Origin of the sequence: Streptomyces zhaozhouensis, from assembly GCF_900230195.1 — a bacterium.
Classification (GTDB): Bacteria; Actinomycetota; Actinomycetes; order Streptomycetales; family Streptomycetaceae; genus Streptomyces; species Streptomyces zhaozhouensis.
This window is the reverse complement of record NZ_OCNE01000002.1, coordinates 57672-169347: the sequence shown is the minus strand read 5'-3', so window position 1 is coordinate 169347 and position 111676 is coordinate 57672. Positions and strand designations below refer to the sequence as shown.

Below are 111676 nucleotides of genomic sequence, written 5' to 3'. Positions count from 1 at the left end.
GCGCCGAGGAGACCATGCCCAACTCGCGGGCGACGGCGCGCAGCGAGAGCTTCGCCGCGCCGTCGGCGGCCAGCCGTCGGCGGGCCTCGTCCTTGATCGTGCGGGTCACCTCGTCGCGTGCCCGCTGCCGGGCGGTGCGGATGGCGGTCATGGGGAACAGTCTGCCAGCCCGATGGGAGCGGCGACCATAAACGAGAGCAGTGCTCTTGCGGGAGCGCCCGAACTCTGTCACAGTCGCTCACAACAGAGAGCAGTGCTCTCTCGTTTCCGGCTCGGTGTGCCCGTTCGCCGAGCCCGCGTCCGCACACCCAGGAGAGGTCCACGATGGAACCCCGTCGCCCCACCGCCGTCCGCACCGGAGCACTCGCCAACAGAATCAGCCACCACCTGGTCAGCACCCTGCACTCCTGGGGATGGGGCATCGGGGGCTCGCGCCGGCTGGTGGTGCGCGGCCGGAAGTCGGGGGAGTTGCGCCGGGTGCCGGTCAACCTGCTGGAGCACGACGGCCGTCACTACCTGGTCGGGGCCCGCGGTCACGTCCCGTGGACGCACAACCTGCGCGCGGCCGGCGAGGGCACGCTGGTGCTGGGGCGGCGGATCAGCCCGTTCACCGCCGTCGAGATCGAGGACGCGCACAAGCCGGAGCTGCTGCGCGCCTACCTGGAACGCTGGGAGTACCAGGTGCGGGGCTTCTTCGGCGGCGTGACGGCCCGCTCGACGGAGGAGGAGCTGCGCGCGGTCGCCGCCGACCACCCGGTCTTCGCCCTGCGCCTCAGCGCGGGGACCCGGCCGTGACCGCCGCGGACTCCGCCCGCGGCGTGCGGGCGGCCAGCACCGCCTCGACGAACTCCTCGGGCGGCCGGTAGCGGTGACGCGTCACGTAGTGATGGATCAGGGAGGGCGCGACCAGCCAGGTCCCGTCGGCCGCCACCGCCACGACCTCGGAGTTCCCCAGCAGCACGTCCTCGCCCGCCACCCTCATCCGCACCGGCCGGCGCCGCTCCCCGACGAGATGCGGCAGACCGCACGGGTGGAACCGGCTGGTCCGCTCGCGCTGGCCGTCCCGGCACAGCAGCGTCAGCGCGGCGGCGAACTCCTCGGGGACGCGGCCCCTCGCGAACCGGGGGTAGCGCCGGGTCCACGAGAGCCAGCCGACGTTGAGCGCGGTGACCCCGGAGGGGACGCCGGCGGGGTGCCTGGTGTAGCGGCTGAGGTCGGCGTAGTACGTCATGCGGGCGCTCCTCGGGTCTCTCGCAGCAGACCCTAGTGGCTCCCGCCGGCCCGGGACACCCGCGGCCCGAGGCTCCCGCCGGCCCGGGACACCCGCGGCCCGAGGCGCCCGCGGCCCGGGACACCCGGGGCGCCCGCCCCGCCCCCGCCCGCCCCGCCCCGCCCCCGCCCGCGTCGGCGCGTCACCCCCGCCAGGGCAGCAGGGTGAACGGGGCCTCCGGGTCGGCGACCGGGCTGAGGCAGCGCGCGTCGGCCGGGTCGTAGGCGCGGTGGCCGTGCCGGAAGTCGTGGAAGAGCCCCGTCTCCTCGTCGTACAACTGCCCGGGGAACCCCAGCGGGCAGTGCGCCGTGTCCGAGCCCTGCCCCGTGGGCGCGCCCCAGGGCGTCGCCCGCCGGCGCCAGACGACGTCGCCCTGCTCGTCGACCAGCTCGGTCGGCGTGCCGTCCGGGTCGGTGACCACCCCGAGCAGCCGGCCGCCGCTCTCCGTCTGCGCCAACGGGCGGCGGTGGTCGTCCGGCGCCCAGTGCCAGCTGGTCACCGAGCCGTCCGGGTCGGTGCGGGCCACCGGGACCCCGCCCGCCCAGTCGACCGTCGAACGCTCCCTGACCTCGCCGAACTCGTCCAGCAACTGCCGCGCCACCCGCCGCCCCAGCGGGTCGTGGACGTAGTGCCAGTGACTGCCGTCGGGCATGACCACGTCAGTCAGTCGATCCAGCGCGTCCCACGTGTAGTGGCAGGTGCCGACGGCGCCGGAAGGCAGCTTCCGCGTCGTCGCGACCACCCGCCCCCGCGCGTCGTGCCGCCAGCCGGCGCCCGCCGCGTCGGCGACCAGCAGCGGGCCGTCGAACTCCCGCTCGATGCCCGCCAGTTGTCCCCGGGCGTCGTACTCGAACGCCGTCTCGCCCGCCGCCTCCCGCACCCGGGTGGGGCGGCCGACCGCGTCCCGTTCCCAGCGCGTCTCGCCCGCCACCTCGTCGAAGGAGCCGGTCAGGGCGCCGTCCGCCCGGTACTCCCAGCCGCGGCGGCGGCGCGAGGTGCCCGAGAGCAGCGTCTGCTCCACCAGCCGCCCCGCCGCGTCCCACCGCTGGCGCACCGCGCCCGACCTGCCGAATCCGCGCGCCACCTCCCGCCCGTCGGCGTCCAGCTCCAGCGCCACCCGGTGGCCGTCGGCGGTCAGCTCCACCAGCCGGCCCGCGGCGTCCCGCGTCTGCTCGGTCGTGCCGCCCGAGGGGTGCGTCAGCCGGACCGTGCGCCCCGCCGCGTCCCGTTCGAACGTCACGGCGCGGTCGCCCACCAGCTCGGCCAGCACCGCGCCGAACGGGTCGCGCTCGATCGTCAGCCGGATCTCGCTGTTCTCCGCGGCGACCAGCCGGCCGACCTCGTCGTAACGGAAGACGTCCCGGCCCAGGTCGGTGCGCCGCTCCACCAGCCGGCCCCGGGCGTCGAGGCGGAGCGAGACCCGCTGGCCGGCGCCGTTGGTCCAGCCGACGCACCGGCCCGCCGCGTCGTGGCGCAGCCGGATCGGGCGCTCCCCGACGTCCGCCAACTCCACGGGCCGGCCGGCCGCGTCGTGGGTGTACTCCCAGGCGCGGCCGGCGGCGTCGACGATCCTGGTCCGCCGCCCCTCGGCGTCGTACGCGTAGCGCAGCGTCCGGCCGTCGGGGCGGGTGAGGGCGTGCACGAGGCCGAGCGGGCCGCGCTCCCAGCGGGTCTCGCCGCCGGCCGGGTCGGTGTGGGCGACGAGCCGGCCCAGCGGATCGCGCCGCCACCGGTCCTCCGCCCCCGTCGCGTCGGTCAGCGCCACGACCCGGCCGAGGGCGTCGCGCTCCACCCGCCGCTGGCCGCCCCCGGGGCCGGTGATCCGCACCACGGCGCCGTGCGCGTCCCGCTCCAGGGTCGTGGTCTCGCCGGTCGGGTCCGTGACGGAGACCGGCAGCCCGGCCCGGTCGCACGTGTACCGCCACTCCGCGCCGAGGGCGTCGGTGACGGTGGCCAGCGCGCCGCGCGGGTGGTGGGTCAGCCGCAGATGACGCCCGCCGGGCGCCGTCACCGAGGCGAGTCCGCCGCGCGCGTCCCAGGCCAGCCGGGTGGTCTCGCCGTCCTCCGCGACACACAGCGTGGGCCGGCCGTCCGCGTCGTGCTCGACGGTGCGCCGGGTGCCGTCCGGCCAGACGGTCTCGACCAGGTGGCCGAGCGGGTCGTAGCGGTGGGTCGTGGTGTGCCCGAGCGGGTCGGTGACGGTCAGCAGCCGTCCCTCGGCGTCGCAGGTGTAGCGGGTCACGTTCCCCAGGGGGTCGGTCAGGGAGACCAGTTGGCCCGAGCCGTCGCGTGTGAAGACCCACGCCTCGCCCAGCGCGTCGGTCCGCGTGGTCCTGGCGCCCTCGTAGGCGAACGTGCGGGAACGCAGCCCGTCGGGCCCGGCGACCGCGACGATCCGGCCGCGCGCGTCGTGCGTGTAGCGGAAGGTGTCGCCTGCGCGGTCCCGGCGCTCGACGATCCGGCGGTCCTCGTCGTAGAGGTGGTGCTCGACACCACCGGCGGCGTCCTCCACCTCGGTCAGGTTGCCCGCGCGGTCGTACCGGCAGCGCAGCAGCGTGGGCGCGCCCTCGGCGCTCAGCAGCCGCGCCTCGACCACCCGCCCGGCGGCGTCGGTCTCGAACCCGAGCCGGTGGCCGCCGCTGTGCGTGATCTCCCGGGGGCGGCCCCTGGCGTCCCGGCGGATGGCCAGCGCGTTGCCCCAGCTGTCGACGACGGCGACCAGCGGCAGCTCGGCGCCCGTGCCGTCGGGCAACGACCGGAAGCGCAGCGTGAGCCGGGCCTCGGGCCGGTGGACGGTGATCGTGCCGCCCGGCGTGCCGTCCCAGGTCAGCGGCCAGCGCCCGCCGCGCTCGGGCAGCACGGGACGGCCGGAACCGGCCTCCGGCCGCGGGTAGTGCAGCAGCCGGCCGGTCTCCGTCACCAGCCGCACCGAGCGGTCCCGCAGCAGCAGCCGCTGGTCGAGCGTGGAGGCCCAGGCCACGCCGAACGCGCGGCCAGCCCTGGTCCTGCCCCGGTGATGGCGCGTCAGCACCAGGGGCAGCACCCCTTGCAGCCGGACGTCCTCCGAGGTCAGCCGCAGCCGGCCGCGCAGCGGATCGACGCCGTCGATGCCGGGCAACGGCCGCGCGACCGGCCGCTCCTCGCCGGCCCACAGCGGGGCCAGCCGGGGGCGGCCCGACTCCGGCGCCACCGGGCCGAGCCACGGTCCCCGCCACAGCTCCTCGGGCTCCGCGAGCGAGGGCGTCGCGACTCTCGGCACCCCGGCGAGGGGGGAACCGTCCAGCGGGGAACCCTCACCGGCCGATCCGCCCAGCGGTGACCCGGTCATGGCGCTCTTCCACCTTCCCTCAGCCGCCCGGCGGCGCTGCCGGGCGAACCGTCCTGCTCACCGACCGTAGGGCGCCGGGGGAAGGTCATCAACTGGGGCCCCCGAGCCCGCCGCTCGCCGTTACAGTGGTCGTTTCCCCACTTCACGCGGCCCGGGACGCGGGCCGGCCTCAGAAGTGGCGCGCCCCGTCGTCGTCCGGCGGAAGACCGCCGCCCGCGCGCGGGGCCGCCCCGGGTATCGGGGGGCCGCCGACCGGGCCGGCGGCCGGCGGCCCGGCCGGCACCTCGCCCGGCGCCGCCGCGCGGCCCCCCGGCAGCAACCGCCGCCCCCGGCCGATCGCCGCCCTGGCGCGCTCCGACTCGGCGACGCGCTGCGCCGCCTGCCACGCGGCCCGGCCGCCCTGCGCCGTGTACCGCGCGGTGGCGGCGGCCGTCGCCCCGAGCAGCCCGCCGTCCACGCGGGTCCCCGCGCACCGGTCGGCCAGCGAACGCCGGTCGCCGGCCAACGCCGGTGTCGCGTTGGCCAGGAAGACCACCACCGTCAGCACCAGCACCGCCCCGCTGGCCAGGAAGGCGCCCGACAGCAGCAGGCAGCAGGCCAGCGACAGCAGCCCCACGTCGGCGACCGTGGTGACCGCCGCCCGCACCGCCGCCGCGCGCCGGCTCGGCCGCGCCGCGTCACCCGCGGCGCCGACCACGCCGCCCCCGCCGCCGGCGGGGGAGACCCGCAGCCCCAGCAGTGCCTTGCCCAGGGTGGTGCCGGCGAACGCCAACGACAGGAACTGGTAGAGGAAGGTGGCCAGTACCAGCAGCGCGAAGCCCTGCTGCACGGCGCGTATCGAGCGGCGCCACAGCGACTCGCCCAACGCCTGCCCGGCCTCGGCGAGATCGCCGTCCGAGGTGACGACCTTCCACACCCCGGTGCCGGCCAGCCCCTCCACGTCGCCCAGCATGGCGCTGATCCGGTGGAAGGTCAGGAACCCCAGCAGCACGGCGACCGTGACCACCAGCGCGTAGTCCACCAGCCAGGCGGTGACCCGCCGCCATCCCGGCGCTTTCGTCACGGCCCGCTCCGGCGCCGCACCGGCGTCCACGCGGGCCCCCTCGCCCCACCCGTCCATGCTCTGCCCCCGAATCCCGACCCCGCAGGGCCCCTCCCGACCGCCGGCCTCTCAGGGAATGGCCAGACGGTTACTCTCCGATGTCACATCGTAGCGGCGCCCACCGACAACGCCCGCCACTTCGAGACGACGACGGCGGCGGCGACCGGGCGCGGACGGCCGCGAACGGCCGCAGACGGGCGCCGACAGGACGCGACACGGCTACGAGGGCGTCCCGCTCACTCCCCGGGGAACACCACCGTCAACTCCGCGCCCCCCGACGGCTCCTGACGGGCCTCGGCCTCTCTCACCAGCGCGCCCAACGCCAGGAGCAGCAGCGCCGCCGCCGCCCCGAACGCCACCCGCCACCCGTTGTTCCCGGTCATCCCGCACGCACCCCCGTACGCCGCGTCACCCCTCACCGCGAGGACGCGGTCGGGCGCCGCGCGGTTCCCGCCGCGCCGTTCCCCGGGGCGGAGCCCGAGCGGGACCGGCGGACTCCCGAGCGGCTTCGGGGGCGCCCCGCCAAGCCCCGGCGTAAGCCCCGGCGCAATGCCGGGTGCAAGGCCAGGCGCAAGCCGGGCGCGGGGTCCGGCGGGCCCAACCCCGTGAACGAGCGTGCGATTACCGGCGTTTCCCGGGTCCGTCACCTGCGGCGGAGCCGTTTGATGCGTGATCCGACAAGGATGTCGCCCCACAGATGTTGCGTCATCGATGGCGTGTCATGCATGATGAAGCATCGATTACGCGACATCAATCGGATGGTCGCCCTGAGTCGTGTCGGCGTGCCCGGCGTCCACGGCTGCCGGGCAGCACTCCAGGAGCGGAAAATGAAGACACTGACACGTTTGTCCCTCGACCGGCCCAAGGCCGTCGTCCTCGGCTGGCTGGTCATCCTCGCCGTGGCCATGCCCTTCGCCCTCCAGCTCACCGGGGCCCTCAAGGCCGGTGGGTTCTCCGACCCCAGGGGCGCGTCCGTCGACGCCCAGGAGACCCTTGAGGCGGCGTTCGACGAGGCCCCCAACTCCCTGCTGATCGTCCTCAACGGCGACGACCCGGCGGCCGTCGACGCCGCAGTCGACACGGCCGGCCAGGCCGCCGACCGGGAGGGGGTGTCGGCCGTCGTCGACCGCGACGACCAGCCCGGCTGGGTCTCGGAAGACGGCCGGACCACCTTCCTCCAGGTCGCCTTCACCAGCGACAACACCACCGTCCAGAACCTCGTCCCCGACGTGCGGGACGACGTGGGCGAGGCCGTGGGCCCGGACGTCGAGGTCAACGTGACCGGCGCCCCCGCGCTCGACTACGCGCTCAACATGCACTCCAAGGACGACGTCACGCGCGCCGAACTCATCGCGTTCCCGGTGCTCTTCGTCGTGCTGCTGCTGGTCTTCCGGTCGGTCGCCGCCATGGCGGTGCCGCTCGCGCTGGCCGGCGTGACCCTGATGATCACCCAGGCCATCGGCTTCGCGATGACCAAGGTGACCGACGTCAACAGCCTCTTCACCAACATCGTCACCATGGTCGGCCTGGCCGTCGCCGTCGACTACTCGCTCTTCATCGTCAAGCGGTTCCGCGAGGAGCTGGCCGAGGGGCTCGACGTGCGCCGCGCCCTGGAGCGCACCATGGCCACCGTCGGCCACTCGGTGCTCTTCAGCGGCCTGGCCGTGGTCGTCGCGCTCTCCGCGCTCTTCGTTCCCCGCGCCATGTCCTTCACCAGCATCGCGCTGGGCGGCGTCGCGGTCTCCGTGATCGCGGTGCTGATGGCGATCACCCTGCTGCCGGCCGTGCTGAGCCTGCTCGGCCACCGGATCAACTGGGGCTCGCTGCGCCGCCGTTCGCGCTCCGGCGCCGCCGGCTCCCCGACGGGCGACACCGGCTCCGCCGCCTCGGCCGACGGGAACGCCGACGCCCCGCGCGTCACCCGTTTCCCCGGGCGCCCCGGCGTCGTGCTGGCCGGCCTGGCCGTCGGCTTCACCGTGCTCGCCCTGCCCGCGACCCAGCTCACCCTGCGCGTCCCGGTCGCCAGCGCCGACATCCTGCCCGCCTCAGACGAGGCCAGGGTCGGCATGGAGCGCATCCAGGAGGACATCGGCATCCGCGAGATGTTCCCGATCCAGGTGGTGCTCACCGCCGACGAGGCGAACGCCGCCGAACTGCTGGAGACCGCCGGCGCCGTCGCCGACCGGGCGGCGGGGCTGCCCGGCGCCGACGAGGTGCGCAGCGTCTCCGATCTCCCGCTGGGCGCCGCGGAGTTGACGCAGGCCCTGGACGGCACGCTGACCCTCGACGACGAGGCCGCGGCCGCCGTGGCCCAGCTGGTCAGCACCGAGGACGGCTCGCTGGTCACCCGGGTGATGGTGATCGCCGCCGGTGACCCGGACAGCTCCGTGGCCCACGACCTGGTCGGCGAGCTGCGTTCCGAGGTCGACGACCTGACCGGCACCGGCGTCGAGGCGAAGATCGCGGGCGCCACCGCGACCGGATCCGACTTCGACAGCCTGGTGCTGCGCTCGGCCCCCGTGGTCGTCGGCTTCGTCGCCCTGCTCAGCTTCCTGATCCTGCTGGCCGCCTTCCGCTCGGTGCTGCTGCCGCTGCTGGCCCTCGCGCTGAACGTGGCGGTCGTCGCGGCCAGCCTGGGCGTCCTGGCGCTGGTCTCCGGCAACGGCGAGCAGAGCATCAACAGCGTCACCCCGCTCATGCTCTTCGCCGTGATGTTCGGCCTGAGCATGGACTACATGGTGATCATGTTCTCCCGGATGCGGGAGATGTACCTGGACGGTGTCCCGCACCGCCAGGCCGTCCTCGGCGGCCTGGCCCGCACGGCCGGTCTGGTCAACGGAGCGGCGGCGATCATGGTGGCCGTGTTTGCTTCCTTCACGAGTGCACAGATCAGCATCGTTCGCGAACTGGGCATCAGCCTCGCGGTCGCCGTTCTGCTGGACGCGGTCGTCGTCCGTCGCCTGCTGATGCCGGCAGCGCTTCTGTTGATCGGTGAGCGGATCTGGGGACGTCGGCCGGCGGGAACCGCCCCGACCGACCCCCCGGCCCCGATCGAGGCCGCCGACGGTCCCGACTCCCTCCCCCCGGGCGCGGAGGTCTCCTCCGAGGCGGACTCTCCCCGGTCCGCCGCCCCCGCCCTGCGCTGACGTTTCCCCCGACGTAGCGCAGACCGTCTGTGCCGCCCGGCCTCACCAGGCCGGGCGGCACAGGCATGTCCGGGGGCGGGGTCTGCCCTCGGCGGCGCTCGGCGCCCCGGGGAGGCCGCCGGACCCCTTCCCGGCGCCCGGCCGCCCGGCGGCCCCGTGGCGCCGCGGGAGGGGCGTCCCGCCGGCCCTTCGCGCCTCCCGGGTCCGCACCGTCGAGAAGCGCGCCGGCCGGGCCCCTCGCGCGCGCCTGGGCGGGCGGGGCTCCGCCGGTCCACGGCAGGCCACGCGCGCCGTGGACCGCGCGCCTTCTCCGCCTACGGATGGCCTTGCCGGCCTTGCCGGTTCCTGCGGGGTTGCCGGCGTCGCCGGTCGTGCGGCGTTGCCGGCGTTCGGTCCGGCCGCTCTGCGGTCGTGTGGTCCGGCCGGTCCTGCTGCCCAGCCGGTCTGCCGCTTTGCGGTCCGGCGGTTCTGCCGGCCCTGCCGGTCGTGCGGTCCTGCGACCCTGCTGCTCCTGCTGGTCCTGCGGTCCTGCGGCCCCTGCCGGCCTTGCCGGTCCTGCCGGCTGTGCTGCGCGCCTGCGGCTGGGGCGGCCCCGGCGGTGGCGCGTGGAACGACGCGGTGACGCGCGGAACGGCGCGGAAGCGCGGAACGGCGCGGGCGCGCGCGGAACGACGCAGGGGCGCGCGAAACAGCGCGCAAGCGCGGAGCGGCGCGGAAGCACGGAACAGCGCGGAACAGCACGGAAGCGCGCGCATAGGCGCGGCCGGCGGGTGGTCGGTCGCCGGGGGCGGCGGGTGGTCGGCGTTCGGGCCGGGGCGTTCGGGCCGCGTGGGCGCCGCGCCTCCCGGGAACGGCCGAGGACCCTCGCGAGCTCGCGAGGGTCCTCGGCCGTGCTGGTCAGGCGGTCATGCGGTCATGCGGGTGACGCGAGCGACGCGAGCGTGGGGGGCGGCGTGGGTCGGCGCCGACGGGCGCCGGACGTTCACTTCCCCCCGGTGAAGTCCTCGCGCGGGAACCGCTCCGCGATGGTGGCGGCGCTCGGTGTGCCGTCGATGACGCGGCGAAGGGCCATGATCACGATCTCCCGGTGCTCCTCCGAGAGCCCGCTGCCCACCATCCGGTCCATCGCGGTGTCGACCTCCCGCAGCTGCGGGATCATCTCCTCGCCCCGGGTGCTGAGCCGCAGGTAGATCACGCGGCGGTCGATGCGGCCGGGCTCGCGTTCCACCAGGCCGGCCTTGGTCAGGGTGTCCACCAGCCGGCTCGGGCTGCCGCTCTCGCAGACCACCTGGCGTCCCAGCTCGGCCAGGGTCAGCGGGGCCTTGCGGGAGAGCACCAGCAGGATCTCGGCCTGGGCCGGGGTGAGCCCGAGCGGGCGCAGTTGGGCGCTCATCGCGCGGGCGCCCTCGCGCTGCGCGGCGAGGACCAGGTAGCGCAGCTCGGTGTCGCCCGTGGAGGGCGGACTGTCGTGACCGCCCACGTCAACGGGTGGGTCGGCCAGGGATGTTCGTCGGGTCATGGGGGGCCTCCGGGTCGTTGTGAGGTCGTCGGGAACGGGGGAGCCGCCGAGGCGGCCAACGCTCATCTCCATGATGCCACATCCATGACACCTAAAAAGATGACCCGTCATCGATATGGATACCGCTTCAAGTGTCCATCAAACCCAAAGAAGGTGTTGCAACACCGATGTTCTGTCATGCATGATTAAGCATCGATGTTACGGCATCGATTTGCGACAGGGATCGTGTGCCTTGTGGCGCTCGGCCCGCACCACCGCACCACCGCACAGCACGACCCAGACAGCAGTCCGACAGCAGGAAACGAAGGAGACATCCCCATGAGCGTTCAGACCCTCGACGCCCCGCCCATCGTCCTCGACGAGGCCGCCACCGCCGTCGCCGCCATCGCCCGTGGCGAGCTGGTCGTGGTCGTCGACGACGAGAACCGCGAGAACGAGGGCGACCTGATCGTCGCCGCCGACCACGCGGACGCCGCCGCGATCAACTACATGATCACGCACGGTCGCGGTCTGGTCTGCGTCTCCGTCACCGAGGAGCGCGCCGCCGAGCTGAACCTGCCGCCCATGGTGGACCGCAACGAGGACCACCACGGCACCGCCTTCACCGTCAGCGTCGACGGCGGCCCCGAGCACGGCGTCACCACCGGCATCTCCGCCCCCGACCGCGCCAAGACCATCGAGCTGATCCTCGACGGCAAGAGCGAGGACCTGCGGCGGCCGGGCCACATCTTCCCGCTGGTCGCCCGTCCGGGCGGCGTCCTGGCGCGGCCCGGCCACACCGAGGCCGCCGTGGACCTGGCCCGCTTCGCCGGCCTGCGCCCCGCCGGCGTCATCGTGGAGATCATCCTGGAGGACGGCACCATGGCCCGGCTGCCCCACCTGGCCGAGTTCGCCCGCCGCGAGGGCCTGGTGCTGACCAGCATCGAGAAGCTCCAGGAGTACGCCGCCGCGCAGCTGCGGGCGACCCGGTGAGCCGGATACCCGGCCTGATGGCGCGTGTCACGACCGCCGTTACCCGTCCCGCGGTCGTGACCCGCTATCTCTCCGGAGTCGAAGGCGTCCAGCACATCCCCGTGGACGGGCCGTTCGTGCTCGTCCCCAACCACAGCAGCTTCTCCGACCATCTGATCCTCGACGCGGTGTTGCACGCCCTGCGCGACACCCCGTCCTCCTACCTGACCAAGTCCGAGGCCTTCGACAACACGCTCCGCGCCCAGTGGACCGTGGGCATGGGCGGCATCCCGGTCGACCGCGACCAGCCGGGGCGGGACCTCCTCGCCAAGGTGGACGGGGTCCTGAACGGCGGCGGCGCCCTGGTGATCTACCCCGAGGGAACCCGCGGCACCGGCTGGCCGCTGCTCCCCTTCAAGGACGGCGCGTTCCGCTTCGCCGACCGGGCCAGGGTCCCGGTCATCCCGGTCGCCCTCTGGGGCGCCCAGCACATCCTCCCGAAGGGAGCCAACCTCCCTCGGAGCGCCAAGGCCCGCGTGGTCTTCGGCGCCCCCCTGACCCCCGACCTCTCCCTCCCCCGCAAGCAGCGCATCGCCGACTTCACCGAACGGACCAGGTCCGCCCTGGAGACCCTGGTCCTGACCGCCGCCCAGCCCAGGTCGGAACGCGACGCCGAGGCCACCGCCGCCCTCGCCGCCCGCGCCACCGCCATGATCGAACGCTCGCTCAGCAGGACCGACTCCCAGTCCCCCGACCGCCGACGAGACCAGGCGTCCCTCCTGCTGCGCCTCGGCCGACTCACCGACCCCGACAACCCCGACCTGCGCGTGACCCGGGCCAGGCTGGCCGGCCTCCGCGCACTCGACGCCTCCCCGCCGCGGCGCCTGGCGCTGCTGCGGGGGGTGCGACGGGAGGCCGAGGACGTCCTGCGCGACCACCCCGACCACCTGATGGCCCGCTACCTGCTGGGGCGTTGGCACCTGCTGACGCCCCGGCAGCTGGGGGGCCGGCCGGAGAAGGCGCTGGGACACCTGCGGGAGGCCGCGCGACGAGGCGCGACCGACACCCGCTACCCGATGGCCTACGCCGAGGCCCTGATCACCACGGGGCAGCACCACGAGGCGAGCGGGGTGCTGCGGCGGGTGATCGACGCCCCGGCGCCCGACCGCCGGACGGCGGACCGCAGGCAACGCGCACAGGCCCGTTACAGCGAACTGACCGTGACCCACGCTGCGGTTCCCAGCCCCGGAAGGTGACCCGACATGTCCCAACCTCCGATCCTGTGGTGCGGAAGCACCCTGGTGGTCTTCGACGGGCCGCGCCGCCTGACCTGGCGCAGGGGGCCCAGGGGCGAGTGGTTCCCCGTCTCCCTGTGGCCGACGCCGCAGCAGGCGCTCCAGGTCAACGAGCACCTGGCGCAGGGCGGGGGACTGCTGGTCCTCGTCGAGGAGGCCGAGACCGAGATCCCGCTGCACACCGAGGAGCTGGCGGGCGCCCCCTGGGAGCTGGCGGAGAAGGTGACGGTGGACGACGGCCTCGCCGAACTCCGCGTCCCCGCGCTCGACTGGCTGCCGGAGGAACTTCAGGCGCGGGGGCGGAAGTTCCTCAAGGACACGGCCTGCTTCTTCGAGCGCCAGCCCGACCTGCTCATCCCGCACCTGGTCGTCGAGCCGCTCGGCCCGACCCCGGAGAACCTGCGCTTCGGGCGGCTCCGCCCGCCCCGCCGGTGCACCGACGAGCGCCTGCGCACCGTGGCCGACCACCTCTTCGACCACGGACTGACCATGCCCCGCGCCCCCGAGTCGCTCGGCGACGACGCCTCGTGGGCCCCCGTGTTGGAGACCATCTCATGAACGACGACACCCTGACTGTGGCGCCGCCCGACCGGCGGATCACCGCCCCGCTCGACGGCCGGGTCGTGGCCCTGACGGGCTCCGCCCGGGGCCTGGGCCTCCAGATCACCGAGGCGCTGCTCGCCCAGGGCGCCCAGGTGATCGCCAACTACCGCTCGATGTCCCGCGAGTTGCAGGAACTGGGCCGCGTCAACGGCGAACGGCTGCGGCTGCTGCCCGGCGACGTCACCAGCGAGGAGACGGCCGAGTCCCTGGTCGTCGAGGCCCGCCGCCTCGGCCGGCTGGACGTCCTGATCCACAACGCCGGCATCACCCGCGACCAGCCGCTGGTCCGGATGCCCGTCGAGGACTGGGACGAGGTCCACCGGGTGAACCTGCGCGGCGCGTTCCTCAGCACCAAGCACGCGCTGAAGCTGATGATGCGGGCCCGGTACGGGCGGATCATCTACGTCTCCTCCGTCACCGCGCTCACCGGCAACACCGGGCAGGCCGCCTACACCTCGTCCAAGTCCGGGCTGCACGGCCTGGCGCTGTCCGTCTCCCAGGAGTACGCCTCCTACAACGTCCGCACCGCGACCGTCGCCCCCGGCATCCTCGACACCGGCCTCGGCTCGGTCGTCGCCCCCGCCCAGCGCCGCCGCATGGAGGACCGCTCGCTGCTCGGCCTCGGCCCCGCCGACCAGACCGCCGCGACCGTCGCCTTCCTCGCCAGCCCCGCCGCCGACTACATCAACGCGACCGTGATCCGCACCGACGGAGGAATGAGGTACTGACATGCACCAGCCGAACGAACGCGGCTCGAACGTCCTGATCGACTCCCCGGCCCTGACGGTCTTCCAGATCCTGCTGGAGCCGCGCCGGCTGGCCGAGTGGAACCCGGCGTTCCTCTCGGTGAGCGGCCCACCCGAGGCGCGCGTCGGGACCCACTACCCGATCCGGGCCAGGGGCGGACTCTCCGGCCACTGGGAGTACCACCGGATCGAGGAGTCCCGCGTCGAGGGGTACTGGGAGGTTCCGGGACTGGTCGAGCACAACACCTGGGAGCTGAGCCCCTACGGCGACGGCACCCACGTGCGCCACTCCTTCGCCCACCAGGGCGCGCTGGCCGCGCTGCTGCGCCCGGCGTTCGCGAACGTCGCGGACCTCAGGCTGGGACGGCTCGCCGAGCGGGCCCAGGCACGGAGGCCGGTCGATGTCGCCTGAGTTGGCGGCCGTGGCGGAGCGGCCCGGCACACGCCCCCAGTCCGAGATCCCCGTCCGACTCACCGAGGAGAACGCCTGCTGGAGCGGGCCCGCCTCGCTCTTCCAGGCCCGCGAGCAGCAGCCCGCGGAACCCCACATCGTGCGGGGCGTCGACTGAGACCGCCCCCGCACCCCAGCCGGCGGTGGGACCGGAACGGTCACCGAACCGCTCCCGGGAACGACCCGGTCCCACCGCCACCTTCGAACCCGCCCTCCTGAACGTTCCGCGCCACCCGCACCACCGCACCGTCCCGCGCACGTACTGCCAGAACCCGACGACCTGGGGAGGCCACCATGCCCAGCAGTACCGTTCCGCGCGCGCCCCTGGGCGCGCCCCACGCCCGGGTGCTCGGGGTCGGCGGCTACCGCCCGACCCGCGTGGTGCCCAACGACGAGATCGTCCACCGCATCGACTCCAGCGACCAGTGGATACGCGAACGCTCCGGCATCGCGGAGCGCCGCTGGGCCGGACCCGAGGAGACCGTGGCCGCGATGGGCGCCATCGCCGGCGCCAAGGCGCTGGCCCAGGCCGGCGTCACCGCCGAGCGCCTCGGCGCCGTCGTCGTCGCCACCTCCACCCACTTCGCCCAACTGCCCGCCGTGGCCACCGACATCGCCGAACGGGTGGGCGCCAGGGGCGCCGCCGCGTTCGACCTCGGCGCCGCCTGCGCCGGCTTCACCCACGGCCTGGCCCTCGCCGCCGACATGGTGCGGGGCGGCAGCGCGGAGTACGTGCTGCTCGTCGGCTCCGAGCGGATGTCCGACCTGATCGACCACGACGACCGCGCCACCGCGTTCCTCTTCGGCGACGGTGCCGGCGCCGTCGTGGTCGGCCCCTCGCCGACGCCCGGCATCGGACCCGTCGTCTGGGGTGCCGACGGCTCGCAGCGCTCCGCGATCGAACAGACCGCGTCCTGGCTGGAGTTGCGCGAGGACCCCGGACGTTCCTTCCCGGCGCTGACGATGCGCGGCCAGCAGGTCTTCCGCTGGGCCGTCTACGAGATGGCCAAGGCCGCCCGCGACGCGCTCGACGTCGCCGGGGTCACCGCCGACCAGCTGGACGCGTTCGTGCCCCACCAGGCCAACCTGCGGATCGTCGAGGCGCTGGCCAAGGCCATCGGTCTCCCCGGGGAGGTGCCGATCGCCCGCGACGTCGTGGACTCCGGCAACACCTCGGCCGCCTCCGTCCCGCTCGCCATCGAACGACTGCTCTCCGGAGGCGAGGCCCCCAGCGGCGGCCTCGCCCTCACCATCGGCTTCGGCGCCGGCCTCTCGCACGCCGCCCAGGTCCTCACGCTGCCCTGACCCGTTCAGCCCGCTCCCGCCCGACTCCTCCCGCCCGACTCCTCCCGTCCGACTCCTCTTGTACGGCGCACCGTTCGCACGACCCGACCACGTCCCAAGGAGAGAACGCCATGACCACGATCACCACCCAGCAGGCCCTCGTCATCACCGGCATCTCGGAGATCCTCCAGGAGGTCGCCGGCACGCCCGCCGAGGACGTCACCCCCGAGGCCAACTTCGCCGAGGACCTGGACATCGACTCGCTGACCATGGTCGAGGTCGTGGTGGCCGCCGAGGAACGTTTCTCGATCGCCATCCCCGACGCGGAGGTCAAGGACCTGGTGACCGTCGCCGACGTCGTCGAGTTCGTCCGCCGGGTCACCGGCTGACGGCGACCGAACCCCACCACGAGGAGGTGAACCCCTTGTCCACCACGCGACGTCGGGTCCTGGTCACCGGGCTCGGCACCGTCAACCCGCTCGGCGGCGACGTCCCGACCACCTGGTCGGCGCTGCTCGACGGCACCTCGGGCGCCGCGCCCCTCACCGAGGAGTGGGCCGAGGCCGCCGCGGTGCGCTTCGCCTGCCGCGCCGCCCGCGAGCCCGGCCCCGAGCTGGGCACCGCGCTCAGCCGCAGGACCGACCGCTCCACCCAGTTCGCGCTGCTGGCCGCCCGCGAGGCGTGGCGGGACGCCGGCACCCCCGAGCCGGACGCGCGCCGGCTGGGCGTGGTGCTGGCCTCCGGGCTCGGCGGCGTCACCTCGCTGCTGGAGCAGCACGACACGTTGAACCGTTCGGGCCCGCGCCGGGTCTCCCCGCACACCGTGCCGATGTTCATGCCCAACGGGCCGGCGGCCCAGGTGGCGCTCGAACTGGGCGCGCGCGCCGGCGTGCACGCCTCCGCGTCGGCGTGCGCCTCCGGCGCGGAGGCGATCGGCCACGCGGTGGAGATGATCAGGTCCGGACGGGCCGACGTCGTGGTGGCCGGAGGCGCCGAGGCGCCGATCCACCCGGTGCTCTTCGCCGCCTTCGCCAACATGCGGGCCCTGTCCAAGCGCAACGACGCGCACGAGACGGCGTCCCGCCCCTACGACCGCGACCGCGACGGCTTCGTGATGGGGGAGGGGGCCGGCGTACTGGTCCTGGAGTCGGCGGAGCACGCGGCGGCCCGCGGCGTCGACGGCTACTGCGAACTGGCCGGGGTGGGCATGACCTCCGACGCCCACCACATCGCCCAACCCGAACCCGGGGGCCGCGACGTGGCCCGCGCGGTCCGGGCGGCGCTGCGGGACGCCGGGGCCGCGCCCGCCGACGTCTCCCACGTCAACGCCCACGCCACCTCGACCCCCGCCGGTGACCTCACCGAACTGGGAGCGCTGCGCGCGGAGTTCGGCTCGGCGGCGGAACGCCTCGCCATCTCGGCGACCAAGTCCATGACCGGCCACCTGCTCGGCGCGACCGGCGCCGTGGAGTCGGTCGCCACCGTGCTGGCCCTCCGTGACCGGCTCGCCCCGCCCACCATCAACATCGAGAACCTCGACCCCCGCGTCGACCTGGACATCGTCCGCGCCAAGCCGCGCGAACTGCCGCTGGGCGCCACCGTGGCGCTCAACAACTCCTTCGGCTTCGGCGGCCACAACATCAGCCTGGCCTTCACCGCCGCGTGACCGAGGCCCCCGCAGCCGACCCGCCCACCGACCGAGGACCCGACGACCCGACGACCATCGGAGAGGCCCGACGCCCCCTACCCCGTCCGCCCCGACAACCCCGACAACCCCAGCGACGTCCGCCGCCCCGCCCGCTACCCAGCGGACCGGGGCGGCAGGCGTGTCGGGTGGAGGATGACAGCTTGTTGCCCCCGTGCCCGATCCGTCACCTGCCGTCCACACACGCGGCCTACTCTTGACGCCCCATCAGGTGAAGATGGGGGTGCGCAACGTGGTCAGAGTTCGTGGGACATCGACCTCACGCAGGGAGTCATCGTGACCGGATCGCCCTTGCACCTCTCCGACGTGCGGCATCGCCTCGTCCCGTCACCCCTCTTACCCGGCGGGGGGCGTGCCGGCGGGAGGAGGGGTGCTTCCGGATGCGCGTGATCGAGATCTCCGTGCTCCGCGCCCGCGCCTCCCGGGGCTGCTGGGGGTTGCTCTCGGTCTACGAGGGCGAGGAGTCCCCGGCCGAGCCCTCCTTAGCCGCGCCCGTCTCCGCCCCGGCTTCCGCCGCCGCCCCCGCCGCCTCTGCGTCCGCGTCCGCCGATCCCGCCCCGGTACCGGAAGCCGCCACCGTCTCCGTTCCCCCGGCCGACCCCCTTCCCCCGGCCGACCCCCTTCCCCCGCCGCCGTCCGACCCCGCCGCCGAGGGTCCTGGCTTCGCCACCGGCCGCACGCTGCGCAGGCGTTGCCCGGTCGTTCCCCACCAGGTCTGCCCGGCCGACGTGTTGGGACGCCGCTACCCCGTGGTGCGCGGGCTGCTGCGGCGCGCGGCGTCCGAACGGATGCCGGCCGGCCACTGGTACGTGATGGCCGACGGAGACACCGCGAACGACCCGATGCGCGAGCAGTTGGCCTCGGCCCTCAGCAACCTCTCCGACCACGGCGCGGTGCTGCGCGCGATGGCCGGGCGCGGGCTGCTGAGCACGGTCTACTCCGGGCGCTGCACCCATGTCGAGTCCGACAGCGGCTCGCCGGACAACTCCTACGCCCGCCTCCTGGCCGCCGTCGACCAGTTGGCCAGCCACGGCCTCCAGGCGCCGGCCATCGCCCGCTGCCTGGCGTGCGCCGGCTTCACCCAGGCGCCGGGACGCGCCGACAGCATCAGCCTGCCCAGCGTGCGGCGGATGCTCCGCGAGGACCTGCGCCCGATCCAACGCAGCCGCCCCGGCCCCAAGCCCCGCTCCAGCGACGAGCTGCCGCCGGACGAGTGGTGGCTCTCCGACCTCGCGGCCGAGCTGGAGATGCCGGCGGTCACCCTCTACGCGTGGATCAGACGCGGCTGGATCAGCCACGCCCGCAAGGAACCGACCCCGCCCCACCGTTGGATACTCCGCGTCGACCCCGACGAGCTCCTCGCCCTCCGCGCCCGCCGCGCCGGCCCTGGCGGCGCCTGACGGGACGACCGGCCTCCCCGGGCCCGCGCGGTCCGGGGCTGCCGCGCGGCCGCACCCGGTCGTGGAGCTGGAGAAAGCGACACAGCACCCGGTCGCGCAGAAGGCGGGCGCCGGCTGCGCGTTGGACGACGGTCCGCGCGTGTGCGTCCCAGGTGGGGTGCGGTGTTCGGTGTTGATCGACGAGCGGTCAAAGAGAGGGGAAAGGTATCGACAAAAGCGAAAGAAAGAAGTGGCGGGGCGTCGGGCGGAAACAAGGCAACGCCCCCGCCGATCGAAAAGCGTCACCGTCTCCGGCGCGGTGAAACCTTCCGCCCGGCCGCCCGGCCGCCCGACCGCCCGGCGTCAGAGTCCTCCCAGCGCCTCCCCGGGGTCCGCGTCCAGCTCCAACGCGTCGAGGACCGTCAGCAGTCGGCGTTCCTCGTAGGCGAAGTGGTTCTCCATGATCGCCGCGATCCCCTCCAGGTGCCGGTCCAGCTCGCCCGGGGACGCCGCGGCGTCGACGGCCTTCCGCAGGCCGTCGAGCAGGTACTCGATCATGGAGTGGTCCTGCTCCAGCCGCCGCAGCGTGTCGCCGAGCTCCGGGTGGGCCGCCGCGACGGCGGGGAAGAGGGTGCGGTCCTCGCCCCGGTGGTGCCGCGTCAGCGCGGTGCAGAAGCCCCGGCAGAACAGCAGCAGTTCACGCGTGGCCGGTTCGGCGTCCCCGCCGTCCTCCAGGGCTTCGCGCGTGGCGCGCAGCGCCGCACGGAGGCGGTGGTGGACCTCGCGCATCTCTCGACTCCAGGCGACGAGCCTGGTCTTCTCGCCCTCAGCCATGCGAGGGCGAAGGGAACGACGTGTTCATCGTCGCGCTCCTTCGTTATCCCGCGCCTCCATGCCTGACACGAACTGCCACCGGCACGCGACGCTGGCGTCGAGTGTACGCGGCGGCCCGGATCCCCGGTGCCCGGTGACGCGGGACCCTTAAGTACCTCACTTAAGTCTGTTACTTTGGTCAAGTTGTGGGGCTGTCGGAAGAGGGAGAAGCCCATGCGCCTGGCCGTGCCCGACCTCGTGTCCAACTCCTACTTCCCGGCGATCGCGGCCGTCACGCTGGGGCACTTCCGTGACGAGGGGCTCGACGTGGAGCTGGAGCTGCGGTTCCCGGTCACGGACGCCGCCGCCGCCCTGCGGAACGGTGAGATCGACTTCCTCGCCGGTGCCGCGCACGCTCCGTTCCACGTGGACCCGGCCGGCCGGGAGCTGCGGCTGCTGGCCGCGCTGGCCCAGCGCATGTACTGGTTCCTGGTGGTGCGTGCCGACCTTGACCCGTTCCCCGACCGCACCAGGCTCGACCTGCTGCGGGGCCGCCGGGTCGGCGCCGCGCCGGGGCCCGACCTCGGGCTGCGCGGGCTGCTGGCCGAGGCGGGGGTCGACCCGGGCGAGGCCGGCGTGGAGATCGCCCCGGTGCCCGGCGCGGCCGGTGACGTCTCCTTCGGGGTGACCGCCGCCCGAGCGCTCGCCGACGGGCGGATCGACGCGTTCTGGGCCAACGGCATGGGGGCCGAGGTCGCGGTCCGCGAAGGGGTCGGCAGGGTCGTGGTGGACGCGCGACGCGACGGCGGCCGGCCAGGCGGCTTCACCTTCCCGGCGCTGATGGCCAGCGCCCGGCTGGTCGGGGAACGGCCCGAGGAGGCCGCCGCCGCCACCCGCGCCGTCGTCCGGGCCCAGCAGGTGCTGCGGGAGGATCCGGCGCGCGCCACCGCCGTCGGTCGGGCCCTCTTCCCGGCCATGGAGGCGGAGCTGATCGCCGAGCTCGTGACCCGCGACCTTCCCTACTACCGGGCCGAGATCGACGAGCCCGCCGTCACGGGGCTGATCGACTTCGTCCGCCGGGCCGGACTGACCGCCGAGGGCCTCGACCCGGCGGCGCTCGTGCCGGAGGCCGCCCGCGCGGCCTGGCGGCTGGGCTGACCGGACTTTCGCCCGATGAGAGGAGCACGGATGAGGATCGCGTTGATCCAGATCGCCAGTCCCGCGGCCGAGCCGCCCGCCGAGCGGTGTGACCGGGCCGCCGAGCTGGTCGCCGAGGCGGCGCGGGGTGGCGCCGACCTGGTCGTCCTGCCCGAGCTGTGGAGCGTCGGCTACTTCGCGTTCGACTCCTACGCCGGCGGGGCGGAGCCGGCCGACGGCCCGACCGTGGCGCGCCTGGGCGCGCTCGCCCGTGAGCTCGGGATCCATCTGCACGGCGGCAGCCATGTCGAGCGCCTCCCGGACGGCGGGCTGCGCAACACCGCGGTGCTTCTCGGCCCGGACGGCCGGGTGCTGCACCGGTACAGCAAGATCCACATCTTCGGCTACGGGTCGCGGGAGGCCCAACTGCTGTGCCCCGGCGAAGGAGTCTCGGTCGCGCCCAGTCCTTTCGGCCCGATCACCTCGACCACCTGCTACGACCTGCGCTTCCCCGCGCTGTGGAGCCGGCTGACGGAGCTCGGCGCGCGGCTGGTGACGGTGCCCGCCGCCTGGCCGGCCGCGCGGCTGGCGCACTGGCGGTTGTTCACCACCACCCGTGCCGTCGAGCAGCAGGTGCTGCTGATCGCCTGCAACGCGGTGGGCGAGCAGGACGGGGTCCGGCTCGGCGGACACAGCCGGGTCGTCGACCCCTGGGGCGAGGTGCTGGTCGAGGCGGGCGACGCCGAGGGCGTCAGCTACTGCGACGTGGACCCGGACGTCGTCCCCGCCGTGCGCCGGGAGTTCCCCGTGCTCGACGACCGGGTCCCCGCCTACCCCGAGCTCCGTCCCGGAGCCACCACCCCCCAGGAGTCCGCATGAGCACGAACCCGCTGACGTTCACCGTCGCCGGCACCGGAGAGGTGCTGCGTGTCGAGGACTTCGACCTGGTCGTCGCCGGCTACACCGGCCGGGACGAGAGCGCGGTGCGCGCGCACATCGAGGAGCTGGCCGCCATCGGTGTTCCCGAGCCGGACTCGGTGCCGGCCTTCTATCCGCTGGACGCCCGACTCGCGGTCCAGGACGAGGCGATCACGGTGGCCGGAGGCTACACGTCGGGCGAGGTCGAGCCCGTGCTGATCCGGGCCGGTGGGCGGCTCCTGCTGGGCGTGGGCTCCGACCACACCGACCGCGACATGGAGCGCGAGAGCGTGGCCCGGTCCAAGGCGGCCTGCCCCAAACCGCTTTCCCGTGTCGTCGTCGAACTCCCCGAAGCCGGCCTCGACTGGGACGCGGTCCAGGCCGAGTGCGCGGTGGACGGCAGGGAGTACCAGCGGGGCGCGCTGGCCGCGCTGCGGGTGCCCACAGAACTCCTCGCGCTGCCCGGTGCCCCGGCCGCCGCACGCGACCTGGTGCTCTTCTGCGGCACCCTCCCCCTGCTCGACGGCGCCTTCGTGGCCGGCGCCGCCTGGTCCCTGGCGCTGCGGCTGCCCGACGGCACCGCCCTGCGCCACCGCTACACCGTCGAGGCGCCCGTCGGTGGGTGACCCCGTCCCGAACACCGAAAGGAGCCGTGCCATGGCCAAGCCCGAGCACGAGTTCTTCCCCGTCACCGATGTCGAGTTCACGCGCTGCGCCGGGTCCGTGGACAGCCTGGTCGAACGGGTCCTGGCCAGCGACCCGGAGACCGGGGTCGCCACCCGTGTGCTGCACCTGCCGCCGGGTACCGACACGACGCCCAACGGCGTGCAGGTGCACGACTTCTGGGAGGAGGTCTACATCGTGGAGGGGTCCTTCACCGACGTCCGCCTCGGGCGGACCTTCTCGGCCGGCGAGTTCGCCTGCCGCCCGCCGGGGATGCCGCACGGCCCGTGGACGACCGAGGAGGGGGTCACCACCTTCGAGGTGCGTTACCCGGCCTGAGCGCGGGCCGGCACCGTCACGTGTCGGGGGCGGGAACCGAGTACCGGTTCCCGCCCCCGACACGTGACCGGTGGCTCAGCCCGCCTCGAAGCCGTCGCCCGCCTCGAAGCCGTCGCCCGCCTCGAAGCCGTCGACCCCGTAGCCGGCGAGGGCCCGGTCCACCAGCGCGCCGGCCCGGTCGAAGTCGTACACCTGGCTCATCCGGGTGCGGACCAGGAACGGGGCGCCGGCGTAGAACATCTCGTACTGCTGGTGCCGGCTGGCGAACTCCGAGCCGACCATGTCCCAGACCAGCTTCAGCAGCTTGACCCGTTCCTGACTCGGATGGCCCGGCGACTGGACGTAGCGCTCCAGGTCGGCCCGTGCCTCCGGGTGGCCGTAGTCGGCGGCGGCGGACGGCAGTTGGATGACGCCGCCACCGCACAGGTCCCGGAGGATGGTCAGCAGCTTCGGGTAGAAGTCCGACTGGAGCGTCATCACCGCGAACGCCTCGGCGGCGCCGGGCCAGGCGACGCCGTGCTCGTCGATCCGGCAGTTCTGCTCCTGCGCGGCGACCAGCCCGGAGACCAGGGCGGCGTGCGCGGCGAGTTCGCCGAGGGTGCCGCGCACGGGCGGGAGGGCGGCGGTGCCGTTCATCTCCGCGACCCGCAGGGCCAGCCCGGCGAGCAGGTCGAGCTTCACCGAGAAGCGGATCTGCGCCTGGTTGTTGCCCAGCAGATGGGCGGGCGTGTGGTTCCACTGGTCCCGGGTGATGTCCAGGTTCCGGTACACGAAGACGCGTTCCCAGGGGACGAAGACGTCGTCCAGGACGATCAGCGCGTCGGTCTCGTCGAACCGCGAGGCGAGCGGGTAGTCGTAGACGCTGGTCGCGGCCTCCGCGTAGCTTCGGCGGGAGTAGATCTTGAGTCCCTCGGCCCCGATGGGCAGCGCCACCGAGATCGCCTGGTCCTCGTCGCCTGGGCGCAGCGGGACGATGCAACTGAGAACGAGGTAGTCGGAGATCGCCGCGCCGGTGCCGAGCATCTGCGCGCCCGCGAGCACGACACCGTCCGGGCGCTCCTCCTTGACGCCGGCGTACAGGTGCGGGTCGGCCTGCTGGTGGGCCGGCTTCCCCCGGTCGATCTGCGGGGGGACGATCGCGTAGGAGCAGTACAGGTCGCGGTCGCGGACGTGCTCGTAGAAGCGCACCACGCGGTCGGCGTACTCGTCCCCGGCGGCGGCGAAGACGTCGGACCTGGCGGCCCAGCCGGCCAGGAAGCCGGCGACGTGCTCGGGCCCGCGCCCCATCAGGCCGAGGGTGGTCTCGGCCTGTCGGCGCAGCGCGACGCGGCGGAGACGCAGGTCCTCCTCGCTCCGCGGGATCAGGAACGCCCGGTTGACCGGCTCCCCGGTGGTGGGGGACGGGTAGGTCAGCACCTCGGCGTTGGCCGGGTCGTGGGCCTCGTCGTAGACCCGGGCGAGGGAGGCGACGGCCCCCCGGAACGCGGGGTGGGTGGTGACGTCGTCGACGAACTCGCCGTTGATGAAGACACGACGGCTGTCGCGCAGTCCTGCGATGTACTCCTTGCCCGAGCGGGTCACGCGTACTCCTTGGCTGTGTGGGCTGGCTGGCGGGTCCGGGACGTGGGCGCGCCACCGGTCAGCTCCCGGTACGCGCCTTTGAAATGGATCAGCGGGGCGGGGGCGGCCTGCTCGTCCCGGGCGAGGCCGATGCCCCGGACGCGGCCGATCAGCACCGCGTGGGTGCCGGCGGACACGTCCTGCTCCGTCTCGCAGTCGAGGAAGGCGAGGGCCTGGGTGAGGGCCGGGCTGTGCCACTCGGGGCCCTCGGCCAGCCACTCGGCGGCGAGGGTCTTGTCGGAGCCGGGGCGGGCGCAGTGGTCGGAGACCTCCCGAGCCGTGGTGCCCAGGATGTTCACCCCGAACCGGCCCGTCCGCGCGACCCGTTGGTAGCTGCGGTTGGCGCGGTTGACGCAGAAGAGCACGAGCAGCGGGTCCGTGGAGACCGAGGTGAAGGCCGTCGCGGTCATGCCCTGCGGGGTGCCGTCGGCGTCCCACAGGCTGATCACGTTGACCCCCGCGGCGAACGAACCGAGCGCGGCGCGGAAGCCGGCGGTGTCGGCTGCGGCTGGTTGCAGACTCATGGAAACCTCCCACCAATAGTGGACTTTAATGCGGTACTTAAGTCAAGCATTTGGGCGGATGAGGATCCCTGGGTGCGGAGCGATTCGCCGGTGACGGGAAGCCACTTCGCCGGAAGCGGCACTCAAGTGCGTAAGGGAAGTCCCTGTTTACAGTGTGTTACTTTTGGGTTCGGTTGTCGTGTCGGGCGAAGGAGAGCTGGAGTCGTCGATGAATGACGGGATGCAGGCCTATCTGGAATGGGCCGACATCGGGGAGGGGCGCCGCCGCAGCGAGTTCCAGTCGTACGTCCGCAACGTCGCCGAAGCCCGCTACGTGATGCGTCGGGTGCTGCGGATCGTCGAGGAGCGGGCCAAGGAGCACGGTCTCGAACCGCTCAGCCACCAGGCGTTGCTCCAGACCTACGGCGCCGGCGACGGCATCACCGTCAGCCGGCTCGCCGCCCGGCTCGACATCGCCGCGGCCTTCGCCTCCCGGCTGGTGCGCCAGCTGGAGGGGCAGGGGCTGGTCGGCCGCTCCCCCTCGGAGAGCGACCGCCGGGTCACCATCGTCACCGCGACCGACCAGGGGGCGGAGCGGCTCGCGGCCATCGACGACGACGTGCACCGGTACATCGCCTTCCTCCAGCACGAACTCGCCGACGAGGAGAAGCACATGGCGCTCTCCGTCTTCGCCTTCTACGTCGGGCTGACCCCCGACTCGCCGGTGGCCCGGGCCATCCGGGCCGTCGGCGGCGGCTGAGGCGCCGGCGCCGGCCGGACGCCTCAGGTCCGGGCCGACACCGCGCCGTCCGTGGGAGCCCCCTCGACCGGCGCCCGGCCGCGGGTGGAGCGCAGGGCCAGCGTGGTGAGGGCGGCCAGCAGCGCCGGGACCGCGAAGACCACGAAGTACAGCGGGAACGGCATGTCCAGGTCGAGTAGGAAGCCGCCGACGAGCGGGCCGAGCAGTCCGCCGACCCGGCCGATGCCCAGCGCCCAACCCAGCGCGGTGCCCCGCGCCTCCACCCCGTAGGCGTCCATCACCAGGCTGTGCACCGTGTTCTGTCCGCCGATCACCAGCGCGCCGGCCAGCGCGTTCAGCACATACAGGGCCGCCACCGAGGTGGTGAAGCCGAACAGGGTCAGGGAGACGCCGCCGGCCGCGAACGCCGCGGCCAGCACCAGCCGTCGGTCCATCCGGTCCAGGAACCAGCCGATCACGAAGCCGCCCGCCGTCGCCGCCGCCGCCTGCTCGATCGCGTAGCCGTAGCTGGAGGCCAGCGACAGCCCGCGCCTGACCAGCAGGGTCACCATCCAGAAGCTCATCGCGTAGACGGCGAACTGGACACACAGATAGAGCGCCGAGACCAGGATCGTCGTCCTGCGGTAGCGGGGGGTCCACAGCGCCCGCAGCCCGACGGCGCGGGCCACGGCCTTCCCCTCGGCGTCCGCGAAGAACTCCGCCGGTGTCACCCGTTCCAACGGTCGACGCATGGCGGGGAAGACCGTCCGCGCGGTGGCGGCCGCCTCGGAGAGCCGGCCCCGGGCCGCCAGGTACTGGGGGGTCTCGGGGATCACCACGGCGATCACCACGGCGAGCAGCAGTGCCGAGTAGGAGACCAGGAACAGTGGGCGCCAGCCGTGGTTCGGCACCACCAGACGGGAGGCCACCGCGGCGACCACGAAGCCGAAGGTGAAGCAGCCGCCGCACAGTGCGGTGATGCGGCCCCGCCGAGCCGCCGGGGTGTAGTCGGTGACCATGGTGATCGCCCCCGGCAGGACCCCGCCCATGCCGAGCGCGGCGCAGAACCGCAGCACCGCGAACTGCTCGTAGCCGTCCACGAAGCCGGCGGTGCCGGTGAAGACGGCGAAGACGGTGACCCCCACCACCAGCATCCGCTTGCGGCCCCACCGGTCGCCGGCGGCGCCCAGCAGGACCGCGCCGGCGAAGAGTCCGATGAACGTGTAGGTGGCCAGCAGGCCGGCCCGCGTCGAGGAGATGTCCCACTCGTCCACGAGCTTGGGCAGTGAGTAGGCGAGGACCTGGAGGTCGTAGCCGTCGAAGACCACGGCCACACAGGCGATCGTCATGATCGCCACGGACCTGCGGGACGTCGGGTTCTCGGATAGGCATCGGTCGAACGTCTCAGTTCTCATACGAGCTCCCGGACGAGTGGGAAGGGCGCTCCGCGCCCCAGGCCAGGTCGGGGCGGCGCGCCCCGACGCATTTTCAGGTGACCTGAGTACCTGACTTGAATCAGTTAAATGGTGTCCAGAGGCTAAACACCGCGTCCGGGGGTGTCAACGACATGCGCGAGAAAGTGAGCCTCGACGTGTACGGGCCGTCGATGGTGTCGGTCGGTCCGGCGGCAGGCGGGCGGAGAGGGGACGGGGAGGGAGCGTCGGGGGTCAACAGCGGGGAAACCGTGGGCCGTTCGGCCCCGGGCGGAACCCGCGCCGGGGTCGGGGCCGTCACAGCCGCATGAGGCGATACAGGGGAGTGCCGGGCTCGCGGCGGATCCGGGCCGCCTGGGCGTCGCTGGGGGCCGGGGTCTGTCTGCTGGGAGCCGGCGCGTGCGCCGGGGCGGACGCGGACGGCGCGCGTGACGACGGGGGAGGCCGGGCTTCCCCGTCGGCGGCGGAGCGGGACGGCGGGGTGGAGCAACGGCCCTGCGCGCGGCCCGAGGGCGGCTGGATCGCCGACCCGGCGAGGACCGACGCGTCGGACCTCGCCGCGGTGACGGAGCGGGCCCGGGAGCTCGACGCCTACGCCGGCGTGTGGACCGCGTACATCGACCAGGAGGAGCTGGAGGGCGAGGGGCACCCGTCGACGGACCCCGGCAACGTGATCGTCGCCGCGGCCTACACCGGCGACCCCGCCGGGCACGAGGCGGAGCTGCGTGCGCTGTGGGGCGGTGGCCTGTGCCTGGTCGAGGCCGAACACACCCACGCGGAGCTGGACGAGGTGCGCGACGCGCTGGCGGACGACTTCCCGGGCATCGACAACCCGGTCGTGGACCAGCCGGACAACGTCGTCAGTGCCGTGACCGCCGAGATCACCCCCGAGCTGCGGGCGGCCGTCGAGGAGCGCTTCGGCGAGGGGGTCGTCAGGTTGGAGGAGGGCGAGCACGAGCCCGCGCGGCCGAACTGAGGGCCGCTCAACCCGGGTGACCCGCGCCGCGCCGCGCCCGCTGTCGCGTCGCGGGCCGAACGCGTCCCGGGCGGTGAGAAGGTGGGGCAGGTGGGACTCGAACCCACGGCCGACGGATTATGAGTCCGTTGCTCTAACCGGCTGAGCTACTGCCCCTTCTCGGCGTGCCGCGCACAACTGTGCGCGCCGTCTGCCGCAGCATAGCTGCTCATACGATCTGCCGCCCGGGTCGGGCGGGTCTACACCACCAGGGACACCGTGCACGGGGTGATCGGTTCCCGAGGTTGGCGGAGAGATGCGGCGGAAACGGCGAAGGGCCCCGAAAGGGGCCCTTCGTGTGATGCTCCCCCGACTGGACTCGAACCAGTAACCTGCCGGTTAACAGCCGGCTGCTCTGCCAATTGAGCTACAGGGGACTGCTCCGCTCGGGGCCGCCACCCTCAGGTGGGGAGCGGCACCGCGCTGCGGGCCATACATTAGCGCATGTGCGGGGGTGCTCCGAAATCCGTATCCGGGTCACCCGGTTATGGGAGGCCGGGCGGGTCAGGAGAAGATCAACGGAAGCGAGAAGAGGAGCATCCCATGCGCAAGCTGGTGTTCATCGCGGGAGTGGCCGTCGGGTATGTGCTCGGGACGCGGGCCGGACGTGAGCGGTACGAGCAACTGTCCGCCGCCGCCGAGCGGTTGAGGGCCAATCCCGCCGTCAGGAACAGCGTCGACTCCGCCGCCCAGGCCGGCCGGCAGGCCGCCGCCAGGGCCGCCGGCGTGGTGGCCGACCGGGCCGGCGACCGGCTCCCGGAGGGAGTGGCGGGCCGCCTGCGGGCCGTCGGAAACCACGGCGAAGCGTCGGACGCCGCGCTCGCCGACGAGTGGGGCACGCGCTGAGGCGCCGACGCTGACAACGGCCGGGTTCGCCCGCCGCGCGCGGGGAGCGCGCGGCGGGCATCGCCGTCGGTGACGGGCATTGCCGTCGCTGGCGCCGATGGCTAGCGTGGTGTTCGGCATCTCGTCTCACGGTCGGGATGCCGAACGTTGGTGAGCGGGACCGAGTGGCCCGCCAGTGGGGCCGGCGGGGCCGTGCGGCCCGTGCGGCAGGGGAGGCATCGGGCATGGGGAGACGGGTACCGGCGGTGAGCCGGGCGCTGGACATACTGGAGCTCTTCCTCGAAGGCGACGGGACCCTGTCCGCGCCCGAGATCACCCGCCGCCTCCAGCTGCCGCGCACCACGGTGCACGAGCTGGTGACGACGCTGGCGGCCCGCTCCTATCTGGTGCCGGTCGTCGAGCAGCCGGGCCGCTACCGGCTCGGCGTGCGCACCTACCAGCTCGGCAGCCGCTACGCGGAGCAGCTGGACCTGGCCGCCGAGGGGCAGCAGGTCGCCCGTTCTGTGGCCGAGACCTGCGGGGAGACGGTGCATGTCGCGGTGTTGGACGGCACCGACGTGATCTACATCGCCAAGGTCGACAGCACCCACGCGGTGCGGATGGTCTCCGCCGCCGGGCGCCGGCTGCCGGCGCACTGCACGGCCGTCGGCAAGATGCTGCTGGCGTCGCTGAGCGCCGAGGAGCTGGACGCGCGGTTGCCCGACGGGGGCGAACTCCCCGCGATGACGGCCAACTCGATCACCGACGTGACCGCGTTGCGCGCCGCGCTGACCGAGATCGCCGCGCGCGGGGTCGCCACCGAGAGCCAGGAGTCCAACGCGGACGTCACCTGCGTGGCCGCCCCGGTGCGGGACCGCTCGGGACGGGTGGTGGCGGCGCTCAGCGTCTCCGTGCCGATGATCCGCTGGAGCGAGGCGCGGCAGCGGGAGCTGACCGAGCTGGCCCGCCAGGGCGCGGGCCGGCTCTCGGAGCGTCTCGGCCACCACGGGGTCGGCTGAGCCGCCGTCGGGGAGGCTGGGACCGGGACCGGGGCCGGGGCCACGTACCGGGGCCGGAGTCGGAGTGGAGCGCGGGGAAGGGGAATCGCGGTGGCAGTCGCTTGGGAGATCGCCGTTCGGGCACGGGCCGAGCTGGGGGAGGGGCCGACCTGGGACCCCGGGTCCCGCCGGCTGATCTGGGTGGACATCCTCTCCGCCCGGGTGCACACCCTCGACCCCTCGACCGGCCGCCGCGCCGTGCTGCCCACCGAGCAGCACGTGGGCGCGGCCAAGCCGCGGGCGGGCGGCGGCCTGGTGGTCAACCTCCGCGACGGGGTCGGCGTCTACGACCCGGACGGCACGTTCCGCTGGCTGCACCGCGAGGTGGTGCCGGGCCGGCGGGGGAACGACGCGGCGGTGGCGCCGGACGGCTCGCTGTGGGCCGGCTCGATGCGTTACGACGAACGGCCGGGCGGCGGGTCCCTCGTTCGGGTGCGCCCGGACGGTTCCGCGACCACGGTGCTGCCCGAGGTGACGGTGAGCAACGGTCTGGGGTGGAGCCCGGACGGCGGCACGCTGTACTACATCGACACCCCGACCCGGCGGGTGGACGCGTTCACCGTGGCCGGGGACGGCTCGGTGGGGGAGCGTCGGGTGCTGGTGGACACCGCCCGCCTGGGCGGGTTCCCCGACGGGATGACGGTGGACGCGGAGGGCTGCCTCTGGGTGGCGTTCTGGGACGGCGGCGCGGTGCGGCGGTTCACGCCGGACGGCGCGCTGGACCGGACGGTCGAGCTGCCGGCGAGCCGGACGACGGCCCTCGCGTTCGGCGGCGACGACCTGCGGGACCTCTATGTGAGCACGGCGCGGGTCGGGCTCGGCCCGAGCGCCGAGCCGGTGGCCGGTTCGCTGCTGGTGCTGCGGGGGATCGGGCAGGGGCTGCCGCTGCCGGCGTTCGCCGGCTGAAGTGGCCCGCGGCCGGCGCGGGTTGCGCGGTCCGGGCGCCGGGGCGCGCGGGCGGCGCGGCGCGCGCCGGGAATGGCGCGGGAGCCCCGGGGCGTTGCGCACGGTGTCGCTACGATCCGTGAAACGAATGTGACAGGAGGCGGTCCCTGATGTCCCTGCCCAGCACCAGCCGTGAGTGGCACCTGGTCGCGCGCCCCTCGGGGTGGCCGACCGACGAGGACTTCGCGCTGCGCGAGGCGCCCGTCCGCGAGCCGGGCCCCGGGCAGGTGCTGGTCCGCAACCGCTATCTCTCGGTCGACCCCTACATGCGCGGCCGGATGAACGACGCCAAGTCCTACGTGCCGCCGTTCCGTCTGGACGAGCCGATGACCGGGGACGCGCTCGGCGAGGTGGTGGCCTCGGAGGCGGAGGGCGTCGAGGTGGGGGACCTCGTGGTGCACCAGCTCGGTTGGCGGGAGTACGCCACGCTGCCGGCCGCCTGGGTCTCCACCGTCCCCCGGGGCCTGGACGTTCCCGACACCGCGTTTCTCGGCGTGCTCGGTATGACCGGGCACACCGCCTACGCGGGGCTGAAGGAGGTCGCCAGGGTGCGCGACGGCGACGTGGTCTTCGTCTCGGGCGCGGCGGGCGCCGTGGGCAGCGTCGCCGGGCAGTTGGCGCGGCTGCTGGGCGCGAGCCGGGTCATCGGCAGCGCGGGCGGCCCGGAGAAGGCCCGGCTGCTGACCGAGGAGTACGGCTTCGACACGGCGCTGGACTACAAGGCGGCGCCGATCGGCGAGCAGTTGGCCGAGGCCGCACCCGAGGGGATCGACGTCTACTTCGACAACGTGGGCGGCGACCATCTGGAGGCCGCGCTGGACGCGCTCAACCGGTTCGGCCGGGTGGCCGTCTGCGGGATGATCTCCGGCTACAACGCGACCGAGCCCTCTCCCGCGCCGCACAACCTGGGGCTGGTGGTCGGCAAGCGGCTGCGGATCGAGGGCTTTCTGGTGATGGACCACGCCGCGCTGCGCGACACGTTCCTGCGCGAGGCGGGCGAGTGGGTCAGCTCGGGCCGGCTGCGCCACCGGGAGACGGTGGTGGAGGGGATCGAGCACGCGACGGACGCGTTCCTGCGGATGATGCGCGGGGGCAACGTCGGCAAGATGCTGGTCGCCGTGGGCGACTGAGCCACCGGCCACCCGCGCGTCCGAGGGGTCGGGCACGCCGTCGCACAGGACGGCGTGCCCGACCCCTTCGCCTTCTCGCCGTCCCGGGCCACGTGTCCGTGAACCCCCGGGCCTTGTGTGCGAGATGTGGCACACACGGGCATCGTCGGGCAGGGAGGGCGAGGAAGCGGACAACGGTGAGCGCGCCCGTGAACGGGTACGTACATCGATGGACATCCGTGGTCGGAACGATCGCTCGGGACCGTTGACGGCGGCTCGTTCCCGACCATAGATTTTGTTCGAAGTTGCGATCGAAGTACGAGATGTCGAACGTACGAGATGTCGAACGAGCCGCCCCCTTGAACCGCAGGGACCCGCATGAGTTCTGAGCACACCGCCCGTTTCACCCTCGACCCCGCCTTCGCCGTCTCCCCCGTGGACGAACGGATCTTCGGCTCCTTCGTCGAGCACCTGGGCCGCTGCGTCTACAGCGGCGTCTACGAGCCCGGCCACCCCAGCGCCGACGAGGCCGGGCTGCGCACCGACGTCATGGACCTGGTCAGGGAGATGGGGGTCACCGTCGTCCGGTACCCCGGCGGCAACTTCGTCTCCGGCTTCAAGTGGGAGGACTCCGTCGGCCCGCGCGACGAGCGGCCCCGCCGGCTCGACCTCGCCTGGCGCTCCACGGAGAGCAACCGCTTCGGGCTGAGCGAGTTCATCGACTTCGTCCGCAAGGTCGGCTCCACCCCGATGATGGCCGTCAACCTCGGCACCCGGGGCGTCGCCGAGGCGATCGAGCTCCAGGAGTACGCCAACCACCCCGCCGGCACGGCCCTGTCCGACCTGCGGGTCGCACACGGCGACACCGACCCGTTCGACATCCGGCTCTGGTGCCTGGGCAACGAGATGGACGGCCCCTGGCAGACCGGCCACAAGACGGCCGAGGAGTACGGCCGGATCGCCGCCGAGACCGCGCGTGCCATGCGGCAGATCGACCCGGACGTCGAGTTGGTGGCGTGCGGCAGCTCGAACCAGGGGATGGAGACGTTCGCCCGCTGGGAGGCGACCGTTCTTGAGCACTCCTATGACCTCGTCGACCACGTCTCGCTGCACGCGTACTACTACGAGACCGAAGGCGACCGGGATTCGTTCCTCGCCTCCGCCGTGGACACCGAGTCGTTCATCGAGAACGTCGTCTCCACCGCCGACCACGTCGGCGCCCGACTGAAGTCGAAGAAGAAGATCAACCTCTCCTTCGACGAGTGGAACGTCTGGTACCAGGACGGCAGTTCGCCGCAGCTCAGCGACGAGGGCAGGGGCGAGGACTGGGCCGAGGCGCCCCGGCTGCTGGAGGACAACTACTCGGTGACCGACGCCGTCGTCGTCGGCTCGCTGCTGATCGCCCTGCTGCGCCACGCCGACCGCGTCAAGGTCGCCTGCCAGGCCCAGCTGGTCAACGTCATCGCGCCGATCGCCACCGTGCCCGGCGGACCGGCCTGGCGGCAGACCATCTACTACCCGTTCGCCCAGGCCTCGAAGTACGGCCGGGGCACGGTGCTCGACGTCCGCCCGCAGGGGCCCACGCACGAGACCGCCAGGTACGGCGAGGTCGACCTGCTGCACGCCACGGCCGTGCGGGACGACGAGACCGGCGCCGTCACCGTCTTCGCCGTCAACCGCGACCAGCGCCGCGCGCTGGACCTCGAAGTCGCCCTCGCCGGCCTCGGCCTGGCGCGCGGCGAGGTCGTCGAGCACAGCGTGCTCTCCGACGCGGACGCCGACGCCCGCAACACCGCCGACGACCCCGACCGGGTCACCCCCCACGCCGGCACCGGCACCACCCTGGAGGACGGCACGTTGAAGGCCACCCTGGAACCGCTCTCCTGGAACGTGATCCGCCTGGCCTGACCCGCCCCGGCCCGCCCCGCCCGCCGGGCGGGCCCGCCGAGACGCCCGCCGCCACCCGTTGACCCGGATGTCCGGGGGCGGCGGGCTTCGGCCTGTCAGAAGACGGCGGAACTGTCCGAAAAGAGCCGTTCCCCGGGCGCGTGGTCGCCCCCTCGTGCTCACCCGCCGTTCATGGAACGCCCCGAGGGTGCCGTTGTCCCGCACACGCACCACCACCTCACCTCGGGAGCCACACCCCATGGGCCACGGCCACCAGCACCACCACGGACACGACCACCACCACCCGCACCAGCACGGCGCGACCGAGAGCGGAGACCTGCCCGAGGCGCTCGACCTCACCGTCCCCGACGAGGAGTTGAGCCCAGGACAGCTCTCCCGCCGCGGCGTCCTGCGCTCCGCGGGACTGCTCGGCGCCGGCATGGCCGGGGCCGGCCTGGTCACCGGCGCGACCGGCGCCCTCACCCCGGCCGCCGCCGCCGGGCAGGCGGGGCGGGGCGGCGGCCGGCCGGGCCGGCTGCGCTGGCTCGCCGGCGACCACCACATCCACACCCAGTTCAGCCCCGACGCCATGTACCGGGTGGAGGACCAGGTCCGCAACGGCTCCCGCCACGGCCTGGACTGGATGGTCATCACCGACCACGGCAACGAGAACCACAGCCGCATCGGCGTCGAGAAGGTCAACCCCGAGATCCGCGCCGCCCGCGAGACCTACGACGACACCCTCGTCTTCCAGGGTCTGGAGTGGAACATCCCCTCCGCCGAGCACGGCACCGTCTTCGTCCACCCGGGCTCCGACGAGGTGCGGGTGCTCAAGCAGTTCGAGACCGACTACGACGGCAGCGTCAACGGGGCCAGCGGCAACTCCCCGGCCAACGAGGCGCTGGCCATCGCCGGCCTGGACTTCCTCGCCGAGCAGGTCCGCCGCCGCACCGTCCGCGACGCGCTGATGCTGGCCAACCATCCCGCCCGGCAGGGCGTCGACTCCCCCCACGAGATCCGCGGCTGGCGCGACGCCCAGCCCCGGATCGCCGTCGGCTTCGAGGGCGCCCCCGGCCACCAGGCCGCCGGCATCCCCGCCCCGCACGGCCAGGGCAGCGGCCGCGGCTACTACACCGGCAGCCCGGGGCCCAACTCGTTCCCCGGCTACCCGGCCGAGAGCTACCGCACCTGGGGCGGCTTCGACTGGATGACCGCGACCGTCGGCGGCCTGTGGGACAGCCTGCTCGCCGAGGGCAAGCCGTGGTGGATCACCGCCAACTCCGACTCCCACGTCAACTACGCCGACACCTCCGCCCGCCCCGAAGGCTCCGACTACGACCGCGACGGCTTCCACGGCGACCCGGTCTACGCCGGTGCCGGACTCAACCTCGGCGCGGGCGACTTCTGGCCGGGGCAGTACAGCCGCACCCACGTCGGTGCCCGCGACTTCTCCTACGCCGCCGTGATGGACGGCATCCGCGCCGGCCGGGTCTGGGTCGACCACGGCGGTCTGATCGCCGGCCTCGACGCCCAACTCAACGGCGGCGGGCGCTCGGTGACCCTCGGCGACACCCTGATGGTGCGGCGCGGCACCCGGGTGCGGCTCAAGCTCAGGATCGCCCTGGCCGCCGTCCCCAACTGGGCCAACTTCGTCCCCCGCCTCGCCCGCGTCGACGTCATCCGGGGCGCCGTCACCGGCGCCGTCTCGGACGCCGACTCCTTCCACGCCCCCGACACCCGGGTCGTGAAGTCCTGGGAGGTCGACCAGACCGAGGGCACCGTGACCCTCACCTACGACCTCGGCAAGGTCGCCGACCCTTGCTACGTCCGCGTGCGCGGCACCGACGGCAAGCGCGTCCAGACCGGACTGGGCGGCGCGGACGTCGACCCCCACGGCCCCGCCCTCGACGTCGAGGGCGACGCGGACCCGTGGGAGGACCTGTGGTTCTACGCCAACCCGATGTGGGTCCTCCCCGAGTGACCCGCTGACGGCTCGCACCGGCTGACCCCGCCGGCACGCCACGCCACGCCCCGACCCGCGCCGCGCCGGGTCGGGGCGTGCGGGCCTCCGGCCCGGACCGCGTGCCCGTGCCTGTGCCCGTGTCCCGGCCCTCGGCGGCCGGCGGCCCGGCCGGTGTGGACCGACGGGGTCAGCTCCCGTCCGACTCCGCCAGCGCGGCCTCGTACGCGGTGAACGCCCGGACGACGGCGCGGCGTTCCGCGGGGGAGAGCGGCGTCAGCGCCGTGCGCCAGGCGCGGGCGCCGGGGGCCAGCCACTGTTCCAGGGCCGGCCGGGCCGACTCCGGGATGCTGACGATCCGGCGGCGGCGGTCGTGTGCGTCCTCGCGGCGGTCGAGCACGCCCTTCCGGCTGAGCTCGCCGACCAGCAGGCTGGCCGTGGTGGGCGCCACCTCCAGGCGGTCGGCCAGTTCGCGGACGGTCATCGGGCCGTCGAGCAGCAGGAACGAGAGCAGTGACAGATGGCGTGGCGCGAGGGCCATCTCCCGTAGTTCCCCCGGGACTTCGAGCCGCTTGATCCGGCCGACGGCGCGCGGCAGCACCAGCAGCAGGGTGCGGATGGCGCCGTCGAGCCCCTCGGTGTCGTCGGGGTCGCCGGAAACGGGATGGACGGGAGGCGTCGCGGGCATTACGTTTGCTTCCAAAGCTGTTTTGTTTTCCAGGGTGTTTGGCCCTGCTTCGGCAACTGGAGGACCCATGCCGCACTGCACCGTAACCCTCGCCGAGGAACTTCTCGACGGCACCGTCGAGCAGCCCCTGGTCGACGGCCTCACCGACGCGGTCGTCTCCGTCTACGGCGACTGGGCCCGGCCGTTGGTGGTCATCGCCCTCCACGGCGTGCCGACCGCGCGGTTCGCCGTGGGCGGCGAGCTCGGTGCCGCGCCGCCGCCCGACGTGCTGCTGCACAGCAGGGCCGGGCTGTTCACGCGGATGCCGGACGCGGCCGAACGGTTGGCCGCCGCGCTCACGGACGCGGTCGCCGCCGCGCTCGGCGAGGCGACGCGCGAGAACACCACCGTCCACCTGGTCGGCGTCCCCGACGACCGCTCGGCCGTCGGCGGCGTGCTGGTCTCCGCCGCCGCGTAGGCGCACCGCGCCGCCGCGCCGCGCCCCACCGACTTTCCCCCGCCCCGCGTGGTGGTCGCCGCCGTCAGTCCAGGCGGCGCACCAACTCCCGTTGCCGGTCGTTCAGATCGCGTGCCGCCAGGGTGAGGACGAGCCGGTGGCGCTCCTCGGGCACGGGCGGCAGATCGCCGGGGAGTGCCGCGACGACCCGCCGCACCTCCTCGGCGAGCGCCTCCAGCACGCTGTCAGGAGACGACTCGTCGATGGCGTCGAACCGCTGCTGCAACGAGACCAGGGCCGACCGGGACTCCGGCGTGAGCAGCGCGTCGGCCAGCAGGTCCGCCTGCGGCGCGTCCGCGTAGAGATGGGCGATCAGGGTCGCCACGGGGAGGTCGGTGGGCCTGACGGTGAGGGCGGCGGCCAGCCTCGACAGGCCGACATGGCGCCCCGACCTGGCCTGGGCGAGCCGCCTGCGCTGCTCGGTGAGCGCGGCGATCCGCGCCTCCAGGGTCCGGTCGACCTCGTCGAGCACCTCCTCGGCGGAGGCGGAGGCGGGATCCGACGCGGAGTCGGAGTCGGACGCGGAGTCGGCGACCACGGCTCCGGCCTGTGCCAGCGACAGGCCGGAGGCGGTGAGCTGCCGGATCCGCAACAGCGTCACCAGGTGGTCGACGGTGTAGTCCCCGTAGCCGTTGGAGCGACGCGGCGGCGTCGGGAGGGCCCCGACCTGGTGGTAGTAGCGGACGGTGCGCACCGTGACCCCGGCGAGTTCCGCCAGCTCTCCGACGCGCATCAGGCCGGCTCCCGTCCCAGCCGGCGGATGTTCGGGCTGAGCAGCGCCGCGGTGGCCGCGGCGAGCCACAGCGCGGCCAGACACGTCGTGACGAGGTGGAGGCCGCCGGCCTCGACCAGCACGGCGGCGCCGCCGACGCCCGCCGCGGGGACCAGCGTCATGATGGCGTTCTGGGCGCCCAGCACCTTGCCGCGTCGGGACTCGTCGACGTTCTCGACGAAGGTCAGCCCGACCACCGCGTTCATACAGCCACCGCCGAGCCCCACGATCGCCGCGCCGGCGAAGATCGACCACACCGGGCCCAGTACGCCGACCACGGCGAAGCCGACCGCCAGAACGGCGAGCCCGGTGGTGAACCAGGTCCGGCGCGGCACGCGGTGGCCCAGGGTGGCGAACAGGCCGCCGCCGACAAGCAGGCCGGCGGCGAGCGCGCTGAGGACGAAGCCGACGTACTGGGGCTCGTCGTGGAACGCGAAGTGCACCGGTATCACCATCCCCTGCGTGGCGGCCAGCACGACGGCCAGTGTCACCCCCAGCAGCACCATGCCGCGCAGCAGCGGGGAACGGAAGAGGATCACCAGGCCGTCGAACACGGCTCCGACGCGCGCGGCCTCGGGTTCGTCGCCGCCTTCGCGGCGATGCGCCGCCGCCCGTGCGGGGATGGCGAGGGTGAGCAGGGCCGCCAGCGCCGCCGTGCCGGCGGTGATCCACAGCACGGTCACCGGTGTCAGGGCCGCGACGAGCACGCCCGCGACCGCGGGGCCGAGCAGCAGCGCCACCCCGGCCAACGACTCCCGCAGGCCGATGAGCCGCGCGGGGGCCAGCCCGGCGGCCTCGGCGATCGCGGGAAGCATCGCCTCCCGGGCGGTGATGCCGGGCACGTCCCCGAAGGAGTTGAGGACGGCCACCGCGACGAACCACCCCAGGTTCAGCCCGACCGTCAGGTCGACGATCGGCAGGACGAGCAACGCCACGGCCGAGATCACGTCGGAGAGGACCGCGGCGGTGCGGCGGTTGATCCGGTCGATGAGCGAGCCCATCAGCAGGCCGGCGACGGCGGCGGGCACCGCGGCGGCGGCCGCGACGACCCCGGCGCCGAGCGGGCTCCCGGTGGTGAACAGCACCAGCAGGGGCAGAGCGATCGCGGTGACCGAGTTGCCCAGCAGCGACGTGCCGAACGAGGACAGGTAGAGAAAGGCGATCCGGGTCATGCGGCAAGCTCAAACCGTGACGTCGCGTCGTGGTCAAGTGCCGACCGTCGCGCTCCTCATCCGGCATCCGGACGACGCGGCCGGGGCGTCCTCAGGCCCCGGTCGCCCTGTCGACCAGGTGGGCGAGGGCCGCCACCGCGAGCAGCAGGTACATGCCGGGGAACGCGATGTTGTGCAGGACCCGCGCCCGCAGGTGGGCGCCGACCGCGCCGAGGAAGAACAGCGTCAGCCCGACCCCGGCGGCGACCCCGAGCCAGGGTTCCCAGACCAGCCCGGCGACGAGCCCGACCGCTCCGGCCAGCTTCAGCGTCGCGAGATACGGCAGCGCGCGCTCGGGCACGTGCACCTCGGCGGAGTTCTGCAACACGAATCCCGCCCGCGCGTAGTCGGCGACGGCGATCGAGGCGTTCGCCAGAACGCACAGCAGGGTGGCGACGAGCAGGACAGTCGTCATGCGCCGCTCCCGTCAACGGCGGCGCGGGGCCGGGTCAGGTGGACGTGCATCGGTGGTGATCCCTTCGGGGCGTTGGTCTTCCGGTGTTGAGACCGTCTCTCCCTCCCGACGCGGCGCACCGCAGAAAGGTCACACCCGCGCGCCGCACGCTCGCCCGAAGGCCGCGGGGCGGTGCGGTGCGGGAGGAGGCGCACGGACGGTGTTCACCCGGTGGCGGTCCGCGCGTCCCCGGGGTGTTCCCGTCCGGCACGACGGGGGTGGGACCGTCGGGAGGCACACGCACCTCGACACCGGGATGGTCACCATGTCCCCGCAGCGCCCGTCCGCCGGTCCGCATCACTGGCTGGGGCTCGCCGCCGGTCACTCCCGGAACGCCGACGCCGACCACCTGCTGCTGGGCCTGGTCGACGAACTCCCGCTGTCGAACGCCGCCCTGGGGCAGACGCACCGCGTCGCGCCGGGCCGGCTCGGGCTCAGTCTCGGGCTGCCGAGCGCGAGCCTGGCCGAGGCCGCGTTCGGGCTGCTGCCCGAGGTCGCGCCGCGGCTGGCGGTGGCCGGCCCCGAGGGGGTGCGGGGGCCGGAACGCTGGCACGCCGACGCGGTGGCCGCCCTCGCGGCGGCGCCCGAGGGGGGCCGGGCGGTGCTCTTCCCCGGCGCGGCGGGCCTGCCGGAACGGATCACCGTCGCCGAGCTGCTCGCCCGCACCGCCATCGACGCGGTGCGGGTGCTCGGCGGGGCGGCCGTCGGGCCCGAGGCGTGGGTGGAGACCAGGGGGCATCTGCGGCCGGAGCGGCTCGGTGCCACGTTGACGCTGCGACTCGCCCCGGCCCGCGCCGGCTTCGTGCCGTTCGAGGTGCCCGATCCGCACCCGTGCTGCGGGGGCCACTGAACGCCCGCCCGCCGGACCGCCGTGCCCGGAGGGGCACGGCCGGTTGACCGTGCCCCAAGGGCATGGTTTCCACTTGTGCCGTTGACGGCGCGCCCGGGGCGGAACCGGGGCCGGCCCGGAGGAGGCGCAGCATGGCGTGGAGCACCAGACAGCTCGCGGAACTGGCGGGGACGACCGTCAAGGCTGTCCGGCACTACCACTCGATCGGTCTGCTGGAGGTCCCCGAGCGGGCCTCCAACGGCTACAAGCAGTACCAGGTGGCCCATCTGGTCCGGCTGTTGCAGATCAAGCGGCTGAGCGACCTGGGCATGTCCCTGTCCCAGATCGCCGCGCTGGGCCACCCCGACCAGCGGCCGGACGAGGCGATCAGGGAACTGGACGCCGAGTTGGCGGCGACGATCGATCGACTCCAGCGGGTGCGCGAAGAGTTGGCGTCGCTGCTGCGCCATCGGGCGCCGATGGACGTGCCGAACGGGTTCGGCGAGGTCGCCGACCAGCTGACGGAGACCGACCGGGCGATGCTGCTGATCTACTCGCAGGTCTTCACCGACGACGTCATGGGCGATCTGCTGGAGTCGGTGCGTCAACCGCGCGCCCACGACGCCGAGTTCGACACCCTGTCGGCTGACGCGGACGCGGCGACGATCGAGCGGCTGGCCGTGCTGATGGCGCCGGAGATCCGCGCCCAGCAGGAGAACTACCCCCGGCTCGACGTGGTGGGCGCGGGGGGAGCCGGCGGCCCGGAGCGCGCGCGGAGCACCGTGGCGCAGGCGCTGGTCGAGCTGTACAACCCGGCTCAGCTGAAGGTGCTCTACCGTGCCGACCAGATTATTCGGCGAGAGGACGGGGCGGACGGCGGCTGAGACGACCCGGCGGGTCGCGGTGCGGGCCAAGGGGCTGGAACGCGGCGACTGGGGCGCGGAGGCGGCCGGCGCCGCCGTGGCCGGGACGGCGGCCGCCGCGGCGACGAGCGTGCTGGTGGCGACCGGGGTGATCGTCGCGGAGTGAACCCGTGGGGCGTGCGATCCGGTAGGACGGGGAGCGGGCTGGCCGCGGGACCGTTCGCGTGGTAGTACTGAAGTATGACCATGCGGAAGACGGCGATTTCGTTGCCGGAGGACCAGCTGATGCGGTTGAAGGCCGCCGAGGCCGCCGGGCGGATTCCCAGCGTCTCGGGGCACATCCAGGAGCTGCTGCGCCGCGAGGAGGAGACCGCCGAGGTCGACGAGACGCTGCGGCGGCTCTTCGGCGACCAGCTGCCGGGCGAGGAGCACCTGCGCTGGGCCGACCGCGTCCTGGGCATCGACGGCGTGGACGGCGTCGAAAGGGTGGACGGCGCTGAGGGGCGCGGCGCCGCGTGACGGCGCCCGACGAACCCTCGGGCGCCGCCCCCGCGATAGGCGGACGCATCCTGGACACCACGGCGCTGGTCGCCGCCGCCCAGGGCAGCCCCCACATGCGGGCCCTGCTGAGCACCGCGCACCGGCACGTCATCCCGCTGCTCGCGCCGGCCTGCTGCGTCGCCGACGCCTCCGCCGACCTGCATCCGCACGGCCGGGACGCGTTGACGGCGATACTGCGCTTCCCGCTGGTCACCTTCGCACCGCTGGACGAGGCGCACGCCGTCGGCTCCGGCATCCTGCGCTCCGCGCACCGGCCGATGACCACCACCCCGGGGCACGTGGCCTATCTGGCCGCCGCCCGCCAGTGGCCGGTGATCACCGCGACGCCCGACCCGCTGCGCACGCTCTACCCCGCGATCGACCTGGTGCTGCTGCCCTGAGCCGGGCGGCGCGCCGGCGTGGAAGCGGGCGCGCGGAACCGCGCGAGCGACCCACCACCGGCCGAGGTCGTCAACCCACCCGGGCCGCCGGGAACCGTCGTCGCCCGCGGCGACACGACACCGCGACACGACACTGCGGCACGACACCGCGACACGACACCACGGGGACACCACGTCACCGCGCCCGCGCGCGGCGAGCGTGGCCTGTCGGACGCCCCGCGGTGGCGGCACACGAGGGCCCCTCCGGCGGAGCCTCGCGTGACCGTGGGTCCTCCGGCGCGTTGGTCCCGTTACGCCATCGACCGGTGGCCCGCGCACAGGAACAGAGCCGAGGCGCGGGCGGCCGGCCCCGGCGCCAGCCGTCCGACCCCCACCCGCGCCCGCGCCACCCCTGTCCCCGGGCGTGGAAACGGAGAGCCCCCTGTGCGTATGACCGACATCGAGCGCTGCGAGATCCGTCCCGGCTACCTGGTGGAGTGGGCGCTGTCCCCGGCCACCGTCGCGGCGGCCGGGGCGGCGCCCGACGATCCGCGACCGCCGGCGCACGTGCAGGAGTTCCACCTCAGGACGGCGCGCGAGGCGCGCGACTCGGGTCTGAACGCCCCCGGTTGGCTGGGCGTCGCGTTCGACCTGCCGGGCCCGGTGGACCTGGCCGCGCTGCAACGGGCCCTGCACTGCTGGACGTCGCGGCACGAGACGTTGCGCAGCGGCTTCCGCTGGGTCGGGGACGAGCTGCGGCGCTTCACGCTGCCGGCCGAGGCGGTGGAGCTGAGCCGCGCGGACATCGGACGCTTCCGGGAGCCGACGACGCTGGTGCGCCGGCTGCGCGACCGTTTCGACGGAGCCGCCGACGCGCTGAGCTGGCCCAACTTTCTGTACACGGCCGTGGTCAGGCCCGACGGCGCGAGCCTCTATCTCGCCTTCGACCACAGCAACGTCGACGCGCACTCCCTCTACCGGCTGCCCGCCGAGCTGCACCAGCTGTACGCCGTCGAGTCGGACGCGGCGGCCGAGCCGCTGCCCTCGGTCGCCAGCTACGTCGACTTCTGCGTCACGGAGCGCGCGCACGCGGACGCGGTGGACAGCGACCACCCGCTGATCGGGCGGTGGCGCGAGTTCATCGTGCGCTCGGGCGGGGTGATGCCGACGTTCCCCGTCGACCTCGGGCTGCCGCCGGAGGGCGGGCCGCTGCCGAGGCAGCGGTTCCACTCCGAGCCGCTGGTCGACGACCGCGCGGCGACCGCGTTCGAACGGTACTGCCGGCCGCACGGCGGGGCGTTGGTCGGGGTGCTGGCGGCGACGGCGCTGATCGTGCGGGAGTTGGGAGGCGTGGAGACCTACCGCACGGTGGTGCCGTTCCACACCAGGGCGAAGTCCCGGTGGTCGGAGTCGGTCGGCTGGTATGTGGGCGGGGTGCCGATCGAGATCCCCGTGGGGCGGGCCTCGGGGTTCGACGAGACGCTGACGATGGTGCGGGCGGCGTTGCGCGCGAACCGGCCGCTGGCCGGGGTGCCGATCACGCGGGCGTTGGCGCTGCTGGGGTCGGACTTCCGCTTCGACTCACCGGACCTGTGCTCGTTCGTCTCCTACGTGGACGGGCGCGGGGCGCCGCTGTCGGAACGGTGGGACGAGCTGCGGACCTACGGGCTGGTGCGGGTCTCCTACGGCGACCGGGTGTGCGTGTGGCTGACCCGGCTGCACGAGGGGATCCAGTTCGCCGCCCGCTACCCGGAGACGGAGCCGGCGGTGCGGAACCTGCGGCTCTACCGGGAGCGGCTGCGGGAGTCGGTGCTGGCGGTGGCGCGGGAGGAACTGGCGGCGCTGGCGCGGTGACGCGGCCGGCCTTTCCGGCCGGGGTGGGTTGTCGTCCTTGCCCCGGTGGGTGGTTGCTCGCGCAGTTCCCCGCGCCCCTTGGCGGCGGTGGGCGGCTTGGGGGCGCGCGGGGAACTGCGCGAATGCTGGGTGGCGGGCCGTAGTCGACTATGGCGCTTCGTGGCTGGGTGGGTGGTCGTCCTCGGCTCGGTGGGTGGTTGCTCGCGCAGTTCCCCGCGCCCCTGTGCTGCCGGTGGGCGGTTTGGGGGCGCGGGGAACTGCGCGGTGCATTCGTGGAGGGCCGCAGTCGACCAGGGTGCCGCGCCGGCGAGGCGGGTGGTCGTCACCCGGGACCGCCGGAGGCTAACGCGTGGAGAAGGCGTAGACCGTCGTCGAGCGGTAGGTCTCGCCCGGGCGGAGGACGGTCGAGGGGAAGTCGGGCTGGTTGGGGGAGTCGGGGAAGTGCTGGGTCTCCAGGCACAGCCCGTCGCCCTGCCGGTAGGCCCGGCCGGACGTTCCGACCAGCGTGCCGTCCAGGAAGTTCCCGCTGTAGAACTGCACGCCCGGCTCCGTGGTGGAGACGGTCATCAGCCGTCCTGAGCGCCGCTCGTAGACCTGGGCGAAGCGCTCGGGGCGGCGGGTGATGCCCTTGTCCAGCACGAAGTTGTGGTCGTAGCCCTGCCCGTAGAGGATCTGCTGGTGGCTGTCCCTGATGTCCTCGCCGATGGTCTTGCCGCGGCGGAAGTCGAACGGGGTGCCGCCGACCGGGGCCAGTTCGCCGGTGGGGATCAGCACGTCGTTGACGGGGGTGTAGCGGCCGGCGGCCAGGCTGAGCTTGTGGTCGTAGACGCCGCCGCTGCCCTCGCCCGCGAGGTTGAAGTAGGTGTGGTTGGTGAGGTTGAGCACCGTGGGCGCGTCGGTGGTGGCCTCGTAGTCGATGCGGAACTCGCCCCGGTCGCCGAGCGTGTAGTCGACCCGGACGTCCAGCGTGCCCGGGTAGCCCATCTCGCCGTCCGCGCTGGAGTAGGTGAGGGTCAGCCCGGCGTCGCCGTTCGGGGTGACGTCCCAGATCCGCTTGTCGAAGCCCTGGGTACCGCCGTGCAGGCTGTTGGGCCCGTCGTTGACCGGCACCTCGTATTCGGTGCCGTCCAGGGTGAAGCGGCCGGCGGCTATCCGGTTGCCGTAGCGGCCGATCAACGCGCCCATGTAAGGCGAGTCCCCCAGGTAGGGGTCGAGTTCGCCGAAGCCCAGGGAGACGTTGACCGACTCGCCTTCGCGGTCGGGCACCTCCAGGGTCTGGACGATCCCGCCGAAGTTGAGCACCCCGAGCCGGATGTCGCCGTGCGCCAGGGTCCAGCGCTGGACCTCGGTGCCGTCCTCCAACCGGCCGAAGGGCTCGGGGCGGGGGGCCTGTCCGCCGCCGTGGCCGCCGGCCGAGGAACGGCCGGCCGCCGCGACGGTGAGGCCCGCGGCGGCGGCCGTCGCGATCACGGCTCTCCTTGAGGTGGTCATCGAAGGCTGCTCCTCTGTTGTCCCGTGGTGTCGCGTCGCTGACTGTGCCGTATTGCTTGGATTGAGATTACTTCTGTTTGAAGCTGATCGTTCCTTCGCGTCACGAGGAAGCTCGCGGGACCGCTCGCCGGAACGTGCGCCGCAAGCTCGCCGCAAGCTCAGGAACGTGCCCGACGCTTGTTCCACACGTCGAAGCCCACGGCGGCCAGCAACACCAGCCCCTTGATCACCTGTTGCACGTCCTGACTGATACCGACCAGGGACATGCCGTTGTTGAGCACGCCCAGCACCAGGCCGCCGATCACCGCGCCCAGCACCGTGCCCACGCCGCCGCTCATCGAGGCGCCGCCGATGAACGCCGCCGCGATCGCCTCCAGTTCGAAGAGGTTGCCCGCGCCCGGCGTTCCCGCGTTGAGCCGCGCCGCGAAGACGCAGCCGGCCAGCGCGGCCAGCACACCCATGTTGACGAAGACCAGCATGGTGACGCGCTTGTCCTTGACGCCGGAGAGCTGCGCCGCCGCGCGGTTGCCGCCCAGCGCGTAGATGTGCCGGCCGATCACCGCGTTGCGCATCACGAAGCCCATCGCCACCAGCAGCCCGCCCAGGATCAGCAGCACCACGGGCACGCCCCGGTAGCTCGCCAGGGTCAGGGTGAACGCCAGCACCGCCGCCACGATCGCCGCGCACTTCAGCAGGAACATCCGGAACGGCAGCACATGCAGCTCGTAGGCCAGCGCCTGCTTGCGCTGACGCCACTCCTGGAAGAGCGCCACCGCGCAGACCAGCACACCCATCAGCACGGTCAGGTTGTGGTAGTTGGTGTCCGGGCCGACCTCCGGCAGGAAGCCCTGGCTGATGTCCTGGAACCCCTCGGGGAAGGGCGAGACCGACTGGCCGTCCAGCAGGATCTGCGTCGCGCCCCGGAAGAGCAGCATCCCCGCCAGCGTCACGATGAACGAGGGGATGCCCACGTACGCGATCCAGAACCCCTGCCACGCGCCGACCACCGCGCCGATCAACAGCGAGAGGAAGAGCGCCAGTTGCCACGGCATGTCGTGGTCGACCATCATCACGGCCGCCGCGGCCCCGGTGAACGCGGCCAGCGAGCCCACCGACAGGTCGATGTGGCCGTTGATGATCACGATCATCATGCCGATGGCCAGGATCAGGATGTAGCCGTTCTGGAGCAGGATGTTGGTGACGTTGCGGGGGAGGAGCATGTCGCCCCCGCTCCACACCTGGAAGAGCCCCAGCAGCAGCACCAGGGCGATCACCATCCCGTACTGCCGCATGTTGTCGCGCAGCGCGCGGAGCGCCTGGCCCGTTAACGCGCGGGCCGTCGAGGGTCCCCGGCCGTCCCGCTCCCGGCTGTCCCCGGCGTTCTTGCCGAGGGTGGTCTGGCTCATGTCAGCCCTCTCCCGTCGCGGGCCGGCCGGTGGCGTCGACGGCGCCCACCCCGGTCCTGGTCATCAGTCGCATCAGGCCCTCCTGGGTGGCCTCGGCGCGGTCGAGCACCCCGGTCATCCGGCCGAAGGCCATGGTGGCGATCCGGTCGCAGACCCCCAGCAGCTCGGACAGCTCCGAGGAGATCACCACCACCGCCTTCCCCTGCGCGGCGAGCTGGTCGATCACGGTGTAGATCTCGGCCTTGGCCCCGACGTCGATGCCGCGCGTCGGCTCGTCGAGGATCAGCACCTGGGGTTCGGCGTTGATCCACTGGCTGAGCACGACCTTCTGCTGGTTGCCGCCGCTGAGGCGGCCGACCTGTTCGAAGACCGTCGGCGCCTTGATGTTCATCGAGCCGCGGTACCGCTCGGCGACCCGCCGTTCCCCGTGGGCGTCCACCAGCCCGTGGCGCGCCATCCGGGGGAGCGCGGCCAGCGAGATGTTGCGGCTGATGGTGTCGATCAGGTTGAGCCCGTAGGTCTTGCGGTCCTCCGTGACATAGGCGATGCCGTGGCCGACGGCCTCCGCCACCGTCCGCGTCGAGACCTCCCGGCCGTGCAGCTCGACGGTGCCCCGGACGTAGCGGCCCCAGGAACGTCCGAAGACGCTCATCGCCAACTCGGTGCGCCCGGCGCCCATCAGCCCGGCGATGCCCAGGATCTCCCCGTGCCGCACCTCGAACGAGACGGAGTCCACCACGGTCCTGGCGGTGTCCACCGGGTGCCGCACCGTCCAGTCCCGCACCGTGAGCGCGACCTGTCCGGCGCGCTCGCCGGTGTACGGGGTGCGGTCGGGGTAGAACTGGTCGAGCTCGCGGCCGACCATCCGCGTGATCAACTGCTCGTCGCTGATCGCGGCCGGCTCGCCGGCGGAGCGGCGGACCGTGAGCGTCTCGATGGAGCGCCCGTCGCGCAGCACGGTGACCGTGTCGGCGACCTGCCGGATCTCGTTGAGCTTGTGCGAGATCAGGATGCAGGAGATGCCCTGGTCGCGGAGCTCGCCGATCAGCCCGAGCAGCTTGCGGCTGTCCTCGTCGTTGAGCGCGGCCGTCGGTTCGTCGAGGATCAGCAGCTTGACCCGTTTGGCCAGCGCCTTGGCGATCTCCACCAACTGCTGCTTGCCGACGCCCAGTTCGGCGATGCGGGTGCCCGGCCGCTCGTCGAGTCCGACGCGGCGCAGCAGCCGTTCGGTCTCCACCAGCGTCGAGGACCAGCTGATCACGCCGCGCGTGGCACGCTCGTTGCCCAGGAAGATGTTCTCCGCGATGGACAACTGCGGGATGAGCGCGAGCTCCTGGTGGATGATCACGATCCCGTGCCGCTCGCTGGCACGGATGTCGCGGAACGCGCAGGGCTCCCCCTCGAAGCGGATCTCCCCGCCGTAGGTGCCGTGCGGATGGACCCCGCTGAGGACCTTCATCAGGGTCGACTTGCCGGCGCCGTTCTCGCCGCAGACGGCGTGCACCTCACCGGCGCGCACCGAGATGTCGACCCCGTCGAGGGCCCGGACGCCGGGGAAGGACTTGGTGATGCCGCGCATCTCCAGCACGTGCTGTGTCATGGCGTGCTCTCTCCTCGGTCCGCCCTCAGCCGTTCACCTGGGCCTCGGTGTAGTACTCCTCCTCGATCAGCAGCTCGTAGTTGTCCGCGTCGATGCTGACCGGTTCCAGCAGGTAGGCGGGGACGACCTTGACGCCGTTGTCGTAGCTCTCGGTGTCGTTGACCTCGGGTTCCTCGCCGGAGAGCAGCGCGTCGCCCATCGCGACGGCCAGCCGGGCCAGTTCCCTGGTGTCCTTGTAGACGGTCTGGGTCTGCTCGCCCGCGACGATCGACTTGACCGAGGCCAGCTCGGCGTCCTGGCCGGTCACCACGGGGAAGGGCCGGTCGCCGGAGCCGTAGCCGACGCTGCGGAGCGCGGAGAGCACGCCGATGGACATGCCGTCGTAGGGGGAGAGGACCGCGTCCAGCGGCTCGCCCCGGTAGTGCGCGGTGAGCAGGTCGTCCATCCGGTTCTGGGCGATGCCGCCGTCCCAGCGTTCGGTGGTGATCTCGTTCATCTCGGTCTGTCCGCTGCGGACGACGAGTTGACCGCTCTCCAGATACGGGTCGAGGACGCTCATGGCGCCCTCGAAGAAGTAACGTGTGTTGTTGTCGTCGGGCGAGCCGGCGAAGAGTTCGATGGCGAACGACTCGTCCGGGTTCTCCTCCAGCTCCAGCGCGTCCACGATGTACTGGCCCTGGAGTTCGCCGACCTTGGTGTTGTCGAAGGTGGCGTAGGAGTCGACGTGCTCCGAGTTCAGCAGCAGCCGGTCGTAGGAGACCACCGGGATACCGGCGTCGGCCGCCTGCTGGAGGACGTTTCCTAACGAGGAGCCGTCGATGGCGGCGATCACCAGCAGGTCGTGGCCCCTGGCGATCATGTTCTCGATCTGGGATATCTGGTTCTCGACGCGGTTCTCGCCGTACTGGAGGTCCGCCTCGTAGCCGGCCTCCTCGAAGAGGGAGACCACGTTGTCGCCGTCGGCGATCCACCGTTCCGACGACTTGGTGGGCATCGCGATGCCGACGGTGCCTCCCTCGGCGTCGTCGTCGCGACCACCACCCCCGCCCGAGTCCTGGCCGCAGGCGGCCAGGGGCAGGGCGAGGGCCGCGACGACGGCGAGGGTACGGGTAGCGGCTCGTGCACGAGACATGTGACGGTCACGTCCTTTCGACGGGTGACACCTCATCCGCTGTGCTGGTGCTGCCGTTCGAGGATGGGGGGTCGACGGGTGGGTGGGAAGTGGTCGGAGTGTGTTGTGTGGTTTCGAGGGGGAAGCGGCGCAGCGTTCCCGGCAGCCGGGAGCCGAGCGGCGACATGCCGCCGTCGGCGCCGATCCTGGCCAACTGGTCGAGGGCCAGCCGGCCCCGGCGGACGCGCTCCCTGGCCGAGGCGAGGGTGACGTCCCGCAGATGGGCGCCGTACGGGTAGATCGACGGCGCCTTGCTCAGGCCGAACTTGAGGTAGATCGGCGCCCCGCGCCGCACCAGCTCGGCCGTCTCGTGCATCCGGACGAACCCACCGAGGTCGTCCGGTGCCTCCAGGTAGAAGTCCAGCGGCACCCGGGTCACCCGGCGGATCTCGGCGAGGTGCTCCAGCGTCAGGTCCGACGGGATGTTGACCGAGTCGGCGCCCAGCCCCTCGTGGACCGAGACCGCGACGGGGTTGACCGGGCCGATCAGCGCGGAGACCTTGAAGGTGGTGTCGGACGGCAACTCGCCCTGCGCGCGCAGCCGGTGGAGCGTCCACAGCACGCCCTCGTCGGCGACCAGCAGGCAGCGCACGCCCAGCGCGGTCGCGCGCAGCGCGTCCTCGACGCAGCCGGCGACCGCGCGCTGGCCGCGGGCGCGCAGTCCGGCGCCGCCCGAGGTGGTGCGGGTGGCGGCGCCGATGTCCCAGGTGCCGCGGGGGCCGGTGAAGAGGCACAGCTCGACGCCGGCGGCGGCACAGCCGTCGACCATCTCGGTGATCTCGGCGTCGGTCAGCATCCACACGCCGCTGCCCTGGCTGACGCGGTGCACGGGGACGTCCAGCCTCGCGGCCTCGGAGAGCACCGTGGCCAGCGCCTCGGGACCCTCGACCGACGGTATCTCGGTGCGCCAGGAGCCGCCGTCGGGAAAGGCGTGCGGGGAGGTCTCGGACGGGAGGTCGACCGGCGGCGCGTAGCCGAGCGCGGCCAGCGCGGCGTCGCCGGGGCGGGAGGAGGGGGCGGCGGGGTCAGACACGATGCTCCAGACGTGCGGTCGTTCGGTATCTCGATCAAGGTTCGGTTGTGTGGGCGGCCACGCTGACGCCCAGGGCTCGCCGGGCCCTCACCGGGCCCCGGGCCTCAGCAGCACCTTGCCCACCTCGGGATCGCCGCTGCCGACCAGTCTCATCGCTTCCCCGAACGACGCGAGGGGAAGCTGGTGCGAGACGAGTTTCTCGGGGCGGAGCAGACCGTGGTTGAAGCAGTGCACAGCGTAGGACCAGGCCGCCGGCGGGGCGCCGAAGACGCCGTGCACGGACAGCTGGTTGACCAGCAGTTCCACCGGGTCGAGCCCCCGTGCGCCCGGTTCCGGCACGCCGGTCAGCACCACCCGGCCGCCCCGGCGGGCCAGCCGGCAGGCGTCGGCGGCCGTGCCCGGTGCTCCCGCGGTCTCCAGCACCAGGTCGAACCTCCCGCGCTCGTCGTCGAGTCGCTCCGGCGTCACCGCCCGGCTCGCGCCCAGCTCGGCGGCCAACGCCAGCGGGCGCGGCCGGGGATCGACCGCCAGCAGCTCGACGGGCGAGGAGGCGCCCAGCAGTTGGACCGCCAGCAGCCCCAGCGTGCCGCAGCCGAGCACCGCGACCCGTTCGCCGGCCCGGGGCGCGGCGCGCAGCACGGCGGCGGCGACCACGGCGGCCGGTTCGAGCAACGCGGCCGAGGTCAGGTCGACTTCGGGCGCCAGCAGATGCAACAGCCGGGCGGGCACGATCAGTTGGTCGGCGAACGCGCCCGGCTCGGTGAAGCCGGTCTCCGCGTACCCGGTGGTGCACAGCGTCGGCTCGCCCGCGCGGCAGCGCTCGCAGCGCTGGCAGGCGCGGAAGCCCTCGGCGACCGTGCCGCGCCCGAGCAGCGCCGGGTCCACGCCCTCGCCCACCGCCTCGACGGTGCCGGACCACTCGTGCCCGGGCACCACCGGGTAGCGGACGTACGCGGCCGGCCTGGTCCCGTCGAACAGCTCCCGGTCGCTGGCGCACACCCCGGCCGCGTGCACCGCCACCCGCACCTCGCCGGGGCCCGGCTCCGGCGCCGGGCCCTCGACCAGCCGGAACTCGCCGGGACGAGAGACGAGGACGCTGCGCACCGGCCGGCTCACCGGGTGCCTTCCCCGCTGCCCTCGCGCTTCTCCCAACCCTCGGCCCACAGATCGAACCTGGCCTGCTGCTGCGGGAACTCGGCCGCCGCCTCCGTGTCGAGCGAGACGCCGAGCCCCGGCTCCTCGGAGAGCGTGAAGTAGCCGTCCACCACCTGCGGCGCGCCCCTGACGACCTTCTTGATCTCCGCGTCGGCGAAGTCGTTGAAGTGCTCCAGGATCTTGAAGTTCGGTGTGCAGCCCGCCAGTTGGAGGCTGGCGGCGGTGAGGACCGAGCCGCCCACGTTGTGCGGGGCCATCAGCACGTAGTGCGTCTCGGCGGTGGCCGCCAGCTTGCGCATCTCGCCGATGCCGCCCAGATGCCCCAGGTCGGGCTGGATGATGTCGGCCGCCTGCGACTCGAACAGCTCCCGGAACTCGATCCGGTCGTGGATGCGCTCGCCGGTCGCGATCGGCAGCGTGGTCTTCTCGGCGACCTTCTTCAGCGCCTTCAGGTTCTCCGGCGGCACCGGCTCCTCCAGCCAGGAGGGGGCGAACGGCTCCAGCTCCCGTGCCAGCCGGATCGCGGTCGCCGGGCTGAACCGCCCGTGCATCTCCAGCAGCAGCTCGCGCTCGGGCCCTATCGCGTCCCGCACCGCCTCGACCAGGGAGAGGGAACGGACGGTCTCCGCGTGGTCCAGCTCGAAGCTCCCGGTGCCGAACGGGTCCAGCTTCAGCGCCAGATATCCGCGCTCCACCACGGCCTTCGCCGCCTCGTGGAACGCCTCAGGGGTCCGCTCGACGGTGTACCAGCCGTTGGCGTACGCCTTGACCCGGTTGTCCGAGGCGTCTGCCCGGCCGCCGAGCAGCTGCCAGACCGGGACGCCGAGCGCCTGCCCCTTGATGTCCCAACAGGCCATCTCCACACAGGCGATGCCGGACATCACGATCTCGCCGGCGCGCCCGTAGTCGCCGGTCTTCATCCGCCGGACCAGGTCCTCGACGGCGAACGGGTCCGAGCCGGCGACATGGTTGACCTCGGCCTCCCTGAGGTAACCCAGGAGTGCGTCGGTGTGGCCCAGCATCCGCGTCTCGCCGACGCCGGTCAGTCCTTCGTCGGTGTGGACCTGGACATAGGTGAGATTGCGCCACGGGGTACCCACGACATGGGTGCTGATACCGGTGATGCGCACGGCCTGGACCTCCGCCTGTTCGGTATTTCGTCATACGTTCGAAATGCTGAGCAGAACGTAACCACCCGGGAGTTCCGGCGTCAATGGCGCGGAGCGGTTCCCCTTCCGGGGGTTGGGGGAGACGGTGGTGCGGGCCGTCCCACACCGAGGCGAGGACGACAACCCGCCCAGCCGGCCAGGACCGCGGTCGTCTCACGCCCGGCACCCATGCACCGCGCAGTTCCCCGCGCCCCTGACGGGGCGCGACCCCGCCGACAAAGAAACCCGCACCACCCGGCGAACGCCAGCCCACACCACGCGGTCGGCGTCTTCGCCTCCGGCACGTCTTCGCCTCCGACTTGTCGACGGGGGCACCCCGGCGCGGCGGCCCGGCCGGGGTGTCGGCCCGTTCCGGCCGTTCCCTCCGCGCCACGGCGGCTGCCGGCTCCGGAGGGTCAGGCCGCGACGGCTTTGGCCAGTCCGACGACGCCGTCCTCGTGGGCGTCGGGCAGCGCGACGTAGCCCTGGCGCCGGTAGAGGGAGAGGTTGCGGTCGCTGGTGGCGCCCGTGTACAGCACGATCCGGCTGTGCCCTTCGTCGGTCGACTCGGCCTGGTTGAGCAGCCACCGGCCGACTCCGAGTCCGCGCAGGTCGGGGGCGACGGCGAGCCGCCCCACATGCAGGTCGCTCCCGGTGCGCCGGGTGCGGACCATGCCCAGGAGCCGGCCGTCGCGCCAGAGGCCGACCGCGTGCCAGTCGCCCAGCCAGTCGCGCACGTCGGCCGGCGACTCGTGGAGCGCCGGGATGTCCAGCGTGTCGTTGGCGAGGGCCTCCTCCATCCAGCAGCAGCGCTGCAACACGGTCACCTCGGGGGCGTCGTCCGGGCCGAGCCGGCGCGCGTAGGAGCCGGGGAGCGGCCCCGGTACGGCGGCCGCGTGCGCCCGCTCCCGCATCGGGGCCAGGGCGTGGGCGACCCGGACCAGCTCTGCCAGCAGGCCCTGCGCCGCGTGCACGTGGCGCGGCTCGGGGTCCAGCCGGTCCCCGCGCATCGCGTCCGCGATCCGCAGCGCCACGGTGGCCCCCAGCGGGACCAGTCGCAGGGTGGTCACGACCTGCTTGGCGTGCTGGACCGCGCGGGTGCCGGCGGAGGTGTGGCCGTAGCTGACGAAGCCCATCGGCTTCCAGGCCCACTCGGGGCTCAGGTAGTCCAGGGCGTTCTTCAACGTGGCGGGCATCCCGAAGTTGTACTCCGGCGTGACGACGACGAAGCCGTCGGCCCCGTCGACGAGCCGGCTCCAGCGGCGGGAGTGCTCGTGGTGGTGGACGCCGGTCGACGGGTGCTCCTCCTCGTCGAGGAACGGCAGGTCGAGCTCCGCGAGCGACAGGGGCACCAGGTCCACGCCGAGCTCGTCGGCGCTCGCGCCGAGCGCGTCGGTCAGCCACCTCCCGACGGCCGGGCCGAGCGCGTGGGGGCGGGTGCTGGTGACCAGGACGAGGACCCGCAGGCGTTTCGTTGTCATGGAAACGAAATTACCGGTACATTGTTTCCATGTCAACGAACGAGGGTGGCTCCCCGGTCAGCTGGCTCACGTCCGACGAGGAACGCGACTGGCGCGCGTATCTGCGCATGGTCACCGCCGTCCGCGTCCGCACCACGCGGGACCTGGCCGAACTCGGCCTGTCTGAACCGGACTACGAGGTGCTCAGCACCCTCTCCGAGCGAGAGGACGGCACCAGCACCCTGCACGAGCAGGCCACCAAGATGGGCTGGTCACGCAGCCGCCTGTCCCGGCATGCCTCCCGCATGGAGGCCCGCGCGCTCATCCGTCGCGCGCCCGACCCCGCCGACGGCCGGGGCTGTCTGCTGGTCCTCACCCCGACCGGCTGGGACACCCTCCGGGCGGCCGCGCCCTGGCATCTCGCCTCCGTGCGCCGGCATTTCGTCGACCGCCTCACCCCCGGCGAACTCGCGGCCCTCGGCCGGATCGCGCGAAAGCTCGCCGACGGCCGGTGAGACGGCCGGCGGGCGGCGGCCGGTGGCGCCCTACTCGACCGCGTCCCTCGTGACCTGCTCGTAGGCGAGCGCGGCGAGCGTCGACTGCCCCTCGCGGTTGGGGTGGAACCAGTCCCAGCTGCTGATGTGGTCCCGGGTGAAGTCGTAGTCGTGGACCGCGCCCCCGTCGTAGCGGCAGAGCGCGTCCGCCGCGCACTCCTCGGCCAGTGCCTCGTTGTACGCCCGCACCCGCTCGCTGACCTCGCCCCGGCGGGCGGTCGCCGCCTCGCCCCGCTCCTCGGCGTCCGCCAGCATCGACGGGCAGATGTTCGCCAACGTCCACACCGTCCGCGCCAGCACCGAGCCCCGGCCCTCCGACCACAGCCGCTCCAGGTCCGGCACGCTGGAGACATAGACCCCGGTCTCCGGCAGGCCCTCCCTGATCACCCCCAGCGTCTCGGCGAAGTCGGCCCGGAACTCCGCCACCGGCGTCATCTGCGAGACGTCGGTGGCGCAGGCGTCGTTGCCGCCGATCAGCACCGTCACCAGCTCCGGCTCCAGCGCCACCGCCTCGGCGGCCTGCGCCGGCAGGTCCGCCATCACCGCCCCGGACTCCGCCACGTTCCACGAGCGGTCGGCCACCGCCTCCGCGCCGAGCAGTTGGCGGGCCAGGCTGTCCACCTCGTCGTCGGTGCCCGTGGCCCACGACACCTCGGGGCAGTCGGTCAGCAGGGAGCAGGCGTCAAAGCCACGGGTGATGGAGTCACCCATCGCCGCTATGGAAGCGGGCTCGGTGTTCCACGCCGGTTCCGGATCCTCCTCGGGCTCGGCCGCCCCCGCGCCCGCGGAGGCGTCCCCCCGGTCGTCCGTGCCTCCTTCGGCGTCCTGACCGGCCGAAGTGCAGCCCAGCAGCAGCGCGGAGAGGGCCAGCGAGGCGAGCGGAACACGGAGTCGGACGTTCATGGTTACTCCCTCGGTCTCCCGCTGTTCGGGCGTGGCACCGCCATCCGGCCCAGGGGTGGCCCGGAGGGGGGCTCCTGGGGCGGTAGCTTGGTCCTGGCGCGGGCAGCGCCCGGGGTGTGTGCCACCACCAAGGCTAAGAGATGACCGCACGTCACACGCTGTCCGCTTTGCCGAGAAACGACGGTAATTGGTGCTACTGTTCGTGCGCGGTCGGGGTCACGGGTGGGGCGGCCGGAAGCGCGGCGCGGGCGCAGGTTGGGAAGTGGAGGTCCCGATGACGACACGTGGTGTTCTGTATGTGCACTCCTCCCCCCGCGCGCTCTGTCCCCATATCGAGTGGGCCGTCGCCGCCGTCCTCGGCAACAGCCGCGTCGGCCTCGACTGGACCAGACAGCCCGCCTCCCCCGGGACCTGGCGCGCCGAGCTCTCCTGGCAGGGCGAGGCGGCCACCGCCTCCCAGCTCGCCTCCGCGCTGCGCGGTTCGCACCTGCTGCGTTACGAGGTCACCGCGGACCCGGGCCCCGGTGCCGACGGGGAGCGCTACAGCTGCACCCCGGACCTCGGCATCTACCACGCCGTCACCGGGCCGCACGGCGACATCATGATCCGGGAGAACCAACTGCGCGCCGCCGCGGCCAGGGCCGCCGCCGGCGAGAGCGACCTCCAGGCGGAGGTCGCCCGCCTGCTGGGCAAGCCCTGGGACGACGAGCTGGAGCCGTTCCGCCACGCGGGCGAGGGCGCGCCCGTGCGCTGGCTGCACCAGGTCGTCTGAACCCACCGCGACAGCGGTCGGTCGAGTGGTCAGGTGTGTGGTCAGTCGAGTGGTCAGGTGCGTGGTCAGTCCACTGGTTGGTTAAGTGGTCAGGTGCGTGGTCAGACGACTGGTCAACGGGGCGCGTCCGGCGTGGGGTTGAGCCCGGCCGGGCGGGGGTCCGCGCGGGGGCGCGTGCTGATCCGACGAGTCGGGGCGGACAGGCTCTAGCGTTCGGCCATGACCGACAGTTCAGCTCAGCCCTCCGCCCCCGCCACCCCTTCCGCCCCCTCCTCCACCGAAGCCACCTCGGTCGCCGTCCTCGGCACCGGCATCATGGGCGCCGCGATGGCGCGCAACCTCTGCCGCGCCGACCTCGACGTGCGCGTCTGGAACCGCACCCGGGCCAAGGCCGAGCCGCTGGTCGAGCACGGCGTGCGGGTCGCCGCCACCCCGGCAGAGGCGGTCGCCGGGGCCGGCGTCGTCCTCACCGTGCTGCACGACGGCGAGGCCGCGGCGGAGGCGATCGCCCAGGCGGCCGGCGCGTTCGCGCCCGACACCGTCTGGCTCCAGTGCTCGACCGCCGGGCTCGACGGGTTGGACCGGCTCGTCGCCCTCGCCGACGAGCACGGGCTGACCCTCGTCGACGCGCCCGTCCTCGGCACGCGCCAGCCCGCCGAGGCCGGAATGCTGACCGTGCTGGCCGCCGGGCCCGAGGAGACCAGGGGCCGCCTCGCGCCCGTGCTGGCGGCGGTCGGCAGCCGCACGCTGTGGCTCGGCACCGTTCCCGGGGCGGCGACCCGGCTCAAACTCGTCTGCAACAGCTGGGTGTTGGCCGTCACCCATGGCACGGCGGAGGCAATGGCGCTCGCCCACGGCCTCGGCGTCGACTCCGCCGACTTTCTGGAGGCCGTCGCCGGCGGGCCGCTGGACCTCGGCTATCTGCGGACCAAGGCGGCCGCGATCGAGGCGGGCGACCTGCCGGCGAGCTTCGCCGTCGACACGGCGCGGAAGGACGCCCGGCTGATCGTCGAGGCCGGCGAACGGGCCGGCGTCCGCCTGGACGTGGCGGCCGCCGGGCTGGACCGCCTGGACCGCGCGTCGGCGCAGGGGCACGGTGACCGGGACATGGCGGCGTCGTACTACGCGAGCTTCGACGCGTAGCCGCGGGCCGCGGGCCGCTGGCCGCGGGGCCGTCTGGCGACAGCGGTGTCGGACGGTCGCGGGGGGTGGTCGTGCTTGGCCCGGTGGGTGGTTGCTCGCGCAGTTCCCCGCGCCCCTTTTCTGCCGGTGGGCGGTTTGGGGTGCGGGGAACCGCGCGAATGCTGGGTGGCGGGCCGTCTGGCGAGAGCGGTGCCGGACGGTTGCGGGGGGTGGTTGCTCGCGCGGTTCCCCGCGCCCCTTTTCTGCCGGTGGGCGGTTTGGGGTGCGGGGAACCGCGCGAATGCTGGGTGGCGGGCCGTCTGGCGAGAGCGGTGCCGGACGGTTGCGGGGGGTGGTTGCTCGCGCGGTTCCCCGCGCCCCTTTTCTGCCGGTGGGCGGTTTGGGGTGCGGGGAACCGGGCCGCTGTCGTCGGAGGTCAGACCGTGCGCATCGCGAGCACCACGTTGTGCCCGCCGAAGCCGAACGAGTCGCTGAGCGCGGCGATGGTGCCGCTGGGCAGTTCCCTCGGCTTGCCGATGACGATGTCCGCGTCCACCTCGGGGTCGAGGTGGTCCACGTTGATCGTCGGCGGCGCCGTCCTGTGGTGGAGCGCCAGGGCGGTGGCCACGGTGGCCACCCCGCCGGCGCCGCCCAGCAGGTGGCCCGTCATCGACTTGGTCGCCGAGATGGCCATCTGGTCCAGGTTGTCGCCGAACACCTCGCGCAGCGCCTTCAGCTCGGCCAGGTCGCCCTGCGGGGTCGAGGTGGCGTGCGCGTTGACGTGGGCCAGTTGCTCCGGCTTGAGGTCCGTGTTCTCCAGCAGGTGCCGCATCGCCACGGCGATGCCCCGGCCCGTCGGCTCCGGCTGAGCGATGTGGTGGGCGTCGGCCGAGAGGCCCTGGCCCAGGATCTCGCAGTAGACCCGCGCGCCGCGCCGCGCCGCGTGGTCGGCGGACTCCAGCACCACCAGGCCGGCGCCCTCGCCGAGCACGAAACCGTTGCGGTCCGTGTCGAACGGGCGGGAGGCCGTCGCGGGGGAGTCGTTGTTCTTGGACATCGCCATCATGTTGGCGAAGGCCGCGATCGGCAGCGGGTGCACGCACGCCTCGGTGCCGCCGGCCAGCACGATGTCGGCGCGGCCGGTGCGGATCATCTCCACCGCGTAGCCCACCGCCTCGGCGCCGGAGGCGCAGGCGCTCACCGGGGTGTGCGAGCCGGCGCGCGCGCCCACGTCCAGACTGACGTTCGCGGACGGGCTGTTGGGCATGAGCATGGGAACGGTGTGCGGCGAGACCTTCCGCGCACCCTTCTCCTTGAGCACGTCGTACTGGTCCATCAGCGTGGTCACACCACCGATGCCGGAGGCCAGCACCACGCCCAGCCGGTCGGGGTCGACCGGCGCGTCCTCGCCGGCCCTGCCCTGGAAACCGGCGTCGGCCCACGCCTCTCTGGCCGCGATCAGCCCGAACTGGGCGGAACGGTCCAGCTTGCGGGCCTGCGGCCGGGGCAGGATCTCGGTCGGTTCGACCGCGGCCGTGGCGGCGAAGGTGACCGGCAGCTCGGCCGCCCACTCCTGGGTCAACGACCGCGCGCCGGACTCACCGGCGAGCATGGCCTCCCAGGTGGTCGCGCTGTCGCCACCCAGCGGTGTGGTTGCGCCGACTCCGGTGACAACCACCGCGCGATTGGTCGCGTTCACAGTTCTCTTACTCCGCTAGATCGGGGATGGTGCCGCTGCCACCCCGCGAGAGGGTGGCGAACAGCGCGTGTGCCGAGGGCGCTGGCGCCCGTCAGCTCTGGTGGGCGGCGATGTAGTCGACCGCGTCGCCCACGGTCTTGAGGCCCTTGACGTCGTCGTCCGGGATCTTGACGCCGAAGCGCTCCTCGGCGGCGACGACCACCTCGACCATGGACAGCGAGTCGACGTCGAGGTCGTCGGTGAACGACTTCTCCTCGGTCACCTCGTCGTTGGGGATACCGGCGATCTCGTTCACGATCTCGGCGAGACCGGCGATGATCTCTTCCCGGCTGGCAGCCATGACGGCGCTCCTTCGTGTGCTGCGGTGGGGTACCGCGTGGTTGGTGGTCCGTGGGGACCGTCGGACGGACCCGTCAAGCGGTGGGTCCTCGTTCTCCGGTCCTCGCTAGGGGAGGGTAACGACCGTGGCCGCGTACACCAGCCCCGCCCCGAAGCCGATGACGAGCGCGGTGTCGCCGCTTCTCGCCTGACCGGTCTCCAGCATCCGCTCCATCGCGAGGGGGATGGAGGCGGCAGAGGTGTTGCCCGAGAACTCGACGTCCCGGGCCACCGCCACGTGCTCGGGCAACTTGAGCGTCTTCACCATCGAGTCGATGATCCGCATGTTGGCCTGGTGCGGAATGAAGACGTCCAGGTCCTGAGCGGTGATCCCGGCGGCGTCCAGCGCCTGTTGGGCCACCTTGGCCATCTCGAAGACCGCCCAGCGGAAGACCGTCTGGCCCTCCTGCCGCAGCGCGGGGAACTTGTCCCCCGGCTGGTACTCGTCCCAGGGCACCGTCTGCCGGATGACCTGGGACTTGTCGCCCTCGGAGCCCCAGACCGTCGGCCCGAGCGCCGGCGCCTGCGCCGGGCCGAGCACCACGGCGCCGGCCCCGTCGGCGAAGAGGAACGCGGTGGAACGGTCGGTGCGGTCCGTCAGGTCCGACAGCCGCTCCACGCCGATCACCAGCACGTGGCCGGCGCTGCCGTCCACGATCAGGCCCTTGCCGATGGTCAGTCCGTAGCCGAAACCGGCGCAGGCCGCCGAGATGTCGAACGCCGCCGCCTTGTCGGTGCCCAGGCGGTGCGCGATCTCCGTGGCGATCGCCGGGGTCTGCGAGAAGTGCGAGACCGTCGAGACCACCACCGCCTCGATCTGCTCGGCGGTGATCCCGGCGCTGGCGATCGCCTTGCCCGCGGCGGCGAGCGCCATCTCGGCGACCGTCTCGTCCGGGTCGGCCCAGTGCCGGGTCACGATCCCGGAACGTGACCTGATCCACTCGTCCGAGGAGTCGATGTGCCGCAGGATCTCCTCGTTCGGCACCACGCGGGATGGCCGATAGCCACCGACGCCGGCCAGCCGCGCGAACGGCGCGCCTCGGCTGGCCCTGAGTGAGGCGGGGGGCATGTCCGGACTCCTTATTCGGCTGGTTCGGGGGACTTGTGCGCGTGCTCGGCTATGAGCGTGCGGGCCGACTCCAGCTGGTCGGGGCGCTTGATGGCGACCCGCGCCACGCCCGGGAGGTTTCTGCGGGCCAGGCTGGCCAGGGTGCCGCCGGGCAGCAGCTCGACCAGTCCCGTGACGCCCAACTCGCTGAACGTGTCCACGCACAGGTCCCAGCGGACCGGGCTGGAGACCTGCGCCACCAGGCGGCGCACCACCTCCGCGCCCTCGCCGACGACGGCACCGTCGGCGTTGGAGACGAACGGCACCCGGGGGTCGGCCGGGGTGAGCCCGGCGGCGGCCTCCTCCATCTCGGCGACGGCGGGGGCCATGTAGGTCGTGTGGAAGGCGCCGGCCACCTTCAGCGGCATCACGCGCGCGCCCTCCGGCTTGTCCTCGGCGAGGGCGGCCAACTGCTCCACGGTGCCGGCGGCGACGAGCTGCCCGCCGCCGTTGTTGTTCGCCGCGACCAGGCCCAGCCCGGCCAGCTTCGCCTCGACATCGGCCGGGTCGCCGCCGAGCACGGCGGACATCCCGGTCTCGGTCACGGCGGCGGCCTTGGCCATCGCGCTCGCCCTGCGGGCCACCAGCGCCATCGCCTCGTGCTCGGAGATCACCCCGCTGATCGCGGCGGCCGGCAGCTCCCCCACGCTGTGGCCGGCGATCGCGTCGAGACACTCGGCCGGCTCCGGCACCGCGTCGTCGCCGAAGAGGGCGGCGGCGGACAGCAACGCGCCGGCCACCAGCAGCGGCTGCGCCACGGCCGTGTCCCGGATCGCGTCGGCGTCGGCCTCGGTCCCGTAGTGGACCAGGTCGACGCCCGCGATCTCGGACCACTCGCCGAGGCGGTCGGCCACACCAGGAAGTTCGAGCCACGGTTGCAGGAAGCCAGGGGCCTGGGAGCCCTGGCCGGGGGCTACGAGTACGAGCACCTTCTCACTCTCTCCCGGGTGAGGGGTTCGCCACCGGTGGTGGCGAGAACCAAGAACGGTCGTCGGAATTGTAGAGAGCCTCCAACTGTCAGGAGGTCGCATCTCCGTCGGCGAGACGCCCGAGCATCAGGGCGACGCGCAGTGTGAAGGCCGAGCGGACGTCTGAAGGAGGCCACCCGGTGACATCAGTCACACGTCTGAGGCGGTAGCGAACGGTGTTGGGATGTACAAACAACATTCTGGCGGCACCCTCCAGACTGCTCGCCTGCTCCAGATAGACACTCAGCGTCTCCAACAGCGCCGACCCCGCCTGCTGAAGCGGTCTGTAGATCTCCTCCACCAGCAGGGTCCGGGCCGCCGGATCGCCCGCCATCGCGCGCTCCGGCAGCAGGTCGTCGGCGAGCACGGGACGCGGCGCGTCGGGCCACGCCGCGCACGCCCGCAGCCCGGCCGCCGCCGCGCTCGCCGAACGCGTCGCCGACAGCAGGTCCCCGACGACGGGCCCGGCCACCACGGGCCCGGCGGCGAACGGCCCGATCAGCGCCCTGGCCACCTGCAACGGGTCGTCGCTGCCGCCGGCGATCACCACCAGCCGCTTGCCCAGCACCCCCGTCAGCACCTGGATCTTCGCGTAGCGGGCGGCCCTGCGGATGGCCTCCACCGTCAACTCGCTGTCCCCGTTGGGTGCGCTGCCCAGCACCACCACCACGTGCTCCGGCGTCCGCCAGCCGAGCGCGGCGGCGCGCGACACGTCGCCCTCGTCCGCCTCGCCGGAGACCACCGCGTTGACCACCAGCGACTCCAGCCGCGCGTCCCAGGCGCCCCGCGCCTCCGCGGCCTGGGCGTAGACCTGGGCGGTGGCGAACGCGATCTCCCGCGCGTACACCAGCAGCGCGTTGCGCAGCGCCGCCTCGCTGCCGGGCGGCGCCAGTTCGTCCACCGCGGCCTCCACCACCTCGATGGTGGTGCGGACCATCTCCACGGTCTGCCGCAGCGTGACCGCCCTGGTCAGCTCGCGCGGGGCGGTGCCGAAGACATCGGTGCTGATCGCCTGCGGCGCGTCCGGATGCCGGAACCACTCGGTGAAGGCGGCGATGCCCGCCTGCGCCACCAGTCCGATCCAGGAACGGTTCTCCGGGGGCATGGCGCGATACCACGGCAACTGCTGGTCCATCCGCGCGATCGCGGCGGCGGCCAGCTTGCCCGAGGACTGTTCGAGACGGCGAACGGTGGCGGCGTGGGACTTCTTCGCATCGGCATCGGACACGGGGACCAGCCTGCCTCATTTCCTCGCCGTCCATGCCCCGGGGGTCGCAACGCACCCCGGCCTCCCCACGCGGGGCGCTACCGTGGCCCGATGCCACCCACCCCGCCACGCGTGCTCCGCGCCGCCGACCGCTACGCCGGCGGCGACCCCGCGACCGGCGTCGACACCCGGCACGCCTTCTCGTTCGGCTCGTTCTACGACCCGGACAACGTGCGCTGGGGCCAGTTGACCGCCTGCAACGAGGAACGCCTGGCCCCCGGCGCGGGGTTCCCCGCCCATCCGCACCGGGACGTGGAGATCGTCAGCTGGGTCGTCGAGGGCGAGTTGACGCACGAGGACGCCGACGGCGTCAGGACCGTGATCCGCCCCGGCGACCTGCAACGGCTGACCGCCGGCTCCGGCGTCGTGCACAGCGAACACAACGAGGGCGGGAGCCCGCTGCGGTTCGCGCAGATGTGGCTGGTCGCGGACCGGCCCGGCGGCGCGCCGGAGTACGAGGTGGTGCGGGGGCTCGCCCCCGACGCCCCCTACGCGCTGCCCCGCACGGCGGCGACGCTGCGGCTGCTGCGTGGTGACGCGGAGCTGACGGCGGGGGACGGTGAGCTGCTGCATCTGCAACTGATGCGGGGGAGTGGCGAGTTGGGCGGCGAGAAGCTGTTCGCCGGGGACAGCGTGCGGCTGTCCGCCGGGACGCCGGCGCTCGCGCTGCGAGCGGGGGAGCAGGGTCTTGAGGCCCTGCTCTGGTCGCTCAGGGAAGCGGCCGACCCCCGACCTTGAGCCAACGCCCGCCCGCCACCGGGCGAGGGCGACCGGCCACCCGGCCGGGACCGTGGCCGCCCGCGGCCCGGCGGTCAGCCCAGTTCGGCCAGGATCGCGTCGGTGTAGGCCGGCCAGACCTCCGCCGCCCACGGGCCGAAGGCGCGGTCGGTGAGGGTGACGCAGGCCGCGCCCGCGTCCGGGTCCACCCACAGGAACGTGCCGGACTGGCCGAAGTGGCCGAAGGTGCGCGGTGAGGAGCGCGCGCCCGTCCAGTGCGGGGACTTGTGGTCGCGCAGCGAGAACCCGAGGCCCCAGTCGTTGGGCCGCTGGTGGCCGTAGCCGGGCAGCACGCCGCTCAGGCCCGGGAAGACCACGGACGTCGCCTCGTCCAGCGTCTCCGGCGCCAGCAGCCGGGGGCTCTGCAACTCGGCGGCGAACCGCAGCAGGTCGTCGGCCGAGGAGAGGCCGTCCTTGGCGGGGGAGCCGGGGATCTCGGTGGCGGTCATGCCGAGCGGTTCGCACAGCGCCTGGCGCAGATACTCGGCGAACGGCATCCCGGCGGCCTTGGCGAGATGGTCGGCCAGCACGTCGAAGCCGGCGTTCGAGTACAGCCGGCGTTCGCCGGGCGGGGCCATCACCTTGGGCTCGTCGAAGGCGAGCCCGGAGGCGTGGGCCAGCAGGTGGCGGACGGTGGAGCCCTCGGGACCCGCCGGTTCGTCCAGCTCGATCGCGCCCTCCTCGACGGCGATCAGCGCCGCGTAGGCGGCCAGCGGCTTGGTGACGGAGGCCAGCGCGAAGACCCTGTCCGTCGGGCCGCGCCGACCGAGGATCGCGCCGTCGCTCCTGACCACCCCGGTGGCCACGGTCTCGACCGGCCACTCGTCCACCATCGCAAGGCTTCGCATACGACCGAGCGTAACGTTCGCCCCACCGCCCCCGGCCGTCCGGTCCCCTCCCGCTGAGGCGCCCCACGCGACCGTCGCTCTTGCCTGGAGTCCACTCCAGCGTTCTAGCGTGGACGCATGACCGTGACCCACGCAGAGCCGGAAGCCGAGACCCGAGCGGACGCCCGAGCCGATGGGGAAGCCGAGACCGTCGATCTCTGCGCCTCGGTGGACCGGCCGTTCCCCCAGCCGACCGGGCGGGACCGCTACACGATCAGCGAGGTCGCCCGCCACACCGGCCTGTCCGTGCACACGCTGCGCTGGTACGAGCGCATCGGGCTGATGCCGCACGTGGACCGTTCGCACACGGGGCAACGTCGCTACCGCAACCACGACCTGGAGTGGCTGGCGTTCGTGGGGAAGCTCCGGCTGACGGGGATGGCCGTCGCGGACATGGTGCGCTACGCGGACCTGGTGCGGGAGGGGGACCACACCTACCCGGAGCGGCTGGCGCTGCTGGTCGCGACGCGCGAGGACGTGGTGCGGCGGGTGGCCGAGCTCCAGAGCACGCTCTCGGTGCTGGACTTCAAGATCGGGATCTACGGGGAGACGCCGCCGGCGGCCGGCGGGGAGGAACTACCCGCGTAGCCGGCCTTCCGCGCGGGGCCTCACAGCTCGGCCAGCAGCTCCCGCTTCTTCGCCGTGAACTCCTCGTCGGTGACCAGGCCCGAGTCGCGCAGCTCGCCGAGGTGGCGGATGCGGTCGGCTATGTCGCCGGGGGCCGCGCGGCGCTTGCCGGCGCCCCGGTCGACGGGCCCGCGGTCGTCCGGTTCGCTGGCCCTGACCGCCTCCAGCACGGCCGCGGCCAGCGGCAGCGACTCGTGGACCAGCCCGTAGCCGGGGCCGAAGACGACCGAGGCCGGGTCCTGGTCGACCTCGCCGCGGTCCACCCGCTCCGGCTCTCCGTCGGCGCCGCGACGCAGCAGCCGCAGATGGCCGCCCGTGGTCTCGGGAGAGCTCCACTCGACGCCCGCCAGCTCGCTGACGGGGAAGCTCTGGTCGCCCGCCTTCCACTTGGCCGACGAGGCGCCCGTCCAGAACCAGCGGAAGCCGACGATCTTGCCGTCGAAGGAGACCTTGCCGTCGTACGCCTTGAACTGGAGCGGCGCCGAGGGCGCCGCCACCAGGTGCCGGTCGGCCTCCTCGCCGGCCTCGGGCCCGAGCGCGGCGCGCAGCTCGCCCGCGTAGTACGACGCCAGCGACTCCCGTTCGGCCGGCAGCACCAGCCGGTACGGGTCAGCGGCGGGCCGCAGCTGCCCGGCCGCCGCCTCGACCAGCGGGTCGGCACCGGGGCGCGGCAACGCGTGCAGCACCACCGTGCCCTTGCGGGACCCGGGGGCCAGCTCGACCGAGCTCAACGCCTCGTACGGGATGCGTCGTTCGCCCAGCGCCTGGAAGAGCTTCGGCGTGCGTATCCCCCGTTCGAAGCGGATGAGCACGGAGTCGGTGTCGAACTCCCAAGTGGAGTGGATTCCGGCCAGCACATCACCCATGCGGGTCATCGTAAGGGGCGCCGACGGCGAAAGGGCTTCCCCCGGATGGGTGTGTTCGCGTCACCCTCGCGGGCCGGTTTCCGTAGTCCCGCGGCACGTTTCGCGCGCTCCGCAGTCGTCCGCCTGCGGAGCGCAACCGCCGGGCGCGGGCTCGCCGTTGCCGACCAGGGCAAGGTTGCGCAGGCTGGCCGAGCCGGGGAGGAAGTAGCCGTCGTGGCCGCCCCCGTCGCTGGGCAGCGGGAGGGCGCCGAAGTCGGGCGAGGCCGGGTCGTCGCCGTGGCCGAGCGGGCCCAGGGAGACGTGGGGCACCCCCTCGATCCAGTCGTCCTCGGCGCGCATCGCCCAGACCCGGGCGGAGGTGCCCAGGTCGGCGGCGTGTGCGGCGTGCATCCCGGGGCTGCCGGTGACGGCGATGTCGGTGACCCGGCGGGGCAGCTCGTCCGCGGCCAGGCCGCAGACCACGGAGCCGTAGGAGTGGCAGAAGAGCGCCACCTCCGCGTCGCCCGGCAGCCCGCGCACCGTGTCGAGCAGCCGCCGCGCGCCCTCCTCGGCGCTGCCGGAGGTGGCGGCCGACATGGTCAGTCCGCGCGGCGCCTCGTAGCCGGCCCACGCGATGGTCGCGGTGCGTGTGCCGGGGGCGCGCGCCTCCTCCTCGTCGTGCAGCGCCCGCGCCATCCCGGCGGGTGCCGCCCAACGGCCCTCGGTGCGCTCGAAGGTCAGCAGCTCGGTGTCGACGCCCGGTACCACGAGGGAGACCCGTTCCGCCTCGGTCAGGTCGCCCAGGACCTCGGCGACCCGGCCGCGCCCCGACGGGTCGAAGGCGAGGATCTGCCGCCCGTCCTCCAGCAGCGACTCCAGCCGGTGCGTCCGCCGCCGCGCCTCGCGCCGGCCGTCGTCGGAGAGTCCGTCGTCGGTGGCGCGGCGCGCCTCGGCGGTCGCGGCGTCCTCCACGGCCAGCCGGTTGGCCTCGTACCGCAGGGGAACGGGCGCGCCCGGCAGGTTGCCCACCACCAGTGGGTAGCGCTCGGCCAGCTCCCGGGCGCGGCCCGGGGCGAGCGCGGCGAAGAAGGCGGCGACCCGCTCGGCCGACGCCTCGGGCCCCGGCAGCCGCTGGCCGGCGAGGGACACCTGGGACCACTGCGCCAGTTGGCGTTCGAACGGGCCCGGCTCGGCCGCCCGCGCGTTCACCAGCCAGCCGGCGGCGACCAGTACGGCGAACGTCACGGCGAGCACCAGCACGATCCGCCGCAGCGGGCGCGCGGTGCGCGGACCGCCCGCGGCGACGACGGCGGGGGCGAGGTATGGCGAAGCGAGCGAATGCGACATCGCGCCCCAGCGTACGGCGCGCGTGCGACCTCGCCGGTCGGGGTGGGGGTCGTCCTCGGGCCGGTGGGTGGTTGCTCGCGCCGTTCCCCGCGCCCCTTTTGGGCCGGTGGGCGGTTTGGGGGCGCGGGGAACTGCGCGGTGCATGTGTGGCGGGGCGCGGTCGACTACGGAGCTTCGTGGCCGGGTGGGTGGTCGTCCGCGCCCCGGTGGGTGGTTGTTCGCGCCGTTCCCCGCGCCCCTTTTCGGCCGGTGGGCGGTTTGGGGGCGCGGGGAACTGCGCGGTGCATGTGTGGCGGGGCGTCTGTCGACTACGGAGCTTCGTGGCCGGGTGGGTGGTCGTGTGCGCCCCGGTGGGTGGTTGTTCGCGCCGTTCCCCGCGCCCCTTTTCGGCCGGTGGGCGGTTTGGGGGCGCGGGGAACTGCGCGGTGCATGTGTGGCGGGGCGCGGTCGACTACGGAGCTTCGTGGCCCGGGTGGGTGGTCGTCCTCGGGCCGGTGGGTGGTTGCTCGCGCCGTTCCCCGCGCCCCTTGTGCGCCGGTGGGCGGTTTGGGGGCGCGGGGAACTGCGCGATTGCTGGGTGGCGGGGCGCGGTCGACTACGGAGCTTCGTGGCCGGGTGGGTGGTCGTCCGCACCCCGGCGCGGGACATGTGCGCGCGCCCGCACCGCCGGGAAAGGGGCTGGGGCCCGGGCGGAACGCCCGGGCCCCAGCCCACCGCTCAAGCCCAGCGCAGCGTCACGCGTCGCCGCCCGCCGCGCCCGGGTCGGCCGCGGAGACGTCGAGCAGCTGGTACCGGTCGATGGCCTGCTTCAGCACCGAACGGTCGATCTTCCCGGCCTTGGCCAGCTCGGTGAGGACCCCGAGCACGATCGACTGCGCGTCGATGTGGAAGAACCGCCGGGCCGCGCCCCTGGTGTCGGCGAAGCCGAAGCCGTCGCCGCCCAGCGACTGGTACGTGCCGGGCACCCACCGCGCGATCTGGTCGGGTACCGAACGCATCCAGTCGGACACGGCCAGGAACGGACCCTCGGCGCCCTGGAGCTTCGTGGTGACGTACGGCACCCGCTGCTCCTCCTCCGGGTGGAGCAGGTTGTGCTCCTCGACGTCCACGGCGTCGCGCCGCAGCTCGTTCCAGGAGGTGGCCGACCAGACGTCGGCCTTGACGCCCCACTCCTCGGCGAGGATGCCCTGGGCCTCCAGCGCCCACGGCACGGCCACGCCGGAGGCGAGGATCTGCGCCGGCACGCTGCCGTTCTCGCCGACGGAGACCCGGTGCAGGCCCTTGAGGATGCCCTCCACATCCACGCCCTCCGGCTCGGCCGGCTGGTTGATGGGCTCGTTGTAGACGGTCATGTAGTAGAAGACGTCCTCGGCGTTCTCGCCGTACATCCGCCGCAGGCCGTCCCGCACGATGTGCGCGATCTCGTAGCCGTAGGCCGGGTCGTAGGCGACGCACGCCGGGTTGGTCGACGCCAGCAGGTGGCTGTGGCCGTCCGCGTGCTGGGTGCCCTCACCGGTCAGGGTCGTGCGGCCGGCGGTCGCGCCCAGTACGAAGCCGCGCGCGAGCTGGTCACCCATCTGCCAGAACTGGTCACCGGTGCGCTGGAACCCGAACATCGAGTAGAAGACGTAGATCGGGATCAGATGCTCGCCGTGCGTGGCGTAGGACGAGCCGGCGGCGATCAGGGAGGCCGTGCAGCCGGCCTCGGTGATCCCGTCGTGCAGCATCTGGCCGGTCGGCGACTCCTTGTAGGAGAGCAGCAGGTCGCGGTCGACGGACTCGTAGGTCTGCCCCAGCGGGTTGTAGATCTTCGCCGAGGGGAAGAGCGAGTCCATGCCGAAGGTGCGGTACTCGTCCGGCGCGATCGGCACGAAGCGCTTGCCGATCTCCTTCTCCCGCATCAGGTCCTTCAGCAGCCGCACGAAGGCCATCGTGGTGGCCACCTGCTGCTGCCCCGAGCCCTTGCGGACGGCGGCGTACGCCTTGTCGCCCGGCTGCGGCAGCGGCTTCGCGCGCACCACCCGGGTCGGCACGTAGCCGCCCAGCTCGCGGCGCCTGTCGTGCATGTACTGGATCTCGTCCGAGTCCCGGCCGGGGTGGTAGTACGGCGGCAGGCCGGACTCCAGGTCCTTGTCGGGGATCGGCAGGTGCAGCCGGTCGCGGAAGCGCTTGAGGTCCTCGACCGTCAGCTTCTTCATCTGGTGGGTGGCGTTGCGGCCCTCGAAGCTCGGCCCCAGCATCCAGCCCTTGATCGTCTGCGCCAGGATCACCGTGGGCTGGCCCTTGTGCTCCTTGGCCGCCTGGTACGCCGCGTAGATCTTGCGGTGGTCGTGGCCGCCGCGCCCCAGGTGCAGGATCTGGTCGTCGGTCATGCCCGAGACCATGTCGCGCAGCCGCTGGTCGCCGCCGAAGAAGTGGTCGCGGATGTAGGCGCCGGTCTCGGTGGCGTACGTCTGGAACTGACCGTCGGGCGTCGTGTTCAGCTTGTTGACCAGGACGCCGTCCCGGTCCTGGGCCAGCAGCGGGTCCCAGCTGCGGTCCCACACCAGCTTGATCACGTTCCAGCCGGCGCCCCGGAACTGGGACTCCAGCTCCTGCATGATCTTGCCGTTGCCGCGCACCGGGCCGTCGAGCCGCTGGAGGTTGCAGTTGACGACGAACGTCAGGTTGTCAAGGCCCTCGCGCGCCGCCAGCGCCAGCTGGCCGAGCGACTCGGGCTCGTCCATCTCGCCGTCGCCGAGGAACGCGTAGACCCGCGAGTTCGAGGTGTCGGCGATGCCACGGGCCTGGAGGTAGCGGTTCATCCGCGCCTGGTAGATGGCGCTGATCGGGCCGAGCCCCATGGAGACCGTGGGGAACTCCCAGAAGTCCGGCATCATCCGCGGGTGCGGGTAGCTGGAGAGCCCGTAGGGGGCCTTGGACTTCTCCTGCCGGAAGGCGTCCAGGTGCTGCTCGGTGAGCCGGTCCAGCAGGTACGCCCTGGCGTAGATGCCGGGCGAGGCGTGCCCCTGGAAGTACACCTGGTCGCCGCCGTCGCCGCCGTCCTTGCCACGGAAGAAGTGGTTGAAGCCGACGTCGTAGAGGGAGGCCGAGGAGCCGAAGGTGGCGATGTGCCCGCCCACGCCGATGCCGGGGCGCTGGGCGCGGGAGACCATCACCGCCGCGTTCCACCGGGTGGCGTTCAGGACCTTCCGCTCCACCTCCTCGTCGCCGGGGAAGTAGGGCTCGTCCTTCGTCGCGATGGTGTTGACGTAGTCCGTGCTGCGCATCTCTGGCACGGCCACCCGCTTCTCACGGGCGCGCTCGATCAGCCGGAGCATGAGATAGCGGGCCCGTTCCCGGCCTCGTTCGTCGACCGCGGCATCGAGCGAGTCAAGCCACTCCTGAGTCTCCTCAGGGTCGAAGTCCGGGACCTGGCTGGGAAGGCCGCCAATGATGATCGGGTTGCGATCTGATCCGGAAGCCACGCTGTTCCTTCACTGTGAGTTGTCTGCTCTGCTGTGTCGCGCCGCCTCCATCGTGTACCGCTGGCGGCGAAACGTCATCTCTACCGGGTGGTAACCCTCACCTCACGGGCCAGGGCGGCTGTCTCACCGGCTGACCGGCGGCGTCCCTCACCGAGGGCCGACCGTCAAGCGTACGCCCCACCCCCTCGCCGACCACGAACACCCGTTCCCCGGGCCCGGTGTGCGACGCTCCACGTGTCGCCCCACGTCATGGGCCAAGACGTCAACGTTTGGGCGGGCTCAGGGGTCGGGTACTTGCGCGATCCGCCCGGCCCGTGTGGACTACGCCCCAAGCCGCGCGCACGCGTGGCACCCTTTGTTCTTTACCCGAGACAGGACAGGAGCTATCAGTGAGCGCGACCGCGGACCACGCGGATGAGCGGACCAACCCGGCCGCCAGGCTGGGTTTTCAGCCCGGGCAGGTGGTCCAGGAACTCGGCTACGACGACGACGCCGAGCAGGAGCTGCGCGACGGGATCGAGGCCATCACCGGCGAGGATCTCGTTGACGAGAGCTATGACGACGTGGCCGACGCGGTGGTGCTGTGGTTCCGCGACGATGACGGCGACCTGACCGACGCGCTGGTGGACGCCACCACGTTGATCGACCCGGGGGCGCCGGTGTGGCTGCTGACGCCCAAGACGGGGCGTGACGGCTATGTCGAGCCCAGTGACATCGGCGAGGCCGCGCAGACGGCCGGGCTGTCGCAGACGAGCACCGTGAACGCCGGCAAGGACTGGTCGGGGAGCCGGCTGGTGACCCCCAAGACCGCCGGCAAGAAGTGAGCGGTAACGGAAAGTGACCCAGGCGCCTCCGGGAGCGACGCCGGGACCCGTCGGGGTCCGGGGCGGCCCCGGGGGCGCCTCAGTGCGTGCGGGGGCGAGACGTAGGCTGTGCTACGTCACTTTGCCGTCCCCAGGGAAACGGATTACGCGCGCATGGCGATCGAGCCCGGTACCAAGGCACCCGACTTCACCCTCAGAGACCAGCACGGCCAGTCGGTCTCCCTGTCGGACTTCCACGGTCAGAAGAACGTGGTGCTGCTCTTCTACCCCTTCGCCTTCACCGGCGTCTGCACGGGTGAGCTGTGCGAGCTGCGGGACCGCCTGCCCTCCTTCGTCAACGACGACGTCCAGCTGCTGGCGGTCTCCAACGACCCCGCGCCCTCGCTGCGCGTCTTCTCCGAGCAGGAGGGGCTGGAGTACCCGCTGCTCTCGGACTTCTGGCCGCACGGCGAGGTCTCGCGGGCCTACGGCGTCTTCGCCGAGGACAAGGGCTGCGCGGTGCGCGGCACCTTCGTGATCGACACCACGGGAACGGTCCGCTGGAGCGTGGTCAACGACCTGCCCAACGCCCGGGACCTCAACGACTACGTCACCGCGCTCAAGGCGCTCTGACCGGGCTCGGCGGTGGCGGGTCGGATCTCTGAGGCGGCGTTCCGGCGCCGCCTCGGCGCTCCGCCCACCACGGGCCGGGCGGGAAGGCCCCGGGCCACGGGGCCCTTTCCACTCCTGTCCACCGGCATAACCACCGCGACCTCGCGCGGAAGACTGGACTACTCGTGATTCTCAAGACCTTTGGCTGGTCCTTCGGCGTGACGGTCGCCGGCCTCGTCGTCGCCCTCTACTTCTGGGGCTGGGAGGGCTTCGCCGTCGTGGCGATCCTCTCCATCCTGGAGATCTCGCTCTCCTTCGACAACGCGGTGGTCAACGCGGGTGTCCTGAAGCGGATGAACGAGTTCTGGCAGAAGATCTTCCTCACCATCGGCATCCTGATCGCCGTCTTCGGTATGCGGCTGGTCTTCCCGGTGCTGATCGTCGCCGTCACGGCGGGCGTCGGGCCGGTCGAGGCGGTCGAGCTGGCGCTCGACGACCCCGACCAGTACTCGCAGATGGTCACCGACGCGCACCCGTCGATCGCGGCCTTCGGCGGGATGTTCCTGCTGATGATCGCCCTGAACTTCCTCTTCGAGGAGCGCGAGGTCATGTGGGCGCGCTGGCTGGAGCGCCCGCTCTCCCGGCTGAGCCGGATCGACGGCTTCTCGGTCGGCGTCGCGCTGGCCGCCCTGCTGCTCACCGCCACCACCGTCGCCAGCCAGGCCTACCAGCACGGCGGGCACCACGCGGACAAGACCGAGACGGTGCTGCTCTCCGGCCTCGCGGGTCTGCTCACCTATCTGCTCGTCGGCGGCCTCTCCGGCTACTTCGAGAACCGCCTGGAGGACGACCAGGAGAAGCTGGAGGAGGAAGAGGAGGCCGCCCGCCGCGCCGGCAAGAAGACGACGGTGGTCGGCGCGTCCGGCAAGGCCGCGTTCTTCCTCTTCCTGTACCTGGAGGTCCTGGACGCGTCGTTCTCCTTCGACGGCGTGATCGGCGCGTTCGCCATCACCAACCACATCTTCTGGATGGCGCTCGGCCTCGGCATAGGGGCGATGTACGTCCGTTCGCTCACCATCTACCTGGTCCGCCAGGGCACCCTGGACGACTACCGGTACCTGGAGCACGGCGCGCACTACGCGATCGGCGCGCTGGCCGTGATGCTGCTGATCAGCATCCGCTGGCACCTGCCCGAGGTGGTCACAGGGCTGGTCGGCGTCGGGCTGATCGGCTGGGCGTTCTACTCCTCGGTCCGGGCCAACCAGCGGGAGGCCGCCGAGGGGGTCGAGCCGAAGCACGTCTCCGCCGGGGGTTGAGCACCCGGCGAACGCGGAAGCCTGTAACGGGACGGTCTCGGACCGTCCCGTTCCGGCAGGTGCGCACGGAGTGCGCGGACCCTCCCCGGCGGGAGGGGGAGAGGCGAGGGGTGGGGCCGCATGGTGTCCCTGTGGTCGTACTGGCGCGGAGGCGCGTCGAACCAGCGGTTCGACACGGTCGGCGGGCCGATGAGCTACGCGTCGGAGCTGACGCGGCGCAGTCCCGAGGCGGTGCTGACCAGTGAGGGCTCCGACACGGGCACCCTGCGGGTCGATCTGACCTGGCGCATCCGCAGCAACAGCGACTTCGGCCGCTCGCAGCGCAAGTGGATGGACAACTGGCGCCATCCGCTGGAGGTGTTCAAGCCGGCCGAGATCAAGGGCCACTCGCAGGGCGTGGCCAACATGGACTTCGACCTGGCCTGCATGTACGAGCTGTCGGACGGCACCAGGGGCGTCGTGCAGTCGCTGGGTGGCCTCCAGGGGGACTTCAACGAGGCGCCGTACATCAAGCTCAGCGGCGACGACCGCTTCGGCACCGGCTCCGGCGAGCACCTCTACATCAACCTGGACAACAAGGACGACTTCAAGCGGCTGCTGGTCTTCGTCTACATCTACGACGGCGCCCCGACGTTCGACCGCGCCGACGTGACGGTGACCCTGGCCACCCCCGACGGGAAGAACGTCGAGGTCGGCTGCACCGACCCGCCGCCGCAGGCGCGTTCCTGCGCGGTGGTCCTGATCGAGAAGGAGAAGGACCATCTGGTGGCGCGGCGGCAGGTCAAGTACGTCTACGGTTTCCAGTCGGAGATCGACCGGCTCTACGGCTGGGGAATGTCCTGGGGGCGCGGCCGCAAGTAGCCCGCTCGTTCAGCGGCCCGCCTCGGGGAGGAACTGCGGCCCCTGCGGGGGCAGGGTGAACGCCGGGTCGGTGCCCGGGTAGCCGTACGGCGTGGGCGCCGGCCTGCGGGCCGCGCCGATGCCGAACTCGCCGGCCAGCGCGACCAGTCCGCCGGTGAAGCCGCGCCCGATGGCGCGCAGCTCCCAGCCGCCGTCCCCGGTGCGGGCCACCTCCCCGCAGAGCACCGCCGTCTCGCGCGCCCCCGGGCGCAGCGGCAGCGCGGCGAGCGGCCGCCCGGTGGCGAGGTCGTGCACGGTCAGCTCGGGCCGGCTCAGCTCGGCGCGGAACCCGCCGTCGGCCGAGGCGGCCAGCGCCATGCGCGTGATCCCCGCGTCCAGGCCGGTGAGCTGGGCCCGCACCACGTCGCGCAGGCCCCCCTCGGCGCGCTCCTTGGGGAGCCGCTGGACCAGCCCGGAGGGGTGGCTGGGGTGGTTGTAGAAGACGAAGTCGCCCTCCTGGCCGACGCGTCCGTCGCCGCCGAGCAGCAGCGCGGAGAGGTCGAGATCGGGTGCTCCGGCACCGCTGTGCTGCCAGCTCCAGCGCAACTCGACGCGGACCCCGCCGGCGTCCAGCCGCAGCGGAGCACCGGGTTCCAGCACAGGGGTCATACACCGAATCCTGCCTGCGGCCATGCTCTCGAAACAATGCCGAGCTTACGATGGCCCGAAACCGGTGACGCCAGCCAGGCGGCCGGAGGGTGGGGGAGATCGGGGACCACATGCGGCACTTCGGGCATCTGACGGCCGCGCGACGGCGCGCGCTGTTCCATCGGGAGCCGGCCGAGTTCGGCCCCGACTCGCCGGTGCGGACGGTGGGTTGCGCCCTGGGCGCCACACTGTACGCGCCGGCGACCAGGCCCAGGCTCGCCGAGGACGTCGGCAAGCAGGCCAGGTCGGGGGTGGTCTCCATGGTGCTGTGCCTGGAGGACTCCATCGGTGACGCCGAGGTGGCCGACGCCGAGGCGAACCTGCTGCGGCAGTTCCGGCTGCTGGCCGCCGAGCCGCCCGGCTCGTTGCCGCTGCTGTTCGTGCGGGTCAGGGAGCCCGAGCAGATCCTGGACCTGACGCGTCGGCTGGGCCCGGACATCGGGCTGCTGACCGGCTATGTGCTGCCCAAGTTCACGCCCTCCTCCGGCGCCGCGTTCCTGGAGGCGGCCGTCGCGGCCGAGGTGCTGTGCGAGCGGCGGCTGCTGGTGATGCCGGTGCTGGAGTCGCCGGAGCTGCTTCATCTGGAGAGCCGCCACGAGGTGCTGCGCGCGGTGGCGGCGCTGGTGGAGAAGCACCGCGAGCGGGTGCCGGCCGTGCGTCTGGGCGTCACCGACTTCTGCTCGGCGTACGGGCTGCGCCGTACCCCGGAGATGACGGCCTACGACGTCGGCCTGGTCGCCTCCGTGATCGCCGACGTGGTGAACGTGCTGGGCCGCGCCGACGGCTCCGGATGCACGGTGACCGGCCCGGTGTGGGAGTACTTCCGCACCCAGGAGCGGCTCTTCAAGCCGCAGCTGCGCAACACCCCGTTCAGCGGCCGGGCGGAGGAGCTGCGCGCCCGGCTGATCGAGCACGACATGGACGGGCTGCTGCGCGAGATCGAACTGGACCGCGCCAACGGGCTGATGGGCAAGACCTGCATCCACCCCTCGCACGTGGCCCCGGTGCACGCCCTCTCGGTCGTCAGCCACGAGGAGTACACCGACGCCGCCGACATACTGGGCGCGGCCCCCGGGGGCGGCGGGGTGCTGCGTTCCGCCTACACCAACAAGATGAACGAGGTGAAGCCGCACCGCGCCTGGGCCGAGAGGACCATGCTGCGCGCCGAGGTGTTCGGCGTCGCCAGAGACGGAGTGGACTTCGTGGACCTGCTCGCCGCGGGCAACGCGTGACGGCCCCCATATGGTCGGGTGACTGGGTCACCCGACGACTCGGGGTCGAGCTGACCGGAACGGAAGCGCGGGAGCTGCTGGGCCTGGCGCTGCGGCGCAACCCGCGCAGGGCCCATCTGCTGGTCTCCCGCGTGCTGGGCAAGCACGTGCCGCGGCGACCGGGGCGGATACACGGCACCGGGCTCGCCCTGGGCCGGCGGGTCGCCGAGGAGCTGGGCGAGGAGGCGCGGCGCGCCGTCGTGCTCGGGTACGCGGAGACCGCGACCGGGCTCGGGCACAGCGTCGCCGACGGCCTGGACGCCGTCGGCTACCTGCACTCCACCCGGCGGGCGGTGCCCGCGCTGCCCCCGGTCGGCGGCTTCGAGGAGGAGCACTCGCACCACACCTCGCATCTGCTGCTGCCCTCCGACCCCGGGCTGCTCGCGGGGCGGGGCCCGCTGGTGCTGGTCGACGACGAGCTGTCGACCGGCCGCACGGTCCGCAACACCATCGCCGCCCTGCACCGCCACTGGCCGCGGCCGCGCTACGTGGTGGCCACCCTGGTCGACACCAGGACCGAGGCGGACCGGGCCGCGCTGGCCAAGTTCGCCGCCGAACTGGGCGCCACCGTGCGGGTGGTGGCCCTGGCCGCCGGCCGGATCGCGCTGCCGGACGACGTGCTGGCGCGCGGCGCCGCCCTGGTCGCCGCGCACGAACCCCCCACCCCGCCGGCCCCGGCCGGCCGCACCGCCGCGCCCGCCGCCCGGCTCGCGCTCCGCTGGCCGGCCGGCGTGCCCGACGGCGGCCGGCACGGCTTCACCCGCGCCCACCGCGCGCGGCTCGACGCGGCCCTGCCGGCGCTCGGCGCCGAGCTGGCCGCCCAACTCCCGCCCGGCGCGCGCCGGGTGCTGGTGCTGGGCACCGAGGAGCTGATGTACGCGCCGCTGCGGCTCGCCGAGGCGCTCCAGGCCGCGCTCGGCGGGGACGCCGAGGTCGCGTTCTCCTCCACCACCCGCTCCCCGGTGCTGGCCGTCGACGACCCCGGCTACGCCATCCGCAGCCGGCTGACCTTCCCCGCCCACGACAGCCCGCCCGACCCCGGCCCCCGCTACGCCTACAACGTGGCCGGCCACGCCTGGGACGCGGTCCTCGTCGTCACCGACGCCGCCGGCGACACCGCCGAACTCCACGCCGACGACGGCCTGCTGGCCACCCTGGCCGACCACGCCGAACGGGTGCTGCTCGCCGTGCTGCCCGCCCCCGCGCCGCTGCCGCGCCCGCTGCGCGGCCCCGCGTTCTCCTCCTACCGCCCCGACGAGGTGGGCTGGCTGCTCCAGGACCTCTCCGAGGTCTCGCTGGAGGCGCCGCGCGAGGAGCGCGAGGAGGCCATCCAGTCCGGCGGCGCCCACTACGCCGAGTCGCTGCCCGTCGAGTACCAGCCCAGCGAGGAGTACCAGCGCCTCTTCGCCGACGCGCTGGACGCCTCCGCCGACCGGGTGGCCCGCGCCGTCGGCACCGTCACCGAGGCGGTGCTGGCCGAACGTTCGCCGTCGCCCGTGCTGGTCTCCCTCGCCAGGGCCGGCACCCCCGTCGGCGTCCTGATGCGGCGCTGGGCCCGGCACGCGCACGGCGTCGACGTGCCGCACTACGCGCTGTCCATCGTGCGCGGCCGGGGCGTCGACACCACCGCGCTGCGCTGGCTCGCCGCCCACCACGACCCGGCCGACGTCGTGTTCGTCGACGGCTGGACCGGGAAGGGCGCCATCACCCGCGAGCTGGCGACGGCGCTTGAGGCGTTCCCCGGCTTCGACCCGCGCCTGGCCGTGCTGGCCGACCCGGGCGGCTGCGTCACCACCTACGGCACCAGGGACGACTTCCTGATCCCGTCCGCCTGCCTCAACTCCACCGTCTCCGGGCTGGTGTCCCGCACCGTGCTCCGCGCCGACCTGGTCGGCCCGGACGACTTCCACGGCGCCAAGCACTACCGCGAGCTCGCCGGGGCCGACGTCTCCGGCCGCTTCCTGGACGCCGTCAGCGCCCGCTTCCCCGACGTCGCCGAGGCCGTCGCCGCCGACACCGCCGCGCTGCTCGCCGCCGACCGCACCCCGACCTGGGCCGGCTGGCGCGCCGTCGAACGCATCAGCGAGGAGTACGGCATCCACGACGTCAACCTGGTCAAGCCCGGCGTCGGCGAGACCACCAGGGTGCTGCTGCGGCGCGTGCCCTGGCGGATACTGGCCCGCCGGGGCGCCGGCTCCGACCTCGACCACATCCGGCTGCTCGCCGCCCAGCGCGGCGTGCCCGTCGAGGAGACCGACGAACTCCCCTACAGCTGCGTCGGGTTGATCCACCCCCGCTACACCAGGGGCGCCACCGGCGCCGACGGCAGAACGACCCACGGAACGGAGAGCGGCGCATGAAGCGGGCCCGCACCCTCGTCGCCAGCGACCTCGACCGGACGCTGATCTACTCGGCCAACGCCCTGGAGCTGACGCACGCCGACCGGGACGCCCCCCGACTGCTGTCCGTGGAGACCTACCGCGGCCGCCCGCAGTCGTTCGTCACCGAGGCCGCCGCCGCCCTGCTCGCCGCGCTCGCCGCCGACCCGCGCGCCGTCTTCGTCCCCACCACCACCCGCACCCGCGAGCAGTACCTCAGGGTGCGGCTGCCCGGCCCCCCGCCGCGCTACGCGATCTGCGCCAACGGCGGCCATCTGCTGGTCGACGGCGTCAGCGACCCCGACTGGCACCGCGCGGTGACCCGCAGGCTCGCCGCCGAGTGCGCGCCGCTGGAGGAGGTCAGGGCCCGCGTCGCCGCCACCGCGGACCCGGCCTGGCTGCTGCGCGACCGGGACGCCGAGGGCCTCTTCCACTACCTGGTGGTGGACCGCGAACGGCTCCCCGACGCGTGGCCCAAGGCGCTCGCCGAGTGGGCGGCCCCCCGTGGCTGGACCGTCTCGCTCCAGGGCCGCAAGCTCTACGTGGTGCCCGAGCCGCTCACCAAGAGCGCCGCCGTCGCCGAGGTCGCCCGCCGCGCCGGCACCGGGCGGGTGCTGACGGCGGGCGACTCGCTCCTCGACCGCGACCTGCTGCTGGCCGGCGACGCCGCCTGGCGCCCAGGCCACGGCGAACTCGCCGGCAGCGGCTGGACGCACCCCGGCGTCACCGGCCTGGCGGAACGCGGCGTCAGTTGCGGGGAGGCGATTCTTCGCGCGCTGCTCGCCGCGCTCCCCGACCGGGGCCCGGACGACGCAGCCACTCCCGTTCCCGGTCCTGCCGCCGCCAGTCCTCGCTGATCTCCCGGCGGTGCCGGTCGGCCAGCCGCTGCCGCCGCTCGGCGCCCACGGCCGCCTCCGGGTGCCGCGCCCGCCAGAACGGGTTGTCGTGCGGCAGCCGCCCGGAGACCCGGCCGTACATGCCGACGAAGAGCAGCGCCAGGCCCACGGCGAAGCTGAAGAACACGTTCGAGATGCCGAAGTTGAGCACGTTCGCGCCGGTGCTCAGCACCGCCAGGTGGACGAAGCCGCTCAGCACGAAGAGCGCCCCCAGAACCAGGCAGAACACGGACGCCAGGTTCCCCCCGACCAGCATCATCACGCCCAGCGCCAGGCCCACCGCGATGGACAGCCAGCTGAGCGCGCCGTTGGTGTTCATGCCCCAGACCGTGTCGTCCCCCGTCGAGAAGGCGCCCAGGCGTCGGGTGACGCCCAGGACGCCGAAGACGATCAGGGCCAGGCCGATCAGCCCGGCGCCGGTCCGGTAGAAGCGGTTGAGCCGCCGGTCCGCCGGCCGGTCACGCTCCAGCGTCGCCCGCCGCAGCAGGCCGAACGGGCCGCCCTTCGGCAGCCGGGGCTCGCCGCGCGAGTCCGTCCCCAACAGGGACGAGACCGATGCCATGGTGGCCTCCTCGGGTCCCTCGGAAGTCGGTCGCCCCGGAAACCGCGCCCCACCGGCCGCCGCTCCCGGAATGTCCCGCTCCGCGTACCCGGGCCCGGCCCGGACGACACCGCCCCCGCCCGGTCATCCGCCAGGACCGCCACCGGTCTCAGCGGCCCGCCCGGATGGCCTCCACCACCGAGCCCGCCGTCTCCCGCACACCCTCCAGCTCGGTCAGGAACCGCCAGTAGTCCGGGTTCCGCCCGCCCTCCTCCAACTCCGTCACCGCCCGCTCAAGCCGTGTCACCGCCGCGTCCAGCGGACCGGCGTGCCGGGGGTCGGGAACGGTCCGCCCCCGCATCGCCAGCCGCTGCGCGTCCCGCACCGCGAAACGTGTCCGCTCGATCTCACCCGACGGGTCCCCGGCGATCTCGTTCAGCCGCCGCAGCCGCTCGCCCGCCGCCGAGACCGCCTCGTCCGCGCTGCCCAGCAGCTCGTGCGCCCGCGCCAGCTGGCCCGTGGCCGCCTCGAACCGCTGCGCCCGCCGCTCCCCGCGCGCCGCCGCCAGCGCCTCCCCGGCCTCCCGCACCGCCTCCTCGGCCTGCTCCGGCACCCGCTGGAGGTCCTGCCAGCAGTTGGCCATGAACCGTCGCCGCAGCTCGCTCAGGACCGGCCCCACCGCGTCGGCGCGGTTGCTGATCGCCTCCGCCCTGGTGCGCAACGAGGTCAGCCGCCGGTCGATCTCCGCCGCCCGCTCCGGCAGCCGCGCCGCGTCGGCCGCGATCGCCTCCGCCTGCCGCCGCACCCGCTCGGCGCGCTGGATCGTGGGCCGCACCCCGTGCCGGCCCGCGCCCTCGTTCAACGCCCGCAGCTCGGGCCCGAGCCCCGCCAGCCGCGCCGCCAACTCGTCGGCGCCCAGCCCGGAACGCCGCGCCCCGTCCAGCGCCTCCGTCGCCGCCAGCAGCGCCGCCTTCGCCCGCTCCACCGCGGGCGCCACCTGCGCCAACTGCTCCTGTGCCCGCGCCACCAGCGGCGTCAGGCTCTGCTCGAACCGCTCCAGGTCGCCCTTCAGCCGCACCAGCGCGTCCGTCACCCGCGCCAGCTCGCGCTGCGCGCGGTTGGCCGCGCCTGCCTCCAACTCCTCGGCGTCCAGGTCGTGCGCGTCGAGCGTGGTGATGTAGTCGTGGCTGACCTGGTCGACCTGCTCGCCCAGCGTGGCGAAACCGGCGTTGGCCCGCCGGGTCTCCGGGGTCTCCTCGGCGGCCGACACCGTCTCCAGGGTGATCCGCAGGTCCCGCTGCGCGGTGTCCAACTCGTAGAACGCGGCCGCCGCCGCGTCCTTCGCCTGCTGGGCCCTGGCCCGCGACTCCTCGGCCCGGCCCCGGCCCCAGCGCCGCGTCCCCCCGCCGGTGAACGCGACGGGCGCCGCCACCAGCGCGAACGCCGCCAACGCGGCCGGCGCCAGCACCACGGAGACGGTGAGATCCCTCGCCAGTCGGCTCGCGGCTCGGCCGGTTGTCACAGTGTCCTTCTCCCCGTGGTCGCTGGGCCAGGTGCGTCCCCGCTCATTCTCCCACCCACCCAACGTTCCGAAAGCTGTCGGTAGTGCCCGACAACCCGCCTTGCCGGCGCGGACGCGCCGTGCGACTACCGGACTCGCCGGTGCGGCACGGTGGTCGTCCACACCCACCCCGCCACGGACGCGCCGCGCGGTTCCTCGCGCCCCTTCGCCGTCGCGGACCGGGGGCGCGGGTTCAATACCAGGGGCTCCCGGCATCGTTGCTCCCGACGGCCAGCCGTGTAGGCTTTGCCAGCGAATTCCCCGGGTGCATAGCTCAGCGGTAGAGCGCCGCCCTTACAAGGCGGATGTCGGCGGTTCGACCCCGTCTGCACCCACCCCCTTGACCAGCCAAAAGGCCCCGCTTCCCGAACTGGGAGGCGGGGCCGAAAATCATTTGGGAGGAAGTTGGGAGACGGGAGGGGGAGACCAGCTCTCCCACCGGGTTCCGACCCGGGCCCGGTCCCACCGGGCCCGAAGCCCGCGCAGACGCGTCTCCCTCATCCTAGGCGTGATCCGCTCGTACACGCGATCCAGCTCCGCGTCGCACGCAACCACCGCAAGCCCGGCGCCGAGTGGGCGCGCGCCAAGTCGTGGCCGATCTCCTCGCCGGTACACGACGGCGGCCGGCTCCACGCGGCGCACCACTGGCAGGGCCACCTCCCCAGCACGGACGACAACAGGCTGGTGGCCGAAGTGCTGGCCGTCGGCGACACCCCGATCCGGATAGACGAGCTGACCGCCAGCCTGCTGGCCTGGCCGGCGTGAACCAAGGAGAGAGTATGAGCAACCCGTTCCCCAGCGCGCGCACCGCGCGCCGCTTCGTCGTCGACCTCGCCGAGCGGGTGCTGGCCACGTTCGTCGTCGCGCTCGGCGGCGTGTTCGTGGCGGCCGAGGCCGCCGACATGTTCACCGTCTCGTTCTGGGAGGGCGCCGCGACCGCCTGCACCGCCGCAGCCGGCTCTCTCGTGGAGGGCTTGCTCGCGCGGCTCTCCGACAACCCGGACAGCGCCAGCACAGCGTCGAGAGTGTGAGGATCAGTCCTCGTACTGAGCCAGCGCCAGGCCGAGGCCGAAGAACGTGGGGGCCCACTCGCCGACGAAAATGCCCCACCGGTCAGCCCGGTCTACGCCAGCCGATTCACCCTTGGCCGAGGCAAGCCACACCGCGACCGACAGCCCGATGGAGGCGAGTCCGGCGGTGTAGGCGTGCTCGCTGCGAAGCCCGGCCTCATGCAATTTCTTGATCACCATGTTTGTCTCCTGCGGTCGTGTGGCCTCCCTTCACCGTCGAGTCGCTCGGCCGGAAACGCCACATGATCGCAGCCGACCGGGTGACGACCGAACCCTGGGGGTGGCCGTGGCCGATGAGCCGACGCCGGGCGAACTCGACCGTCGAATGGCGGCGATGCACGCTGACCTGAAGGAGGACCTCGGTGTGTGTTGTTCGGAGAGCGAGTGTGCGCCGCCCTTACAAGGCGGATGTCGGCGGGCCGAACCCGTCTGTACCCACCAGAAGATCGTTGTTCGAACCAACGACATCACCGGTTTGAGTTCCAGGTGTGGAGCGAGCAAGTCACAGCGTAGCCAGACCGCCGCGCTCAGTCGGTCTACTGCTACCTCGGCACGTGTCGTTCCGCAGCGAGGAATGCACAGTTCGGCGTTGTTCGACGCCGGAACCTGGCGTCAGTAGACGACCGCCACGACAAACCGCTGGTCGATCCCGCCTCAGAGCCGCCTCAGAGGCTGCAACGCACGCCATCGGGCGGGGTGCGTATGTCGATGAGGTACGCCTCGACGATCTCGTCGACGCACCGACTCCCGCCCAGAAGGTAGGCGCCGTGCTGTTTGCCCTCGACAGTGAGGAGGCTGCTTCCGAGCGCCTCGGCAAGAGCGACACCTCCGTCGTGCGTCGTTCCGGGGTCGCCGGTGACCGATACGACGAGGGTCTCCGGAAGCTCAGGAACGTCGGTGAGCCACGGGTCCTCACGCGTCGGCGGTGCGGGCCAGGCGTCGCACTCACTGCGGAAGTCCTGTCCGGTGAGCACCTCAAGGTCGAACATCGGAGCCACCTCCGCGAGCTCGCGAGCGTGGGCGGCGTGCTCCTGCGGCGTGGACCGTGGGTAGTCCATGCAGCGCACGGCGATGTTGACGTCGGCGTCGATCGTGTAGACACCGTCCGGCGTCCGACCGAACGACGCGTCGCGCAGCGCCAACATCTCCTCCGGGTCGCCGTCCTCCAGCGCGGTCAGCGCGGAGATGACGTCGGGCCACTTCGCCTCGGAGAACAGGCCGCCGATGATGCCGGCGTAGACGTCCCACACGTCCAGCTCCCGGCCGTCGTCCGTGGCCACCGGTGACTCGACGACCGGCTGGACGATCTCGTGCAGGCGGTCGCTCGCTGTCCTCGGGTCGTCGCCCAGCACGCAGTCGCCGGACTCGGCGCAGAGCGCGGCCAGGTCGTCGAAGCGGTCCTGCTGGACGGCGAGCTGGGAGACGCGGAAATCCGGCAGCGTGAGGTCCGGCGCGACGCCGCCGTCGAGCACCAGCGCGCGGATGTTGTCCGGGTACTCCGTGGCGTACATGGCACCGAGCTCGGAGCCGTAGCTGTAGCCGAGGTAGGTCAGCTCGTCGTCGCCGAGGACCTCCCGGAGGACGTCCATGTCCTTCACGACGTTCGTCGATCCGACGCTCACCAGGTTCTCCGCGCCACCGGACCCCTCGGTGCAGCGCGTCGCCAGCTCCTCTGCCTGGTCGGCACTGGTGACGTCCCAGACGGCGGCGAATCGTGGCACCTCGCCCGCGTCGTACTCCTCGTCGGAGTAGCAGTCCACGGAGGGCGTCGACGCACCGACTCCGCGCGGGTCGAACCCGACGATGTCGAGCCGTTCTGTCAGGCGACCGTCCTGCCAGGTCGGCGCCTGTGCCGCCACGAACGAGAGACCGGACCCGGCAGGGCCACCCGGATTGACGAGCAACGAGCCCTCGGCCTCGCCACGGGCCGGAAGACGCATCAGGGCGACCTGCGCTGTCTCTCCCTCGGGCTCGGTGTAGTCCAGCGGCACCTCGGCCGATGTGCACTCGAGATCGGGGTTCGCGAAGAGCTCCTCGTCCACGGCGTTGGTCGCGACGCCGTCGCAGGTCCCCCAGTCGAGATCCTGCTCCAGGTAGCTGGAGAGGTCTGGCGTCGGGGTCGACGGCGTGCAGGCGGCGAGGCCGGTGAGCGCGGTCAGTGGGGCCACGACGAGGACCCACGGGCGGGGTCGGGCTCGACGCGGGGAACGGGATGGGTGACGCACGGGTTCTTCTCCTTTGTTGGGCCGGACGTGTCCTGAGGAACGTGGCCGTGGTGGGTGGTCAGCCGTCGGGAGGGGGCCGGCGCGTGAGCCGACGGCAGCAGTGCCGCGCGATCCCCTGACCTCAGCCGTCCATCCCCGCGGTCTCTACGTCCAGGAGCCAGTGGTTGCGCAGGGAGAGCGCTCGCTCCACGCCCGCGAGTGCGCCGAGCACGGCGAGGGAGGTGTTGGCCCAGGCGGGGAGGGCGAGAGGTGAGTCGAACGACGGGAACCGGCCCGTCCAGATCGACTGATGGGTGAGCAGGTCCAACAGCTGCGGAGCGAGGACCATCAGGTTGACCACCAGCACCAGCACGGCGGCGGCAGCCAGAGCCCGCCCAATGCGGGGGTGCCGCCGGGACAGCTGCGCCCGCCAGTGCTCCGGCGTCCCCGGTGCGGGATCGAGCTGACGCTGGCTCCCGTCAGCCGCGACGAGGCTGATCCTCTCCATGCCGAACCTGCTCGCGGCGACGTCGATCCTGCCGCGCTCCAGCTGGAACTCGACCGGCATCTCGGCCGTGTGGACGTGTCTGTCGTCGCGGTAGAGGGAAGCCAGCCCCGCGGAGTGGTCGACATCGACCGTCGCGGTCGACGCTTCGGGGAAGTCGATCGCGAACCGGGTGCGCCGCAGGAGGAGCGAGGGGCGAAACGGCGGTAGCGGCGCTCCGGGCGGTGGTGCCGGCGGCCACTGCGCCTCGGCGTCGCCGTCGAAATCGCCGAGACCCGCGGACCAGGGATCGCGCGGATCGTTCATGACTCCTTCCGGTCCTCGCTCGCCGCGGATGCGGGACTGCCCACGAGCTTTTGTAGCACGTTCATGCCATTAATTTAGCACGAACATGCTACCTGCGGGGTATGCTCCTCCCATGGCCAAGAGAATCGACCCGGAAGTCCGTCGAGAGCAGGTCGCCGATGCGGTGATCGAGGAGATCGCCGAGCACGGCCTCCGCTCGGTCACCCTCGCTCGCATCGCCGCCCGCTCAGGCCTGGCCATCGGGAGCATCCGGCACTACTTCGGCGACACGCTCCGGGAGGTCATGCGCTTCACGCTCACGGTCCTCATGCAACGCGTCGCACGTCGTGACGCGACGCTGTCCACCGATCCTCTGACCCGGATCGCCGATGCGGTCGCCTTCACCGTTCCGACCAACGACCAGGAGCGCAAGGAGAACGCCGCGCTCGTCGAGTACCGCGTCATGGCGCGCACCGACCCCGAGCTCGCCGCCGACATCGCCGCGACGTCCACGCTGAGCCAGGACGCCGTCCGCTCGGCCCTGCGCGACGCGATGGCCGATCGCGCGATCGACGACGCGACGCTGGACCGCGAAGCGCTCCTGCTCCACGCGGTCGTCGAAGGACTCTCCTTCAGCTCGGCTCTGTTCTCCGCCCCCCTGACGGAGGAGGACGTCCATGAGGCGATCGCGGCGTCGCTGCACCGGCTCAGGGATGCTCACCCGCCGGCCTGAATCCCTCGTCGTCGGGCTCTGCGACGGACTCCGTCCTGACCAGCCTTCATCGCGGCGCACCCTCGGCTCGATGGGAGACGCTCGAACGGGGTTGAGACCGCCGGGAATTCCCGCTCACCGGGCCGCGCTGGTCGGTGAGGCGAGCACGCCGAGCGTGCGGCCGACGAGCCCGCGATCCCCGTGGAACGCGGGAGATCAGCGATGAGAGAGGCTTCCGGGGGGTTGAGAAGCCGCTACGGAGGCGCACCCCCGCCGCGCGTCGGCCGTTCGGGCCGCCCTCGGCATCACACTGGGGGCATGTCGAGTGCCGCGTTGCCACCCCCGTTGCCCCTCGCCGAGCTGATCGCCGTCCGGCACGGGGAGAGTGTCTCCAACGTCGTCTTCCGGGAGGCCGCCCGCGCCGGGCGGCCCGACGACAGCCTGGCCTACCGCGAGGCGCGGGTGCCGCTCACCGGCGTCGGGCGGGAGCAGTCGGCGGCCGTCGGGCGGTGGTTGGCGGCGCTGCCGGCGGAACGGCGGCCCGAGCTGGTCGTCTGCTCGCCCTACGCGCGGGCCCTGGAGAGCTGGTCGATGGCGGCCGAACAGTGGCCGGGCGCGCCCGAGCCGCTGGTGGACGAGCGGCTGCGCGACCGGGAGACCGGCGTGTTCGAGCTGATGACCCCGCTGTCCGTCGAGGCCCACGCGCCCGAGGAGGCGCGGCGCCGGGCCGCGGTGGGGGAGTGGCGCTACCGGCCGCCGGGCGGCGAGTCGTTCCCCGACGTGACGCTGCGGGTGCGGGACTTCCTGCGGGAGTTGGCGCAGGCCGCGCCGGGCCGGCGGGTGCTGCTGGTGGCCCACGACGCCGTCGTCGTGGCGCTGGGCCTGGTCGTCGCCGGCCTCGGCGCGGCGCCGCCGGAGCGTCCGGCGGCCGTGCCGAACGCCTCGCTGACCCGCTGGGAGGGCGACGGCACCCGGTTGTGGCCGGTCGCCTTCGGCGAGACCGGCCACCTGGCCGGTTCGGGCGGCTGAACTGACAGCAACTGGCCACACCACCAGCGGAGACGACCTCTTCCGCTGACGGTCTTTCGGCAATTGGTTACGCTGCGACGGGAGTTCGCAGCATGATCAACGACCCGGAACCGGAGGACCGTGTGGTGAGTGGACAGGGCGAGGGCGCGCCGCCGGAGGCGCTGGACCTGCGCACGGACCAGCCGCACTCGGCGCGGATGTACGACTATCTGCTGGGCGGCAAGGATCACTACACCGTGGACGCCGAGGCGGCCGAGAAGGCGCTGGGGCCGTTCCCGTTGCTGCGCACCGCCGCCCGGGAGAACCGGGCGTTCCTCGGCCGTGCCGTCCGCTATCTGGTACGGGAGGCGGGAATCCGGCAGTTCCTCGACCTCGGCTCGGGGCTGCCGACGGCGGAGAACGTCCACCAGGTCGCCCAGGCCGACGATCCCGCCGCGCGCGTGGTCTATGTCGACAACGACCCGATCGTGCTGGTCCACGGCAGCGCGCTGCTGGCCAGGGACGACCGGACGGCCGTCATCCAGGGCGACATACGCCGCCCGCGCGAGGTGCTGGAGAACCCCCGGGTCACCGAGCTGCTCGACCTCTCCCAGCCGCTGGGCCTGCTGGCCGTCGCCGTGCTGCACTTCGTGGCCGACGAGGAGGAGCCGGAGGGCCTGGTGCGGGTGCTGCGGGAGGCCGTCGTGCCGGGCAGCCACTTCATCCTGTCGCACGCCACCGCCGACCTCGCGCCCGAGGCGGCGATGGGGGTGCAGCACGCCTACCGCAAGCAGGGCGTGCCGCTGACGCTGCGCGACCGGCGGCGGTTCACCGGGTTCTTCGACGGGCTGACACTGGTCGAGCCGGGCGTCCAGGTGGTCAGCGACTGGCGCAACGAGGAGCCGGCGGAATCCCGCCCCGACCACGCGGACGTGTCCTGGTACGGCGGGATAGGCCGCCTCGACTGAGCTGTCTTGACTGAGCCGTCTTGACTGAGCCGTCTTGACCGGGCCGTCCGGGGCCGTTCCCCCCGCCGGGACGACCGGCGGGGGGAACGGCCCCGCGGCGCGGTCCGTTCCCGAGTGCCCCGGTCAGACGGTCTGCGGCTCGGAGGCCGGCGCGGGGATGGTGGCCTGGGCGTTGGCCTGGGTGTTGGCCTCGCCGCGGGAGCCCTTGGCGTCGCCGCGGGGGCGCAGCAGCCGGGCGGCGAGCACGCCGGCGCCGACCAGCGCCACCACGGACAGCCCGGCGCTCAGCCAGCTGGCGCCCAGCAGTTGCCCGCCGAGATAGCCCACGCCCACGCTGTACGCCGTCCACGCCAGCGCGGCCAGCGTCGACCAGGGCAGAAAGTCGCGCGTGCGGCGGTCGGTCACGCCGGCGCCCAGGCTGACCACCGCGCGCCCGGCGGGCGCGAAGCGCGCCAGCACCACCAGCGCACCACCCCCGCGCGTGAGCGCCACCTCAAGCCGCTGCTGGGCGCGGCGCAGCCGCGGGGAACGCGCTATGGCCGACCCGTAGCGCCGTCCGCCGCGCCTGGCGAGCCGGTACGCGAGCAGGTCGCCGACGACGGAGGCCGTGATGGCGCAGACCACCAGCAGGGCGACCTGCGGTAGCTTGCCGCCGGGCGTGGGCGGCCCCGGCAGGGAGGTCACCTCGGCCGCGGTGTCGGCGGCGACGGCGGCGGCGGTGACGACGAGGGCTCCGCTGGGCAGCACGGGGAAGAACACGTCGAGGGTGATGGAGAGCACGACGGCCACGTAGATCCAGGGGGCGTACAGCAGTATCCCCAAGGTCTCCTGCACTGCTTCTCTCCCCGTTCCCCCAGTGGTCGGGCCGACCGTTCCGGCGCGCGAGGTGGTGTGTGTTCGGACGTTGCGCGGAACGTGTCGGTTCCGCCGTACAGCGTACGCGCACGTCCTTCGGCAGGATCACGCGGGTGCGCACGCGGGTGCGTGTGCCCAGCATCTCACGGTGGGCCCCGGCAGGGTGAGGTCTCGGACGCCGTTCCTTCACGGCGGGCACGGTCGTTCACCCGACAGCACGACCGACACCGACAGCTCAACCGACAGCTCAACCGACAGCTCAACCGACAGCTCGACCGACAGGGAGCAACGCGATGGGATCACTGGTCACCCGAGGACTGGCGGCGCTGCTCGCCGCGTTGGCGAGCACCGGGGGGACGGCGCTCGCGGCCGAGCGCGCCGGGCAGCCGGAGGGCGTCGGGCGTGAGGTCGCGCAGGGCTGGCTGTTCGTGGGGGAGTTCGCCCCGGTCGGCGCGGGCGGCACGGACGCCGTCACCTACGACGAGGAGCTGGTCGCGGCGGGCGCGACCGTCGAGGTCGTGCAGTGGGTCGGCGACGGCCGCACCCGGGTCGAGCTGCGCGTCGACGGCCTCGTCCCGGGGCACACCTACGGCACCCATGTGCACACCGAGCCCTGCGGCCCCGACCCCGCCGACTCCGGCCCGCACTACCAGCACGAGCCCAGCGACCGGCCGGGGGCCGCCAACCCGTCCAACGAGGTCTGGCTCGACCTCACCGCCGACGGCGAGGGCGCCGGCGCGGCCACCGCCCGGCAGGACTGGTACTTCCGCGCGGGCGAGGCCAACTCCGTGGTCGTCCACGAGCACGCCACCTCCCGCGGCCACCACGGGACGCCGGGGGACGCGGGCGCGCGGGTGGCCTGCTTCACCGTCCCGTTCCGGGGCGTCCCCGTCTCCGCCACGGCGGAGGCCGAGACCCTGCCGGCGCCCCCGATCCCGGCGCGGCCGTCCGACGCCGGGGCCGGTAGGCTGGGGGGCACTGAAGGGGAGTAGCTCTACGCCGGTGCGTTCGACACACTGGCCCGCCGCCACCAGCGGCGCGGCCCGGCGCCCGGGGCGGATCGCGGCCGCGAGGCCGTGCCGCGGCGAGACCTTCGGCCGACAGTGTCAGTTGACGCTGCCGTGCCGAGGTCAGCGCTCCCCGCGAGGCTCTCGGGCGGCGGCCTGAGCCTTACTGGGGTCCCACGTGTTCGACATCTCGACGGCAGCCGTGGTCTTCGGCGTCGTCTTCCTCGCCGAGCTGCCCGACAAGACCGCGCTCGCCGGTCTCGTCCTCGGCACCCGCTTCCGCGCCTCCTACGTCTTCGCCGGCATCGCCGCCGCGTTCGCCCTCCATGTGGCGCTCGCGGTGGCGGCGGGCAGCGTCCTGACCCTGCTGCCGCAGCGCCCGCTCCAGGCGGTGGTCGGCGTGCTCTTCCTCGGCGGCGCGGTGCTGCTGCTGCGGGAGGCGGCCAAGAACGGCGAGGACGAGGAAGCGGCGGAGGCGGCGCGGACGCCGAGCAGTGCCACGTTCTGGCGGGTGGCGGGCAGCGGCTTCATGCTGATCCTGGTCGCCGAGTTCGGCGACCTGACGCAGATCATGACGGCCAACCTCGCCGCCAGGTACGACGATCCGCTCTCCGTCGCCGTGGGCGCCGTGCTGGCGCTGTGGGCGGTGGCCGGGATCGGCGTGCTGGGCGGCGCGGCGCTGATGAAGCGGGTCCCGCTGCGGGTGATCACCCGCGTCGCGGCGGTGGTCATGGTGGCGCTGGCCGCGTTCAGCTTCTACGAGGCGATCACCGGCTGAGCGCGCGGGCGCGGGGAGGGCGCCGCCCGTTCAGCGGGCGATCGTGACCCGGGCGCCGCCTTCCGGCGCGGGGGTGACCCGCAGCTGCTCCAACGTCTCCACGTGGGCCGTCGCCTCCAGGGCGGCGGCCCGGGGCCCGACCCCGACGACCCGGGCGCCGGCGGCCAGCGCGGCCTCGACGCCGGCGGCCGAGTCCTCCAGGGCCACGCAGTCCCAGGGGTGGACGCCCAGCGCGGCGGCGCCCTTGAGGAACCCCTCGGGGTCCGGCTTGCTGGCGCGCACCGACTCGGCGGTGATCTGGACGTCCGGCATCCGCAGTCCGGCCGCCGTCATCCGCGCCTTGGCCAGCGCCGCGTCGGCGGAGGTGACCAGGGCGTGCGGCAGCTCCTCGATCGAGGCCAGGAAACGGGTCGCCCCCGGGATCTCGACGACGCCCGCGACATCGGTCGTCTCCTCGGCGAGCAGCAGCGCGTTCTCCCTGAGGTTCTCCTCCATCGGCCGGTCCGGCAGCAGCTCCGCCATGGTGGCGAAGCCCTGGCGGCCGTGGACCACGGGCAGTACCCGGGCGAAGTCCATTCCGTGCTCGTCGGCCCAGCGCCGCCAGATCCGCTCCACCGCGGCGTCGGAGTTGACGAGGGTGCCGTCCATGTCGAGTAGCAGGGCGCTGAACACGCCCACGGTCTCTGTCACGGTCTCTGTCGTACGCAACGGGGCCGTCCTTCGGTAGCGGACCGATGAGGGATCACTGCGGGCGGTTCGGAGAGTGGCCTGGCGTGTGGGGGCGAGAAAGCCAGTGGTCCCGCCCGGGTGGTCGGGGATCGGGCGGGGCCACTTTGTTTCCGTAGGATACAAAACGTGGGCCGCGTCGCGCCACCCCACCAGAGGCGCGTTACCTCCGCGTTCCGGCAGCGTTCACCCGAGAAGTCCTTCAGGCGTCGGGTGGCGGCGGTCGGGAGCCGGCGTGCGAGGGGGCGTACGCGAGGTGTTCCGCGCCCCTTCCGAGGTCACTCACGGGTGCCTGCGCGGCCCCACGGGTCTCACGCGGGCCTACGAGGTGCGGGGCCACTCCGCGCGGGAGCCGCCGAGTTCGGCGCTCAGCTCGTGGACCAACGCGACCAGGTCGCGCGGGCGTTGGGGGCCCCACCAGTCCCCGAGCAGCTCGGCGAGCGCGTCCTCCCTGGCGGCGGCCAGCCGCTCGGACAGCTCGCGCCCCGCGTCGGTGGCCACCAGCGGCAGCCCCTCACGCGCGGCCAGCCCCCGCTCCTCCAACTGCCGCGCCGCGTCCAGCAGCACCTCCAGCGGAACGTCGCCGCGCTCCGCCAGCAGCCCCGGTTCCGCCGAGCCGTACCTTCTGACGCGCAGCAGCAGCCAACAGCCGGCCGGCGACAGGTCCGTTCCGGCGGCCGCGGCGATCCCCGCGTACAGGTCGCGCCGGCCCGCGCGGCTGCTGAGCGCTGAGAGCGCGCGGGCGCACTCTGCGCGCGAGGAGCGTTCCACCGGGCTCGGCGGCACGCTCTCGCCCATGTCGTGCGCCAACACGCCCCCGCGCAACGGGTCCTCACGCAGCGCCCACGCCAACGCGTGCGCCACCAGCAGCAGCGGCGCCGCCCAGAGGAAGACGCTGGTGATCGCGTCCGCGTAGGAGCCGAGCACCCCCTCCCTGGCCGCCGCGGGCAACGCGCCCACCTGCTCCGGGTCGTGCAGCAGCCGTTCCCTGCTCACCTCGGGCGGCAGGTCGACGCCGCGCAGCGTCGACGTCAGCTCGTCGCCGAGCCGGTGGTTGAAGACCGCCCCCAGCGCCGCGACGCCGAAGGCCGCGCCGACGGAACGGGCGAACGTCACCCCCGAGGTGGCCACCCCCAGGTCGCGGTACTCCACCGCGTTCTGCACCGCCAGGATCATCACCTGGAGCACCAGCCCGAGGCCGAGACCGAAGACCGCGAACCACAGGCTCATCACCAGCACGCCGCTGCGCTCGTCGAGGGTGTGCAGCAGCACCAGCCCGACGGCGGTGACGGCCGTGCCGACCACGGGGTAGACCTTCCAGCGGCCGGTGCGGCTGATCAGCTGCCCGGAGAGGGTCGAGGAGAGCAGGATGCCCAGCACCATCGGCAGCAGCCGCACCCCGGAGAGCGTCGGCGAGACGCCGTGCACCACCTGGATGAACGTCGGCAGATAGGTCATCGCCCCGAACATCGCGAAGCCGATCACGAACGAGATCGCCCCGCAGAGCGCGAACGTCCGCACCCGGAAGAGACCCAGCGGGAAGACCGGCTCCTCCGCCCGGCGCTCCACCCGCAGAAACCCCAGCAGACAGCCGACCGAGACCACCACGAGCCCCGCCGTCTGCCAGGAGAGCCACGGCCAACTGGTCCCGCCGAGCGAGGCGATCAGCACGAGCCCGGCGGCGAACGACGCGATCAGCGCCGTGCCCGCGTAGTCGATCACGTGTCGCCGGTCGCCGGTCGGGATGTGCAGCACGGCCGCCACGACGGCCAGGGCGAGCGCGCCGAACGGCAGGTTGATGTAGAAGACCCAGCGCCAGCCGAGATGGTCGACGAACAGGCCGCCGAGCAGCGGCCCGAACACGCTCGTCGTGCCGAAGACGGCCCCGAACAGCCCCTGGTACCGCCCGCGTTCGCGCGGTGGGACGAGATCGCCGACGATCGCCATCGACAGCACGATCAGGCCACCCCCGCCCAGCCCCTGGAGGAAGCGGAAGGCAATCAACTCTGGCATATTCCGGGCGAGTCCGCACAGCGCGGAACCCACCAGGAAGATGACGATGGCGAGTTGGAAGAGACGCTTGCGGCCGTGGGTGTCGCCGAGCTTCCCCCACAGCGGCGTGCCGGCGGTGACGGCCAGCAGGTAGGACGTCACCACCCACGAGAGATGGTCGAGACCCCCCAGGTCGCCGACGATGGTGGGCAGCGCGGTGGCCACGATGGTCTGGTCGAGCGCGGCGAGGAACAACCCCAGCAACAGGGCACCCATCGACAACAGCAGCCGGCCGCGGGCCCGGCTGTCGGGGGGTGGCGGCATGGCGGAATCGGCGCGGGACGGCCCCGTGGCCATGGGCGCCTCCTGGCGTGGGCGGCGGCGTTCACCGGGGCCTGAACGGGCGGCCCCACGGCCAGTTTGGCGGCTTTTGCCCCGCGAGGCTTCTTCAGTAAGTTGGCCCACGTTCACCCATAAGGGTGGTGCATAATCGCTGCCAACCGACCGGGAGGGCAGGCGCGGTGACGGACCGGCTCGACTGTCTGATCTGCGGCCGCCTGTGGCTGCCCAGTGGCGAGCCGAGTTGTGACTGCCTGACCCATTCGCTCTCCCGTCCCGTCGGCCCGCCGCAACACGAACCGGACCCGGCCGACGTCGCGCTCTTCCCCTTGGAGGAAGAGCGTCCGAGGACCGCGGCCGGTGCGCGCCGGCGCGTGGGGGGCGTGGAACGGCTTGGCGCCGCGCCGGTAGACGCGCCGGCGGGCGCCGCGCGCCCGGCGCCCTCCCACCGCAAGCCGCGCTCCCGCAACCGGGCCTCGCTCGCGGCCGGCGGCGCCGTGGCGGCGGTGGTCGGCAGCGCCGCGCTGGCCGCCTCGTTCTTCCACGGCGCCGTCCGCGACCGCGCCGTCTCCGACGCGCTGCCGCCCGTGCCCAGCCTGGTGTTGCCGGACGGCAACGGGGAGTCCGGCGAGGGCGCCGCCGGCGAGGGCGACGGCCACACGCCCGCGCCGGAGGAGGGCGCGGAGACCGCACCCGAGGGGAGCGAAGGCGCCGAGCCGCCGCCGGAGGAGCCGGAGCCCGACGCGACGGGGGAGGCCCCCCAGCCGGACCCGACCCCGACGGAGCGGCCCGACCCCCCGCCGACCGGCCCCGGGCCGGAGCCGACACCGACGCCGCCCACCGCGCCGGTGCCCGACGAGCCTGAGGAGCCGGACGACCCCGAGGACCCGGAGGACCCCGACGACCCGGACCCCGGCGACCCCGAACCGGACCCGTCCGGCAGCCTGAAGGAGGGGGACGAGGGGCCCGAGGTCGTCGAACTCCAGGAACGGATGCTGGAACTGCGCTGGGTCTACCGGGGCACGGCCCACGGCAGCTACGACGCGCCGACGAGGGAGGCGGTCGCCCGCCTCCAGTCGGCCTACGCGGTGACGGACGACCCGAAGGGCGTCTACGGCCCGCACACCAGGGAACTCCTGGAGAGCCTGACCACCGGCCGGTGATCCCTCCGGGGGTTGGGCGGCACGACAACGGTGGTCCCTCCGGGGGTTGGGCGACTACGGAGCTTCGTGGCTGGGCGGGTGGTCGGCTGTCTGTCCGTGGTGGGTTGTTCGCGCGGTTCCCCGCGCCCCTTCTCGGCCGGTGGGCGGCTTGGGAGCGCGGTGGAGGTGTCACCAACGTCCCGGGACAGCACACCTAGGCCGGTGGTCGTCCGGAGGGCGTGAACCGGGCCTCCGCGTCGAAGGCCGCCCGCCGCGTGGCGCGGCGCAGCGCGCGCAGGACCGTTCCGCCGCAGAGCAGCACCAGGCCGGCCGTCAGCAGGGCCCTGGGCACGTCCCACCCCAGCGAGGTGGTCAGCACATAGGTCAGGTAGCGGCCCAGGTTCTCCGGCAGCGGATCGCCCGGCACGAACGAGATGCCGCTGCTCATGCCCGCCAGATAGGGCCACGCCTGGAGGTTCATCACCAGTCCGTACCCCAGCGAGGTGACCGCCCCGTACCCGGCCACCAGCACCAACTCGGCCCGTCCACGCAGCCGTCGGGCCCCCGGCAGCAGCCCGGCGCCCATGGTGACCCAGCCCATGGCGAGCATCTGGAACGGCAGCCACGGGCCGACCCCGCCGGTGAGCAGCCCGGAGGCCAGCATCGAGACCGAGCCCAACACGAAACCGAACCCGGGCCCGAGCACCCGTCCCGCCAACACCAGCAGGAAGAACATCGGTTGCAGCCCCGCCGCGCCCGCGCCCAGCGGGCGCAGCGCCGCCGCGGCCGCCGCCAGCACCCCCAGCATCGCGACGGACTTCGCGCCCAGCCCGGACTCGCCGATCGCCGCCCACCCCACCGCGAGCAGCAGCGGCAGCAGCAGCGCGAAGAGCCACGGCGCGTCCGCCGAGTGCGCCAGCCCCGACTCGGGCGCGGCCAGCAGCGGCCAGCCGAAGCCCATCACGCCCACCGCCGAGACCAGCAGCAGCGCGGCGACCGAGCGCGGGCCCAGCGGCACCGGCGCCGTCCGGGGGCCGGTGCCCCTCACGCCGGCCCCGCCCCCGCCGGGGCGCCCGGCCCCTCTTCGAGGGCGCGGGCGACCGCGCCCACGGTCAGCCAGGGCTCGGGCGCCAGCACCTTCGCCACCTGCGGCGCGAACGCCGGGGAGCCGGTCACCACCCGGGCGGTCGGCCCCTCGGCCACCACCTCGCCCTCGGCGACCACCACGACGCGGTCGGCCAGCTCGGCCGCCAACTCGACGTCGTGCGTGGCCAACAGCACCCCGTGGCCGGCGGACACCAGCTCGCCGAGGATCGCGACCAGCCGGTCCTTGGCCGCGTAGTCCAGGCCCCTGGTCGGCTCGTCGAGCAGCAGCAGCGGGGGAGCGGCGGCCAGCACCACGGCCAGCGCCAGCGCCAGCCGCTGCCCCTCGGAGAGATCCCTGGGGTGCGTCGCGTCCGCCACCTCGGGCAGCAGCCGGCGCACCAGCTCCCGGCAGCGCCCTGGCTCGGCGCCCGCCTCGGCGTCGGCCGTCGCGCACTCCTCGGCGACGGTCTCGGCGAAGAGCAGATCGCGCGGGTCCTGCGGCACCAGCCCCGCGCGGCGCAGCAGCGCCCCGGGCGCCGTGCGGTGCGGAACCACGGGTCGGCCGTCGCCGTCGGGCGCCGGCGCCAGCCGCACGGCGCCGCGCGCCGGCGCGTGCAGGCCCACCATCGCGCCCAACAGGGTCGACTTTCCCGCGCCGTTGCGGCCCATCAGCGCCACGGCCTCGCCGGCGGCCACCCGCAGCCCGACGCCGCGCAGCACGTCGACCCCGCCGCGTCGCACCACCAGCCCCTCGGTCTCGACCAGCGGCGCCCCGCCGGTCCCCGCCGCCGGGGCGCGCGGGCTCGGCGGGCGCCGGCTGGCGAGCCGCTCGCGCAGCCCCGCCGCGCGCCGGCGTGCGTCCCGCACCGAGAGTGGAACGGGCGACCAGCCGGCCACCTGAGCCAGCCGCACCACCGGGGGGCGCACCGGGGAACGTTCCAGCACCTCGGCCGGCGCGCCCCGCACCGGCGCCCGCCCGGAGCCGGGCAGCAGCAGCACCGAGTCCGCGTACTGCACCACCCGCTCCAGCCGGTGCTCGGCCAGCAGCACCGTGGTGCCCAGGTCGTGCACCAGCCGCTGCAGCACCGCGAGCACCTCCTCGGCCGCCGCCGGGTCGAGCGCCGAGGTCGGCTCGTCGAGGACCAGCACCCCGGGGTGCGGGGTCAGCACCGAGCCGATCGCGACCCGTTGCCGCTGCCCGCCGGAGAGCGAGTCCAGCCGCCGGTCGCGCAGCTCCGCGAGGCCCAGCAGGTCGAGCGTCTCCTCGACCCGCCGCCGCATCACGTCGGGCGGCACCCCCAACGACTCCATCCCGTAGGCGAGTTCGTCCTCCACCGTCTCGGTGACGAAGTGTGCGGCGGGGTCCTGGCCCACCGTGCCGACCACGTCGGCCAGCTCACGCGGCGGATGGTCGGCCGTCGACCGGCCGGCCACCGTCACCTCGCCGCCGAGCGTCCCGCCGGTGAAGTGCGGGACCAGCCCGGAGACCGTCCCCAGCAGCGTGGACTTCCCGACCCCCGAGGGCCCGACGAGCAGGCACAGCTCACCCTCCGGCACCGTCAGGTCGACCCCGTCGAGCACCGGCGGCGCGTCCTCGCCGTACCGCACCGACACCGAGGAGAACCGGATCATGCCGCGCCCTCCCCGCGTTCCGCGGCCGCCGCGGCCGTTCGTCGCCCGCCCGTTGTCGCCGGCACCGGGGCGACCAGCGCCGGCAGCAGGCCGACGAGCACCGCCGCCGCCGCGCCCAGCGGCAGGGTCGGGGCGGTCAACGGCACCGCCGAGGGCGTGAGAGCGCTGGGATCGGCGCGCGCTGCCACGATCACGCCGGCGGCCGCGACGGCGCCCGCGCCGGCGACCAGCCAGGCCCGCGCGCCCCAACGGGCCGGGCGGTAACGGGTGCGCGGGCTGCGCCGCCCGCCCAGCCAGAGCCCGGCCACGGCGGAGGCCGCCCCGGCCAGCAGCAGCGGCAGCCCGAACCCCGCGCCCTCCGCCGACAGCAGCCCGTAGACGCCGACGCAGACGCCCAGCAGCCCGCCGAGCAGCAGCCCGTTCGTCGCCCGCCGCACCGCCGGCGGCACGGCCGCCGTGCGCCCGTACCCCCGGGCGTCCATCGCGGCGGCCAGCGCCACCGAACGCTCCAACGCCCCCTCCAGCACAGGGCGCGCCACCCGCACCAGGGAGCGCACACCGCGATCCGCACGCCCGCGCAGGCGCTGCGCGGTCCGCATCCGCACCAGGTCGGCCACCAGCCGGGGCGCGAACTGCATGGCCACCACCACGGCCACTCCCATCTCGTAGAGCGCGCCCGGCAGCGACTTCAGCAGCCGCCCCGGGTCGGCGAGCGCGTTGGCCGCGCCCAGACAGATCAGCAGGGCGGCGAGCCGCAGCCCGTCACAGAAGGCGAAGTACAGCGCCTCCGCCGTCACCCGGCCGCCCAGCCGCACGCCGGCGAGCCAGTCGGGCAGCGGCACCTCGGGCAGCGTCACCAGCACCCGGCTGCCGCCGATCGGCGAGCCGAGCAACAGCGCGAAGAGCACCCGCACCGCCACCACCACGGCGCCCAGCGCCAGGAAGAAGCCGAAGGCGCGCGCCCACGGCGCGTCGGTGCGGCGCGCCGCCACCACGTAGCCGGCCACCGCCACCACCAGCCCGAGCAGCAGCGGGTTGGTGGTGCGCGAGGCGGCGGTCGCCAGCCCCAGCGCCCACAGCCACCACGCGCCGGCGTGCAGGGCGTTGCTCCGATGCGCCACGGGCGCGCGCAACGAGCCGAGCGCCCGCCGGCCTTCGCCGGCCGCCCCCGGCCCCACCGCGTCGCTCATCCCGCGCGCCGCCGCGCCCGCGCCCAGCCGGCCAGCCCGAGAAGGGCGACGGCGCCGACCCCGACCAGCAGGGGAACGCCGACCGATCCGCCGCCCTCGCCGTCGTCCTCCGCCGCGTTCGCCTCGTCCACCGGCTCGCCGCAGCCGCTGACCGGGTAGCCGGCGATCCCGCACAGCAGTCCCGCCTGGTCGTAGCGGAGCGGCGGCGCGACCTCGGCCAGCACCTCGGCCACGGTCGCCCCCTCGGCCAGCGGCACGCACTCCGCGCGCGGCTCGGGTGGCGCGGCGTCGCCCGGCGCCTCCTCGGGGGTGCCGAAGTCCAGCACCAGCGCCATGCTCGGCTCGGCCGGTTCGGCGCCGCACACCTCGGGGAACGTCGCCTCGCCGCGCGGCGCCCGCCGGTCGTCCCGCTCGCCGCTGACCCCGAACCGGAAGCCGACCAGGTCCCCGGCGCCCGGCCGGAACGTGCCCGGCCCCTCGGCCGCGTAGACCCACCCGTCGTCGTCGGCCTCCCAGGACCAGAACGACCAGTAGCGGTAGGCGTTCTCCGCGCCGTCGTCGGCGACCGCGGCGCCCGCGCCGGCGAACACCGCGGCCCAGGCGACGACCGCCGCGGTCACCGTGGCGCACGCCGTCTGGAACCGCCCCCCGTTCCCGCCGCCGCTCACGGCTGTCCGGGCCGCCGTCCGCCCTCGCCCGGCCCCTCGGCGTTCCCGCCGCCGGAGCCCGCGGAGCCGTCGTTCCCGGGCGCGGCCTCGTCGGCCACGGCCTCGTCAGCCACGGTCTTGTCCGGGGCGGTCTCGTCCGGGGCGGTCTCGTCCGGGGCGGCTTCCTCCGACGCCCGGCGGCGGAAGCTGAGCAGCACGCCGACGCCGATGCCGGCGACCAGGCCGATGCCGATGATCCACGGCAGCGGGCTTGACCCGCCGTCCGCGTCGTCGCCTTCACCTGAGCCGTCCTCGTCGCCCGGCGACGAGTCCGGCGCCGGGCCGAGGCGGCCCAACTGCTCCAGCAGGTCGGTGCCGCCGAAGTCCTCGCCGGTGCCGCCGGTCGCGTGCGCCGCGAGGACCAGCAGGCTGACCGCCGTCGGGTCGGAGGCGTAGCCGTCCCACTCGCCGTGGTGCGCCCGCAGCCACTCCAGCGGGGCCGTCGCCTCCTGCGCGTGGCCGCCGGCAGCCAGCGCCAGCACCGCCCGCGCGGTGCTGGCGAAGTCCGGCTGCGGCTCGCCGCCTGGCGGCGTGGACTGAAGGTGGTTCTCGCCGTTCTCCAGCGCCCCGACCAGCTGCGCGGCGCCCGCCGAGCCGGCCCGCGCCTGCGGGCTGAGCGGCTCCCCCTCCGGCGTCTCCGAGGCGGAGCCGTCCGTCTCCACCCCGTCCTCCGCGTCGGCGTCGGCGTCGCCGCCCCCGCAGTCCAGCGGGGTCACCGGCGCCTCGGGCGTCTCCGGGTCGACCAGCAGCCCGCTGCCGTACGCGGCGAGCACCGCGTCGACGGTCGCCATGTCGCTGCCGAACAGGTCGCCCGACTCCGGGTCGGGCTGCCAGGCGAAGGCGCCGCGCTGGTCGTCGGGCGCCTCACAGCCGAGCTGGAGGGCGCCGAGCGCGGCGTAGGGGGAGTTGCCGGCGCGCTCGGCGGCGGCCGGGTCGTGGCCCGACGCGGCGAGCGCGCCGATCACCACGGCGGTGGAGTTGGCGTCGCTCGCCGTGCCCGGGTTGATCCCCCAGCCGCCGTCCTCGTTCTGCACACCGGTGAGCCAGGCCGCCCCGGCGTCCACGGCGTCCTGCCGCCCGCCGACGGCGGCCAGCGCCTGCACGGCCAGGGCCGTCGCGTTGGAGTCGGAGGCGGTGACATCGGCGCAGGGCTGCTCCGGGTCGGCGCGGAACGAGAGGAACGAGCCGTCGGCGCACTGCTGGCCGACCAGCCAGTCCACGGCCTCCTGGCCCGGCGTGTAGCCGGCCGTGTGCTGCGCCAGCAGCGCGTAGGACTGCCGCCAGACCCCGTCGTACTGCGGGTCGGCGTCGCCGAAGAGCCCCTCGGGCGCCTGGGCGGGGGGCGGCGCCGGCGACTCGTCGGCGACGACCGCCGGTGCCAGCGCGACCGTCCCGGTCAGCGAGGCCACCGCGACCAGCGCGGCTCGCGTTGTCCACGCCGGCGCGCGCACCGTCGCTGGTGGGAACGCGGGGCGCGAGTCCTTGTCGCGCGCCGTCGCGCGCGCCGTGGCGGGGTCGGAGGCCGCGCCACGCGGCGCGCCCCTGAGCGGGCTGCGGGGGAAGAACACGCGGAAGCCTTTCGCTGTGCCGGCCGACGACGCGATCGCCGCCCGGCGCGCACGGCGCCCGACGGCACGGGCGCGACGCCGTACTCCTCGACGGTGCCGGTCGCCGTCCGGCGACCGTGGCCAGTGCCCTTCACGGCGGGCGTTCCGGCTCACGCGCGGCCCGGCGGGCGGCGCGATCACGGCTGCGGGTCAGCGCCGGACTCGCACCGGCTTCCCCCGCTCGTGAGTGAACTGATCGGGCTCACTCTAACGGCCTCGCCCCCCGCGCCCCCGGCCGCAGGCCCCCACGCTGCCGGGACGGCGCCAGGCACGGTCCCCGACCGGCCCCACCGTTCGACCCGGCGACCGTCACCGTCTCGGGCGGGCGTCACCGTTCGACCCGGTGGCGTCACCGTGCCCGGTGCCCGGCACGGTGCCCCCGGCCGCAGGTCACCGTTCGACCCGGTGCCCGGCACCGTCACCGTGCCCCGTGACCGTCACGGTCTCCGGCGGCCGTTGTGCCCGGTGCCGGTCACGGTCTTCGGTCGGCCTCGCCGTTCGGCCCGGTGGTCGGCACCGTTTCTGGCGGGCGTTGCCGTTCCGCCTGGCGGCCGTTGTGCCCGGTGCCGGTCACGGTCTTCGGTCGGCCTCGCCGTTCGGCCCGGTGGCCGGCACCGTTTCTGGCGGGCGTTGCCGTTCCACCTGGCGGCCGTTGTGCCCGGTGCCCGGTGCCCGGTGCCCGGTGCCCGGTGCCCGGTGCCCGGTGCCCGGTGCCCGGTGCCCGGTGCCCGGCACCGTCTCTGGCGCCTGCCGCCAACGCGGCGCCCAGCGCCCAGCGGCCAACACCCGCCGCCCGCCGCCCGGCACCGTTCGCACCTGGCGCCCAGCGCCCAGAGCGCCCAGCGCCCAGCGCCGGACGCGCACAGGCGAGGCGCGGGCCCGCCCAGGCGCGCGGGCCCGCACACGCGCGCGGCAGCGCGTCGGCGCGGCAGCGCACCGAGGCAGCCTGGTGCCGGGCTCCCGCGCGGGGTGATAATCGCCCCACCCGCCGCAATACCACCCGTCGACGGGCGAGTAGTGTGCGTACCCGCGAGTAGGTACGAAGTAGGTACGAAGAGGGTGCGACAGGGATCGCGGACCAGGTCGCGGTCGACCGGAGGGGGCGCGTGTGGCGGAGACCCGGGCTGAGCGCCCGCTGCGGATCGCCCTGCTCAGTTACAAGGGCAACCCCTTCTGCGGCGGTCAGGGCGTCTACGTCCGCCACCTCTCCCGCGAGCTGGCGGCGCTCGGCCACCGGGTCGAGGTGATCGGTGCCCAGCCGTACCCCGTGCTCGACGACGGCGTCACCCTGCGCGAGTTGCCCAGCCTGGACCTGTACCGGCAGCCCGACCCGTTCCGCACGCCCCGGCGCGAGGAGTACCGGGACTGGATCGACCTGGTCGAGGTCGGCACCATGTGGACCGGCGGCTTCCCCGAGCCGCTGACGTTCTCCCTCCGTGCCCGCCGCGAACTCGCCGCGCGCGTCGACGAGTTCGACGTGGTGCACGACAACCAGACGCTGGGCTACGGGCTGTTGGGCCCCGGACGCCTCGGGCTGCCGCTGGTCACCACGATCCACCATCCCATCACCGTCGACCGCCGCCTCGAACTGGCGGCGGCGGGCGACCGCCGCCGCCGTTACGCGGTGCGCCGCTGGTACGCGTTCACCAGGATGCAGGGCCGGGTGGCCCGCAGGCTGCCCCACGTGCTCACCGTCTCCGGTTCCTCCCGGCGCGAGATCGTCGACGACTTCCGGGTGCCGCCCGAGCGGGTCTCCGTGGTGCCGATCGGTGCCGACACCCGGGTCTTCCACCCCGACCCCTCGGTGCCCAGGGTGCCGGGCCGGATCGTCACCACCTCCAGCGCCGACGCCCCGCTCAAGGGCCTGGTGTATCTGGTGGAGGCGCTGGCCAAGCTGCGCACCGAGCACCCGGAGGCGCACCTGGTGGTGGTCGGCAACCGCCCGGCCGCCGGCCCCGTCCACCAGGCGCTGGAACGTTTCGGCCTGGGCGGCGCCGTCTCGTTCGTCAAGGGCGTCAGCGACGACGAGCTGGCCGACCTGGTGCGCGGCGCCCAACTCGCCTGCGTCCCCTCCCTCTACGAGGGTTTCTGCCTGCCGGCCGCCGAGGCCATGGCCGCGGGCACCCCGCTGGTCGCCACCACCGGCGGCGCGATTCCCGAGGTCACCGGCCCGGACGGCGAGACCTGCCTGGCCGTGGAGCCCGGCGACGCCGGCGCGCTTGCTGTCGCGCTCGGCCGGCTGCTCGACGACGCCCCGCTCCGCGAACGCCTCGCCGCCGCCGCGCTGGAACGGGTCCTCGGGCGGTTCACCTGGCGGCACACCGCGCGCGCCACCGCCGAGCACTACCGCGCCGCCGTCGCCGTCCACGGCCGGCGCCGCGGCACACCCCCTCCCCGCTGAACCGGCCGACCGCCGAGCGCCGACCGCCGACCGCCGGCCGCCGACCGCCCGGGGGCAGAACCCCGCGAAGGCCGGCAGAACCCCCGCGAAGGAACGACGAAAGGGCCGACCACGTGCTGACCGTGGACTTCACCCGCTTCCCGATAGCCCCGGGCGACCGCGTCCTGGACCTGGGCTGCGGCGCCGGCAGGCACGCCTTCGAGTGCTACCGGCGCGGCGCGCGCGTGGTCGCGCTGGACCGCGACGGAGAAGAGGTGCGCCAAGTCGCCGGCTGGCTGGCCGCGATGGGCGAGGCGGGCGAGGCGCCGACGGGAGCGGCGGCCGTCGCCGTCGAGGGCGACGCGCTGGCCCTGCCGTTCCCCGACGACAGCTTCGACGCGGTGATCGTCTCCGAGGTGATGGAGCACGTCCCCGACGACAAGGGTCTGCTGGCCGAGGCCGTCCGCGTGCTGCGCCCCGGCGGCCGGATCGCGGTCACCGTGCCGCGCTACGGGCCGGAACGGGTCTGCTGGGCGTTGAGCGACGCCTACCACGAGGTGGAGGGCGGCCACATCCGGATCTACCGCGCCGACCAGCTCCTCGCCCGCGTCCGCGAGGCCGGTCTGCGCCCCTACGGCACCCACCACGCCCACGCGCTGCACTCGCCCTACTGGTGGCTCAAGTGCGCGATGGGCGTGGACAACGCACGCGCGCTCCCCGTGCGCGCCTACCACAAGCTGCTGGTCTGGGACCTGATGAAGAAGCCGGCCGCCACCCGGGTCGCCGAGCGGCTGCTCGACCCCGTGCTCGGCAAGAGCTTCGTCGCCTACGCCACCAAGCCGCACACCCCCCGGCGGAGCGCGGCGAAGGACGCGGCCCGTGCCGACTCCTGAGCACACCGGCCGGCCCGCCGAGCACGCCGGCCGGCTCGCGCTGCCCGGCGTGCTGACCGCGCACGAGGCCCGCGCGACCGTCGACTGGATCGCCGCCAGGCAGCGCCCGGACGGCGCCATCCCCTGGTTCGACGGCCACCACCTCGACCCCTGGGACCACGTCGAGGCCGCCATGGCGCTGGACACCGCCGGCGAACACGCGCGCGCCGCCGCCGCCTACCACTGGCTGGCCGACCACCAGAACGCCGACGGCTCCTGGTACGCCGCCTACGCCGAGGGAGATCCCGGGCGCCCCACCGACCTGGGCCGGGAGAGCAACTTCTGCGCCTACCCGGCGGTCGGCGTGCTCCACCACCACCTGGCCACCGGGGACGACGCGTTCCTGCGACGGATGTGGCCGACGGTGCGGGCGGCCGTCGCGTTCGTCCTCGGGCTGCAACGGGACGGCGGCCAGCTCGGCTGGCGGCGCGAGGCGAACGGCCAGGCGGTGCCGGACGCGCTGCTGACCGGCTCGGCCTCCGGTTACCAGGCGCTGCGCTGCGCGCTGGCGCTGGCCGAGCGCGTCGGCGAGGCGCAGCCCGACTGGGAGGTCGCGACCGGCCGGCTCGGCCACGCGGTGCGCGCGCACCCGGAGTTGTTCCTCGACAAGTCCCGCTACTCCATGGACTGGTACTACCCGGTGCTGGCCGGCGCGGTGCGCGGCGAGGCGGCGGCGGAACGGCTCGCGGCGCGCTGGGACGAGTTCGTGGTGCCCGGGTTCGGGGTGCGCTGCGTCCGGGAGAACCCGTGGGTCACCGGCGGGGAGAGCGCGGAACTGGCCCTCGCCCTCTGGTCCGTCGGCCAGGAGGAGCGCGCGGTCGAGATCCTGCGCGCCATCGGCCGGCTGCGCGCCTCCGACGGGCGCTACTGGACCGGCTATGTCTACGCGGACGACGCGTACTGGCCGGTGGAGCACACCACCTGGACGGCGGGCTCGGTGCTGCTGGCCGTCGCGGCGCTCCTCGGCGACCCGCCGACCACCGCCGTCTTCGGCGGCCACGGCCTGCCGGAGGGCCTGGAGCCGGACTGCCGGACCTGCCGCGACCGCCACGCCTGATGTGTTCGGACGCGACCGCCGCGTTCGGGTGCGGCACACGCGTCCGAACGCGAGACGGCGGTGGCCCCACCCGACTCCCGTGTCTGGGAGCTCCCGGTGGGGCCACCGCCGTTGCCGACCGTCCTCGGTCCCGCGCGTCAGCCGCGCTGGATGCCCGAGGTGTCCTGGAGCACGCCGCGCCGCCCGTCCTGGGTCTGCGCCACCAGCTGCTGGCCGCGCTGCTCGACCGCCAGGTACCAGGTGCCGGGGGCCAGCTCGGCGACCGGCGTCGGCGAGCCGTCCTCGCCGTACAGCGGCCGGGCGGCCGGCACGGCGAACCAGAACGGCTGGAAGTTCGGGTCCGGCGCGGCGGCACCCGGCTGCGGGGTGGCGGGGCCACCCGGCTGCGGCTGCTGCTGCTGCGGGGCGGGCTGGCCGTAGCCGCCCGGCTGCGGCGGCTGCTGCTGCTGGGCGCCGGGGTAGCCGTAGCCCTGCTGCTGCATCCCGCCGTACGGGGCGCCGGGGGCACCCGGGGCGCCCGGCTGGCTCGGGGTGGAGCTGGTCAACGGCGCCTGGAGCGCGGGCACCATCGGGGTGGCGGCGGCCAGGCCGGCCAGCGCGAGGGCGGCGAGGGTGCCGAGGATCAGCCCGATGCCGTTGTCGAGCCCCTCGGGCCCGCCGATCAGCGACCAGAGAGCGGCCCACGCCGAGGTCACCGAGAGGGCGATGCCCCACTGGTTGAGCTTCAGCCCGAGGAACTCCTTGTCGGCGACCGGCTGCGCCATGAAGCGGGAGCCCACGATGAGCCCGGCGCCGATGATGCCGGCCAGGAAGACCGAGGGCAGCAGCGGGAAGAAGTCGGCCGACCAGGCGTTCTCCGAGGCGGAATAGCCTTGCTGTTCAAAGGTGCGGGCGTCGAGGAACGAGAAGATCAAGAGCAGGACCGCTGCTCCGATCACTCCGGCGTCGCCTCGGGAGAGGGAGCGGTTGTTCACGTCAGATCCTTAGTCGTTCTCGTCATCTTGGTCGTTTCGGTCGGGCCGGGCCCGCCCATCGTACGGATGAACCGGGACCGGGGTGTCCGGGAGGGGTTTCCTGTTTCCCAGGCGACACGCTTGTGATGCTGTTGTGACCTGTCGGGGTGTTTCGCCGTGCGCGGCCCGCCTGTTCAGTGCCCGGGGGCGACCCGTCTGAGCACGCGCAGCGAGCGCTCCCGGCCGACCTCGGCGAACGCGCCGCTGGCCAGGGCCCGGGTCCACAGGTGGTAGGGCGCCTGGCCGCCGTCCGCCGGGTCGGGGAACACGTCGTGGATCACCAGCAGCCCGCCGACGGCGAGTGAGGGCACCCAGCCGTCGTAGTCCGCCCGCGCGTGCTCCTCGGTGTGGCCGCCGTCGACGAAGACCAGACCGAAGAGGCCGCCGCCGTTGCCGCCGAAGGCCCGTGCCACCACGGGGGAGGCGCCGACCGCGGCGACCACGTGCGGCTCCAGTCCCGAGGCGGCCAGCGTCCGGCGGAAGTGCGGCAGGGTGTCCATCCGGTCGGGGCGCTCGGGGTCGACCAGCTCGGGGTCGGAGTACTCCTGACCCGGCTGCTGTTCCTCGCTGCCCCGGTGGTGGTCCACGGTGACGACGACGGTGCCGACGGCGCGCGCGGCGTCGGCCAGCAGCAGGGTGGAACGCCCGCAGTAGCTGCCGATCTCCAGCAGCGGCAGGCCGAGCCCGGCGGCCTCGACGGCGGCGGCGTGCAACGCCAGCCCCTCGTCCCGGGGCATGAAGCCCCTGGCCGCCTCGAAGGCGGCGAGCACCTCCGGCGCGGGCTCACGCACCCCGCCCACGTCCTCGCCCACGTCCTCTTCCCCCTGTGGCACCTGTGTCCGAACCTCCCACATGCTGCCCCATCGCCCCACCCGACCCGCAAGGGGGGCCGGGTGGAGCGCGTCGCCCGTCCTCAGCGGGTGCGGGCCAACGGCGCCTCCTGGAGCGGCACCGGCCGGGTCACCCCGGTCGGCGCCGAGGTCTCGACCGGCGGGGCGGCCGGGCCCGTCGCCTCGATCCTGGGCGGCGGCGCGTCGGCCTCCTCGGCGTCGTCCCCGGAGGGCGCGAACTCCGTCGCCCCGGGCGCGGGTTCCGGCTGGGGCGCCGGGCGGGGCGGCACGTCCTCACGGGGGGTGGCCGGGGCGTGCGACTCGTTGCCTGGCGCCGGCTCGTGCAGCGGCTCGGCCTCGACGGCGCGTTCCACCGGCTCGGGCCCCGGCTCGGGCTCCGGCGCGTTCCCCGGCGCCCGCGCCGGCTCGGGCGCCGGGGCGTGGACCGGCGCGGGCGCCGTCGCCGTCCCGGTCGTCGCCACGGTCTCCGCCGTCGTTTCCGCCGCGGTCTCCGGCACCGTCTCCACGGGCACGGGCACGGGCGCGGGAGCCGGTGCGGGGACCCTGACCGGCCCCGGCGCCAACGGAACGGGCACGGTGGCCACCCCGCACGGCACCTGCGGGGTGACGTACGGCAGCAGCAGATCGCCGTGGACCGTCAGCCGCCCGGTCCCCGCCAACCAGCCGGCCGGCGCCGCCAGATGGCTCAACTCCCTCTGCTGCGGCCGCCACACCGCCACCCACTCGGCGTCCGCCGTGGTCATCCGCAGGGCGACGCCGCACTGCTCCGGCATTAGCACCTGCCCCGGCTGCACCGCGAACGGCGCCATCCGCACCCCCGGCTGGTGCAGGCTCTCCGGGAAGCGCACCGGCCGATGGCTGCCCAGCACGCCCCAGCCGATCCGTTCGCTGCCCGGCGCGTCCGAGAGCACCAGCAGCAGCCCGCTGTCGTGGTCCGCCAGCAGCAGCCGGTCGTCGCTGTCCTCCGCGATCCGCAGCAACTCCGTCGGCTCGCCGCCGTGTTCGACGTCCACCGTGACCGCTCGGGTCCGCCCGGAGGCGTCGACGCGGTTGACCGCGAGCAGCCGACCCGCGCCGTCCAGCCACGCCCCGCCAGAACAGCCGCCGGCGATCACCGTCACCAACTCGGGCCCGAACGCGCCCCCGCACACCAGCCAGAGCGCCGTCCCGCCCCCCTCACCCGGCTGCGGCGCGAGCGCGTAGACGCGCGCCCCGTCGGGCGCCGGCGGCAGCAGCGTGAGCCGCTCGCACTCCACGGCACCCAGCGCCAACTCACCCGTGTCCGGCGTCGAGGGGTACAGCAGCGAGAAGTGGTAACGCCCCTCCGTGCGGCGCCCGATGAGCACCCGCCCGTCGGCCAGCGGCACCAGCGGACTGTCCCGCTCCTCCGGCTGCGCCGCCGGCAGCAGCACCGCGTACGGCTCCGGGCTGTCCAACGTCCAGCGCTCCGGGCACCAGCCGCCCTGGCCACGGGCGACCAGTCGCGCCGCGTAGGAGCCGTCGGCCGCGATGGTCAACGGCCCCGGCCCCTGGGCCTGGCCCATCATCCGTTGCTCACCTCCGTCTGGAGCGGTCCGACCGTCCGGTCCCGTCCGGTCGGCGACGGCGCGCGCCGAACGGAAGCCGGTGTCACGCGCGCCGCGCGCACCCTCGACGGTAGGGCCGATCGCCCGGCCCGCCACGGGACTTGCCGCATCACGCCGCCACCGGCGCCCCGGGCGGCGGCCTCACCAGCGCGTTCGGTTCTCACACTCACGAGGGATCGACATCCGTCACCGTTGACCTCACCCCCGGGGCCCGGGACCCCGGGGCGCGTTCCCCTCGCTCCCCGCCCCCCGTGCGCCGCCGCCCGGCACCCCGCCCGGGCCGCCCCCGCGGCGGCCGAGGGCGCCCAACCCCCTCGCCCCCGGCCCCCGTCGGGCCCGTGTCCCGGGCTCGGGGGCCAACCTCGCGGAGGCGGTTTCCCGAGGCCGCGAGGCAGGTAGCCTGGGCGCGTGCCCGTACTCTCCGATGTGATCACCACGCTCGACACCCTATGGCCCCGCGCCTGGGCCGAGCAGTGGGACGCCGTGGGCCTGGTCTGCGGAGACCCGGACGCCGAGGTCGCCCGCGTGCTCTTCGCCGTCGACCCCGTCCAGGAGGTCGCCGAGGAGGCGGTCGCCACCGGCGCCCAACTGCTGGTGACCCACCACCCGCTCTATCTGCGCGGCACCACCACCGTCGCCGCCGACACCTTCAAGGGCCGCTTCGTGCACACCCTGATCCGCCACGGGATCGCGCTGCACGTCGCCCACACCAACGCCGACCGCGCCGACCCCGGTGTCTCCGACGCCCTGGCCGACGCCCTCGGGCTGCGGGTCACCGGCCCCCTGGTCCCCGCCCCCGACGACCCCGCCGGCCGGCGCGGCCTGGGCCGAATCGCCGAGCCCGAGGCCCCGTTGACCCTGCGCGCCCTCGGCGAGCTGGCCGCGGCCCGACTGCCCGGCACCGCCCAGGGCATCCGTGTCTCCGGCGACCCCGACCGCCTCGTCCGCACCGTCGCCGTCTGCGGCGGCTCCGGCGACAGCCTCTTCGCCGAGGTCCGCGCCGCGGGCGTGGACGCCTTCCTCACCGCCGACCTGCGTCACCACCCCGCGTCCGAGGCCACGGAGCACTCCCCGTTGGCGCTGCTGGACGCCGCGCACTGGGCCACCGAGTGGCCCTGGTGCCAGCAGGCGGCGGCCCAACTCGACGCCGCCTCCGAGCGGCATGGCTGGGGTCTGCGCACCGAGGTATCGCGCCTGGTGACGGACCCCTGGACCGTCCAACTCCCTTCGTCCACCCCAGGAGCCCCGAACTGAACGCCGCGCCCGCCGACCAGCTGCGTCTGCTGGACGTCCAGGCTCTGGACCTCCGGCTCACCCAGCTCGCCCACCGCCGTGACCACCTCCCCGAGCACGCGGAGATCCGCACGGTCGAGAGCCAGATCGTCCAGCAGCGCGACCTGCTGGTGGCCGCCCAGACCGAGGAGGGTGACACCGCGCGCGAGCAGACCAAGGCCGAGCAGGACGTCGACCAGGTCCGCCAGCGCGCCGCCCGCGACCAGCAGCGCCTGGACTCCGGACAGGTCACCAACCCCAGGGACCTGGAGTCGCTCCAGAGCGAGATCGCCTCCCTCGCCAAGCGCCAGGACGACCTGGAGACCGTCGTCCTGGAGATCATGGAACGCCACGAGAGCGCCCAGGCCCGCGCCAAGGAGCTGGCCGCCGCCCTCGAAGGACTCCAGAACGTCGCCGCCGAGGTCGTCACCCGCAGGGACGCCGCGCTCGCCGAGATCGACGCCGAGGTCGCCGCCGTCCGCTCCGACCGTTCCGTCACGGTCGAGGCGGTCCCCGCCGACCTGCTCAAGCTCTACGAGAAGCTGCGCGAGCAGCAGGGCGGCGTCGGCGCCGCCCGGCTCTACCAGCGCCGTTGCGAGGGCTGCCGCCTGGAGCTGAACATCACGGAGCTGAACGAGGTGCGCGCCGCCGCCCCCGATACCGTGGTGCGCTGCGAGAACTGCCGCCGCATCCTGGTCCGCACCCCCGACTCGGGGCTGTGAGCGGCCGATGACGCGGGAGCTGGTGATCGAGGCCGACGGCGGCTCGCGGGGCAACCCGGGCCCGGCCGGCTACGGCGCCGTGGTCAGGGACGCGGGCAACGGCCAGGTG

105 protein-coding genes, 4 tRNA genes and 1 riboswitch (2 of these 110 only partly in view) are annotated in these 111676 nt (G+C 73.7%); of the genes, 58 read left to right on the top strand and 51 right to left on the bottom strand.

The features are described 5' to 3' along the window. Positions 1 to 151: the start of a TetR/AcrR family transcriptional regulator gene (locus CRP51_RS03975; RefSeq protein WP_097229567.1), read on the bottom strand. It extends 590 nt beyond the left edge of the window; the window shows 151 of its 741 coding nt (coding positions 1–151); its start codon is at positions 149 to 151; its stop codon lies beyond the left edge, outside the window. Positions 152 to 324: 173 nt separating this feature from the next. Here CRP51_RS03975 and CRP51_RS03970 point away from each other — a divergent pair, with 173 nt between their 5' ends. Further along, positions 325 to 795, top strand: a complete 471-nt coding sequence (locus tag CRP51_RS03970) for a nitroreductase family deazaflavin-dependent oxidoreductase (RefSeq protein WP_097229566.1) — start codon at positions 325 to 327, stop codon at positions 793 to 795. Here CRP51_RS03970 and CRP51_RS03965 read toward each other — a convergent pair. The 4 genes from CRP51_RS03965 to CRP51_RS28705 all read right to left on the bottom strand — a co-directional run bounded on the left by CRP51_RS03965 (position 773) and on the right by CRP51_RS28705 (position 6083). Then, positions 773 to 1231: a DUF7919 family protein gene (locus CRP51_RS03965; RefSeq protein ID WP_097229565.1), complete on the bottom strand. Its 459-nt coding sequence runs from the start codon at positions 1229 to 1231 to the stop codon at positions 773 to 775. The two genes, CRP51_RS03970 and CRP51_RS03965, sit on opposite strands and share 23 nt — an antisense overlap. A gap of 181 nt (positions 1232 to 1412) precedes the next feature. After that, positions 1413 to 4598, bottom strand: a complete 3186-nt coding sequence (locus CRP51_RS03960; RefSeq protein ID WP_097229564.1) for a DUF6531 domain-containing protein — start codon at positions 4596 to 4598, stop codon at positions 1413 to 1415. Between the two features lie 169 nt (positions 4599 to 4767). After that, on the bottom strand, positions 4768 to 5661 hold the full coding sequence (locus tag CRP51_RS03955; RefSeq protein ID WP_245880353.1) for an RDD family protein: 894 nt from the start codon (positions 5659 to 5661) through the stop codon (positions 4768 to 4770). 275 nt (positions 5662 to 5936) lie between these two features. Beyond that, complete coding sequence (locus CRP51_RS28705; RefSeq protein WP_170970427.1) at positions 5937 to 6083, bottom strand: hypothetical protein; 147 nt, start codon at positions 6081 to 6083, stop codon at positions 5937 to 5939. Between the two features lie 444 nt (positions 6084 to 6527). On the opposite strand from CRP51_RS28705, the gene CRP51_RS03945 reads away from it, so the two are divergent. After that, positions 6528 to 8846 (top strand): MMPL family transporter, encoded by a 2319-nt coding sequence (locus tag CRP51_RS03945; RefSeq protein ID WP_170970426.1) that lies wholly within the window; start codon positions 6528 to 6530, stop codon positions 8844 to 8846. 982 nt (positions 8847 to 9828) lie between these two features. Here the strand turns inward: CRP51_RS03945 and CRP51_RS03940 are convergent. After that, the gene (locus CRP51_RS03940; protein WP_097229561.1) at positions 9829 to 10365 is read right to left on the bottom strand and encodes a MarR family winged helix-turn-helix transcriptional regulator; all 537 of its coding nucleotides are present in this window, start codon (positions 10363 to 10365) and stop codon (positions 9829 to 9831) included. A gap of 318 nt (positions 10366 to 10683) precedes the next feature. On the opposite strand from CRP51_RS03940, the gene ribB reads away from it, so the two are divergent. The 10 genes from ribB to CRP51_RS03895 all read left to right on the top strand — a co-directional run bounded on the left by ribB (position 10684) and on the right by CRP51_RS03895 (position 18800). Then, a complete protein-coding gene (gene ribB, locus CRP51_RS03935) occupies positions 10684 to 11337 on the top strand; it encodes a 3,4-dihydroxy-2-butanone-4-phosphate synthase (RefSeq protein ID WP_097229560.1) in 654 nt (217 codons plus the stop codon). Between the two features lie 17 nt (positions 11338 to 11354). Then, a complete protein-coding gene (locus CRP51_RS29900; RefSeq protein WP_141514543.1) occupies positions 11355 to 12572 on the top strand; it encodes a 1-acyl-sn-glycerol-3-phosphate acyltransferase in 1218 nt (405 codons plus the stop codon). Between the two features lie 6 nt (positions 12573 to 12578). Beyond that, positions 12579 to 13169: a hypothetical protein gene (locus tag CRP51_RS03925; RefSeq protein WP_097229558.1), complete on the top strand. Its 591-nt coding sequence runs from the start codon at positions 12579 to 12581 to the stop codon at positions 13167 to 13169. Next, a complete protein-coding gene (locus CRP51_RS03920) occupies positions 13166 to 13942 on the top strand; it encodes an SDR family oxidoreductase (RefSeq protein WP_097229557.1) in 777 nt (258 codons plus the stop codon). The genes CRP51_RS03925 and CRP51_RS03920 overlap by 4 nt, the downstream gene beginning before the upstream one ends. Before the next feature lies 1 nt (position 13943). After that, the gene (locus CRP51_RS03915) at positions 13944 to 14372 is read left to right on the top strand and encodes an SRPBCC family protein (RefSeq protein ID WP_097229556.1); all 429 of its coding nucleotides are present in this window, start codon (positions 13944 to 13946) and stop codon (positions 14370 to 14372) included. Continuing rightward, a complete protein-coding gene (locus CRP51_RS28700; RefSeq protein WP_170970425.1) occupies positions 14362 to 14529 on the top strand; it encodes a hypothetical protein in 168 nt (55 codons plus the stop codon). Before CRP51_RS03915 ends, CRP51_RS28700 begins: the two co-directional genes overlap by 11 nt. A gap of 176 nt (positions 14530 to 14705) precedes the next feature. Then, a complete protein-coding gene (locus CRP51_RS03910) occupies positions 14706 to 15716 on the top strand; it encodes a beta-ketoacyl-ACP synthase III (RefSeq protein WP_097229555.1) in 1011 nt (336 codons plus the stop codon). Positions 15717 to 15826: 110 nt separating this feature from the next. Beyond that, positions 15827 to 16084 (top strand): acyl carrier protein, encoded by a 258-nt coding sequence (locus CRP51_RS03905; protein WP_097229554.1) that lies wholly within the window; start codon positions 15827 to 15829, stop codon positions 16082 to 16084. A gap of 35 nt (positions 16085 to 16119) precedes the next feature. Continuing rightward, positions 16120 to 17361 (top strand): beta-ketoacyl-ACP synthase II, encoded by a 1242-nt coding sequence (gene fabF, locus CRP51_RS03900; RefSeq protein WP_097229553.1) that lies wholly within the window; start codon positions 16120 to 16122, stop codon positions 17359 to 17361. Positions 17362 to 17780: 419 nt separating this feature from the next. Next, complete coding sequence (locus CRP51_RS03895; protein WP_097229552.1) at positions 17781 to 18800, top strand: hypothetical protein; 1020 nt, start codon at positions 17781 to 17783, stop codon at positions 18798 to 18800. Positions 18801 to 19142: 342 nt separating this feature from the next. Here CRP51_RS03895 and CRP51_RS03890 read toward each other — a convergent pair whose 3' ends face one another. Further along, a complete protein-coding gene (locus CRP51_RS03890; protein WP_097229551.1) occupies positions 19143 to 19613 on the bottom strand; it encodes a hemerythrin domain-containing protein in 471 nt (156 codons plus the stop codon). A gap of 213 nt (positions 19614 to 19826) precedes the next feature. Here CRP51_RS03890 and CRP51_RS03885 point away from each other — a divergent pair, with 213 nt between their 5' ends. The 4 genes from CRP51_RS03885 to CRP51_RS03870 are packed head-to-tail and all read left to right on the top strand — an operon-like array spanning position 19827 to position 22649. After that, the gene (locus tag CRP51_RS03885) at positions 19827 to 20750 is read left to right on the top strand and encodes an ABC transporter substrate-binding protein (RefSeq protein ID WP_097229550.1); all 924 of its coding nucleotides are present in this window, start codon (positions 19827 to 19829) and stop codon (positions 20748 to 20750) included. 30 nt (positions 20751 to 20780) lie between these two features. Beyond that, positions 20781 to 21608, top strand: a complete 828-nt coding sequence (locus CRP51_RS03880; RefSeq protein ID WP_097229549.1) for a carbon-nitrogen family hydrolase — start codon at positions 20781 to 20783, stop codon at positions 21606 to 21608. Then, complete coding sequence (locus tag CRP51_RS03875; RefSeq protein WP_097229548.1) at positions 21605 to 22273, top strand: DUF2848 family protein; 669 nt, start codon at positions 21605 to 21607, stop codon at positions 22271 to 22273. Before CRP51_RS03880 ends, CRP51_RS03875 begins: the two co-directional genes overlap by 4 nt. Positions 22274 to 22304: 31 nt before the next feature. Next, positions 22305 to 22649, top strand: coding sequence for a cupin domain-containing protein (locus CRP51_RS03870; RefSeq protein WP_097229547.1), 345 nt, complete (start codon positions 22305 to 22307; stop codon positions 22647 to 22649). 75 nt (positions 22650 to 22724) lie between these two features. Here the strand turns inward: CRP51_RS03870 and CRP51_RS03865 are convergent, their stop codons facing one another. After that, a complete protein-coding gene (locus tag CRP51_RS03865; RefSeq protein ID WP_097229546.1) occupies positions 22725 to 24230 on the bottom strand; it encodes a 4-hydroxyphenylacetate 3-hydroxylase family protein in 1506 nt (501 codons plus the stop codon). Further along, positions 24227 to 24793 carry a flavin reductase family protein gene (locus tag CRP51_RS03860; RefSeq protein WP_097229545.1) on the bottom strand — a complete coding sequence of 189 codons (567 nt, stop codon included), beginning with the start codon at positions 24791 to 24793 and terminating at the stop codon, positions 24227 to 24229. The genes CRP51_RS03865 and CRP51_RS03860 overlap by 4 nt, the downstream gene beginning before the upstream one ends. A 178-nt stretch (positions 24794 to 24971) precedes the next feature. Between CRP51_RS03860 and CRP51_RS03855 the strand changes: the two genes are divergently transcribed. Beyond that, a complete protein-coding gene (locus tag CRP51_RS03855) occupies positions 24972 to 25532 on the top strand; it encodes a MarR family winged helix-turn-helix transcriptional regulator (RefSeq protein WP_141514541.1) in 561 nt (186 codons plus the stop codon). Positions 25533 to 25555: 23 nt separating this feature from the next. Here CRP51_RS03855 and CRP51_RS03850 read toward each other — a convergent pair whose 3' ends face one another. Continuing rightward, positions 25556 to 26926 (bottom strand): MFS transporter, encoded by a 1371-nt coding sequence (locus CRP51_RS03850; protein WP_097229543.1) that lies wholly within the window; start codon positions 26924 to 26926, stop codon positions 25556 to 25558. Between the two features lie 325 nt (positions 26927 to 27251). Between CRP51_RS03850 and CRP51_RS03845 the strand changes: the two genes are divergently transcribed. Then, positions 27252 to 27920, top strand: a complete 669-nt coding sequence (locus tag CRP51_RS03845) for a hypothetical protein (RefSeq protein WP_141514540.1) — start codon at positions 27252 to 27254, stop codon at positions 27918 to 27920. An 82-nt stretch (positions 27921 to 28002) separates the two neighbouring features. Here CRP51_RS03845 and CRP51_RS03840 read toward each other — a convergent pair. After that, a tRNA-Ile gene (locus CRP51_RS03840) sits at positions 28003 to 28076 on the bottom strand. 187 nt (positions 28077 to 28263) lie between these two features. Beyond that, positions 28264 to 28336: transfer RNA gene (locus tag CRP51_RS03835), tRNA-Asn, on the bottom strand. A gap of 166 nt (positions 28337 to 28502) precedes the next feature. On the opposite strand from CRP51_RS03835, the gene CRP51_RS03830 reads away from it, so the two are divergent. The 6 genes from CRP51_RS03830 to CRP51_RS03805 all read left to right on the top strand — a co-directional run bounded on the left by CRP51_RS03830 (position 28503) and on the right by CRP51_RS03805 (position 35764). Beyond that, the gene (locus CRP51_RS03830; protein WP_097229541.1) at positions 28503 to 28805 is read left to right on the top strand and encodes a hypothetical protein; all 303 of its coding nucleotides are present in this window, start codon (positions 28503 to 28505) and stop codon (positions 28803 to 28805) included. A gap of 224 nt (positions 28806 to 29029) precedes the next feature. Continuing rightward, complete coding sequence (locus CRP51_RS03825) at positions 29030 to 29803, top strand: IclR family transcriptional regulator (RefSeq protein ID WP_097229540.1); 774 nt, start codon at positions 29030 to 29032, stop codon at positions 29801 to 29803. A 90-nt stretch (positions 29804 to 29893) separates the two neighbouring features. After that, on the top strand, positions 29894 to 30748 hold the full coding sequence (locus CRP51_RS03820) for an SMP-30/gluconolactonase/LRE family protein (RefSeq protein WP_097229539.1): 855 nt from the start codon (positions 29894 to 29896) through the stop codon (positions 30746 to 30748). A gap of 149 nt (positions 30749 to 30897) precedes the next feature. Next, positions 30898 to 31917 carry an NADP-dependent oxidoreductase gene (locus CRP51_RS03815; RefSeq protein WP_170970424.1) on the top strand — a complete coding sequence of 340 codons (1020 nt, stop codon included), beginning with the start codon at positions 30898 to 30900 and terminating at the stop codon, positions 31915 to 31917. A 357-nt stretch (positions 31918 to 32274) separates the two neighbouring features. Then, positions 32275 to 33804, top strand: a complete 1530-nt coding sequence (arfA, locus tag CRP51_RS03810) for an arabinosylfuranosidase ArfA (RefSeq protein ID WP_097229537.1) — start codon at positions 32275 to 32277, stop codon at positions 33802 to 33804. A 238-nt stretch (positions 33805 to 34042) separates the two neighbouring features. Further along, on the top strand, positions 34043 to 35764 hold the full coding sequence (locus CRP51_RS03805) for a PHP domain-containing protein (RefSeq protein ID WP_097229536.1): 1722 nt from the start codon (positions 34043 to 34045) through the stop codon (positions 35762 to 35764). Positions 35765 to 35933: 169 nt separating this feature from the next. On the opposite strand, the gene CRP51_RS03800 is transcribed toward CRP51_RS03805, so the two are convergent. Beyond that, positions 35934 to 36431, bottom strand: coding sequence for a MarR family winged helix-turn-helix transcriptional regulator (locus tag CRP51_RS03800; protein ID WP_097229535.1), 498 nt, complete (start codon positions 36429 to 36431; stop codon positions 35934 to 35936). A 67-nt stretch (positions 36432 to 36498) separates the two neighbouring features. Here CRP51_RS03800 and CRP51_RS03795 point away from each other — a divergent pair, with 67 nt between their 5' ends. Continuing rightward, complete coding sequence (locus tag CRP51_RS03795; RefSeq protein WP_097229534.1) at positions 36499 to 36888, top strand: tautomerase family protein; 390 nt, start codon at positions 36499 to 36501, stop codon at positions 36886 to 36888. Positions 36889 to 36952: 64 nt separating this feature from the next. Here the strand turns inward: CRP51_RS03795 and CRP51_RS03790 are convergent, their stop codons facing one another. The 3 genes from CRP51_RS03790 to CRP51_RS03780 form a co-directional block, all read right to left on the bottom strand. After that, entirely contained in the window at positions 36953 to 37660 is a 708-nt protein-coding gene (locus CRP51_RS03790) for a MerR family transcriptional regulator (RefSeq protein ID WP_097229533.1), read from the bottom strand. Continuing rightward, a complete protein-coding gene (locus CRP51_RS03785; protein ID WP_097229532.1) occupies positions 37660 to 38871 on the bottom strand; it encodes an MFS transporter in 1212 nt (403 codons plus the stop codon). Before CRP51_RS03785 ends, CRP51_RS03790 begins: the two co-directional genes overlap by 1 nt. Positions 38872 to 38962: 91 nt before the next feature. Beyond that, complete coding sequence (locus CRP51_RS03780; protein ID WP_097229531.1) at positions 38963 to 39325, bottom strand: DoxX family protein; 363 nt, start codon at positions 39323 to 39325, stop codon at positions 38963 to 38965. Positions 39326 to 39629: 304 nt separating this feature from the next. Between CRP51_RS03780 and CRP51_RS03775 the strand changes: the two genes are divergently transcribed. The 6 genes from CRP51_RS03775 (at position 39630) to CRP51_RS03755 (ending at position 43830) form a co-directional block, all read left to right on the top strand. Continuing rightward, complete coding sequence (locus tag CRP51_RS03775; RefSeq protein WP_141514539.1) at positions 39630 to 40214, top strand: hypothetical protein; 585 nt, start codon at positions 39630 to 39632, stop codon at positions 40212 to 40214. A gap of 131 nt (positions 40215 to 40345) precedes the next feature. Further along, complete coding sequence (locus tag CRP51_RS03770; protein WP_097229529.1) at positions 40346 to 41077, top strand: helix-turn-helix domain-containing protein; 732 nt, start codon at positions 40346 to 40348, stop codon at positions 41075 to 41077. Beyond that, positions 41031 to 41222 (top strand): hypothetical protein, encoded by a 192-nt coding sequence (locus CRP51_RS28430; RefSeq protein WP_141514538.1) that lies wholly within the window; start codon positions 41031 to 41033, stop codon positions 41220 to 41222. The genes CRP51_RS03770 and CRP51_RS28430 overlap by 47 nt, the downstream gene beginning before the upstream one ends. 74 nt (positions 41223 to 41296) lie before the next feature. Next, on the top strand, positions 41297 to 41575 hold the full coding sequence (locus tag CRP51_RS03765) for a hypothetical protein (protein WP_097229528.1): 279 nt from the start codon (positions 41297 to 41299) through the stop codon (positions 41573 to 41575). Continuing rightward, a complete protein-coding gene (locus CRP51_RS03760; protein ID WP_097229527.1) occupies positions 41572 to 41997 on the top strand; it encodes a PIN domain-containing protein in 426 nt (141 codons plus the stop codon). The genes CRP51_RS03765 and CRP51_RS03760 overlap by 4 nt, the downstream gene beginning before the upstream one ends. A 423-nt stretch (positions 41998 to 42420) precedes the next feature. Further along, complete coding sequence (locus tag CRP51_RS03755; protein ID WP_097229526.1) at positions 42421 to 43830, top strand: condensation domain-containing protein; 1410 nt, start codon at positions 42421 to 42423, stop codon at positions 43828 to 43830. Between the two features lie 342 nt (positions 43831 to 44172). On the opposite strand, the gene CRP51_RS03750 is transcribed toward CRP51_RS03755, so the two are convergent. The 8 genes from CRP51_RS03750 to CRP51_RS03715 form a co-directional block, all read right to left on the bottom strand. Next, the gene (locus CRP51_RS03750; protein ID WP_097229525.1) at positions 44173 to 45321 is read right to left on the bottom strand and encodes an aldose epimerase family protein; all 1149 of its coding nucleotides are present in this window, start codon (positions 45319 to 45321) and stop codon (positions 44173 to 44175) included. Between the two features lie 158 nt (positions 45322 to 45479). Continuing rightward, a complete protein-coding gene (gene mmsB, locus CRP51_RS03745) occupies positions 45480 to 46727 on the bottom strand; it encodes a multiple monosaccharide ABC transporter permease (RefSeq protein WP_245880351.1) in 1248 nt (415 codons plus the stop codon). 1 nt (position 46728) lies between these two features. Next, the gene (gene mmsA / locus CRP51_RS03740; protein ID WP_097229524.1) at positions 46729 to 48327 is read right to left on the bottom strand and encodes a multiple monosaccharide ABC transporter ATP-binding protein; all 1599 of its coding nucleotides are present in this window, start codon (positions 48325 to 48327) and stop codon (positions 46729 to 46731) included. 25 nt (positions 48328 to 48352) lie between these two features. After that, positions 48353 to 49459, bottom strand: a complete 1107-nt coding sequence (chvE, locus tag CRP51_RS03735; RefSeq protein ID WP_097229523.1) for a multiple monosaccharide ABC transporter substrate-binding protein — start codon at positions 49457 to 49459, stop codon at positions 48353 to 48355. 7 nt (positions 49460 to 49466) lie between these two features. Beyond that, positions 49467 to 50531 (bottom strand): hypothetical protein, encoded by a 1065-nt coding sequence (locus tag CRP51_RS03730; RefSeq protein ID WP_245880350.1) that lies wholly within the window; start codon positions 50529 to 50531, stop codon positions 49467 to 49469. An 87-nt stretch (positions 50532 to 50618) separates the two neighbouring features. After that, positions 50619 to 51647, bottom strand: coding sequence for a zinc-dependent alcohol dehydrogenase (locus tag CRP51_RS03725; protein ID WP_097229522.1), 1029 nt, complete (start codon positions 51645 to 51647; stop codon positions 50619 to 50621). Beyond that, the gene (locus CRP51_RS03720; RefSeq protein ID WP_097229521.1) at positions 51644 to 52816 is read right to left on the bottom strand and encodes a mandelate racemase/muconate lactonizing enzyme family protein; all 1173 of its coding nucleotides are present in this window, start codon (positions 52814 to 52816) and stop codon (positions 51644 to 51646) included. Before CRP51_RS03720 ends, CRP51_RS03725 begins: the two co-directional genes overlap by 4 nt. Positions 52817 to 53250: 434 nt before the next feature. Beyond that, the gene (locus CRP51_RS03715; RefSeq protein WP_097229520.1) at positions 53251 to 54315 is read right to left on the bottom strand and encodes a bifunctional NAD(P)H-dependent oxidoreductase/GNAT family N-acetyltransferase; all 1065 of its coding nucleotides are present in this window, start codon (positions 54313 to 54315) and stop codon (positions 53251 to 53253) included. Positions 54316 to 54344: 29 nt separating this feature from the next. Between CRP51_RS03715 and CRP51_RS03710 the strand changes: the two genes are divergently transcribed. Beyond that, the gene (locus CRP51_RS03710; RefSeq protein WP_097229519.1) at positions 54345 to 54809 is read left to right on the top strand and encodes a MarR family winged helix-turn-helix transcriptional regulator; all 465 of its coding nucleotides are present in this window, start codon (positions 54345 to 54347) and stop codon (positions 54807 to 54809) included. Between the two features lie 30 nt (positions 54810 to 54839). Here CRP51_RS03710 and CRP51_RS03705 read toward each other — a convergent pair whose 3' ends face one another. Continuing rightward, complete coding sequence (locus CRP51_RS03705; protein ID WP_097229518.1) at positions 54840 to 55751, bottom strand: SGNH/GDSL hydrolase family protein; 912 nt, start codon at positions 55749 to 55751, stop codon at positions 54840 to 54842. Positions 55752 to 56025: 274 nt separating this feature from the next. Between CRP51_RS03705 and CRP51_RS03700 the strand changes: the two genes are divergently transcribed. Beyond that, the gene (locus tag CRP51_RS03700) at positions 56026 to 56523 is read left to right on the top strand and encodes a DUF3145 domain-containing protein (protein WP_097229517.1); all 498 of its coding nucleotides are present in this window, start codon (positions 56026 to 56028) and stop codon (positions 56521 to 56523) included. Positions 56524 to 56742: 219 nt separating this feature from the next. After that, positions 56743 to 57666 carry an NAD(P)-dependent oxidoreductase gene (locus tag CRP51_RS03695; protein WP_097229516.1) on the top strand — a complete coding sequence of 308 codons (924 nt, stop codon included), beginning with the start codon at positions 56743 to 56745 and terminating at the stop codon, positions 57664 to 57666. Positions 57667 to 58081: 415 nt separating this feature from the next. Here the strand turns inward: CRP51_RS03695 and fabF (CRP51_RS03690) are convergent, their stop codons facing one another. The 5 genes from fabF (CRP51_RS03690) to CRP51_RS03670 all read right to left on the bottom strand — a co-directional run bounded on the left by fabF (CRP51_RS03690) (position 58082) and on the right by CRP51_RS03670 (position 63026). Beyond that, a complete protein-coding gene (gene fabF / locus CRP51_RS03690; protein WP_097229515.1) occupies positions 58082 to 59344 on the bottom strand; it encodes a beta-ketoacyl-ACP synthase II in 1263 nt (420 codons plus the stop codon). Positions 59345 to 59435: 91 nt separating this feature from the next. Then, positions 59436 to 59684: an acyl carrier protein gene (locus CRP51_RS03685; RefSeq protein WP_097229514.1), complete on the bottom strand. Its 249-nt coding sequence runs from the start codon at positions 59682 to 59684 to the stop codon at positions 59436 to 59438. Positions 59685 to 59789: 105 nt separating this feature from the next. Continuing rightward, positions 59790 to 60791: a ketoacyl-ACP synthase III gene (locus tag CRP51_RS03680; protein ID WP_097229513.1), complete on the bottom strand. Its 1002-nt coding sequence runs from the start codon at positions 60789 to 60791 to the stop codon at positions 59790 to 59792. Positions 60792 to 60802: 11 nt separating this feature from the next. Next, a complete protein-coding gene (locus tag CRP51_RS03675; RefSeq protein WP_097229512.1) occupies positions 60803 to 61759 on the bottom strand; it encodes an ACP S-malonyltransferase in 957 nt (318 codons plus the stop codon). Between the two features lie 88 nt (positions 61760 to 61847). Then, positions 61848 to 63026, bottom strand: a complete 1179-nt coding sequence (locus CRP51_RS03670) for a PucR family transcriptional regulator (protein WP_245880349.1) — start codon at positions 63024 to 63026, stop codon at positions 61848 to 61850. Positions 63027 to 63116: 90 nt separating this feature from the next. Here CRP51_RS03670 and CRP51_RS03665 point away from each other — a divergent pair, with 90 nt between their 5' ends. Next, positions 63117 to 63803 carry a pirin family protein gene (locus CRP51_RS03665; protein WP_097229510.1) on the top strand — a complete coding sequence of 229 codons (687 nt, stop codon included), beginning with the start codon at positions 63117 to 63119 and terminating at the stop codon, positions 63801 to 63803. A gap of 74 nt (positions 63804 to 63877) precedes the next feature. Here the strand turns inward: CRP51_RS03665 and CRP51_RS03660 are convergent, their stop codons facing one another. After that, on the bottom strand, positions 63878 to 64690 hold the full coding sequence (locus CRP51_RS03660; protein WP_097229509.1) for a serine hydrolase domain-containing protein: 813 nt from the start codon (positions 64688 to 64690) through the stop codon (positions 63878 to 63880). A gap of 117 nt (positions 64691 to 64807) precedes the next feature. Here CRP51_RS03660 and CRP51_RS03655 point away from each other — a divergent pair, with 117 nt between their 5' ends. Next, complete coding sequence (locus tag CRP51_RS03655; protein ID WP_097229508.1) at positions 64808 to 65317, top strand: MerR family transcriptional regulator; 510 nt, start codon at positions 64808 to 64810, stop codon at positions 65315 to 65317. 20 nt (positions 65318 to 65337) lie between these two features. On the opposite strand, the gene CRP51_RS03650 is transcribed toward CRP51_RS03655, so the two are convergent. The 3 genes from CRP51_RS03650 to aceE form a co-directional block, all read right to left on the bottom strand. Then, the gene (locus tag CRP51_RS03650) at positions 65338 to 66222 is read right to left on the bottom strand and encodes a DUF4429 domain-containing protein (protein WP_097229876.1); all 885 of its coding nucleotides are present in this window, start codon (positions 66220 to 66222) and stop codon (positions 65338 to 65340) included. 60 nt (positions 66223 to 66282) lie between these two features. Beyond that, positions 66283 to 67548, bottom strand: coding sequence for an alpha/beta hydrolase (locus tag CRP51_RS03645; RefSeq protein ID WP_097229507.1), 1266 nt, complete (start codon positions 67546 to 67548; stop codon positions 66283 to 66285). A gap of 734 nt (positions 67549 to 68282) precedes the next feature. Further along, on the bottom strand, positions 68283 to 71015 hold the full coding sequence (gene aceE, locus CRP51_RS03640; RefSeq protein ID WP_097229506.1) for a pyruvate dehydrogenase (acetyl-transferring), homodimeric type: 2733 nt from the start codon (positions 71013 to 71015) through the stop codon (positions 68283 to 68285). A gap of 389 nt (positions 71016 to 71404) precedes the next feature. Between aceE and CRP51_RS03635 the strand changes: the two genes are divergently transcribed. From CRP51_RS03635 to CRP51_RS03620, 4 genes are all read left to right on the top strand, one after another. Continuing rightward, on the top strand, positions 71405 to 71839 hold the full coding sequence (locus CRP51_RS03635; protein WP_097229505.1) for a DUF3052 domain-containing protein: 435 nt from the start codon (positions 71405 to 71407) through the stop codon (positions 71837 to 71839). 153 nt (positions 71840 to 71992) lie between these two features. Continuing rightward, the gene (locus tag CRP51_RS03630) at positions 71993 to 72451 is read left to right on the top strand and encodes a peroxiredoxin (protein WP_097229504.1); all 459 of its coding nucleotides are present in this window, start codon (positions 71993 to 71995) and stop codon (positions 72449 to 72451) included. 164 nt (positions 72452 to 72615) lie between these two features. Continuing rightward, complete coding sequence (locus CRP51_RS03625) at positions 72616 to 73746, top strand: DUF475 domain-containing protein (protein WP_097229503.1); 1131 nt, start codon at positions 72616 to 72618, stop codon at positions 73744 to 73746. A gap of 120 nt (positions 73747 to 73866) precedes the next feature. After that, positions 73867 to 74607 (top strand): Tellurium resistance, encoded by a 741-nt coding sequence (locus CRP51_RS03620; protein ID WP_097229502.1) that lies wholly within the window; start codon positions 73867 to 73869, stop codon positions 74605 to 74607. A gap of 9 nt (positions 74608 to 74616) precedes the next feature. Here CRP51_RS03620 and CRP51_RS03615 read toward each other — a convergent pair whose 3' ends face one another. Further along, the gene (locus CRP51_RS03615; protein ID WP_097229501.1) at positions 74617 to 75255 is read right to left on the bottom strand and encodes a TerD family protein; all 639 of its coding nucleotides are present in this window, start codon (positions 75253 to 75255) and stop codon (positions 74617 to 74619) included. A 110-nt stretch (positions 75256 to 75365) separates the two neighbouring features. Here CRP51_RS03615 and CRP51_RS03610 point away from each other — a divergent pair, with 110 nt between their 5' ends. From CRP51_RS03610 to CRP51_RS03600, 3 genes are read left to right on the top strand one after another with little or no spacing between them, the layout of a single operon-like run. Continuing rightward, positions 75366 to 76526, top strand: coding sequence for an HpcH/HpaI aldolase/citrate lyase family protein (locus CRP51_RS03610; protein ID WP_097229875.1), 1161 nt, complete (start codon positions 75366 to 75368; stop codon positions 76524 to 76526). Further along, positions 76523 to 78925: a phosphoribosyltransferase gene (locus tag CRP51_RS03605; RefSeq protein ID WP_097229500.1), complete on the top strand. Its 2403-nt coding sequence runs from the start codon at positions 76523 to 76525 to the stop codon at positions 78923 to 78925. Before CRP51_RS03610 ends, CRP51_RS03605 begins: the two co-directional genes overlap by 4 nt. Further along, a complete protein-coding gene (locus CRP51_RS03600) occupies positions 78922 to 79800 on the top strand; it encodes an HAD family hydrolase (RefSeq protein ID WP_097229499.1) in 879 nt (292 codons plus the stop codon). The genes CRP51_RS03605 and CRP51_RS03600 overlap by 4 nt, the downstream gene beginning before the upstream one ends. Here the strand turns inward: CRP51_RS03600 and CRP51_RS03595 are convergent. Together CRP51_RS03595 and CRP51_RS03590 are read right to left on the bottom strand one after the other, a co-directional pair. Next, the gene (locus tag CRP51_RS03595) at positions 79691 to 80401 is read right to left on the bottom strand and encodes a DUF4383 domain-containing protein (RefSeq protein WP_097229498.1); all 711 of its coding nucleotides are present in this window, start codon (positions 80399 to 80401) and stop codon (positions 79691 to 79693) included. The two genes, CRP51_RS03600 and CRP51_RS03595, sit on opposite strands and share 110 nt — an antisense overlap. Before the next feature lie 148 nt (positions 80402 to 80549). Further along, entirely contained in the window at positions 80550 to 81902 is a 1353-nt protein-coding gene (locus tag CRP51_RS03590) for a coiled-coil domain-containing protein (protein ID WP_097229497.1), read from the bottom strand. 302 nt (positions 81903 to 82204) lie between these two features. On the opposite strand from CRP51_RS03590, the gene CRP51_RS03585 reads away from it, so the two are divergent. Both CRP51_RS03585 and CRP51_RS03580 read left to right on the top strand, forming a co-directional pair. Beyond that, positions 82205 to 82276 (top strand) — tRNA-Val (locus CRP51_RS03585). Between the two features lie 444 nt (positions 82277 to 82720). Continuing rightward, a complete protein-coding gene (locus tag CRP51_RS03580; RefSeq protein WP_097229496.1) occupies positions 82721 to 82972 on the top strand; it encodes a hypothetical protein in 252 nt (83 codons plus the stop codon). Positions 82973 to 82975: 3 nt separating this feature from the next. On the opposite strand, the gene CRP51_RS03575 is transcribed toward CRP51_RS03580, so the two are convergent. After that, a complete protein-coding gene (locus CRP51_RS03575) occupies positions 82976 to 83191 on the bottom strand; it encodes a hypothetical protein (RefSeq protein WP_097229495.1) in 216 nt (71 codons plus the stop codon). 182 nt (positions 83192 to 83373) lie between these two features. Between CRP51_RS03575 and CRP51_RS28695 the strand changes: the two genes are divergently transcribed. Further along, positions 83374 to 83452: transfer RNA gene (locus CRP51_RS28695), tRNA-Val, on the top strand. Between the two features lie 224 nt (positions 83453 to 83676). Here CRP51_RS28695 and CRP51_RS03570 read toward each other — a convergent pair. Further along, on the bottom strand, positions 83677 to 85179 hold the full coding sequence (locus CRP51_RS03570) for an alpha/beta hydrolase (protein ID WP_097229494.1): 1503 nt from the start codon (positions 85177 to 85179) through the stop codon (positions 83677 to 83679). Between the two features lie 178 nt (positions 85180 to 85357). Next, positions 85358 to 86026 carry a hypothetical protein gene (locus CRP51_RS03565; protein WP_097229493.1) on the bottom strand — a complete coding sequence of 223 codons (669 nt, stop codon included), beginning with the start codon at positions 86024 to 86026 and terminating at the stop codon, positions 85358 to 85360. A 112-nt stretch (positions 86027 to 86138) separates the two neighbouring features. Between CRP51_RS03565 and CRP51_RS03560 the strand changes: the two genes are divergently transcribed. The 3 genes from CRP51_RS03560 to CRP51_RS03550 all read left to right on the top strand — a co-directional run bounded on the left by CRP51_RS03560 (position 86139) and on the right by CRP51_RS03550 (position 88693). After that, positions 86139 to 86738, top strand: coding sequence for a TetR/AcrR family transcriptional regulator (locus CRP51_RS03560; protein WP_097229492.1), 600 nt, complete (start codon positions 86139 to 86141; stop codon positions 86736 to 86738). Positions 86739 to 87035: 297 nt separating this feature from the next. Further along, positions 87036 to 87746: a histidine phosphatase family protein gene (locus tag CRP51_RS03555; RefSeq protein WP_097229491.1), complete on the top strand. Its 711-nt coding sequence runs from the start codon at positions 87036 to 87038 to the stop codon at positions 87744 to 87746. A 92-nt stretch (positions 87747 to 87838) separates the two neighbouring features. After that, a complete protein-coding gene (locus CRP51_RS03550) occupies positions 87839 to 88693 on the top strand; it encodes an SAM-dependent methyltransferase (RefSeq protein WP_097229490.1) in 855 nt (284 codons plus the stop codon). A 123-nt stretch (positions 88694 to 88816) separates the two neighbouring features. Here the strand turns inward: CRP51_RS03550 and CRP51_RS03545 are convergent, their stop codons facing one another. Beyond that, the gene (locus CRP51_RS03545; protein ID WP_097229489.1) at positions 88817 to 89527 is read right to left on the bottom strand and encodes a DedA family protein; all 711 of its coding nucleotides are present in this window, start codon (positions 89525 to 89527) and stop codon (positions 88817 to 88819) included. Positions 89528 to 89841: 314 nt separating this feature from the next. Between CRP51_RS03545 and CRP51_RS03540 the strand changes: the two genes are divergently transcribed. Continuing rightward, entirely contained in the window at positions 89842 to 90540 is a 699-nt protein-coding gene (locus tag CRP51_RS03540; RefSeq protein WP_097229488.1) for a superoxide dismutase family protein, read from the top strand. Between the two features lie 193 nt (positions 90541 to 90733). After that, positions 90734 to 91333, top strand: coding sequence for a TMEM165/GDT1 family protein (locus CRP51_RS03535; protein WP_097229487.1), 600 nt, complete (start codon positions 90734 to 90736; stop codon positions 91331 to 91333). 30 nt (positions 91334 to 91363) lie between these two features. Here CRP51_RS03535 and CRP51_RS03530 read toward each other — a convergent pair whose 3' ends face one another. Together CRP51_RS03530 and CRP51_RS03525 are read right to left on the bottom strand one after the other, a co-directional pair. Then, positions 91364 to 91981, bottom strand: a complete 618-nt coding sequence (locus CRP51_RS03530; protein ID WP_097229874.1) for an HAD-IA family hydrolase — start codon at positions 91979 to 91981, stop codon at positions 91364 to 91366. 399 nt (positions 91982 to 92380) lie between these two features. Next, positions 92381 to 94408: an MDR family MFS transporter gene (locus CRP51_RS03525; RefSeq protein WP_170970423.1), complete on the bottom strand. Its 2028-nt coding sequence runs from the start codon at positions 94406 to 94408 to the stop codon at positions 92381 to 92383. Between the two features lie 365 nt (positions 94409 to 94773). On the opposite strand from CRP51_RS03525, the gene CRP51_RS28425 reads away from it, so the two are divergent. Then, entirely contained in the window at positions 94774 to 95553 is a 780-nt protein-coding gene (locus tag CRP51_RS28425) for a peptidoglycan-binding protein (RefSeq protein ID WP_170970422.1), read from the top strand. Positions 95554 to 95746: 193 nt separating this feature from the next. Here CRP51_RS28425 and CRP51_RS03515 read toward each other — a convergent pair whose 3' ends face one another. Genes CRP51_RS03515 through CRP51_RS03495 form a run of 5 tightly spaced genes read right to left on the bottom strand, consistent with a single transcriptional unit; the run spans position 95747 to position 101715 of the window. After that, on the bottom strand, positions 95747 to 96580 hold the full coding sequence (locus tag CRP51_RS03515; protein WP_245880348.1) for an ECF transporter S component: 834 nt from the start codon (positions 96578 to 96580) through the stop codon (positions 95747 to 95749). Continuing rightward, the gene (locus tag CRP51_RS03510; RefSeq protein WP_097229485.1) at positions 96577 to 98250 is read right to left on the bottom strand and encodes an ABC transporter ATP-binding protein; all 1674 of its coding nucleotides are present in this window, start codon (positions 98248 to 98250) and stop codon (positions 96577 to 96579) included. Before CRP51_RS03510 ends, CRP51_RS03515 begins: the two co-directional genes overlap by 4 nt. Continuing rightward, positions 98247 to 99440 carry an energy-coupling factor transporter transmembrane component T gene (locus CRP51_RS03505; protein WP_097229484.1) on the bottom strand — a complete coding sequence of 398 codons (1194 nt, stop codon included), beginning with the start codon at positions 99438 to 99440 and terminating at the stop codon, positions 98247 to 98249. Before CRP51_RS03505 ends, CRP51_RS03510 begins: the two co-directional genes overlap by 4 nt. Then, positions 99437 to 100060, bottom strand: a complete 624-nt coding sequence (locus CRP51_RS03500; RefSeq protein WP_141514536.1) for an SCO2322 family protein — start codon at positions 100058 to 100060, stop codon at positions 99437 to 99439. Before CRP51_RS03500 ends, CRP51_RS03505 begins: the two co-directional genes overlap by 4 nt. 44 nt (positions 100061 to 100104) lie before the next feature. Then, positions 100105 to 101715 carry an SCO2321 family membrane protein gene (locus CRP51_RS03495; RefSeq protein WP_245880347.1) on the bottom strand — a complete coding sequence of 537 codons (1611 nt, stop codon included), beginning with the start codon at positions 101713 to 101715 and terminating at the stop codon, positions 100105 to 100107. Positions 101716 to 101832: 117 nt separating this feature from the next. Next, positions 101833 to 101965: riboswitch (cobalamin riboswitch) on the bottom strand. A gap of 897 nt (positions 101966 to 102862) precedes the next feature. On the opposite strand from CRP51_RS03495, the gene CRP51_RS03485 reads away from it, so the two are divergent. From CRP51_RS03485 to CRP51_RS03475, 3 genes are all read left to right on the top strand, one after another. After that, the gene (locus tag CRP51_RS03485) at positions 102863 to 104155 is read left to right on the top strand and encodes a glycosyltransferase family 4 protein (protein WP_097229481.1); all 1293 of its coding nucleotides are present in this window, start codon (positions 102863 to 102865) and stop codon (positions 104153 to 104155) included. Positions 104156 to 104268: 113 nt separating this feature from the next. Beyond that, on the top strand, positions 104269 to 105027 hold the full coding sequence (locus CRP51_RS03480) for a class I SAM-dependent methyltransferase (RefSeq protein WP_097229480.1): 759 nt from the start codon (positions 104269 to 104271) through the stop codon (positions 105025 to 105027). Positions 105028 to 105076: 49 nt separating this feature from the next. Beyond that, on the top strand, positions 105077 to 106123 hold the full coding sequence (locus tag CRP51_RS03475; protein ID WP_097229870.1) for a prenyltransferase/squalene oxidase repeat-containing protein: 1047 nt from the start codon (positions 105077 to 105079) through the stop codon (positions 106121 to 106123). Between the two features lie 137 nt (positions 106124 to 106260). Here the strand turns inward: CRP51_RS03475 and CRP51_RS03470 are convergent, their stop codons facing one another. The 3 genes from CRP51_RS03470 to CRP51_RS03460 form a co-directional block, all read right to left on the bottom strand. Continuing rightward, positions 106261 to 107097, bottom strand: a complete 837-nt coding sequence (locus CRP51_RS03470) for a DUF5336 domain-containing protein (protein ID WP_097229479.1) — start codon at positions 107095 to 107097, stop codon at positions 106261 to 106263. Between the two features lie 173 nt (positions 107098 to 107270). Further along, positions 107271 to 107873: a class I SAM-dependent methyltransferase gene (locus tag CRP51_RS03465; protein ID WP_245880388.1), complete on the bottom strand. Its 603-nt coding sequence runs from the start codon at positions 107871 to 107873 to the stop codon at positions 107271 to 107273. A gap of 176 nt (positions 107874 to 108049) precedes the next feature. Further along, complete coding sequence (locus tag CRP51_RS03460; RefSeq protein ID WP_097229477.1) at positions 108050 to 109534, bottom strand: hypothetical protein; 1485 nt, start codon at positions 109532 to 109534, stop codon at positions 108050 to 108052. A gap of 447 nt (positions 109535 to 109981) precedes the next feature. Here CRP51_RS03460 and CRP51_RS03455 point away from each other — a divergent pair, with 447 nt between their 5' ends. The 3 genes in view from CRP51_RS03455 to CRP51_RS03445 are tightly spaced (at most 7 nt apart) and all read left to right on the top strand, a layout consistent with a single transcriptional unit that may run on beyond the window. Next, positions 109982 to 110827: a Nif3-like dinuclear metal center hexameric protein gene (locus tag CRP51_RS03455; protein WP_097229476.1), complete on the top strand. Its 846-nt coding sequence runs from the start codon at positions 109982 to 109984 to the stop codon at positions 110825 to 110827. After that, on the top strand, positions 110824 to 111567 hold the full coding sequence (locus CRP51_RS03450) for a zinc ribbon domain-containing protein (protein ID WP_212615830.1): 744 nt from the start codon (positions 110824 to 110826) through the stop codon (positions 111565 to 111567). The genes CRP51_RS03455 and CRP51_RS03450 overlap by 4 nt, the downstream gene beginning before the upstream one ends. 7 nt (positions 111568 to 111574) lie before the next feature. Further along, positions 111575 to 111676: the start of a bifunctional RNase H/acid phosphatase gene (locus tag CRP51_RS03445; protein ID WP_097229475.1), read on the top strand. It continues 1053 nt past the right edge of the window; 102 of the gene's 1155 nt are visible here — the first part of the coding sequence; its start codon is at positions 111575 to 111577; its stop codon lies beyond the right edge, outside the window.

Excerpts from the sequence above, each read along its gene's own strand:
- CRP51_RS03970 (WP_097229566.1), top strand. The coding sequence starts at position 325 with ATGGAACCCCGTCGCCCCACCGCCGTCCGCACCGGAGCACTCGCCAAC.
- CRP51_RS03965 (WP_097229565.1), bottom strand. The coding sequence starts at position 1,231 with ATGACGTACTACGCCGACCTCAGCCGCTACACCAGGCACCCCGCCGGC.
- CRP51_RS03960 (WP_097229564.1), bottom strand. The coding sequence starts at position 4,598 with ATGACCGGGTCACCGCTGGGCGGATCGGCCGGTGAGGGTTCCCCGCTG.
- CRP51_RS28705 (WP_170970427.1), bottom strand. The coding sequence starts at position 6,083 with ATGACCGGGAACAACGGGTGGCGGGTGGCGTTCGGGGCGGCGGCGGCG.
- CRP51_RS03945 (WP_170970426.1), top strand. The coding sequence starts at position 6,528 with ATGAAGACACTGACACGTTTGTCCCTCGACCGGCCCAAGGCCGTCGTC.
- CRP51_RS03940 (WP_097229561.1), bottom strand. The coding sequence starts at position 10,365 with ATGACCCGACGAACATCCCTGGCCGACCCACCCGTTGACGTGGGCGGT.
- ribB (WP_097229560.1), top strand. The coding sequence starts at position 10,684 with ATGAGCGTTCAGACCCTCGACGCCCCGCCCATCGTCCTCGACGAGGCC.
- CRP51_RS29900 (WP_141514543.1), top strand. The coding sequence starts at position 11,355 with ATGGCGCGTGTCACGACCGCCGTTACCCGTCCCGCGGTCGTGACCCGC.
- CRP51_RS03925 (WP_097229558.1), top strand. The coding sequence starts at position 12,579 with ATGTCCCAACCTCCGATCCTGTGGTGCGGAAGCACCCTGGTGGTCTTC.
- CRP51_RS03920 (WP_097229557.1), top strand. The coding sequence starts at position 13,166 with ATGAACGACGACACCCTGACTGTGGCGCCGCCCGACCGGCGGATCACC.
- CRP51_RS03915 (WP_097229556.1), top strand. The coding sequence starts at position 13,944 with ATGCACCAGCCGAACGAACGCGGCTCGAACGTCCTGATCGACTCCCCG.
- CRP51_RS28700 (WP_170970425.1), top strand. The coding sequence starts at position 14,362 with ATGTCGCCTGAGTTGGCGGCCGTGGCGGAGCGGCCCGGCACACGCCCC.
- CRP51_RS03910 (WP_097229555.1), top strand. The coding sequence starts at position 14,706 with ATGCCCAGCAGTACCGTTCCGCGCGCGCCCCTGGGCGCGCCCCACGCC.
- CRP51_RS03905 (WP_097229554.1), top strand. The coding sequence starts at position 15,827 with ATGACCACGATCACCACCCAGCAGGCCCTCGTCATCACCGGCATCTCG.
- CRP51_RS03895 (WP_097229552.1), top strand. The coding sequence starts at position 17,781 with ATGCGCGTGATCGAGATCTCCGTGCTCCGCGCCCGCGCCTCCCGGGGC.
- CRP51_RS03890 (WP_097229551.1), bottom strand. The coding sequence starts at position 19,613 with ATGGCTGAGGGCGAGAAGACCAGGCTCGTCGCCTGGAGTCGAGAGATG.
- CRP51_RS03885 (WP_097229550.1), top strand. The coding sequence starts at position 19,827 with ATGCGCCTGGCCGTGCCCGACCTCGTGTCCAACTCCTACTTCCCGGCG.
- CRP51_RS03880 (WP_097229549.1), top strand. The coding sequence starts at position 20,781 with ATGAGGATCGCGTTGATCCAGATCGCCAGTCCCGCGGCCGAGCCGCCC.
- CRP51_RS03875 (WP_097229548.1), top strand. The coding sequence starts at position 21,605 with ATGAGCACGAACCCGCTGACGTTCACCGTCGCCGGCACCGGAGAGGTG.
- CRP51_RS03870 (WP_097229547.1), top strand. The coding sequence starts at position 22,305 with ATGGCCAAGCCCGAGCACGAGTTCTTCCCCGTCACCGATGTCGAGTTC.
- CRP51_RS03860 (WP_097229545.1), bottom strand. The coding sequence starts at position 24,793 with ATGAGTCTGCAACCAGCCGCAGCCGACACCGCCGGCTTCCGCGCCGCG.
- CRP51_RS03850 (WP_097229543.1), bottom strand. The coding sequence starts at position 26,926 with ATGAGAACTGAGACGTTCGACCGATGCCTATCCGAGAACCCGACGTCC.
- CRP51_RS03845 (WP_141514540.1), top strand. The coding sequence starts at position 27,252 with ATGAGGCGATACAGGGGAGTGCCGGGCTCGCGGCGGATCCGGGCCGCC.
- CRP51_RS03830 (WP_097229541.1), top strand. The coding sequence starts at position 28,503 with ATGCGCAAGCTGGTGTTCATCGCGGGAGTGGCCGTCGGGTATGTGCTC.
- CRP51_RS03825 (WP_097229540.1), top strand. The coding sequence starts at position 29,030 with ATGGGGAGACGGGTACCGGCGGTGAGCCGGGCGCTGGACATACTGGAG.
- CRP51_RS03815 (WP_170970424.1), top strand. The coding sequence starts at position 30,898 with ATGTCCCTGCCCAGCACCAGCCGTGAGTGGCACCTGGTCGCGCGCCCC.
- arfA (WP_097229537.1), top strand. The coding sequence starts at position 32,275 with ATGAGTTCTGAGCACACCGCCCGTTTCACCCTCGACCCCGCCTTCGCC.
- CRP51_RS03805 (WP_097229536.1), top strand. The coding sequence starts at position 34,043 with ATGGGCCACGGCCACCAGCACCACCACGGACACGACCACCACCACCCG.
- CRP51_RS03800 (WP_097229535.1), bottom strand. The coding sequence starts at position 36,431 with ATGCCCGCGACGCCTCCCGTCCATCCCGTTTCCGGCGACCCCGACGAC.
- CRP51_RS03795 (WP_097229534.1), top strand. The coding sequence starts at position 36,499 with ATGCCGCACTGCACCGTAACCCTCGCCGAGGAACTTCTCGACGGCACC.
- CRP51_RS03790 (WP_097229533.1), bottom strand. The coding sequence starts at position 37,660 with ATGCGCGTCGGAGAGCTGGCGGAACTCGCCGGGGTCACGGTGCGCACC.
- CRP51_RS03785 (WP_097229532.1), bottom strand. The coding sequence starts at position 38,871 with ATGACCCGGATCGCCTTTCTCTACCTGTCCTCGTTCGGCACGTCGCTG.
- CRP51_RS03780 (WP_097229531.1), bottom strand. The coding sequence starts at position 39,325 with ATGACGACTGTCCTGCTCGTCGCCACCCTGCTGTGCGTTCTGGCGAAC.
- CRP51_RS03775 (WP_141514539.1), top strand. The coding sequence starts at position 39,630 with ATGTCCCCGCAGCGCCCGTCCGCCGGTCCGCATCACTGGCTGGGGCTC.
- CRP51_RS03770 (WP_097229529.1), top strand. The coding sequence starts at position 40,346 with ATGGCGTGGAGCACCAGACAGCTCGCGGAACTGGCGGGGACGACCGTC.
- CRP51_RS03765 (WP_097229528.1), top strand. The coding sequence starts at position 41,297 with ATGACCATGCGGAAGACGGCGATTTCGTTGCCGGAGGACCAGCTGATG.
- CRP51_RS03750 (WP_097229525.1), bottom strand. The coding sequence starts at position 45,321 with ATGACCACCTCAAGGAGAGCCGTGATCGCGACGGCCGCCGCCGCGGGC.
- mmsB (WP_245880351.1), bottom strand. The coding sequence starts at position 46,727 with ATGAGCCAGACCACCCTCGGCAAGAACGCCGGGGACAGCCGGGAGCGG.
- mmsA (WP_097229524.1), bottom strand. The coding sequence starts at position 48,327 with ATGACACAGCACGTGCTGGAGATGCGCGGCATCACCAAGTCCTTCCCC.
- chvE (WP_097229523.1), bottom strand. The coding sequence starts at position 49,459 with ATGTCTCGTGCACGAGCCGCTACCCGTACCCTCGCCGTCGTCGCGGCC.
- CRP51_RS03715 (WP_097229520.1), bottom strand. The coding sequence starts at position 54,315 with ATGACAACGAAACGCCTGCGGGTCCTCGTCCTGGTCACCAGCACCCGC.
- CRP51_RS03710 (WP_097229519.1), top strand. The coding sequence starts at position 54,345 with ATGTCAACGAACGAGGGTGGCTCCCCGGTCAGCTGGCTCACGTCCGAC.
- CRP51_RS03705 (WP_097229518.1), bottom strand. The coding sequence starts at position 55,751 with ATGAACGTCCGACTCCGTGTTCCGCTCGCCTCGCTGGCCCTCTCCGCG.
- CRP51_RS03700 (WP_097229517.1), top strand. The coding sequence starts at position 56,026 with ATGACGACACGTGGTGTTCTGTATGTGCACTCCTCCCCCCGCGCGCTC.
- CRP51_RS03695 (WP_097229516.1), top strand. The coding sequence starts at position 56,743 with ATGACCGACAGTTCAGCTCAGCCCTCCGCCCCCGCCACCCCTTCCGCC.
- CRP51_RS03685 (WP_097229514.1), bottom strand. The coding sequence starts at position 59,684 with ATGGCTGCCAGCCGGGAAGAGATCATCGCCGGTCTCGCCGAGATCGTG.
- CRP51_RS03680 (WP_097229513.1), bottom strand. The coding sequence starts at position 60,791 with ATGCCCCCCGCCTCACTCAGGGCCAGCCGAGGCGCGCCGTTCGCGCGG.
- CRP51_RS03665 (WP_097229510.1), top strand. The coding sequence starts at position 63,117 with ATGCCACCCACCCCGCCACGCGTGCTCCGCGCCGCCGACCGCTACGCC.
- CRP51_RS03660 (WP_097229509.1), bottom strand. The coding sequence starts at position 64,690 with ATGCGAAGCCTTGCGATGGTGGACGAGTGGCCGGTCGAGACCGTGGCC.
- CRP51_RS03655 (WP_097229508.1), top strand. The coding sequence starts at position 64,808 with ATGACCGTGACCCACGCAGAGCCGGAAGCCGAGACCCGAGCGGACGCC.
- CRP51_RS03650 (WP_097229876.1), bottom strand. The coding sequence starts at position 66,222 with ATGGGTGATGTGCTGGCCGGAATCCACTCCACTTGGGAGTTCGACACC.
- CRP51_RS03645 (WP_097229507.1), bottom strand. The coding sequence starts at position 67,548 with ATGTCGCATTCGCTCGCTTCGCCATACCTCGCCCCCGCCGTCGTCGCC.
- CRP51_RS03630 (WP_097229504.1), top strand. The coding sequence starts at position 71,993 with ATGGCGATCGAGCCCGGTACCAAGGCACCCGACTTCACCCTCAGAGAC.
- CRP51_RS03620 (WP_097229502.1), top strand. The coding sequence starts at position 73,867 with ATGGTGTCCCTGTGGTCGTACTGGCGCGGAGGCGCGTCGAACCAGCGG.
- CRP51_RS03615 (WP_097229501.1), bottom strand. The coding sequence starts at position 75,255 with ATGACCCCTGTGCTGGAACCCGGTGCTCCGCTGCGGCTGGACGCCGGC.
- CRP51_RS03610 (WP_097229875.1), top strand. The coding sequence starts at position 75,366 with ATGCGGCACTTCGGGCATCTGACGGCCGCGCGACGGCGCGCGCTGTTC.
- CRP51_RS03600 (WP_097229499.1), top strand. The coding sequence starts at position 78,922 with ATGAAGCGGGCCCGCACCCTCGTCGCCAGCGACCTCGACCGGACGCTG.
- CRP51_RS03595 (WP_097229498.1), bottom strand. The coding sequence starts at position 80,401 with ATGGCATCGGTCTCGTCCCTGTTGGGGACGGACTCGCGCGGCGAGCCC.
- CRP51_RS03580 (WP_097229496.1), top strand. The coding sequence starts at position 82,721 with ATGAGCAACCCGTTCCCCAGCGCGCGCACCGCGCGCCGCTTCGTCGTC.
- CRP51_RS03575 (WP_097229495.1), bottom strand. The coding sequence starts at position 83,191 with ATGGTGATCAAGAAATTGCATGAGGCCGGGCTTCGCAGCGAGCACGCC.
- CRP51_RS03565 (WP_097229493.1), bottom strand. The coding sequence starts at position 86,026 with ATGAACGATCCGCGCGATCCCTGGTCCGCGGGTCTCGGCGATTTCGAC.
- CRP51_RS03560 (WP_097229492.1), top strand. The coding sequence starts at position 86,139 with ATGGCCAAGAGAATCGACCCGGAAGTCCGTCGAGAGCAGGTCGCCGAT.
- CRP51_RS03555 (WP_097229491.1), top strand. The coding sequence starts at position 87,036 with ATGTCGAGTGCCGCGTTGCCACCCCCGTTGCCCCTCGCCGAGCTGATC.
- CRP51_RS03550 (WP_097229490.1), top strand. The coding sequence starts at position 87,839 with ATGATCAACGACCCGGAACCGGAGGACCGTGTGGTGAGTGGACAGGGC.
- CRP51_RS03540 (WP_097229488.1), top strand. The coding sequence starts at position 89,842 with ATGGGATCACTGGTCACCCGAGGACTGGCGGCGCTGCTCGCCGCGTTG.
- CRP51_RS03530 (WP_097229874.1), bottom strand. The coding sequence starts at position 91,981 with ATGGACGGCACCCTCGTCAACTCCGACGCCGCGGTGGAGCGGATCTGG.
- CRP51_RS03525 (WP_170970423.1), bottom strand. The coding sequence starts at position 94,408 with ATGGCCACGGGGCCGTCCCGCGCCGATTCCGCCATGCCGCCACCCCCC.
- CRP51_RS03510 (WP_097229485.1), bottom strand. The coding sequence starts at position 98,250 with ATGATCCGGTTCTCCTCGGTGTCGGTGCGGTACGGCGAGGACGCGCCG.
- CRP51_RS03505 (WP_097229484.1), bottom strand. The coding sequence starts at position 99,440 with ATGAGCGACGCGGTGGGGCCGGGGGCGGCCGGCGAAGGCCGGCGGGCG.
- CRP51_RS03465 (WP_245880388.1), bottom strand. The coding sequence starts at position 107,873 with ATGCCCCGGGACGAGGGGCTGGCGTTGCACGCCGCCGCCGTCGAGGCC.
- CRP51_RS03460 (WP_097229477.1), bottom strand. The coding sequence starts at position 109,534 with ATGATGGGCCAGGCCCAGGGGCCGGGGCCGTTGACCATCGCGGCCGAC.